The organism is Streptomyces sp. NPDC058637, assembly GCF_042717325.1.
Lineage (GTDB): Bacteria > Actinomycetota > Actinomycetes > Streptomycetales > Streptomycetaceae > Streptomyces.
In genome coordinates this window covers 112,976-225,702 of record NZ_JBHXRD010000010.1, presented here as the reverse complement: position 1 = coordinate 225,702, position 112,727 = coordinate 112,976, and the positions used below count along the sequence as shown (strand labels likewise).

Annotated in this window: 102 protein-coding genes, 4 tRNA genes, 1 pseudogene and 1 riboswitch (1 of these 108 cut by a window edge); of the genes and pseudogenes, 58 read left to right on the top strand and 49 right to left on the bottom strand. The window is 70.1% G+C overall.

Annotation, left to right across the window (positions count from 1 at the left end; translation table 11 throughout):
• The 3 genes from ACFWVP_RS13205 to ACFWVP_RS13195 form a co-directional block, all read right to left on the bottom strand.
• On the bottom strand, positions 1-1,066 hold the 5' portion of the coding sequence (locus ACFWVP_RS13205; RefSeq protein ID WP_384496172.1) for a winged helix DNA-binding domain-containing protein. 98 nt of this gene lie to the left of the window's left edge; the window shows 1,066 of its 1,164 coding nt (coding positions 1-1,066); it begins with the start codon at positions 1,064-1,066; its stop codon lies off the left edge, out of view.
• Positions 1,067-1,140: 74 nt separating this feature from the next.
• On the bottom strand, positions 1,141-1,593 hold the full coding sequence (locus tag ACFWVP_RS13200) for a GNAT family N-acetyltransferase (protein ID WP_384496170.1): 453 nt from the start codon (positions 1,591-1,593) through the stop codon (positions 1,141-1,143).
• 52 nt (positions 1,594-1,645) lie between these two features.
• Positions 1,646-2,104: a MarR family winged helix-turn-helix transcriptional regulator gene (locus ACFWVP_RS13195; RefSeq protein ID WP_384496168.1), complete on the bottom strand. Its 459-nt coding sequence runs from the start codon at positions 2,102-2,104 to the stop codon at positions 1,646-1,648.
• Between the two features lie 142 nt (positions 2,105-2,246).
• On the opposite strand from ACFWVP_RS13195, the gene ACFWVP_RS13190 reads away from it, so the two are divergent.
• Positions 2,247-3,458: an MFS transporter gene (locus ACFWVP_RS13190; protein WP_384496166.1), complete on the top strand. Its 1,212-nt coding sequence runs from the start codon at positions 2,247-2,249 to the stop codon at positions 3,456-3,458.
• 698 nt (positions 3,459-4,156) lie between these two features.
• Here the strand turns inward: ACFWVP_RS13190 and ACFWVP_RS13185 are convergent.
• From ACFWVP_RS13185 to ACFWVP_RS13170, 4 genes are all read right to left on the bottom strand, one after another.
• Positions 4,157-4,636: an NUDIX domain-containing protein gene (locus ACFWVP_RS13185; protein WP_384496165.1), complete on the bottom strand. Its 480-nt coding sequence runs from the start codon at positions 4,634-4,636 to the stop codon at positions 4,157-4,159.
• Positions 4,637-4,688: 52 nt separating this feature from the next.
• A complete protein-coding gene (locus ACFWVP_RS13180) occupies positions 4,689-5,585 on the bottom strand; it encodes a LysR family transcriptional regulator (protein WP_384496164.1) in 897 nt (298 codons plus the stop codon).
• A 252-nt stretch (positions 5,586-5,837) separates the two neighbouring features.
• Positions 5,838-6,962 (bottom strand): cystathionine gamma-lyase, encoded by a 1,125-nt coding sequence (locus ACFWVP_RS13175; RefSeq protein ID WP_384496162.1) that lies wholly within the window; start codon positions 6,960-6,962, stop codon positions 5,838-5,840.
• 68 nt (positions 6,963-7,030) lie between these two features.
• The gene (locus ACFWVP_RS13170; protein WP_384496160.1) at positions 7,031-7,408 is read right to left on the bottom strand and encodes a phage holin family protein; all 378 of its coding nucleotides are present in this window, start codon (positions 7,406-7,408) and stop codon (positions 7,031-7,033) included.
• A gap of 79 nt (positions 7,409-7,487) precedes the next feature.
• Here ACFWVP_RS13170 and ACFWVP_RS13165 point away from each other — a divergent pair, with 79 nt between their 5' ends.
• The 4 genes from ACFWVP_RS13165 to ACFWVP_RS13150 all read left to right on the top strand — a co-directional run bounded on the left by ACFWVP_RS13165 (position 7,488) and on the right by ACFWVP_RS13150 (position 9,739).
• Positions 7,488-7,805, top strand: a complete 318-nt coding sequence (locus ACFWVP_RS13165) for a cupin domain-containing protein (RefSeq protein WP_384496159.1) — start codon at positions 7,488-7,490, stop codon at positions 7,803-7,805.
• Positions 7,806-7,931: 126 nt separating this feature from the next.
• On the top strand, positions 7,932-8,141 hold the full coding sequence (locus ACFWVP_RS13160) for a DUF5326 family protein (protein ID WP_384496158.1): 210 nt from the start codon (positions 7,932-7,934) through the stop codon (positions 8,139-8,141).
• Between the two features lie 288 nt (positions 8,142-8,429).
• The gene (locus tag ACFWVP_RS13155; RefSeq protein ID WP_384496156.1) at positions 8,430-9,200 is read left to right on the top strand and encodes an IclR family transcriptional regulator; all 771 of its coding nucleotides are present in this window, start codon (positions 8,430-8,432) and stop codon (positions 9,198-9,200) included.
• A gap of 101 nt (positions 9,201-9,301) precedes the next feature.
• The gene (locus ACFWVP_RS13150) at positions 9,302-9,739 is read left to right on the top strand and encodes an SsgA family sporulation/cell division regulator (RefSeq protein ID WP_361897895.1); all 438 of its coding nucleotides are present in this window, start codon (positions 9,302-9,304) and stop codon (positions 9,737-9,739) included.
• A gap of 108 nt (positions 9,740-9,847) precedes the next feature.
• Here ACFWVP_RS13150 and ACFWVP_RS13145 read toward each other — a convergent pair whose 3' ends face one another.
• Positions 9,848-11,203, bottom strand: coding sequence for a YibE/F family protein (locus tag ACFWVP_RS13145; protein WP_384496155.1), 1,356 nt, complete (start codon positions 11,201-11,203; stop codon positions 9,848-9,850).
• A gap of 71 nt (positions 11,204-11,274) precedes the next feature.
• A riboswitch (TPP riboswitch) is annotated at positions 11,275-11,408 on the top strand.
• Here ACFWVP_RS13145 and thiC point away from each other — a divergent pair.
• Complete coding sequence (gene thiC, locus ACFWVP_RS13140; protein ID WP_384496153.1) at positions 11,401-13,203, top strand: phosphomethylpyrimidine synthase ThiC; 1,803 nt, start codon at positions 11,401-11,403, stop codon at positions 13,201-13,203. Its footprint overlaps the riboswitch before it by 8 nt.
• Before the next feature lie 351 nt (positions 13,204-13,554).
• Positions 13,555-13,911, top strand: a complete 357-nt coding sequence (locus ACFWVP_RS13135) for a DUF805 domain-containing protein (protein WP_384496151.1) — start codon at positions 13,555-13,557, stop codon at positions 13,909-13,911.
• Positions 13,912-14,161: 250 nt separating this feature from the next.
• Here the strand turns inward: ACFWVP_RS13135 and ACFWVP_RS13130 are convergent, their stop codons facing one another.
• From ACFWVP_RS13130 to ACFWVP_RS13120, 3 genes are all read right to left on the bottom strand, one after another.
• Positions 14,162-14,986 carry a hypothetical protein gene (locus ACFWVP_RS13130; protein ID WP_384496150.1) on the bottom strand — a complete coding sequence of 275 codons (825 nt, stop codon included), beginning with the start codon at positions 14,984-14,986 and terminating at the stop codon, positions 14,162-14,164.
• A gap of 182 nt (positions 14,987-15,168) precedes the next feature.
• A complete protein-coding gene (locus ACFWVP_RS13125) occupies positions 15,169-16,224 on the bottom strand; it encodes a metallophosphoesterase (RefSeq protein ID WP_384496148.1) in 1,056 nt (351 codons plus the stop codon).
• 174 nt (positions 16,225-16,398) lie between these two features.
• Entirely contained in the window at positions 16,399-17,511 is a 1,113-nt protein-coding gene (locus ACFWVP_RS13120; protein ID WP_037758261.1) for a LacI family DNA-binding transcriptional regulator, read from the bottom strand.
• Positions 17,512-17,913: 402 nt separating this feature from the next.
• Between ACFWVP_RS13120 and hisC the strand changes: the two genes are divergently transcribed.
• From hisC to ACFWVP_RS13095, 5 genes are all read left to right on the top strand, one after another.
• Positions 17,914-18,993, top strand: a complete 1,080-nt coding sequence (gene hisC, locus ACFWVP_RS13115; RefSeq protein WP_384496147.1) for a histidinol-phosphate transaminase — start codon at positions 17,914-17,916, stop codon at positions 18,991-18,993.
• 296 nt (positions 18,994-19,289) lie between these two features.
• A complete protein-coding gene (locus tag ACFWVP_RS13110; protein ID WP_384496145.1) occupies positions 19,290-20,801 on the top strand; it encodes a cytochrome ubiquinol oxidase subunit I in 1,512 nt (503 codons plus the stop codon).
• Between the two features lie 18 nt (positions 20,802-20,819).
• Entirely contained in the window at positions 20,820-21,821 is a 1,002-nt protein-coding gene (gene cydB / locus ACFWVP_RS13105; RefSeq protein WP_384496143.1) for a cytochrome d ubiquinol oxidase subunit II, read from the top strand.
• 215 nt (positions 21,822-22,036) lie between these two features.
• Positions 22,037-25,591, top strand: coding sequence for a thiol reductant ABC exporter subunit CydD (gene cydD / locus ACFWVP_RS13100; protein ID WP_384496141.1), 3,555 nt, complete (start codon positions 22,037-22,039; stop codon positions 25,589-25,591).
• A gap of 122 nt (positions 25,592-25,713) precedes the next feature.
• The gene (locus ACFWVP_RS13095; protein WP_384496139.1) at positions 25,714-27,414 is read left to right on the top strand and encodes a GAF domain-containing protein; all 1,701 of its coding nucleotides are present in this window, start codon (positions 25,714-25,716) and stop codon (positions 27,412-27,414) included.
• Between the two features lie 197 nt (positions 27,415-27,611).
• Here the strand turns inward: ACFWVP_RS13095 and ACFWVP_RS13090 are convergent, their stop codons facing one another.
• Both ACFWVP_RS13090 and ACFWVP_RS13085 read right to left on the bottom strand, forming a co-directional pair.
• Entirely contained in the window at positions 27,612-28,457 is an 846-nt protein-coding gene (locus ACFWVP_RS13090; protein ID WP_384496137.1) for a Cof-type HAD-IIB family hydrolase, read from the bottom strand.
• A 187-nt stretch (positions 28,458-28,644) separates the two neighbouring features.
• Positions 28,645-29,556, bottom strand: a complete 912-nt coding sequence (locus ACFWVP_RS13085) for an LLM class flavin-dependent oxidoreductase (protein ID WP_384496136.1) — start codon at positions 29,554-29,556, stop codon at positions 28,645-28,647.
• A 188-nt stretch (positions 29,557-29,744) separates the two neighbouring features.
• Between ACFWVP_RS13085 and ACFWVP_RS13080 the strand changes: the two genes are divergently transcribed.
• Positions 29,745-30,035 carry a hypothetical protein gene (locus ACFWVP_RS13080; RefSeq protein WP_384496135.1) on the top strand — a complete coding sequence of 97 codons (291 nt, stop codon included), beginning with the start codon at positions 29,745-29,747 and terminating at the stop codon, positions 30,033-30,035.
• Positions 30,036-30,048: 13 nt separating this feature from the next.
• Here the strand turns inward: ACFWVP_RS13080 and ACFWVP_RS13075 are convergent, their stop codons facing one another.
• Complete coding sequence (locus ACFWVP_RS13075; protein WP_384496133.1) at positions 30,049-30,591, bottom strand: RNA 2'-phosphotransferase; 543 nt, start codon at positions 30,589-30,591, stop codon at positions 30,049-30,051.
• A gap of 413 nt (positions 30,592-31,004) precedes the next feature.
• Complete coding sequence (locus ACFWVP_RS13070; protein ID WP_384496132.1) at positions 31,005-32,780, bottom strand: SDR family oxidoreductase; 1,776 nt, start codon at positions 32,778-32,780, stop codon at positions 31,005-31,007.
• 384 nt (positions 32,781-33,164) lie between these two features.
• On the opposite strand from ACFWVP_RS13070, the gene ACFWVP_RS13065 reads away from it, so the two are divergent.
• The 6 genes and pseudogenes from ACFWVP_RS13065 to ACFWVP_RS13040 all read left to right on the top strand — a co-directional run bounded on the left by ACFWVP_RS13065 (position 33,165) and on the right by ACFWVP_RS13040 (position 38,044).
• Positions 33,165-34,139 carry an ABC transporter ATP-binding protein gene (locus ACFWVP_RS13065; RefSeq protein WP_384496218.1) on the top strand — a complete coding sequence of 325 codons (975 nt, stop codon included), beginning with the start codon at positions 33,165-33,167 and terminating at the stop codon, positions 34,137-34,139.
• Positions 34,129-35,037: an ABC transporter permease gene (locus tag ACFWVP_RS13060; RefSeq protein ID WP_384496130.1), complete on the top strand. Its 909-nt coding sequence runs from the start codon at positions 34,129-34,131 to the stop codon at positions 35,035-35,037. Before ACFWVP_RS13065 ends, ACFWVP_RS13060 begins: the two co-directional genes overlap by 11 nt.
• Positions 35,034-35,945: an ABC transporter ATP-binding protein gene (locus ACFWVP_RS13055; RefSeq protein ID WP_384496129.1), complete on the top strand. Its 912-nt coding sequence runs from the start codon at positions 35,034-35,036 to the stop codon at positions 35,943-35,945. Before ACFWVP_RS13060 ends, ACFWVP_RS13055 begins: the two co-directional genes overlap by 4 nt.
• Positions 35,946-35,975: 30 nt before the next feature.
• A complete protein-coding gene (locus ACFWVP_RS13050) occupies positions 35,976-36,695 on the top strand; it encodes an ABC transporter permease subunit (protein WP_384496127.1) in 720 nt (239 codons plus the stop codon).
• Between the two features lie 299 nt (positions 36,696-36,994).
• Positions 36,995-37,686 (top strand): annotated as a pseudogene (locus ACFWVP_RS13045) (hypothetical protein).
• 271 nt (positions 37,687-37,957) lie between these two features.
• A tRNA-Ser gene (locus tag ACFWVP_RS13040) sits at positions 37,958-38,044 on the top strand.
• A 64-nt stretch (positions 38,045-38,108) separates the two neighbouring features.
• Here ACFWVP_RS13040 and ACFWVP_RS13035 read toward each other — a convergent pair.
• The 9 genes from ACFWVP_RS13035 to ACFWVP_RS12995 all read right to left on the bottom strand — a co-directional run bounded on the left by ACFWVP_RS13035 (position 38,109) and on the right by ACFWVP_RS12995 (position 48,017).
• Positions 38,109-38,933 carry an HAD family hydrolase gene (locus ACFWVP_RS13035; protein WP_384496125.1) on the bottom strand — a complete coding sequence of 275 codons (825 nt, stop codon included), beginning with the start codon at positions 38,931-38,933 and terminating at the stop codon, positions 38,109-38,111.
• Complete coding sequence (gene serS, locus ACFWVP_RS13030; protein WP_384496124.1) at positions 38,930-40,207, bottom strand: serine--tRNA ligase; 1,278 nt, start codon at positions 40,205-40,207, stop codon at positions 38,930-38,932. Before serS ends, ACFWVP_RS13035 begins: the two co-directional genes overlap by 4 nt.
• Positions 40,208-40,887: 680 nt before the next feature.
• Entirely contained in the window at positions 40,888-41,823 is a 936-nt protein-coding gene (gene pheA, locus ACFWVP_RS13025) for a prephenate dehydratase (RefSeq protein WP_384496123.1), read from the bottom strand.
• Between the two features lie 40 nt (positions 41,824-41,863).
• Positions 41,864-43,060, bottom strand: coding sequence for an iron uptake transporter deferrochelatase/peroxidase subunit (gene efeB, locus ACFWVP_RS13020; RefSeq protein WP_384496217.1), 1,197 nt, complete (start codon positions 43,058-43,060; stop codon positions 41,864-41,866).
• 170 nt (positions 43,061-43,230) lie between these two features.
• Positions 43,231-45,198 (bottom strand): copper resistance CopC/CopD family protein, encoded by a 1,968-nt coding sequence (locus ACFWVP_RS13015; protein WP_384496121.1) that lies wholly within the window; start codon positions 45,196-45,198, stop codon positions 43,231-43,233.
• Between the two features lie 14 nt (positions 45,199-45,212).
• Positions 45,213-45,656: a copper chaperone PCu(A)C gene (locus ACFWVP_RS13010; protein WP_384496119.1), complete on the bottom strand. Its 444-nt coding sequence runs from the start codon at positions 45,654-45,656 to the stop codon at positions 45,213-45,215.
• Positions 45,653-46,306: an SCO family protein gene (locus ACFWVP_RS13005; RefSeq protein ID WP_384496117.1), complete on the bottom strand. Its 654-nt coding sequence runs from the start codon at positions 46,304-46,306 to the stop codon at positions 45,653-45,655. Before ACFWVP_RS13005 ends, ACFWVP_RS13010 begins: the two co-directional genes overlap by 4 nt.
• Positions 46,307-46,352: 46 nt before the next feature.
• Entirely contained in the window at positions 46,353-47,087 is a 735-nt protein-coding gene (locus tag ACFWVP_RS13000; protein ID WP_384496115.1) for a YcnI family protein, read from the bottom strand.
• A gap of 105 nt (positions 47,088-47,192) precedes the next feature.
• Positions 47,193-48,017 (bottom strand): hypothetical protein, encoded by an 825-nt coding sequence (locus ACFWVP_RS12995; protein ID WP_384496113.1) that lies wholly within the window; start codon positions 48,015-48,017, stop codon positions 47,193-47,195.
• Between the two features lie 258 nt (positions 48,018-48,275).
• Here ACFWVP_RS12995 and ACFWVP_RS12990 point away from each other — a divergent pair, with 258 nt between their 5' ends.
• A complete protein-coding gene (locus ACFWVP_RS12990; protein ID WP_384496111.1) occupies positions 48,276-48,875 on the top strand; it encodes an ATP-binding protein in 600 nt (199 codons plus the stop codon).
• A gap of 57 nt (positions 48,876-48,932) precedes the next feature.
• Here the strand turns inward: ACFWVP_RS12990 and ACFWVP_RS12985 are convergent, their stop codons facing one another.
• Together ACFWVP_RS12985 and ACFWVP_RS12980 are read right to left on the bottom strand one after the other, a co-directional pair.
• Positions 48,933-50,408 (bottom strand): aminopeptidase P family protein, encoded by a 1,476-nt coding sequence (locus ACFWVP_RS12985; RefSeq protein WP_384496109.1) that lies wholly within the window; start codon positions 50,406-50,408, stop codon positions 48,933-48,935.
• 99 nt (positions 50,409-50,507) lie between these two features.
• A complete protein-coding gene (locus ACFWVP_RS12980) occupies positions 50,508-51,833 on the bottom strand; it encodes a PP2C family protein-serine/threonine phosphatase (protein WP_384496108.1) in 1,326 nt (441 codons plus the stop codon).
• Between the two features lie 695 nt (positions 51,834-52,528).
• Between ACFWVP_RS12980 and ACFWVP_RS12975 the strand changes: the two genes are divergently transcribed.
• Positions 52,529-53,206: a bifunctional DNA primase/polymerase gene (locus tag ACFWVP_RS12975; protein WP_384496106.1), complete on the top strand. Its 678-nt coding sequence runs from the start codon at positions 52,529-52,531 to the stop codon at positions 53,204-53,206.
• 635 nt (positions 53,207-53,841) lie between these two features.
• Here ACFWVP_RS12975 and ACFWVP_RS12970 read toward each other — a convergent pair.
• The 3 genes from ACFWVP_RS12970 to ACFWVP_RS12960 all read right to left on the bottom strand — a co-directional run bounded on the left by ACFWVP_RS12970 (position 53,842) and on the right by ACFWVP_RS12960 (position 56,499).
• The gene (locus ACFWVP_RS12970; protein WP_384496105.1) at positions 53,842-54,807 is read right to left on the bottom strand and encodes a DUF5926 family protein; all 966 of its coding nucleotides are present in this window, start codon (positions 54,805-54,807) and stop codon (positions 53,842-53,844) included.
• Between the two features lie 130 nt (positions 54,808-54,937).
• Complete coding sequence (locus ACFWVP_RS12965; protein WP_384496104.1) at positions 54,938-55,618, bottom strand: ATP-binding protein; 681 nt, start codon at positions 55,616-55,618, stop codon at positions 54,938-54,940.
• A 53-nt stretch (positions 55,619-55,671) separates the two neighbouring features.
• The gene (locus tag ACFWVP_RS12960; protein ID WP_384496102.1) at positions 55,672-56,499 is read right to left on the bottom strand and encodes a glycerophosphodiester phosphodiesterase; all 828 of its coding nucleotides are present in this window, start codon (positions 56,497-56,499) and stop codon (positions 55,672-55,674) included.
• Between the two features lie 197 nt (positions 56,500-56,696).
• Between ACFWVP_RS12960 and ACFWVP_RS12955 the strand changes: the two genes are divergently transcribed.
• Positions 56,697-58,190, top strand: a complete 1,494-nt coding sequence (locus ACFWVP_RS12955) for a S1C family serine protease (protein WP_384496100.1) — start codon at positions 56,697-56,699, stop codon at positions 58,188-58,190.
• 60 nt (positions 58,191-58,250) lie between these two features.
• Positions 58,251-58,337: transfer RNA gene (locus ACFWVP_RS12950), tRNA-Ser, on the top strand.
• A 162-nt stretch (positions 58,338-58,499) separates the two neighbouring features.
• Here the strand turns inward: ACFWVP_RS12950 and ACFWVP_RS12945 are convergent.
• A complete protein-coding gene (locus ACFWVP_RS12945) occupies positions 58,500-59,255 on the bottom strand; it encodes a GntR family transcriptional regulator (protein ID WP_384496099.1) in 756 nt (251 codons plus the stop codon).
• 78 nt (positions 59,256-59,333) lie between these two features.
• Here ACFWVP_RS12945 and ACFWVP_RS12940 point away from each other — a divergent pair, with 78 nt between their 5' ends.
• From ACFWVP_RS12940 to ACFWVP_RS12925, 4 genes are all read left to right on the top strand, one after another.
• Positions 59,334-59,612, top strand: a complete 279-nt coding sequence (locus ACFWVP_RS12940) for a hypothetical protein (protein ID WP_384496215.1) — start codon at positions 59,334-59,336, stop codon at positions 59,610-59,612.
• A gap of 526 nt (positions 59,613-60,138) precedes the next feature.
• Positions 60,139-60,363, top strand: coding sequence for a hypothetical protein (locus ACFWVP_RS12935; RefSeq protein ID WP_382067127.1), 225 nt, complete (start codon positions 60,139-60,141; stop codon positions 60,361-60,363).
• The gene (locus ACFWVP_RS12930; RefSeq protein WP_384496097.1) at positions 60,360-61,103 is read left to right on the top strand and encodes a GntR family transcriptional regulator; all 744 of its coding nucleotides are present in this window, start codon (positions 60,360-60,362) and stop codon (positions 61,101-61,103) included. Before ACFWVP_RS12935 ends, ACFWVP_RS12930 begins: the two co-directional genes overlap by 4 nt.
• Entirely contained in the window at positions 61,100-61,408 is a 309-nt protein-coding gene (locus tag ACFWVP_RS12925) for a hypothetical protein (RefSeq protein WP_384496095.1), read from the top strand. The genes ACFWVP_RS12930 and ACFWVP_RS12925 overlap by 4 nt, the downstream gene beginning before the upstream one ends.
• Before the next feature lie 539 nt (positions 61,409-61,947).
• Here ACFWVP_RS12925 and ACFWVP_RS12920 read toward each other — a convergent pair.
• Together ACFWVP_RS12920 and ACFWVP_RS12915 are read right to left on the bottom strand one after the other, a co-directional pair.
• Positions 61,948-62,190: a hypothetical protein gene (locus tag ACFWVP_RS12920; protein WP_128862541.1), complete on the bottom strand. Its 243-nt coding sequence runs from the start codon at positions 62,188-62,190 to the stop codon at positions 61,948-61,950.
• A 440-nt stretch (positions 62,191-62,630) separates the two neighbouring features.
• Positions 62,631-63,056, bottom strand: coding sequence for a hypothetical protein (locus ACFWVP_RS12915; RefSeq protein ID WP_384496094.1), 426 nt, complete (start codon positions 63,054-63,056; stop codon positions 62,631-62,633).
• 330 nt (positions 63,057-63,386) lie between these two features.
• On the opposite strand from ACFWVP_RS12915, the gene ACFWVP_RS12910 reads away from it, so the two are divergent.
• Positions 63,387-66,701 carry a type ISP restriction/modification enzyme gene (locus ACFWVP_RS12910; protein WP_384496092.1) on the top strand — a complete coding sequence of 1,105 codons (3,315 nt, stop codon included), beginning with the start codon at positions 63,387-63,389 and terminating at the stop codon, positions 66,699-66,701.
• Between the two features lie 514 nt (positions 66,702-67,215).
• Here ACFWVP_RS12910 and ACFWVP_RS12905 read toward each other — a convergent pair.
• Both ACFWVP_RS12905 and ACFWVP_RS12900 read right to left on the bottom strand, forming a co-directional pair.
• Positions 67,216-67,467, bottom strand: a complete 252-nt coding sequence (locus ACFWVP_RS12905; protein ID WP_384496091.1) for a hypothetical protein — start codon at positions 67,465-67,467, stop codon at positions 67,216-67,218.
• Between the two features lie 172 nt (positions 67,468-67,639).
• Positions 67,640-68,104, bottom strand: coding sequence for an NUDIX hydrolase (locus tag ACFWVP_RS12900; protein WP_384496089.1), 465 nt, complete (start codon positions 68,102-68,104; stop codon positions 67,640-67,642).
• Positions 68,105-68,122: 18 nt separating this feature from the next.
• Between ACFWVP_RS12900 and ACFWVP_RS12895 the strand changes: the two genes are divergently transcribed.
• The 12 genes from ACFWVP_RS12895 (at position 68,123) to ACFWVP_RS12840 (ending at position 75,507) form a co-directional block, all read left to right on the top strand.
• Positions 68,123-68,902, top strand: a complete 780-nt coding sequence (locus tag ACFWVP_RS12895) for a GntR family transcriptional regulator (RefSeq protein ID WP_384496088.1) — start codon at positions 68,123-68,125, stop codon at positions 68,900-68,902.
• A gap of 139 nt (positions 68,903-69,041) precedes the next feature.
• A complete protein-coding gene (locus ACFWVP_RS12890) occupies positions 69,042-69,401 on the top strand; it encodes a hypothetical protein (protein WP_032781844.1) in 360 nt (119 codons plus the stop codon).
• Between the two features lie 2 nt (positions 69,402-69,403).
• Positions 69,404-70,756, top strand: coding sequence for an FtsK/SpoIIIE domain-containing protein (locus tag ACFWVP_RS12885; RefSeq protein ID WP_384496085.1), 1,353 nt, complete (start codon positions 69,404-69,406; stop codon positions 70,754-70,756).
• Between the two features lie 80 nt (positions 70,757-70,836).
• Positions 70,837-71,022 carry a hypothetical protein gene (locus ACFWVP_RS12880; protein ID WP_384496083.1) on the top strand — a complete coding sequence of 62 codons (186 nt, stop codon included), beginning with the start codon at positions 70,837-70,839 and terminating at the stop codon, positions 71,020-71,022.
• Positions 71,022-71,687 carry a DUF2637 domain-containing protein gene (locus ACFWVP_RS12875; protein WP_384496081.1) on the top strand — a complete coding sequence of 222 codons (666 nt, stop codon included), beginning with the start codon at positions 71,022-71,024 and terminating at the stop codon, positions 71,685-71,687. Before ACFWVP_RS12880 ends, ACFWVP_RS12875 begins: the two co-directional genes overlap by 1 nt.
• A gap of 18 nt (positions 71,688-71,705) precedes the next feature.
• Positions 71,706-71,891 (top strand): hypothetical protein, encoded by a 186-nt coding sequence (locus ACFWVP_RS12870; RefSeq protein WP_126931169.1) that lies wholly within the window; start codon positions 71,706-71,708, stop codon positions 71,889-71,891.
• 5 nt (positions 71,892-71,896) lie between these two features.
• Entirely contained in the window at positions 71,897-72,088 is a 192-nt protein-coding gene (locus tag ACFWVP_RS12865) for a mobile element transfer protein (RefSeq protein ID WP_003967784.1), read from the top strand.
• A gap of 12 nt (positions 72,089-72,100) precedes the next feature.
• Positions 72,101-72,256 (top strand): hypothetical protein, encoded by a 156-nt coding sequence (locus tag ACFWVP_RS12860; protein WP_010060553.1) that lies wholly within the window; start codon positions 72,101-72,103, stop codon positions 72,254-72,256.
• A gap of 27 nt (positions 72,257-72,283) precedes the next feature.
• Positions 72,284-72,598, top strand: a complete 315-nt coding sequence (locus ACFWVP_RS12855) for a SpdD-like protein (RefSeq protein WP_384496080.1) — start codon at positions 72,284-72,286, stop codon at positions 72,596-72,598.
• Positions 72,599-72,689: 91 nt separating this feature from the next.
• Positions 72,690-74,105 carry a replication initiator protein RepSA gene (gene repSA / locus ACFWVP_RS12850; RefSeq protein WP_384496079.1) on the top strand — a complete coding sequence of 472 codons (1,416 nt, stop codon included), beginning with the start codon at positions 72,690-72,692 and terminating at the stop codon, positions 74,103-74,105.
• Positions 74,106-74,107: 2 nt separating this feature from the next.
• Complete coding sequence (locus ACFWVP_RS12845; RefSeq protein WP_030123122.1) at positions 74,108-74,329, top strand: helix-turn-helix domain-containing protein; 222 nt, start codon at positions 74,108-74,110, stop codon at positions 74,327-74,329.
• Complete coding sequence (locus ACFWVP_RS12840; protein WP_384496077.1) at positions 74,329-75,507, top strand: tyrosine-type recombinase/integrase; 1,179 nt, start codon at positions 74,329-74,331, stop codon at positions 75,505-75,507. Before ACFWVP_RS12845 ends, ACFWVP_RS12840 begins: the two co-directional genes overlap by 1 nt.
• Before the next feature lie 195 nt (positions 75,508-75,702).
• Here ACFWVP_RS12840 and ACFWVP_RS12835 read toward each other — a convergent pair whose 3' ends face one another.
• Both ACFWVP_RS12835 and ACFWVP_RS12830 read right to left on the bottom strand, forming a co-directional pair.
• Positions 75,703-76,077, bottom strand: a complete 375-nt coding sequence (locus tag ACFWVP_RS12835) for a hypothetical protein (RefSeq protein ID WP_384496075.1) — start codon at positions 76,075-76,077, stop codon at positions 75,703-75,705.
• A gap of 674 nt (positions 76,078-76,751) precedes the next feature.
• Complete coding sequence (locus ACFWVP_RS12830) at positions 76,752-77,492, bottom strand: hypothetical protein (protein ID WP_384496074.1); 741 nt, start codon at positions 77,490-77,492, stop codon at positions 76,752-76,754.
• 128 nt (positions 77,493-77,620) lie between these two features.
• On the opposite strand from ACFWVP_RS12830, the gene ACFWVP_RS12825 reads away from it, so the two are divergent.
• Complete coding sequence (locus ACFWVP_RS12825) at positions 77,621-77,911, top strand: hypothetical protein (protein ID WP_384496072.1); 291 nt, start codon at positions 77,621-77,623, stop codon at positions 77,909-77,911.
• 41 nt (positions 77,912-77,952) lie between these two features.
• Here ACFWVP_RS12825 and ACFWVP_RS12820 read toward each other — a convergent pair whose 3' ends face one another.
• Positions 77,953-78,828 (bottom strand): bifunctional DNA primase/polymerase, encoded by an 876-nt coding sequence (locus ACFWVP_RS12820; RefSeq protein WP_384496070.1) that lies wholly within the window; start codon positions 78,826-78,828, stop codon positions 77,953-77,955.
• Between the two features lie 281 nt (positions 78,829-79,109).
• Between ACFWVP_RS12820 and ACFWVP_RS12815 the strand changes: the two genes are divergently transcribed.
• The 3 genes from ACFWVP_RS12815 (at position 79,110) to ACFWVP_RS12805 (ending at position 82,001) form a co-directional block, all read left to right on the top strand.
• Entirely contained in the window at positions 79,110-79,421 is a 312-nt protein-coding gene (locus ACFWVP_RS12815; protein ID WP_384496069.1) for a hypothetical protein, read from the top strand.
• A 241-nt stretch (positions 79,422-79,662) separates the two neighbouring features.
• Positions 79,663-80,217 (top strand): SigE family RNA polymerase sigma factor, encoded by a 555-nt coding sequence (locus ACFWVP_RS12810; RefSeq protein ID WP_384496068.1) that lies wholly within the window; start codon positions 79,663-79,665, stop codon positions 80,215-80,217.
• A gap of 137 nt (positions 80,218-80,354) precedes the next feature.
• Complete coding sequence (locus tag ACFWVP_RS12805) at positions 80,355-82,001, top strand: long-chain fatty acid--CoA ligase (protein WP_384496066.1); 1,647 nt, start codon at positions 80,355-80,357, stop codon at positions 81,999-82,001.
• Positions 82,002-82,124: 123 nt separating this feature from the next.
• Here the strand turns inward: ACFWVP_RS12805 and ACFWVP_RS12800 are convergent, their stop codons facing one another.
• On the bottom strand, positions 82,125-86,372 hold the full coding sequence (locus tag ACFWVP_RS12800) for a PAS domain-containing protein (protein ID WP_384496064.1): 4,248 nt from the start codon (positions 86,370-86,372) through the stop codon (positions 82,125-82,127).
• 334 nt (positions 86,373-86,706) lie between these two features.
• Positions 86,707-87,177, bottom strand: a complete 471-nt coding sequence (locus ACFWVP_RS12795; protein WP_384496063.1) for an SSI family serine proteinase inhibitor — start codon at positions 87,175-87,177, stop codon at positions 86,707-86,709.
• Positions 87,178-87,481: 304 nt separating this feature from the next.
• Here ACFWVP_RS12795 and ACFWVP_RS12790 point away from each other — a divergent pair.
• The 3 genes from ACFWVP_RS12790 to ACFWVP_RS12780 all read left to right on the top strand — a co-directional run bounded on the left by ACFWVP_RS12790 (position 87,482) and on the right by ACFWVP_RS12780 (position 88,586).
• Positions 87,482-87,572, top strand: a tRNA-Ser gene (locus ACFWVP_RS12790).
• 228 nt (positions 87,573-87,800) lie between these two features.
• Positions 87,801-87,873 (top strand) — tRNA-Arg (locus ACFWVP_RS12785).
• Between the two features lie 146 nt (positions 87,874-88,019).
• Positions 88,020-88,586, top strand: a complete 567-nt coding sequence (locus ACFWVP_RS12780; protein WP_384496062.1) for a hypothetical protein — start codon at positions 88,020-88,022, stop codon at positions 88,584-88,586.
• Between the two features lie 214 nt (positions 88,587-88,800).
• On the opposite strand, the gene ACFWVP_RS12775 is transcribed toward ACFWVP_RS12780, so the two are convergent.
• Entirely contained in the window at positions 88,801-90,000 is a 1,200-nt protein-coding gene (locus tag ACFWVP_RS12775) for an NAD(P)/FAD-dependent oxidoreductase (protein WP_384496060.1), read from the bottom strand.
• A 104-nt stretch (positions 90,001-90,104) separates the two neighbouring features.
• Positions 90,105-91,049 (bottom strand): RNA polymerase sigma factor SigJ, encoded by a 945-nt coding sequence (gene sigJ / locus ACFWVP_RS12770; protein ID WP_384496059.1) that lies wholly within the window; start codon positions 91,047-91,049, stop codon positions 90,105-90,107.
• 274 nt (positions 91,050-91,323) lie between these two features.
• Here sigJ and ACFWVP_RS12765 point away from each other — a divergent pair, with 274 nt between their 5' ends.
• Positions 91,324-91,671 carry a hypothetical protein gene (locus ACFWVP_RS12765; RefSeq protein ID WP_384496057.1) on the top strand — a complete coding sequence of 116 codons (348 nt, stop codon included), beginning with the start codon at positions 91,324-91,326 and terminating at the stop codon, positions 91,669-91,671.
• Between the two features lie 25 nt (positions 91,672-91,696).
• Here ACFWVP_RS12765 and ACFWVP_RS12760 read toward each other — a convergent pair whose 3' ends face one another.
• Entirely contained in the window at positions 91,697-92,794 is a 1,098-nt protein-coding gene (locus tag ACFWVP_RS12760) for a winged helix DNA-binding domain-containing protein (protein WP_384496055.1), read from the bottom strand.
• Positions 92,795-92,975: 181 nt separating this feature from the next.
• Positions 92,976-93,590: a DinB family protein gene (locus ACFWVP_RS12755; RefSeq protein WP_384496213.1), complete on the bottom strand. Its 615-nt coding sequence runs from the start codon at positions 93,588-93,590 to the stop codon at positions 92,976-92,978.
• 100 nt (positions 93,591-93,690) lie between these two features.
• Here ACFWVP_RS12755 and ACFWVP_RS12750 point away from each other — a divergent pair, with 100 nt between their 5' ends.
• From ACFWVP_RS12750 to ACFWVP_RS12720, 7 genes are all read left to right on the top strand, one after another.
• Entirely contained in the window at positions 93,691-94,713 is a 1,023-nt protein-coding gene (locus ACFWVP_RS12750) for a helix-turn-helix transcriptional regulator (RefSeq protein ID WP_384496054.1), read from the top strand.
• A gap of 67 nt (positions 94,714-94,780) precedes the next feature.
• Entirely contained in the window at positions 94,781-95,710 is a 930-nt protein-coding gene (locus ACFWVP_RS12745; protein ID WP_384496052.1) for a DUF2797 domain-containing protein, read from the top strand.
• 97 nt (positions 95,711-95,807) lie between these two features.
• Positions 95,808-96,689, top strand: a complete 882-nt coding sequence (locus tag ACFWVP_RS12740) for an amidohydrolase family protein (RefSeq protein WP_384496051.1) — start codon at positions 95,808-95,810, stop codon at positions 96,687-96,689.
• Between the two features lie 121 nt (positions 96,690-96,810).
• The gene (locus ACFWVP_RS12735; protein ID WP_384496049.1) at positions 96,811-97,548 is read left to right on the top strand and encodes a response regulator transcription factor; all 738 of its coding nucleotides are present in this window, start codon (positions 96,811-96,813) and stop codon (positions 97,546-97,548) included.
• Positions 97,549-97,575: 27 nt separating this feature from the next.
• Positions 97,576-99,333: an ATP-binding protein gene (locus tag ACFWVP_RS12730; RefSeq protein WP_384496048.1), complete on the top strand. Its 1,758-nt coding sequence runs from the start codon at positions 97,576-97,578 to the stop codon at positions 99,331-99,333.
• Between the two features lie 26 nt (positions 99,334-99,359).
• On the top strand, positions 99,360-100,664 hold the full coding sequence (locus tag ACFWVP_RS12725; RefSeq protein ID WP_384496047.1) for a glycosyltransferase: 1,305 nt from the start codon (positions 99,360-99,362) through the stop codon (positions 100,662-100,664).
• Entirely contained in the window at positions 100,661-102,871 is a 2,211-nt protein-coding gene (locus tag ACFWVP_RS12720; protein WP_384496045.1) for an ArnT family glycosyltransferase, read from the top strand. Before ACFWVP_RS12725 ends, ACFWVP_RS12720 begins: the two co-directional genes overlap by 4 nt.
• Here the strand turns inward: ACFWVP_RS12720 and ACFWVP_RS12715 are convergent.
• A complete protein-coding gene (locus ACFWVP_RS12715) occupies positions 102,850-103,716 on the bottom strand; it encodes an endonuclease/exonuclease/phosphatase family protein (protein ID WP_384496043.1) in 867 nt (288 codons plus the stop codon). The two genes, ACFWVP_RS12720 and ACFWVP_RS12715, sit on opposite strands and share 22 nt — an antisense overlap.
• Before the next feature lie 253 nt (positions 103,717-103,969).
• Here ACFWVP_RS12715 and ACFWVP_RS12710 point away from each other — a divergent pair, with 253 nt between their 5' ends.
• Positions 103,970-105,517: an MFS transporter gene (locus ACFWVP_RS12710; RefSeq protein ID WP_384496042.1), complete on the top strand. Its 1,548-nt coding sequence runs from the start codon at positions 103,970-103,972 to the stop codon at positions 105,515-105,517.
• A 107-nt stretch (positions 105,518-105,624) separates the two neighbouring features.
• Entirely contained in the window at positions 105,625-106,395 is a 771-nt protein-coding gene (locus ACFWVP_RS12705) for a TetR/AcrR family transcriptional regulator (RefSeq protein WP_384496040.1), read from the top strand.
• A gap of 18 nt (positions 106,396-106,413) precedes the next feature.
• Here ACFWVP_RS12705 and ACFWVP_RS12700 read toward each other — a convergent pair whose 3' ends face one another.
• The 5 genes from ACFWVP_RS12700 to ACFWVP_RS12680 all read right to left on the bottom strand — a co-directional run bounded on the left by ACFWVP_RS12700 (position 106,414) and on the right by ACFWVP_RS12680 (position 111,913).
• Entirely contained in the window at positions 106,414-107,355 is a 942-nt protein-coding gene (locus ACFWVP_RS12700) for an NAD(P)-dependent oxidoreductase (protein ID WP_384496038.1), read from the bottom strand.
• An 8-nt stretch (positions 107,356-107,363) separates the two neighbouring features.
• Positions 107,364-107,831 (bottom strand): PPOX class F420-dependent oxidoreductase, encoded by a 468-nt coding sequence (locus ACFWVP_RS12695; RefSeq protein ID WP_384496036.1) that lies wholly within the window; start codon positions 107,829-107,831, stop codon positions 107,364-107,366.
• 43 nt (positions 107,832-107,874) lie between these two features.
• A complete protein-coding gene (locus ACFWVP_RS12690) occupies positions 107,875-108,690 on the bottom strand; it encodes a YceI family protein (protein WP_384496034.1) in 816 nt (271 codons plus the stop codon).
• A gap of 182 nt (positions 108,691-108,872) precedes the next feature.
• A complete protein-coding gene (locus ACFWVP_RS12685) occupies positions 108,873-111,377 on the bottom strand; it encodes an MFS transporter (RefSeq protein ID WP_384496032.1) in 2,505 nt (834 codons plus the stop codon).
• Between the two features lie 23 nt (positions 111,378-111,400).
• Positions 111,401-111,913 carry a MarR family winged helix-turn-helix transcriptional regulator gene (locus ACFWVP_RS12680; protein WP_384496031.1) on the bottom strand — a complete coding sequence of 171 codons (513 nt, stop codon included), beginning with the start codon at positions 111,911-111,913 and terminating at the stop codon, positions 111,401-111,403.
• A gap of 361 nt (positions 111,914-112,274) precedes the next feature.
• On the opposite strand from ACFWVP_RS12680, the gene ACFWVP_RS12675 reads away from it, so the two are divergent.
• Entirely contained in the window at positions 112,275-112,490 is a 216-nt protein-coding gene (locus ACFWVP_RS12675; RefSeq protein WP_384496029.1) for a hypothetical protein, read from the top strand.
• The last annotated feature ends 237 nt before the right edge of the window (positions 112,491-112,727 follow it).

Here is a 112,727-nt window from a genome sequence, read left to right as displayed (position 1 = left end):
GGCGGGTGGCGTCCCGGCCCACGTCGGACAGCAGCCGCCACACCAGCTCGCCATCCGCTCGTTGTGCCCAGCCGCCCACGACCGCACCGTTCCACCACACGGTCGGACCGATGTTGCCGGCGCGGTCGAAGAGCGCCGCACGATGACCGACCGGCAGGTGGAAGCCGCGGTCCGTCCATCCCATCGCGCTCGGGTCGAGACCGGGCAGCAGCGCCGCCCAGGGCTCCAGGGGAGGTTCGGGAGCCAGATCCCCCGGGGCGACCCAGCCGGTGGCGCCGCTGTCGAGCAGTACCTCCTCGGCACCGGCGGCGGTCAGCGCCTGACGTGTCTCCCGGACGCCCCAGCCCGTCCACCACTTGAGGTCGGCCTCGGTCGCCGGACCGTACGACCGGAGCCAGCGCAGGGCCATCTCCGTCCGTGCGCCGGCCGGCTCGGTCACGGGCCACGGGGTGGCGGCCGTCCACCGGAACTGGCTGGAGATCCAGGAACCGCGCGGCCTGTCCCGCCGGATGCGCCCGTCGGCGGCCAGCAGCCGGATGACCCGGGATGCGACGCCCTGGACCGTCTCCTGCTTCGTACCCGGGAAGACGGTGATCTTCGTACGCAGGGCAGGAACGGCAGCGGAGAGCTCGCCCCCCGTGGCGCGGCCCCGTTCGGCGAGGGCGGAGAGTGTCGCGCGCTCGGTCTCGGTGAGCCAGGGTTCGTCCAGCACGTTGCCGTCCTCCCTCAGGTGTTTGAGGAAGGTGCGGCGCTCCCTGGCCGCCACGGCCCGGGCGTTCGAGGCGTCCACGAAGGGGGCGACTTCCGTGGACACGGTGAACAGGGTGTTCCGCATGGAGAGCAGACGCACCAGTGAGACGTCCTCGTAGAGGGAACGATCCACCGTCGCGACACCCGGCTCGGACAGCCGGGCGCATACGGAGAGGTAGAGCGTGGCCGCGTCGGTGGCGTGCAGGGCGACCACCGCGTCGGCCACCGTCACGACGGAGGCGGCCCGCTCGGACGGGGCAAGAAGGTGTCGTCTGCCGAGCCTTGTCCGGCGCTGCTCGTCGTCGATGCGGTGCATGGGTTCCTCTCCTCGCTGTCGAGTGCCCCGGAGCACCCCAGGGCTGCATGGAGGGCCTGGGGGCCTTCCAGGTCTCAGAGCGTGAGCTTGAATCCCACATGGCTCGGGGTGAAGCCGAGCCGCTCGTAGAAGCGGTGGGCGTCCGTACGGGTGGCATCGGACGTCAACTGCACCAACTGGCAGTCCTGGCGGCGGGATTCGTCGACGGCCCACTGGATCAGCTGGGTGCCGAGACCGCCGCCGCGCTCATCGGCGTGGACGCGGACAGCTTCGATGATCGAGCGTGTCGCACCGCGCCGGGACAGCCCGGGAACGACCGTGAGCTGCAGGGTTCCCACGACGCGCTCCTCGCGCACGGCGACGACGAGGTGCTGGTTCCGGTCGTCGGCCAGGCGCCGGAACGCGGCCTCGTACGGGGAGAGATCCTCCGGTGACTCGCGCCGGGAGCCGAGCGGGTCATCGGCGAGCATGGCCACGACGGCCGGAATGTCGTTGAGGGCGGCGGGGCGTATCTCGAGATCGCTCATGATCGGCAGACTACGCAATCGGCCGGCCCCCGCGGGTACCCCGAGCGCTTCCTCAGGCGGGGACGTTGAGCGCTTCGACCGTGCGGACGAGCGGGGCCAGTTCCGGGTTCTTGGCCGCTTCGTCGAGGGCGGCGCGCAGGGCCGTGTCGTTGGTGGGCCTGGCCTCGTCCAGCAGCGCGAGACCGGCTTCCGTGACATCGGTGTAGATGCCCCGCCTGTCCGTGTCGCACAGGTACCGGGTGAGCAGTCCGCGGTCCTCGAGCCGGGTCACCAGGCGGGTGGTGGCGCTCTGGCTGAGGACCACGGCGTCCGCCACCTGCTTCATCTGGAGGTGGCCGCCCGTACCGCTGTGCTGGCGGCTCAGGACGTCGAGCAGCGAGTACTCACGCACGCTGAGGCCGTGGCGGGACTGCAGGGCCCGCTCGATGTCGGCCTCGATCTTCCCGTGGAGCAGGGAGAGGGCGCACCAGCTCTGGGAGAGGGCGGTCAGTGCGGGATCTGTGGCTGTCATCTGTCTTCTCTCCTCCGTACGGGAGCTGCTTGCGTCCAGGATAGGGCACATGCGCAATAGCCCGCGCTTGCATTTAGTCGGCGTCCGCAATTATTGTGGACGCTCGTAAGGCGCAGACGCAATCTTCTGGAAGGTGACACCCATGCCGCTCGCGCTCCTCGCCCTCGCCATCGGGGCATTCGGTATCGGAACGACCGAGTTCGTGATCATGGGGCTGCTCCCCGATGTCGCGTCGGACTTCCAGGTCTCGATCCCGACCGCAGGCTTTCTGGTCACCGGTTACGCCCTCGGGGTGGTCCTCGGCGCTCCGCTGATGACCGTGCTGGGCACGCGCGTCACCCGCAAGCACATGCTGATGCTCCTGATGGGGCTGTTCGTCGTGGGGAACGTGATCTCCGCGGTCGCCCCGGTCTTCGAAGTAATGCTCCTCGGACGCGTCGTCGCCTCGCTCGCGCACGGAGCCTTCTTCGGCATCGGATCGGTGGTCGCCGCCGATCTGGTCGCTCCGGAGAAGAAGGCGGGTGCCATCGCCATGATGTTCACCGGTCTCACCGTCGCCAACGTCGTCGGGGTCCCGCTCGGGACCTTCATCGGTCAGAGCGTCGGCTGGCGGGTCACGTTCTTCATCGTCGCCGGTCTCGGCGTCCTCGGCCTTCTCGGTGTGGCGAAGCTCGTCCCCGAGCAGCCCAGGGCGGAAGGGGTGCGGATCCGGCACGAGCTGGCCGCGTTCCGCAACGTGCAGGTGCTGCTCGCCATGGCGATGACCGTTCTGGGCTTCGGCGGTGTCTTCGCGGCGATCACCTACATCACTCCGATGATGACGGACACCGCCGGCTACGCGGCGTCCTCCGTCACCTGGCTGCTGGTCCTCTTCGGCCTCGGCATGGTCGGCGGCAACCTGCTCGGCGGAAAGTTCGCCGACCGCCATCTGATGCCGATGCTGTACGTGTCCCTCGGCGCTCTCGCCGTCGTCCTGGCCCTGTTCACCCTGACGGCGCACGACAAGATCGCCGCCGCCGTCACCATCGTCCTCATCGGAGGCCTGGGCTTCGCGACCGTACCGCCGCTCCAGAAGCGCGTCCTCGACCAGGCGGCGGGCGCGCCCACGCTGGCCTCGGCCGTCAACATCGGAGCCTTCAACCTCGGGAACGCGCTGGCGGCCTGGCTCGGCGGCATGGTCATCGCAGCGGGCTTCGGCTACACGGCGCCCAACTGGGTCGGTGCCGTGCTCGCGGCATCGGCACTGCTCCTCGCCCTGCTCTCCGGTGCGCTGGAGCGCCGGACGGTCAGCCGCGACCGGCTGACCGCCGAGCCGGTCGCCGAACCTGCGGCCGCCGCCGTCGGCCGCCTCTGACCCTGGTACCCCCGTCCCACATCGCACGGCCGGCCGTGCGATGTGGGACGTACCCCGTCGCGAGCCAGCACACCGTGTTCTACCTCGTCGTATGAAGGCGTCGTGCCGCGCCACATGTCGTACCGCGCCCCATCAGGCCGTCGTACGCGACGACCTCCCGCCCACAGCGCGGGCCGGCCCACCCGTGCCGACCGGGACCCGCGGGGTGTCTGCCCCTGCGGGGCGGCCCCAGGGCGTCAGCACCGAGATCGCGGTGACGAAGAGATAGGTGGTGTTGGCCACCGAGGGGCGGTCGCCGGATCGATGTCCGCGGCGCCCCGTGCCGCTGCGTCATCGATGCCTGGCAGGCCCCCAGGGCGTGCCGGGTGCCGGCATCAAGAGAGCGGGGCCACCGGCACCACGAGCCAGTCGCCGATGACCTTCATGGCACGGGTGGCGGCCTGAGCCGGAGCGGGGTCGCCGGTGGGTAACGCCTGAGCCCGAAAGCCAGGAGCCCACAGAGAGGCCCAGCCGGCTGACCGACACGGCGACACGGGCGACGAGGATGCTGCGGCGCACGGAGCCCTCCAGTGGTTTCACGTGAAACACGGCGCCAAGCGCGGGACGGGCGGTCATCCGGCGGCTGGAGTGCCCGTGTGTACCGGCCTGGGCGGAGCAGGCACACGGAGCGGCGGTGCCCGGCTGTGCGGGATGGCCTCTCAGCCCAGGTCAGGCGCGTGCATCGCCCGTACTCCCTCGATGTTGCCGTCCAGATAGTGCCGCAAGGACAGCGGCACCAGGTGCACGGCCGCGATGCCGATCCGGCTGAACGGCACGCGCACGATCTCGTACTCCCCGCAGGGTTCGTCGATCTCCGGGCCGTGCCGCCGTGACGGGTCCATCGATTCGAGCCGGCAGACGAAGAAGTGCTGCACCTTCACGCCCTTCACCCCGCCGCCCGCGATGTGTTCCACGGTGTCGACGAAACAGGGCACGACATCGATGATCTTGGCGCCGAGCTCCTCGTCGACCTCACGGTGCAGGGCGTCGACGACGGTGGCGTCCTCCGGCTCCACCCCGCCGCCCGGTGTGATCCAGTACGGATCGACCCCGGGTTTGGTGCGCTTGATCAGGATGAGGTCATCGCCGTCGAGCAGGACGGCGCGTGCGGTGCGCTTGACCACAGGACGTTCGGTCATGGCAAGAGAGTGGCCCGGGAAAGCCGGTCCGAAACTCCTACAGGCCGACCGGTCACCAGTCGACGGCAGCACGCACCAGCCATTCGTGCGCCCGCGCAATGTGCGGGAGGGCCATGGTGCCGGTCCTCACGACCAGGAAATACGTCCGCAGCGGTGGTACCGGAGGATCGAGCAGTGCCACGACTTCGCCCCGTTCCAGTGCGTGCTCGCAGAGATAGCGCGGCAGCACGGCGAGACCCGCTCCTGCCGCCGCGCACTCCAGGACCGCACGGAGATCGGGTGCGATCACGGTGGCGGACGCGGCGGGACTGCTGTCGAACACGGCGGTCCAATAGCGGGAGACCAGGGGGAGGCTTTCGTGCACCTCGACGACGGGCAGTTGCTCCAGCACCACCGAGCCCTTGTGGCGCAGCGTTCCTGGGCTCAGGCGTCCGGCCCAGCGGGGCGCGGCGACCAGCACGTGTTCCTCGTCGCAGAGGGGGGTCGATGTGAGCAGTCCGCCCCGTGGACGTGCCGTGGTGATGGCCAGATCGTGGTGCCCGGCGGCCAGCCCTTCCAGCGCGTCCTCCGCATTCGCGAGGAACACGCTGCGCAGTGCCAGCCCCTGGGCGATCAGCGGGGTGAGCGCGGGCAGCGCGCGTACGGCGGTGAACTCCGGGGGACCGGCCAGATGCAGGGTCCGGACGCCCGAGTCCTCGCCGAGCCCGACCTCGGCGATCTCGACCAGAGCGTCCAGGTGGGGCGCGGCCCGGTGCGCGAGCTCGTCGCCCACCATGGTCGGGGTCACGCCCCGGGCCCTGCGCAGGAAGAGCGGTCGGCCCAGCTGTCGTTCCAGCGTGCGTATCTGCGAGGTGACGGCGGGCTGGGACAGCCCGAGGAGAGCGGCGGCCCGGGTGAATGATCCGGCCCGGTGCACCGTGACGAAGGTGCGTAACAGCGCCAGGTCCATGGTTCGCCCCTCCCGTTCGCGCGACGCTTCGGAACCGCACAACTATAAATATGTCGATAGGTGGCTGTCGCTACTGTGATTGGACACTGACGCTGAGTCAACTAGCCTTGTCCAAGCGGTTCTCCCCGCAAGGAACCGGGGTGGGCCGAGTCATGAGGGGGGAGACTCGGACCACCCGTCCCGAGCAGGACCGGCCCGGTCGACGGGGACGCCCGTCCCGGACCGGTCCTGCCGGACCGCGGGGCGCCCGCCTCAGCGGACGGCCGCGTCCAGGGCGCGTTCCACGTCCGCCAGCAGGTCGGCCGGGTCCTCGGCGCCGACCGAGAAGCGGATGAAGCCCTCCGGCACGGCGTCCCCGCCCCAGCGGGCGCGGCGCTCGGCGGTGGACCGTACGCCGCCGAAGCTCGTCGCGTCGTCGACCAGCCGTAGTCCGGCCAGGAAGCGCTCGGCGGTCGCCTTGTCCGCCAGCACGAAGGAGACCACGGCGCCGAAGCGCCGCATCTGCCGCACCGCGGTCGGGTACGAGGCGTCGCCGGGCAGCCCCGGGTACCGCAGCCCCGCCACCTCCGTGCGCTTGGACAGGGCCTCGGCGAGCACCAGCGCGGTCGAGCACTGCCGGTCGACGCGCAGTTGCAGGGTGGACAGCGAACGGTGTGCGAGCCACGCCTCCATGGGCCCGGGAATCGCGCCGACGACCTTCCGCCAGCGCCGTACACCGGCGGTCAGTCGCGGATCCCGGCAGGTCACGTGGCCGAGCAGGATGTCTCCGTGGCCGGTCATGCCCTTGGTGTCACTGGCCACCGAGAAGTCCGCGCCCAGCTCCAGCGGACGCTGACCGAGAGGTGTGGCCAGCGTGTTGTCGACGGCGACCAGGGCGCCCGCCGCGTGCGCCGCCTCCACGAGCCGGCGCACGTCACAGACGTCGAGCCCCGGGTTGGATGGCGTTTCGATCCACAGGAGCTTCGCTCCGTCGAGTGCCTCCAGCTGGGCGTCGCCCCCGGTGGGGGCGGTCCGCACCTCGACGCCGTACGCCTCCAGCTGTTCCCGCACCAGGGGGAGTGCCTGGTAACCGTCGTCGGGCAGCACCACGATGTCGCCGGTGCGGGCCACGGACAACAGCACCGCGGAGACGGCAGCCATCCCGGAGGCGAAGACCGTGGTCTCGACCTCCTCCCCCGGGGCCTCCAGTTCGCCGATGGCCCGTTCCAGGTGGGTCCACGTCGGGTTCGTCTCCCGGCCGTAGGTGTAGGGGCCGACGGGCTCGCCGGACAGGTGGAAGTGCGCGGCGAAGACGGGGCCCGGCAGGGTGGGTCCGTACTGCTCCGGTTCGGGCAGTCCCGCGCGTACCGCCCGTGTTCCGTCGCCCATGGTGCTCATGCCGTGTCCTCGCTTCTTTCTCTCCGGCTCTCACCGGTCCGGATCGCACTGTGTCAGTAAGGGGTGGGTCAGTCCTCGTCGGGGAGCACGACGTTCAGCGCCCAGGAGACGACGGAGATGATCAGGCCGCCGAGGACCGCGGTCCAGAAGCCTTCGACGTGGAAGCTCAGGTCGAAGAGGCCGGCCAGCCATGAGGTCAGCATCAGCATCAGGGCGTTGACCACCAAGGTGATCAGGCCGAGCGTCAGGATGAAAAGGGGGAGCGTGAGGAGCTGGACCACGGGCTTGACGAGGAAATTCACCAGGCCGAACAGCAGCGCCACCACGAGCAGGGTGAGCACCTTGCGGCCCGTGTCGCCGCCGGACAGCGTGATGTCGGCGAGCAGCCAGATGGCCACGGCCAGCGCACCCGCGTTGGCGATCGTCTTGACTACGAAATTCTTCATGTGTCTGATCGTGGCAGACGTGATCGGTGGCGGACACCGGCAGCACACACGAGCAACAGGCACGAGGAGCGGACCGACGATGAAGGCATTCCGACTGGACGAGCTGGAGGCGGAACGCGCCGCCAACGACGGCGCCTATCTGCAGTTCGTGCGGGAACGCAACATGTCCGTCGGTTTGTACGCGCTGGACGCCGGTGAGCTCGACCCCCAGCAGCCGCACAACCAGGACGAGGTCTACTTCGTCGTCAGCGGCCGTGCCGCGATCACGGTCGGGTCGGAGACCACGCAGGTGGGCAGGGGGAGCGTCGTGTACGTACCCGCCGGTGCCGCCCACAAGTTCCACCACATCACCGAGGACCTCCGGGTGATGGTGGTCTTCTCCCCGCCGGAGGGCTGAGCCGCGGTGCCGGCGTTCCCTAGGGGATCGATCAGGGGACTTCAAGGGCTACCGGCCCTCCGCCGGCCCGCCCGACGCCTCTAGCATCGAGGCAGGAACTCACAGAGACGAGGTAAGGCGATGGCCGTGCGGGAGATTTTCGCGGGGATGCCCTGGTGGGTGAAGTGGGTCGCGGTGCCCCTCATCGTGATCGTCGTGTTCGGCGGTCTGATCGCCAGCGTGGTCGGGTTCGTCATCGGTCTGCTGTTCAAGCTGCTGGTCCTCGTCGTACTGGTCGGTGGTCTGGTCTTCCTCGTACGGAAGTTCATGGCGTCGTCCTCCCGCAGCGACTGGTAGCAACGGCGGGCGGACGCCGGATCGCGCTCGGTCCGACGGGAGGGTGGCTGGGCCGGCGATACGGCGATTAGCCCAGCTGAGCTAAGTCCAGGTCGAAACCCCCTTCGTGACGGAACGTGCCGATACAGTGGCGTACCGCTGCCGCCGGCTGGGAAGTGACCGTCCGTCACCATTCTGCTCAGTGGTTTGTGCGACCGTCCGGTCCTTGGACCTCAGGCTCGCGGCGGGCCCGCGGGGGCGGCCCCCGCGGGAGGGCTGAACGCCCGTCACCATGCCTGGGGGTGACCTGTGACCACGGCATCGAGTTCCGCTGCCCCGACCTTGATCGGTTCGGTTCAACGGGCGTTGAGGCTGCTGGAGGCTGTGGGTGCCCATCGGGACGGGGCGCCCGCGAAACAGCTCGCGCGGGAAGCCGGGCTCCCCCTTCCCACGGCCTACCACCTGCTGCGCACCCTGACCCATGAGGGCTATCTCCGCAGGGAGAACGGCGTCTTCCTGTTCGGCGCCGCAGCCGAACGACTGGCCGGCGGCAGGCCGCCGATCGCCCGCCCCGGTGTGATCGTCGACTCGCTCGCACACTGGGCGAAGGCCATCGGTACGCCTGTGTACTGCGCCCTCTTCAGGGAGGGGGAGATCGAGATCATCGCGGTGGCCGATACACCCGCCGCTCCCGCCGTGGACGAGTGGGCCTCCTTCAGCGAGACGGGTTATGCCCACGCCCTCGGGCAGTGCCTGTTGGCCCAGCTCGACGAGAAGGCGCGCGAGGACTATCTGGACCGGCACCCGGTCCAGCAGCTGACGCGTTACTCCGTACGGGACCGCGACATGTTCCTCGACCGGCTCCGATCGATGAAACGTACGGAACCTGTCATCGAGCGACAGGAATACGTGCTGGGAACGGTCTGCGCGGCCATTCCGATCACTGTGGGTCCCGCTGTGGCGGCGATGGCTGTTTCCCTACCCCTGGACCAAGAGGAACGGTTGCTCGCTGCAGTCGAACAACTACGCTGCGAAGTGACCACTCTCTTGCGCTCGTTCGTGTTCTCTATCAGTATCTGAAAAATCACTCCTTGTGATCTGCTATCGCGTGCACCACGATGGCGTCAATAGGGCCATGGGGGATCATTCCTGGCCAGATTCATCTACTGCGGGGTTGAACGATGCGCGAGTCGGTTCAAGCAGAGGTCATGATGAGCTTCCTCGTCTCCGAGGAGCTCTCGTTCCGTATTCCGGTGGAGCTCCGGTACGAGGTGAGCGATCCGTACGCGATCCGGATGACCTTCCACCTGCCGGGTGACGCCCCCGTCACCTGGGCATTCGGCCGTGAGCTGCTGCTCGACGGTCTCAACAGCCCGAGCGGTGACGGCGATGTGCACATCGGTCCGACCGAGCCCGAAGGGCTTTCGGACGTGCACATCCGCCTCCAGGTCGGCACGGACCGTGCGCTCTTCCGCGCAGGCACGGCCCCCCTTGTGGCATTTCTCGACCGGACGGACAAGCTGGTGCCATTGGGACAGGAGCACACGCTGGGTGACTTCGACGGCAACCTCGAAGAGGCCCTCGGCCGCATCCTCGCCAAGGAGCAGAACGCCGGCTGACGAATGGGGATCCATGGCCGAGGACATGGGATCCCCGGCCGGGCGAGCCCTTGATCCGGGCGGTGGACCACTGCGAACGGCGATCCGGGGCGTGTCCGGCGTCCGCTCTCATGCCTTACGGCGTCGGCCCCTCCCGGTCCGCACGGGTGCAGGAGCTTCGGCTTCCGCGCCGAGCCCCGTGCGGTCCGCGGAGACCACCAGGGCCGCGAGCGCCGTCGTCACCGGCACCGAGGCGACCAGCCCGATCGATCCGACCAGGGTCCGGACGATCTCCATCGCGACCAGCTCGCTGTTGGCCACTGCCCCGACACTGCTCTGGGCGATCGAGAAGAGCAGCAGCAGGGGCAGCGCCGCGCCCGCGTAGGCGAGGACGAGCGTGTTGACGACCGAGGCGATGTGGTCGCGGCCGATTCTGATGCCCGCCCGGTAGAGGCCGCGTACGCCCATCGCCGGGTCCGCCTGGTGCAGCTCCCAGACCGCCGACGTCTGGGTGACGGTCACGTCGTCGAGCACACCGAGTGAGCCGATGATGATGCCTGCCAGCAGCAGGCCGCTCATGTCGATCTCCGGATACAGGCCGTGGATCAGACCGGTGTTGTCGTCGGTGTTGCCGCTGAGGCTCGCCCAGCCGATGAAGAGTGAACCCAGCAACCCGATCAGCAGCAGGGAGATGAGCGTCCCGATGACGGCGACGGACGTCCGGGCCGTCAGCCCGTGGCAGGTGTAGAGCGCGATCAGCATGATGGCGCTGGCCCCGATCACCGCGACCACCAGCGGGTTCGAGCCCTGCAGGATCGCCGGCAGGATGAACAGGGTCAGCACGGCGAACGACACCGCCAGCGCGATCAGCGCCATCAGCCCGCGCATCCTGCCCACCGCGATCACCGCCAGGGCGAAGATGCCCGCCAGCAGGGCCATCGGGAACGAGCGGTCCACATCCGTCACCGAGTACTGCAGGTCGCGGGGCGCGTCAGGTGCGTACGCCACGACCACGCCCTGCCCCTCCCGCAGTTGCCTGGGGGCGTCGGGCTGGATGACCTCGACGAACGTACGGCCCTTCTCGTCACCGGTCGTCACCTCGACCGTGGCCTTCTTGCACTCCCCCGACTGCTCGTTGACGGCCTCACGCCCCGAGGGCGTCGAGGTGTCTCCGGTCGGTGGCACCTGCGCGGCGTTCACGGCCGCGCAGTCGACGTCGACGACCTTCACCACCTTGCCGTCCTGGGTCTGCCGGTCGAAGCCGACGCCGGTGCGCTCGTGGTCGGGGGCGCCGCCGGGCCAGAACGCCACGAGGCCGACGAGAACCGCGGTGGCGAACGGGATCAGCACGGCTGCGATGACCTTGCGAAGGTGCTTGGACACGGGTGCGGCAGGGCCGTGGCTGTGTGAGTGGCCGTGCGCATGACTCTCGGTGCTGCCGGATGCGGGGCCGTGGGGTTCGGGGGCGCTTCGGGGGGACGTCACCCGCCGATCATCCCAAGAACGGGGGAGGCCCTCTGGCCAGCACGCCAGAAGGGACGCTAGCGTGGGGGCACCTTTGCACACGCGGGAGCTCGGAGCACCGGGCTGAGAGGGCGCTGACCTCCGTACATCCGTACGGGACACGCTGCGCCGACCGACGAACCTGTTACCGGGTAATGCCGGCGTAGGGAGTAGGTCTCATGACCACAGCGGACGCACGCACGCCTGCCTCGCAGCAGAATGCGCAGAACGACCGGAATGCGGCGGACGGCGAGGCCGGGAAGTCCATCGGCTGGCACAAGGGATACGTCCAGGGCTCGCGCCCGGACCTCCGGGTGCCGGTCCGTCAGGTGCACCTCACCAACGGCGAGGACGTGACGCTGTACGACACGTCGGGGCCGTACACCGATCCCACCACCGAGACCGATGTCCGGCGCGGTCTCGCCCCACTCAGGGAGAACTGGATCATCGGGCGCGGGGACACCGAGGAGTACGCCGGCCGGCCCGCGCGCCCTGAGGACGACGGGCTCAAGCACACCTCGCCGCGAGGCGGCCTGCGCAACCTCGACGCGGTCTTCCCCGGCCGTCCCCGGCAGCCCCGCCGCAGCCGCGACGGGCAGCCGGTCACCCAGCTCGCGTACGCCCGTCGGGGTGAGATCACCCCGGAGATGGAGTACGTGGCGATCCGGGAGAACGTCGAACCGGAGGTCGTGCGTGAGGAGATCGCGGCGGGCAGGGCGGTCCTGCCGGCCAATGTGAACCACCCGGAGATCGAGCCGATGATCATCGGTAAGCGGTTCCTTGTGAAGGTCAACGCGAACATCGGCAACTCCGCGGTCACCTCCTCCATCGAGGAGGAGGTGGACAAGATGACGTGGGCCACCAAGTGGGGCGCCGACACGGTCATGGACCTGTCCACCGGCCGCAACATCCACACCACGCGTGAGTGGGTCCTGCGCAACTCCCCCGTGCCCATCGGCACCGTCCCCCTCTACCAGGCCCTCGAGAAGGTCGACGGCCGGGCGGAGGAGCTGACCTGGGAGATCTACAAGGACACCGTCATCGAGCAGGCCGAGCAGGGCGTCGACTACATGACGGTGCACGCCGGTGTCCGTCTCCCGTACGTCCCGCTGACCGCCCGTCGCAAGACCGGCATCGTCTCCCGCGGCGGCTCGATCATGGCGGCGTGGTGCCTCGCGCATCACAAGGAATCGTTCCTCTACGAGCACTTCGAGGAGCTGTGCGAGATTCTCGCGGCCTACGACGTGACGTACTCGCTCGGGGACGGGCTGCGCCCCGGTTCCATCGCCGACGCCAACGACGAGGCGCAGTTCGCCGAACTGCGGACGCTCGGCGAGCTCAACACCGTGGCCAAGCGGTTCGGTGTCCAGACGATGATCGAGGGCCCCGGGCACGTCCCGATGCACAAGATCAAGGAGAACATCGACCTCCAGCAGGAGATCTGCGAGGAGGCGCCGTTCTACACGCTCGGCCCGCTGACCACCGATGTCGCGCCCGCGTACGACCACATCACCTCGGGCATCGGGGCGGCCATGATCGCCTGGTGGGGCACGGCGATGCTCTGCTACGTCACGCCCAAGGAGCACCTGGGGCTGCCCAACCGGGACGACGTGAAGACGGGTGTCATCACCTACAAGATCGCCGCGCACGCGGCGGACCTGGCCAAGGGGCATCCCGGGGCGCAGGAGTGGGACGACGCCTTGTCGGACGCACGGTTCGAGTTCCGTTGGGAGGACCAGTTCAACCTGGCGCTCGACCCGGACACGGCACGGGAGTTCCATGACGAGACGCTGCCGGCCGAGCCGGCGAAGACCGCGCACTTCTGCTCGATGTGCGGCCCCAAGTTCTGCTCGATGAAGATCTCCCACGACATCCGGCGGGAGCACGGGGGCGAACAGGCCGACATCGAGGCCGGGATGGCGGAGAAGTCCAAGGAGTTCGCGGCGGCCGGAAACAGGGTCTACCTGCCGATCGCGGACTGAGTCCGGCGCGCTTGCCGGGCGTCCGGCGGGCGGGGTGCGCGCGGGTGTGTTCGACGGCGCTGTCCTGGGCAACATGCCCCCGGGGGCAGCGCCGTTGGGCTGTTCATCAGGTTGTACGCATACATCCTGGATCGCATGAACAATGGCCTATTTAAGGCGTTAAGACCTCTCCTGCCTTGGTTTCAGGCGGTGTTCGGAGACGGTAAGGACACGGAAGCGTGGCAGGTAGATGTACGTTTCGCCGGGTGTCTTCCTGCGCTTGACCGGTTCCTTATCTGTGCCTTACCTTCCGCTGTGCTTGGCCGAAAGAATGTGCGTCCCGAACACGGGGCGCCAGGGGAGGGAATCACAGTGAACTGGTACCTGGGCGTACTCAAGAACTACGCGGGCTTCAGCGGGCGTGCGCGCCGCAAGGAGTACTGGATGTTCGTGCTCTTCAACGCGATCGTGGCCGTGGTCCTGGCCGGGCTCGGCGTCGCCATCGAGAGCCAGATCCCGTACGGCATCTACATCCTCGCCACCCTGGTCCCCTCGCTCGCCGTCATCGTGCGCCGCCTGCACGACACGGGCCGCTCCGGCTGGTGGTTCCTGATCGCCTTCGTGCCGCTCGTCGGCGGCATCGTCCTTCTCGTCTTCACGTGCATCGAGGGTGCGCGTGAGGCGAACGAGTACGGCGCCAACCCCAAGCTGGCTCCGCAGGGAGTCTGACGGGACGCTCCGACGGGGTCGGAGCACAGCACGCCGACGGCAGAGGCCGGGCGCAGCCGCGAGCTGCCCCGGCCTCTGCCGTTCGCGGTGGTACGGGCCGCAGGCCCGGCGCACGGTACCGGAAGGCGGACAGGCCGGCCGTGACTGTTCCGGACCCGGCTCCGGATCGGGCATCGGCTCCGCATCGGGCATCGGCCCCAGATCGGGCATCGGACCCGGCTCGGGCACCGGCTCGACCCGACCGGCCGGATCACTCCGGCTGGTGCTCGGGGCCCCCGAAGTCCGGACCGGTGAAGTCGGGGCTGGTGAAGGTGGGACGCGTGCCCGCCGAGGGGCCGTCCCGCGGCCCGGAGAAGTCCGGGCTGCTGTAGCCGATCTTCGGGATGCGGTTCGGTGAACGGTGCGGGGTCCGTGCGGCGGGCCCCGCGGTCGGGTCGGCCAGGGCGTCCCGGAGGAAGGGCAGGATGCCGCGCTCCAGCAGGGCGTGGCGCCAGGCCTCCCTGGCCCGTGCCACGTCCTCGGGCAGTCCGTCCTCCTCGTCCGGTGCCGGCAGGGCCGTGGCACCGTTGCGCAGCGCGGTGACGAGGAGTCCTGTCGCGGCGACCAGAGTGGCCGCCGCGGCGGCGGCCGCGAAGAACCAACCGGCGGCGATCATGGTGCCGGCGAAGGCCAGGGAAGGGCTGAAGGCCTTCAGGAGGTAGCCGATCAGCAGGAATATCAGGGCCGCGGTCCCCGCGAGGACGGGAGCCAGCGCGGTGATCACCGCGAGGGTGCCCGCGCCCGTCCGGTCGTTCTCGTCCGTGCCGGGCCGGAGGACGGACTCCGGGTCCGTCGGGTCGGACGGTCTGCGCAGTTCGCCGCGGACCTTCACGTAGTACGTGTACTCGGTGGCGGCGGCCGAGGTGATCAGGGCCGTGGCGTTCAGTGCCATGGTCCGCAGCTGTTCCGTGTTGAGCTGGTCCCCGACTCCGTCGAGATCCGGGCGCTCGTGGGCGTGACGCAGCGCGTCGGCGAGGATCCGCTCGTATTCGGGGCGGTCCTCGGCCAGCAGGTGCGGAGCGCTTTTCATCTGCATCCCCCGATGCTCCGTAGGGCCTGATCGACCGCGTGGGCCGGGCGATCGGGCGGAAACGGAGGAGAGCCTGCTTACTGATACGCCGATGGTAGAGCGCCTACCGCACGGGGTGACAGGGGGTTGCCGGAAATAGGCCCAGCAGACGGCGTTGTCAGGTCGCCATGCCTCTTCCCCGGCGTTCGTCAGTCACGCAGGGGGAGTTCGACGACCAACAGCTTTCCGGCCATGGTCACTCCGCCGTCCATCGCGATGGCCAGCCCGTCCGCGTACACGTGCGGACCGTCCACGGCGGGGCGTGCGCTGTCCTCGCCCTCCTCCGATCCGACCTCGCCGAGAAGATACGGAATGGGGCTGTGACCATGGACGACGCGTCGGCCACCGTACGTCGACATGAGTTCGCGCACGGCCTCGGCACCGCCCTCGTCACGGAAGGCGAACCGCTTGGTGAGCTTGCGGAAGAGGTCCCAGCACTCGTCGGCGTCGTTCCGCGTGAGAATGGCGTGCACCGTGTCGTTGACGTCCTCGATGGTGGACCCGTAGTCGAGGTACGCCGTGGTGTCGGAGTGCATCAGCAGATGCCCGTCCTCCTCCACGACCGCGTCCAGCCGGGCCATCCACTGGAGGTGGACGTCCTGGAGCCGCTCCATGTCGGCTTTCTGGCCGCCGTTGAGCAGCCAGGCGGCCTGGAAGGTGGCGGTTCCCGCGCCGGAGTTCACCGGGGTGTCGCCGAACCTCTTCGCGCCGATGAGCAGCAGCTCGTGGTTGCCCATCAGGGCCTTGCAGTACCCGCCGGCCGCGGCCGCCTCCGCGGAGAGCCGCATGACGAGGTCGATGACACCGATGCCGTCCGGACCGCGGTCGGTGAAGTCGCCGAGGAACCACAGCCTGGTGTTGCCGGCGGCCCAGCGGCCCTCGGCGTCCACGAGACCCTGCTCACCGAGCGCCGCAAGGAGCTCGTCCAGATAGCCGTGCACGTCTCCGACGACGTACAGCGGCCCGCGCTCCCCGCCGGCGACCGGTCGCGTCTCCGGCACGGTCCGCACCTGGACGGTGTCCCCGCGACTGATCACCGGAAGATCGCGCTCGGTCGGCGTGTACCCCTCCGGGGGCTCGTCGCCCACGATGGCGTTGCCGGGATGCGGCAGGGGCGACAACGGCGCCTGCGCATACGGCGGTACGCGGAAGTCGCGCAACGTCGCTGTCCGCACTACGGGTCCCTGACCGGCCCCCTGAGTCATCGACCCCTCCACCACCGTCGCGCAGCCGTACACCTGACGGGCCGTGCCTGGTAGAGGTGGTCCGCGGTGTCGTGCGCCCATCATAGGAATGCGGATCGTGCTGTGTGACGCACCAGGGGTGGTGAATCCGGGCGCACACATGGTTCACCGACCGTTTGATCCGGATTAATCCGATCAGTCCCCCGCGGGTGAGCGCGGCGCGCTGACCGTGGTGCGGGGCGGACGCCGTTGCGAGGAGGTCCGGACGATGAGTTCCGTCGGTATCACCTGCTCCACCGGACCGTCGTGCTCGACCCCTTCGATGGCGTCGATGAGGAGCTGGACGACCGCCGTGCCGATCCTGCGCGGTTTGAGCGAGAGCGTCGTGATGGGCGGCTCGGTCGACGCGTACACGGTGGACTCGCTGCAGCAGACCAGCAGCAGGTCCTCGGGGACCCGCAGGCCGTAGCGGCGGGCCGCTGCCAGGAGATCGGTGCCGTTGGGGTCGAAGAGCCCGTAGACGGCGTCGGGGCGGTCCGGGCGGGCGAGGAGGCGGTCGGCTGCGACCGCGCCCGCGCAGGGGTCGTGGGCCGGGTAGGACTCGTAGACCGGATCCTGGCCGACCCGCTCGCACCAGTGGAGGTAGGCGGTGGTGGAGAGGCGGGTGTAGGTGTCGGTGGTGGTGCCGGTCAGCAGCCCGATACGGCGGGCTCCCGCGGCGGCGAGGTGGTCGAGGAGGTCGAGCACGGCAGCCCGGTGGTCGTTGTCGACCCAGGCGGTGACGGGCAGGGTCCCGGCCGGGCGGCCGTCGGACACCACCGGCAGGCCCTGCCGGACGAGTTCGGTGACCACGGGGTCCTGGTCGGAGGGGTCGATGACGACCGTGCCGTCGAGGGCGACGTTCGACCAGACGTCGTGGCGTGAGGTGGCGGGCAGGATGACGAGGGCGTAGCCGCGGGCGAGCGCCGCCGAGGTGGCGGCTCTCGCCATTTCCGCGAAGTACGCGAATTCGGTGAAGGTGAAAGGTTCATCCCCGTACGTGGTCACGGTCAGGCCGATGAGCCCCGACTTGCCGGTACGGAGGGTTCGGGCCGCGGCGGACGGGCGATAGCCCAGCCGCTCGGCGACCTCGCGGACGTGGCGGCGGGTGGCATCCGGGAGCCTGCCCTTGCCGTTGAGCGCGTCGGAGACGGTCGTGATGGAGACTCCGGCCGCTGCGGCAACATCCCGGATGCCCGCCCGTCCCGGCCGGCCGCTGCGCCGGGGTGTCTCTGTCCGGCTCACCTGGTGCTTCCCTGCTGCTGTCATGGCGAGCCGATAGTAGGGCTCCGGTGGGGGGTGGGGACGGGCGCATACGCACCCGTTGACAGGCACGTTTCTGCATGATCATTAAAGGTTAAATGCCTTGCAAATCAAGGGCGTTGATAGCTCGGACGTCGATGTGTCATGCGTCGGCGTGCGTGGACCTGCTAAATGGTTCATGTCTCGAAGAGGTCTCAACTCACCTCTTCGGGGGATGCGCGCCACGGAGTGAGCCACCGGCGCGCGCCAGGACGGGCAGCGCTCCCCCTCCGGAGGCCGGGCCGGGTCCCCCGCATCACCGGCGCTTCGCCGCAGGAAGGGCGTTTTCCGCACCGGGCCATTCGCAAGGGCGCCCAATCCTCATAAGGTGAGCAGTATTGATGTGCGGATGGTCGAGGAGGACCTGCGGTGAGCGAGACGAGCCCCAAACTGCGCGCCGAGCTGGACGGCGTCCCTGCCTATGTGCCGGGGAAGCCGGCGTCGGCCGAAGGGCCGGTCGCCTTCAAGCTGTCCTCCAACGAGAACCCGTACCCCCCGCTGCCGGGGGTGATGGAGTCGGCACTCGCCGCGGCCGCCCACTTCAACCGGTACCCGGACATGGCGTGCACCGGCCTGATGAACGAGCTGGCAGACCGGTTCGGGGTGCCCCTCGCGCACCTCGCCACCGGCACCGGCTCGGTCGGCGTCGCGCAACAACTGCTGCAGGCCACCTCGGGCCCGGGCGACGAGGTCATCTACGCCTGGCGCTCCTTCGAGGCGTACCCGATCATCACCCAGGTCAGCGGAGCCACGTCGGTCAAGGTGCCGCTGACCGACGGTGATGTGCACGACCTCGACGCGATGGCCGACGCGATCACCGACCGCACACGCCTGATCTTCGTCTGCAACCCGAACAACCCGACGGGCACCGCGGTGCGCCGGGCGGAGCTGGAGCGCTTCCTGGACCGGGTGCCCGAGGACGTGCTGGTGGTGCTCGACGAGGCGTACAGGGAGTTCGTCCGGGACGCGGACGTGCCGGACGGCATCGAGATCTACCGGGACCGGCCCAATGTGGCGGTGCTCCGGACCTTCTCCAAGGCGTACGGCCTGGCGGGCCTCCGGGTCGGCTTCGCGGTGGCGCACGAGCCGGTGGCCGCGGCACTGCGCAAGACTGCCGTCCCCTTCGGAGTCAGCCAGGTCGCGCAGGACGCGGCGGTCGCCTCGCTGCGGGCCGAGGACGAACTGCTAGGGCGGGTCGGCGCGCTGGTGTGCGAGCGCACCCGGGTGTACGAGGGGCTGGTGCGGCAGGGGTGGACCGTCCCGGAGTCCCAGGCCAACTTCGTCTGGCTGCGGCTCGGCGACCGCACGCTCGATTTCGCCGGGGAGTGCGAGCGGGCGGGCGTGGTGGTCCGGCCGTTCGCGGGCGAGGGTGTGCGGGTCACGGTCGGGGAGACCGAGGCCAACGACCTGTTCCTGAAGGTGGCGGGGGCGTACCGCGAGGAGTTGTAGGACGCGTGCGAGCGGCCTCCGGCCGCCCGTGCCACGACGGCCCCGGACCTCGGACGGCGAGGTGTGGGGCCGTCGTGCTGCCCGCTTCCGCTCCCGCGCGGTGACGTCCGATTTCGGGTGGCTCGGTCGGGCGTGGCCGGAAACCACCCCCCGCTCGAACACCTCGAATCCGTGTGCGCCATAATTGCTTGTGAATGTGAACGCGTTCACAAGCGTGCCCCGTTTTCTCCCGTGATCAACAGGAATGGATGGGGCGAGCTGCGGCTGTGATCACGGCGACGCAAGGAGAAATGGGCGTGAATCTAGCGCTGGCACCAGAGACTCTGGCTCGATGGCAGTTCGGCATCACCACCGTCTACCACTTCCTGTTCGTCCCATTGACGATCTCTCTCGCCGCGCTCACAGCCGGCCTGCAGACCGCCTGGGTGCGCACGGACAACGAGAAGTACCTCAGGGCCACGAAGTTCTGGGGCAAGCTCTTCCTGATCAACATCGCCATGGGCGTGGTCACCGGCATCGTCCAGGAGTTCCAGTTCGGCATGAACTGGTCCGACTACTCGCGGTTCGTCGGTGACGTCTTCGGAGCCCCGCTCGCCTTCGAGGCGCTGATCGCGTTCTTCTTCGAGTCCACGTTCATCGGGCTGTGGATCTTCGGCTGGGACAAGCTGCCGAAGAAGATCCATCTCGCCTGTATCTGGATGGTCTCCATCGGAACCATCCTCTCCGCCTTCTTCATCCTGGCCGCCAACTCCTGGATGCAGCACCCGGTCGGCTACCGCATCAACGAGGAGCGCGGCCGTGCCGAGCTCACGGACTTCTGGCAGGTGCTCACCCAGAACACCGCGCTCGCCCAGTTCTTCCACACCATCACGGCGGCGTTCCTGGTCGGCGGCGCCTTCATGGTCGGCATATCCGCCTTTCACCTGGCCCGCAAGAAGCACATCCGGGTGATGCGGACCTCGTTGCGGCTGGGACTGGTCACGGTGGTGGCCGCGGGCGCGCTCACGGCCGTCAGCGGCGACACCCTCGGCAAGGTGATGTTCGAGCAGCAGCCGATGAAGATGGCCGCTGCCGAGGCGCTGTGGGAGGGCGAGGAAGGCGCGCCCTTCTCGCTCTTCGCGGTGGGCGACGTGGCCGAGGGCCACAACACCGTCGAGGTCTCCGTCCCCGGAATACTGTCCTTCCTCTCGGACTACAGCTTCGACTCGTACGTCCCGGGCATCAACGACATCAACGAACAACTGGTGGAGACGTACGGCCCGGGTGACTACCGGCCCAACATCCCGGTCGCCTTCTGGAGCTTCCGCTGGATGATCGGCTTCGGCATGGCGTCCTTCGGGCTCGGGATGCTGGGGTTGTGGCTGACCCGGCGGAGGTTCCTGCTACCACCGGCACTGCGCACCGGTGAGGACGAGGTGCCGTATCTGGTGCTCTTCAGGAACAAGGCGCTGAGTCCGAAGCTGACCAGGCTCTACTGGCTCACCGCCCTGTGGACGATGCTCTTCCCGCTGATCGCCAACTCCTGGGGATGGATCTTCACGGAGATGGGACGCCAGCCCTGGGTCGTCTACGGCGTGTTCCAGACCCGTGACGCGGTCTCCCCCGGTGTCTCGCAGGGCGAGGTCCTCACTTCGATGATCATCTTCACCGCGCTGTACGCGGTGCTCGCGGTGGTCGAGGTCAAGCTGCTCCTGAAGTACGTCAAGGCAGGGCCACCCGAACTCACGGAGGCCGACCTCAATCCGCCCACCAGGATCGGCGGCCATGACGAGGACGACGCCGACCGGCCCATGGCCTTCTCCTACTGAGAACAGCGGAGCTGAGAGATGGAACTCCACGACGTCTGGTTCGTGCTCATCGCCGTCCTCTGGACCGGCTACTTCTTCCTGGAGGGATTCGACTTCGGTATCGGGGTCCTGACCAAGCTGCTCGCCCGCGACCGCAAGGAACGGCGCGTCCTGATCAATACGATCGGGCCCGTCTGGGACGGGAACGAGGTGTGGCTGCTCAGTGCCGGCGGCGCGACCTTCGCCGCGTTCCCCGAGTGGTACGCGACGCTGTTCTCCGGGTTCTACCTCCCGCTGCTGGTCATCCTGCTCTGCCTGATCGTGCGCGGGGTGGCCTTCGAATACCGGGCCAAGCGGCCTGAGGAGCGCTGGCAGACCAACTGGGAGCACGCGATCTTCTGGACCTCGCTGATCCCGGCCCTGCTCTGGGGCGTGGCCTTCGGGAACATCGTCCGAGGCGTGAAGATCGACGCCGACATGGAGTACGTCGGCAATCTCTGGGACCTGCTCAACCCGTACGCCCTCCTGGGCGGGCTGGTCACGCTGTCCCTCTTCACCTTCCACGGCGCGGTGTTCGCCGGGCTCAAGACCGTCGGCGACATCCGGGGGCGGGCGCGCAAGCTGGCGCTCGAGCTCGGTCCGGTCACCGCCGTGCTCGCGCTGGGCTTCCTGATCTGGACCCAGGCGGAGAACGGTGACAGCTGGAGCCTGCTGGCGATGGTCATCGCCGTGGTGTCGCTGGTGGGGGCGATCGGAGCCATCGCGGCGGGACGCGAGGGCTGGTCCTTCGCGCTCTCGGGCCTGACCATCGCGGCGGCCGTGGCGATGCTCTTCCTGACGCTCTTCCCGAACGTCATGCCGTCCTCGCTGAACGACGCCTGGAACCTCACGGTCACCAACGCCTCGTCCACCCCCTACACCCTCAAGATCATGACTTGGTGCGCCGGCATCGCCACTCCGGTGGTGCTGCTGTACCAGGGCTGGACGTACTGGGTGTTCCGCAAGCGCATCGGCACCCAGCACATCGCCGACGCGCACTGAGACGCGAACCGGGTGCGCGCGCCGAACCGCGCGTGCACCCGACTCGCACGGTTGCTCGACCCGCGCGACTGCCGCAGCCGCGCGACTGCCGCAGCCGCGCGACTGTCGTCGCCGCGCTTGTTTCAGCAGGACCGAACCGCACCGAACTCGCACGAGCGCGTCCAGGCGCTCACCGAGCATCCGAACGACACGAGCTCACCGGGGAGCTGTTTCACGTGAAACCGATCGACCCGCGCCTTCTCCGCTACGCCCGCGCCACCCGCTTCTTCCTCGCGGCCGTGGTGGGACTCGGGCTGGTCGGAGCGGCCCTGGTCATCGCTCAGGCCATGCTCATCGCCGAGGTGGTGGTGGGCGGATTCGAGGACGGCCTGACCGTCGACGGGCTCCGCACCCCTCTGCTCCTGCTCGTTGCCGTCGCGCTGGGCCGGGCCCTCGTGGCCTGGCTCACCGAACTGGCCGCCTACCGGGCGAGCGCCGCGGTCAAGTCCGAGCTGCGCGGCCGGCTGATGGAGCGGGCCACGGAGCTCGGCCCGGAATGGCTGAGCGGCCGGCGTACCGGTTCGCTGGTCGCTCTGGCCACCCGGGGCGTCGACGCGCTCGACGACTACTTCTCGCGCTACCTCCCGCAGCTCGGGCTCGCGATCGTGGTGCCGGTGGCGGTCCTGGCCAGGATCGTCACCGAGGACTGGGTCTCGGCCGCGATCATCGTGGTGACCCTGCCACTCATCCCGCTCTTCATGATCCTGATCGGCTGGGCCACCCAGTCCCGGATGGACCGTCAGTGGCAGCTGCTCTCGCGGCTTTCCGGCCACTTCCTCGACGTGGTCGCCGGGCTGCCGACCCTCAAGGTCTTCGGGCGGGCCAAGGCGCAGGCCGAGTCGATCCGCACCATCACGTCGCAGTACCGCCAGGCCACCCTGAAGACGCTCCGGATCGCGTTCCTGTCCTCCTTCGCCCTGGAGCTGCTGGCGACCCTGTCCGTGGCGCTGGTCGCCGTGACGATCGGTATGCGGCTGGTCCACGGTGAACTCGACCTCTACACCGGACTGGTCATCCTCATCCTGGCGCCCGAGGCGTATCTGCCGATCCGCCAGGTCGGGGCCCAGTACCACGCGGCGGCGGAGGGGCTCGCGGCGGCGGAGGAGATCTTCGCGGTGCTGGAGACCGAGCCTCCGGCCGGTGGCACCCAGGATGTACCGCAGTCGCCGCGGCTGGAGCTGGAGGGCGTAACGGTCCGGCACGACGGCCGTACCGAACCCTCCCTGGATTCGGTGTCGCTGTTGGTGGAACCCGGGGAGACCGTCGCACTGGTCGGCCCCAGCGGGGTCGGCAAGTCCACGCTGTTGAACGTGCTGCTCGGATTCACGGTGCCCGACGAGGGCCGGGTGCGGGTCGGCGGGACCGACCTGGCCGACCTCTCCGCCGAACGCTGGCGCGAGCAGATCGCGTGGGTCCCCCAGCGTCCGCACCTGTTCGCCGGAACGATCGCGGAGAACGTACGCCTGGCGCGCCCGGACGCGGACGACGACGCGGTCACGACGGCGCTGACGGAGGCGGGGGCGTACGAGTTCGTGGCGGGGCTGCCGGACGGGCTGCGGACCCCGCTGGGCGAGGACGGAGCCGGACTGTCCGCGGGACAGCGGCAACGGATCGCGTTGGCCAGGGCATTCCTCGCCGACCGGCCCCTGCTGCTGCTCGACGAGCCGACGGCGAGCCTGGACGGGGAGACGGAAGCGGGCATCGTCGACGCCGTACGGAGGCTGGCGGCGGGACGCACGGTGCTGCTGGTCGTGCACCGTCCGGCACTGCTCCCGGTCGCGGACCGGGTGGTGACGCTGGAGCCCCGGGCGGCCGGGCCGTCCGTCGCCGGTGCGGTGACGGCGCGGGGACCGGCCGGCCGTGCCGGATCGCTGGCGCGGGCCGCAGACGAGCCGGTCGGGCCCGAGGTACTGAAGGACACCGCTCCCCGGACCGGCGGCCGGGTGCTCGCCCGCGTCCGGGAGGCCGCGGGTGCCCAGCACGGCAAGCTGGGTCTGGCCCTGCTGCTGGGCAGCCTCGCCGTGGGTTCGTCCGTCGGCCTCATGGCCGTCTCCGGATGGCTGATCTCCCGCGCGTCCGAACAGCCCCCGGTGCTCTATCTGATGGTCGCCGTCACCGCGACCCGCGCCTTCGGAATCGGGCGGGCGGTATTCCGCTACGCCGAGCGTCTGGTGTCCCACGACGCGGTGCTCAGGATGCTCGCGGAGCTAAGGGTCGCTGTGTACCGAGGGCTCGAACGCATCGCGCCCGCCGGTCTGCGGAGGACACGGCGCGGTGACCTGCTGTCCCGGCTCGTCTCCGATGTGGACGCGCTGCAGGACTACTGGCTGCGCTGGCTGCTGCCCGCGGGAACAGCGGTCGCGGTCGGGACGGCGGCCGTCGGATTCACCGGCTGGGTGCTCCCGGAGGCGGGCGCCGTGCTGGCCGTCGGCCTGCTCCTCGCCGGCGTGGGCGTGCCGCTGGTGAGCGGCGCGTGCGCCCGGCATGCCGAGCGCCGGCTGTCGCCCGCACGGTCCGCGCTGGCCGTCCGGATCACCGATCTGCTCGCGGGGACGGCCGAACTGACCGTCGCGGGGGCGCTGCCCGAGCGCAAGGAGCTCGTGCGCGGGGCCGACACCGCACTCACCCGGATCGTCTCCCGCGGGGCGACCGCGACCGCACTCGGCGGGGGTCTCACCGCCCTGATCTGCGGACTCACCGTGGTGGGCGCGGCGGCCGTCGCGCTTCCGGCGGTGTACGACGGCCGGCTGGCGGGCCTGGAGCTCGCCGTCGTCGTCCTCACTCCGCTCGCGGCCTTCGAGGCCGTGACGGGCCTGCCGCTCGCCGTGCAGTACCGCCAGCGGATCAAGCGCAGCGCGGAGCGGGTCCACGAGGTCCTGGACGCGCCGGTGCCGGTCGAGGAACCCGCCGTACCGGCCAAGGCCCCCGTCTCGCCCTTCCCGCTCGCCGTACGGGGGCTGTCGGCCCGGTACGAGGGGGCGGAGCGTGACGCCCTGCACTTTGTCGACCTGACGTTGACCACCGGGAAGCGGGTGGCCGTCGTGGGTCCGTCCGGCTCGGGGAAGACGACGCTCGCGCAGGTCCTGCTCCGCTTCCTGGACGCCAGGGAGGGGACGTACCGTCTCGGCGGGGTCGAGGCGTCCGCCCTGGACGGGGACACGGTCCGTACGTTCGTCGGACTGTGCGCCCAGGACGCGCACGTCTTCGACAGTTCCATCCGGGAGAATCTGCGGCTCGCCCGCACCGGTGCGACCGACGACGAGTTGAGGGACGCACTTGCCGGGGCCCGGCTGCTCAGCTGGGCGCAGTCGCTGCCGGACGGCCTGGACACCCTGGTGGGCGAACACGGTGCCCGGCTCTCCGGCGGACAGCGGCAGCGGCTCGCGCTGGCCAGGGCGCTCCTCGCCGACTTCCCCGTCCTCGTCCTGGACGAGCCGGCGGAGCACCTCGACCTGGCGACGGCGGACGCTCTCACCGCGGACCTGCTGGCCGCAACGCGGGGCCGGACGACCGTGCTGATCACGCACCGGCTGGCCGGACTCGACGCCGTGGACGAAATCCTGGTGCTGGACGGCGGCAGAGTGGTGCAGCAGGGGCCGTACGCAGCTCTGGCCACGCAGGACGGGCCGCTGCGACGGATGCTCGAACGCGAGCGGGAACCGGTGCTGATGAAGGCGGGGACGGCACGAACGGTCGGGGCGGACCGGTTGGCGGTGCCGACGCGGCCCTGAACCGGTGGTGCAGGGTGGTGGCATCGGTTCAGCGCCCCGTCGGCACCCGGCGCGGCTCTGACGAGATGGGCCGGCTGAACGCCCGACTTTCCGGACCGGTATGCCCTCATTAGGCTCGGTTCATGCCCGAGCAGGCTCCGAAGGACTCGCCCGAAGCGGCGACGCAGGAGAACGGAAGCCTTCAGGGGCTCGCCGCGGAACTGACCGCACGGGTCCCGCAGCTGCTGGAGGCCACGCGGTCCGTCGGCACGGGCCTGGAGCTCAGTTCCACCCTCGACCGCATCTGCGAGACCGCGGCCGAGCTGACCCACGCCCGCTACGCGGCCATCGGCGTGGTCGACGAACCGGGTGAAAGCCTCTCCGCCTTCGTCACCCACGGGGTTCCGGAAGAGGTCGCTCGTACCATCGGACGGCAGCCGGACGGCCGGACCGGCCTTCTGGGTGCGCTGATCCGGGATCCGGTCCCCATCAGGCTGGCCGACCTCTCGGCCGATCCGCGTTCCGCCGGACTTCCGCCCGGACACCCGTCGATGCGGGCGTTCCTCGGAGTTCCGATCCGCGTCCAGGGCGAGGTCTTCGGGAACCTGTATGTGGCGGAGAAGCGGGGCGGAGCACCGTTCGGCGAGGACGACCTGCACATGCTGAGCGTGCTCGCCACGGAGGCCGGGATCGCCATCGGCCACGCGCGGATGTACGAGGCCGCGCGGCAGCGCGAACGGTGGATCGACGGTTCGGTGGCGGTCACCACCGCCCTGCTGTCGGGTGGGGACGCCGATGACGCCCTGGCCGTCGTCGCCGAGCAGACCCGTCGGCTCGCCGAATCCGCCGCGGGGATCGTCATGCTGCCGGCCGCGGACGGAGGCCTGGAGATCGTTGCCGTCTCCGGTGACGAGCCGTCCGCTTCCCTCGGCGTGATCATCCCGCGCCACAGCCCCGTCGTCGCCGCTCTCCTCAGGGGTGAGGCGGTCTTCATGGACGACGCGGCCACCGACCCGCGCATGATCACCAGGCTGGCGGATCAGTTCGGACCCCACATGCTGTTGCCCCTGCGCAGCGGCGGACGGGTGCTGGGCGCGCTCGCCATCCCCCGGAGGCGGGGCGAGCGGCCGTTCACGGAGGGGGAGCGGACGCTGGCCACACAGTTCGCCGCGCAGGCCGCGCTGGCTCTCAAGATGGCCGAGGCCCAGCGTGACCGGGAACGGCTCGCCGTCTACGAGGACCGGGACCGGATCGCCCGGGACCTCCATGACCTGGTCATCCAGCGGCTGTTCGCCACGGGCATGATGCTGGAGCGTGCCCAGCGGCGCTCGCCGGTCCCCGGGGTGAGGGCCGGGGTCGGACGGGCCGTCGACGAGCTGGACGTGACCATCCAGGAGATTCGCACGGCCATCTTCGCGTTGCAGCAGGAGCCGGCCGAGGCCCCTTCCGGGCTGCGGGCCCGGGTGCTGCGGGAGATCAACATGGCGGCCGTGCCCCTGGGCTTCAAGCCGGCGCACCGCTTCCTGGGACCCGTCGACTCGCTCGTCGGGGAACTCGCCGGCAAGAACCTCATCGCCGCCCTGAGGGAGGCACTGTCCAACACCTTCCGGCATGCCCGCGCCTCACGCGTCGAGGTGAGCGTGGACGCGACCGCCGTCCTGCCGGACGGGAGGGACGCCGTGCGGCTGTCCGTCGTCGACGACGGCGTCGGCATCCCGGACAGCGGGAGGCGGAGCGGACTGCGCAATCTCGCCCGCCGTGCGGAATCGCTGGGTGGGGCGAGCTGGTTCGGGCCCGGGGCGGACGGTACCGGTACGACGGTCGTCTGGGAGGCCCCGCTCTGACGGCGAGGGCCGTCCGCCCGGGCTGTCGGGCGGGGCGGGCCGAGCGCCGCGCGGCCCGTTCCCGTCGCCTGGCCCGCTCGACCGGCCTGCCGCGCCGCCCGGGACGGCCGTCCGGGCACAACGTCCGGGCACACCGGCCTGCCGCGCCTGGCCTGCCGCGCCGTCCGGGGCACACCGCGCGGTCCGCCGGACCGGTCTCAGCGGGCGGCGAGGATCCGCTCGATGACGACCGCCACACCGTCCTCGTTGTTGGTGAGGGTCACACCGGACGCGGCAGCGCGCGCGGCCGGATGGGCGTTGCCCATCGCGAACGAGGCCCCGGCCCACTCCAGCATCTCCACATCGTTGGGCATGTCCCCGAAGGCGACCACCTCGGCCCGCGCGATGCCACGCTCCGCGCAGCAGGCGGCGAGCGTGCCCGCCTTGGAGACGCCCAGGCCGCTGATCTCCAGCAGGGCCGTGGGGCTGGAGCGGGTGAAGGAGGCCCTGCCCGCCGCCGCCTCGCGGGCCAGCGCGAGGAAGGCGTCCGGCGCCAGCTCGGGGTGGTGGGCGAGCACCTTCAGGACGGGGGCGCCGGCGCCGGGCGTCTCCTCCTGGAGGAGCTTCTCCGCGACGGCCACCGTGGCGCCAGGATCCATGTGGAACGGCGGGTAGGCAGGCTCGTAGTGGATGCCCGTGGTCAGTTCGACGGCGAACGACGAACCCGGGGCGACCTCGCGCAGGACACGCACGACGTCCAGGGCGGCGGCGCGTTCCAGCGGGTGGACCTCGATCAGCTGCCCGTCCGCCCGCAGATCGGCGACCGCGGCCCCGTTCGCACAGATCGCCATGCCATGGCCATGGACGTGGTCGCTGACGACGTCCATCCAGCGGGCGGGCCGACCGGTGACGAAGAAGACCTCGATCCCCGCCGCCTCGGCCGCCGCGAGGGCGGCGATCGTACGGTCCGACAAGGTCTTGTCGTCACGCAGCAGCGTGCCGTCCAGGTCGGTGGCGATCAGCCGGGTTACGGCAGGAAGAGGTGCGGCGGTAGCTGAGGTCACCCGGCCATTCTCCCGTACGGGGTTGCACGGCCGTGCGCAGGGGCGCACATCTGAGAGCACGAGCCCCTGAACTGCGGTACATGACTCCGGCATATGACAACCGACGGGAACATCGCCGATGGTGGGTCCGGCCCTGGGCGTCGCGGCGGCCGGTGGGCCACCGCGACGCGGCGCACGGCCCGACCGGTCAGGCGAGCTGCGCGAGGCCCTCGGTGGCGATCCGCTCGAAGACCTTGTCGTCCATGTCGAAGTCCGAGTCCGGCACCGGCCAGTGGACGACGAGTTCGGTGAATCCGAGCTCGAAGTGCGTCCCCGCGAAGTCCACGAACGCGTCGAAGGAGCGCAGCGGGCGGCCGGGGGTGAAGCCGGTGAGAAGGATCTTGTCGAGTTCCGAGACGTCCCTGCCGACCGCCTCACCGGCTGCGCCGAGCCGGGAGATCTGCCCGCGGACGGCTGCCACCGACTGTTCCGGCGTCCCGGTCCCGTACAGCTTCGGGTCGCCCGTGGTCACCCACGCCTGACCGTACCGAGCGGCGAGCGCCAGCCCGCGGGGACCGGTGGCGGCGATCGCGAACGGGAGCCGGGGGCGCTGCACGCAGCCGGGGATGTTCCGGGCCTCGTCGGCCGCGTAGAACCGTCCTTCGTACGTCACGGACGGTTCGCTGAGCAGCCGGTCGAGCAGCGGGACGAACTCGTCGAAGTGGTCGGCGCGCTCCCGGGGGGTCCACGGCTCCTCGCCGCTCCTGCGCAGCGTCGTGGCGTCGAAGCCGTTCCCTCCCGCGCCGATGCCGAGCGTGATCCGCCCGTCGGAGACGTCGTCGAGGGTGATGAGGTCCTTGGCGAGCGTCACGGGGTGCCTGAAGTTCGGCGAGGTGACGAGGGTGCCCAGGCGCAGCCGTTCGGTGGCGGCGGCGGCGGCCGTCAGTGTCGGGACCGCGCCGAACCAGGGCCCGTCACGGAAGGTCCGCCAGGCCAGGTGGTCGTAGGTGTACGCCGCGTGGAAACCCAGCTCCTCGGCGCGGACCCACAGGGCCCGGCCACCGTCGTGCCAGCGGCGGATGGGCAGGATCACGGTGCTCAGGCGGCGGGGGGACGTCATGACCAAGACTCTACGGCGACGGCTCCGCCACGCCGGCGAGGGTGGGCGCGTGGGGATACGGCCCTGCTGAGGGCCCGAGCGGTTGCCGGGGGGCGCGGCCGGGGCGACGCTGGTGAGGAACGCGGCCGGTTCGTCTGCCCGCGCGTGTGCACGGCGCCGGGCGCGGTTCGCCGGAAGGAATGGTCCCCATGAGGATGCTGCTGACCGCGCGGATGGACACCGAGGCCGCGAACCGGGCCGTGTCCGAAGGCACCATGGTGAAGCTCATCGAGGAGATCGTCGGGAGTCTGAGGCCTGAGGCGGCGTACTTCGGCCCCACGGAGGGCCGACGCACCTGCTTGATCGTCTTCGACATGCAGGAGTCCGCACAGATGCCGCCGCTGCTCGAACCCCTCTTCCAGGCCGGCTGCAAGGTAGCCCTGCAGCCCGTGATGAACCTGGAGGACCTGCGTACGGGCCTGGGCGGCACGGAACGCTGACCCGGGCAGGCGTCTAACCCGGCAGCCGGAGGAAGTCCGGCGGCACGGTATCGGTGAGCCACACGCCGTTGGCCGTGACATGGAAGAGGTGTCCCGCGCGATGCATGGCGCCCGCGTCGACCGACAGGACGACGGGGGCACCGCGGCGGGCGCCGACACGGGTCGCCGTCTCGCGATCGGGCGACAGGTGTACGTGGTGCCGGGCCATGGGCCGCAGCCCTTCGGTACGGATCGTGGCGAGGGCCCGGGCCACCGTCCCGTGGTAGAGGTACGCGGGCGGCTCGGACGGCGACAGGCCGAGGTCGACCGTGACGGAGTGGCCCTGGTTCGCACGGATGCGGTCGTCGGCCACGGCGAAGCGCTGCTTGTCGTTGGCTGCGACGACGTGGTCGAGTTCCGACCGGGAGACGGCGAAACCGTTCCGGGCGCAGGCCCGCAACAGTTCGTCGATGGGCACCCAGCCGTGGGCGTCGAGGCTGATTCCGATGCGGTCCGGCTGGTGCCGCAGGTGTCTCGAAAGGTACTTGGACACCTTCACGGTGCGCTGCGCGTCCATCACGTCAGAGTGCCCGCGGAGTGATTGGCGGCGCACCTGGTTTTTGTCAGAAGTTCTCCGTACTCATCACACCGCACAGGTTTGTTCCACAGCCAACTCGGGTTATCCACAAGCCATTTGGTGTTTCTGTGGACAAGTGCCAAATGAATGGCACCTTTTGGGTAACAAGTCATAGTTGAGGGTGATATGTGTGTTTGATTCGTAACGTCCGAGTTCTGTATGCATATTTGCTGACCAGCGCGTTCTGCCCGGAGCCACCCCGTGAACTCCTCGCGATGGAGCGTCAGGCGACACTCCGAGCGGTCAAATGGCCCGGGTTCGGCCGCCGGTGCGGGCAGCCGCTCCCGGGCACAGCGAAGCCGGCTGCCCGCAGCGAGCGTTGTGGACCCGGCGCGGCGAACTCCGGCGCCACGTCAGAGCGGTGGTTTCAGCCGGGCGATCCCACGCAGCACCCGCGGACTGATCCGTGACAGCAGCCGGGAGCCGCGGGCCTCCGCGTTCACGGGGACCACCGCGCGGTTGTGCACGACGGCACGCAGGATCGCGTCAGCCACCTTCTCCGGTGGGTAGTTACGGAGCGCGTACAGGCGGCCCGTGCGCTGCCGGAGGCGCGTCTGCTCCGCCTCGTCGGTCCCGGCGAAGCGTGCCGTCGATGTGATCCCGGTGGTGACGACGCCCGGGCATATCGCGGTGACACCGATCGACTTCTCGGCCAGCTCCGCCCGCAGACACTCGCTGAGCATCAGGACGGCTGCCTTCGACGTGCTGTACGCGGGCAGTGCGCGTGACGGCTGATAGGCGGCAGCCGAGGCGACGTTGACGATGTGGCCGCCCTGGTTCCGGTCGGCCATCTGTCTGCCGAAGACCCGGCAGCCGTGGATGACCCCCCAGAGGTTGACGTCGAGGACGTTCCGCCAGTCCTCGCTCGTCGTCTCCAGGAAGGAACCGGCCAGCCCGACACCGGCGTTGTTCACCAGTACGTCGACCACGCCGTACTCCGAGGCGACCCTGTCCGCGAGCTTCTCCATCGCCTGCTCGTCGCCGACATCGGCTGCCTCGCTCCATGCGGCGGCGGCACCGATCAGCCGTGCCGAGTCCGCGGTACGGGCCGCGCCCTCGGCGTCGAGGTCCACCGCCACGACCCGGGCGCCGGCACGGGCGAAGGCGAGCGTGGTGGCCCGGCCGATGCCGGAGGCGGCGCCCGTCACCAGCACCAGCCGGCCCCCGAAGCTGTCCGCGTGGTCACCCGTGGCAGCGGTGTCCTGCACGGGCGGGCCGCCCCGACCGGTCTCCTCCTCGCACGCGGAGACGAACTCACCGATCCAGGCGGACAACTGGTCCGGCCTGGTACGCGGCACCCAGTGCCTGGCCGGCAGGCTGCGTCGCACCAATCGCGGAACCCAGGTGTCCAGATCCTCGTAGAGCGTCTCCGAGAGGAAGACGTCGCCGGTCGGTGTGATGAGCTGGACCGGTACATGGGCGGACGCGTCGGCGCGCGGCCTGCGCAGGCGGGCCCGGACGTTGTCCCGGTAGAGCCAGGCCCCGTGGGCCGCGTCCCGCGGAAGTGAGGACGTCGGATACCCGTCCGAGGGCACCTTCTCCATCCGCTGGAGTATCCGGGGCCACTGTCTGCCGAGCGGTCCGCGCCAGGCCAGCTCGGGCAGCACCGGTGTGTGCAGGGCGTACACGTACCAGGACTTGGCGCCCTGGCCGAGCAGCTGACCCACCCGGCGCGGACTCGGGTGGGACATCCGCTGCTTGATCCAGTGACCGAAGTGGTCCAGCGACGGGCCGGACATCGAGGTGAACGAGGCGATCCGGCCCTTGGTCCGCTCGACCGTGGCGAACTCCCAGGACTGGACGGAACCCCAGTCGTGTCCCACCACATGGACCGGCCGGCCGGGGCTCACCGCGTCCGCGACGGCCAGGAAGTCATCGGTCAGCTTCTCCAGCGTGAAGCCGCCGCGCAGCGGCCTGGGGGCCGTCGACCGGCCGTGTCCCCGCACGTCGTACAGCACGACGTGCCACCGCTCCGCCAGCCGGTGGGCGACCTCCGACCAGACCTCCTTGCTGTCCGGATACCCGTGCACCAGCACGACCGTCGGCTGCGTACGGTCGCCCAACTCGGCGACGCACAGCTCGATCCCGCCCGTACGCACCCAGCGCTCACGCGCGCCTCGCAGACCCACGGTTCCCCCTCGTCCGGTGTCGGCATGGCGGTACGTGTCCGTCACGTGACACCGTCGAATGTGGCAACGCCCGGCGGCCGCGTCAAGGGATGCCCCGAACCTGTGGACAACGCCACGTGGGCACCGGCGCGAGTGCGGGTGGGGCACCGGCCCGGACACCCTGTCGACAGAGGCCGGGGGCACCTGGGAGCCTGTATGGGCAACGGCATGTGACCGGCTTCGCCGGTTTCGGATCATCCCCCGTGGGGTCCCCCTACGGGTCCGTACTCCTGGAGTCGGACGTGTATACAGCCGTCTGGTCTGACGACTCCCGTGGCGTGCGCCACTACCGTCTAGGACGTGACTGTGATCGCGACCGAAAGCCTGAGCAAGCGGTTCCCCCGGGTGACCGCGCTTGACCGGCTCTCCTTGGACATCGGACCGGGCGTAACCGGCCTGGTGGGTTCCAACGGGGCCGGCAAGTCCACATTGATCAAGATCCTGCTGGGTCTGTCCCCCGCCACCGAGGGCCGGGCCGCGGTGCTCGGACTGGACGTCGCCACCGAGGGCGCCGCGATCCGGGAGCGCGTCGGGTACATGCCCGAGCACGACTGCCTTCCGCCCGATGTCTCGGCGACCGAATTCGTCGTCCACATGGCGCGGATGTCCGGACTGCCGCCGACGGCCGCTCGTGAGCGCACCGCCGACACGCTGCGCCACGTCGGTCTGTACGAGGAGCGCTACCGCCCCATCGGGGGCTACTCGACCGGTATGAAACAACGGGTGAAGCTGGCCCAGGCACTCGTCCACGACCCGCAGCTGGTCCTCCTCGACGAGCCGACCAACGGCCTGGACCCGGTCGGCCGCGACGAGATGCTGGGCCTGATCCGCCGTGTCCACACCGACTTCGGCATCTCGGTGCTCGTCACCTCGCACCTCCTGGGCGAGCTGGAGCGCACCTGTGACCACGTCGTCGTCATCGACGGCGGCTCGCTGCTGCGGTCCAGCTCCACCAGCGACTTCACCCAGATCACCACGACCCTGGCGGTCGAGGTCACCGACAGCGACGAACACCCCGACGGCACGGACGCCCTGCGCAGGTCCCTCACCGGGGCCGGGGTCAAGCTCGTCGGACTCGACGGCCTGGACGCCGGGGGTCTGCCCGGCGCCGGCCACATCCTCCTGGTGGAGGCGACGGGCGAGGAAACGTACGACGTGGTCCGCGACAGTGTCGCCGGGCTCGGACTCGGTCTCATCCGGATGGAACAGCGACGCCACCACATCGCCGAGGTCTTCCGCACCGAAGAGGCACCACAGGCGGCGGTGGCCGCGGCCGTCGGCGCCGGAGAGCAGAAGGGGAGCGGTCGCGATGAGCACTGAGACCGGGACCGTCACCGGGAGCGACACCTCCCGGATCCACAACATCGGGTACCGCTCCTACGACGGTGCGCGTCTGGGCCGGGCCTACGCCCGGCGCTCGCTCTTCTCGCAGTCGCTGCGCGGCTCGTTCGGACTCGGCCGTTCCGCCAAGTCCAAGGTGCTGCCGATGCTGCTGTGCGGGGTGATGTGCATGGTTGCACTGATCCTCGTCGCGGTGGCCATGGCTACGCCGAACATGACGAAACTGCCCATCAAGTACACGGCGTTCGCGATCTACCTGCAGGCCGTGATCGGACTCTTCATCGCCTCCCAGGCACCGCAGTCCGTGTCCAGGGACCTGCGCTTCAAGAGCGTGCCGCTGTACTTCTCACGGCCGATCGAACGCCTCGACTACGTGGTCGCCAAGTTCGCGGCCATGGCATCGGCCCTGCTCATCCTCACCGGCCTGCCGCTCGTCATCCTCTACGTGGGCGCGCTGCTCGCGGAGTTCGACCTCGGCGACCAGACCAAGGGCTTCGCACAGGGGATGGTCTCGGTGGCGCTGCTGTCCGTGCTGTTCGCCGGCCTCGGCCTGGTGGTCGCCGCGCTGACCCCACGCCGCGGCTTCGGTGTCGCCGCGGTGATCGCCGTGCTGACCATCACCTACGGTGCGGTCTCCACGGTCCAGGCGATCGCCTGGGAGACGGGCTCCACCGGTGCCATCACCTGGCTGGGACTGTTCTCGCCCATCACCCTGATCGACGGGGTGCAGACGGCGTTCCTCGGCGCCTCCTCCGCCTTCCCCGGCGGTGAGGGCCCCGGAGCCGCCGCGGGCGTCGCCTATCTGATCGTTGTACTCGCGCTCGTCGCCGGCTCGTACGCCGTTCTGATGCGCCGCTACCGGAGGGTCGGGCTGTGACCACCATCGAGATCGACCACACCTCGCGCTGGTTCGGCAACGTGGTCGCCGTCAACGACGTGAGCATGACCGTGGGACCGGGTGTCACGGGGCTGCTGGGCCCCAACGGCGCCGGCAAGTCCACGCTGATCAACATGATGGCGGGCTTCCTCGCCCCCTCGACGGGCAAGGTCACCCTCGACGGGACGCAGATCTGGCGCAACGAGACGGTCTACAAGTCGATCGGGATCGTGCCGGAGAGGGAAGGGATGTACGACTTCCTGACCGGCCGGGAGTTCGTCGTCGCCAACGCGGAACTGCACGGACTGGGAGACGCCGCCGCTCACAAGGCGCTGGCCACGGTCGAGATGGAGTACGCGCAGGACCGCAAGATCTCCACGTACAGCAAGGGCATGCGCCAGCGCGTGAAGATGGCCTCCGCGCTGGTCCACGAACCCTCCGTGCTGCTCCTGGACGAGCCGTTCAACGGTATGGACCCCCGCCAGCGGATGCAGCTGATGGAGCTGCTTCGCCGGATGGGCGCGGAGGGCCGCACGGTCCTGTTCTCCTCCCACATCCTGGAGGAGGTCGAGCAGCTCGCCTCGCACATCGAGGTGATCGTGGCGGGACGGCATGCCGCTTCCGGCGACTTCCGGAAGATCCGCCGTCTCATGACGGACCGGCCGCACCGCTATCTCGTACGGTCCAGCGACGACCGGGCCCTCGCCGCCGCCCTCATCGCCGATCCGTCGACCGCGGGGATCGAGGTCGATCTGACCGAACGGGCCCTGCGCGTCCAGGCCGTCGACTTCGGGCGCTTCACCACGCTGCTGCCGAAGGTGGCACGCGAACACGGCATCCGGCTGCTGACCGTCTCGCCGTCCGACGAGTCCCTCGAATCGGTCTTTTCCTATCTCGTAGCGGCCTGAGTAGTGGCCTGAAAGGAGCTGTGAAGCGTCATGTACGACCCCACAGTCGCCCGGCTCACCTACCGGGCCCTGCTCGGCCGGCGCCGGGCCGCCATCCTGTTCGTCCTGCCTGTGCTGCTGGTGGTCATCGCCGTGGCGGTACGGGCGTTCGCCGGGGCCGACGACCAGGTCGCCTCCGGCGTGCTCGGCGGTTTCGCCATCGCCACGATGGTGCCGCTGATCGGCGTCATCGCGGGGACGGGTGCCATCGGTCCGGAGATCGACGACGGTTCGATCGTCTACCTGCTGGCAAAGCCGGTGAAGCGGCCGACGATCATCTTCACCAAGCTGATCGTCGCCATCGGCGTGACGATGCTCTTCTCCGCGCTGCCGACGTTCGTCGCCGGTCTGATCCTCAACGGCAACGGCGGGCAGATCGCCGTGGCCTACACGATCGCGGCGCTGGTCGCCTCGATCGCGTACAGCGCGCTGTTCCTGCTGCTCGGCACGGTCAGCCGGCACGCGGTGGTGTTCGGCCTCGTCTACGCCCTGGTGTGGGAGGCGCTCTTCGGCAGCCTGGTGCCGGGAGCCAGGACCCTCAGTGTGCAGCAGTGGTCCCTGTCGGTGGCGGAGAAGGTCGCCGGGGACGGCCTGGTCACCTCGGACGTCGGTCTGCCCCTCGCCACGATCCTGCTGGCCGGTGTCACGGTCGTCGCGACCTGGTACGCGGGTCAGAAGCTGCGGGCGCTGAAGCTCGCGGGCGAGGAGTGACACCCGCTCCGGTCTTCTGAGGGCCTCGGCTCCGTGCAACCCCCGTCCGGTGGACGGGGGTTGTTCTGTATGCGGACAGTGAAACGCGTACCTGTACGTTTATCGGCTCGTTGTCCGGGGAGCGTGGAGGCAACTGGAATCCGTGGCGTCGAGCTTCGTGAAATCGGGGATAGCCGGCACCGGTGAGGCAGCGCCCGCCGTGTCGGTCGTAGAGCAAGTGGCAACCGTGAGCGTCCTCCACCCTCGTTGCCCGGGGGAAGGGCCGTCCATCGCCGTATCCACGTGTGAAAGGCATGCCCATGCCCACGGACGTCGCCCTGCTCGAATCGCATGCCCTACGGGCGGAGCGGATGGGGCGCGTCGACGTCCTCGGCAAGGTCAAGAGCCTTGTCATGCTCCCTGACGGAGTTACCGTTCGCACAGAGGACGTGGCGCGCTACCTCGAAGTATCCACAGAGGTCGTCAAGAAGGTCGCACAGCACCATCGACTCGAGGTGGAGGAGAACGGCCCGAGGCTGCTCCGAGGCTCTGAACTGCGCATCTTCCGTAGGGACATCCTGTCCCTACGGAGCGCCGGTGAGGGGGAGGTTATCCACAGGCGGCCACGCGGCTCACCCTCCACACCCGCAGGACCGTGCTCAACATCGCCATGCTTCTTCGCGACAGCGACATCGCCCGCTGTGTCCGGAGCTATGTGCTGGACGCCGGGGAGGACCTCCGGGAGTCCGTCGCCTCGCTCGACCGGAGGGTCACCCGTGTCGAGGGCTGCCTCGTCGGTGTCGGCAACGCGCTCCAGGAGCTCGGTCCCGTGCTGAGCAGGATGTCGCACCGGCTCGACGTCCTCGACCGGAAGCTGGACGTCACTCATCAGGTCGTCGGGGCCATCAGCCTCCGGCTCACCGATGTCTCGCAGGACATAGTCCGGCTCGACGCGCGCACGGACGACGGCGCCAGGCAGCTCAAGGACCTGAGCCGCCGCAAGCCCGGCTGACATCAGCACCGGAGGGACGACCGTCAGGGGTGCCGTGGAAAAGGAGTGGCCCCCTGACGGAGCCCTCGGGCACAGTGAGGGAAGAAGGCGCACATGACCACGGCGCCCACGGAACCTGGGAGGGGAGCGCGGCGATGACCGGGAGTACGAGTCCGTCGAGTTCCCGTCAGGGGAGTCCGCAGCCGGTACCGCAGTAGCCTCATCAGCCACCGCGGGCCGTGAGCGGCAGGGACCCCCGGGTGGCCCGTGCGCATCGCGCGGGCCGCCTCTCGGAGGATTGGCCGAGTGGTAAGGCAGCGGCTTGCTAAGCCGTCGTCGGGGCGTGAACCCCGCGCGCGTTCGATCCGCGCATCCTCCGCACCAGGTCCAGGGCACCAGTCAGGCACCAGGACCGGACACCAGCCCCGGGGCGGCCGGCCCTGCTAGCGGGTGGCCGTCCGGAGCAGCTCCTCCAGAACCACCGCGATGCCGTCGTGTTCGTTCGACGCGGTGATCTCGTGCGCCACGGCCTTCAGGTCGTCGTGCGCATTGGCCATGGCCACACCGTGCTGTGCCCAGCCGAACATCGGGATGTCGTTGGGCATGTCGCCGAAGGCCAGGGTGTCCGCTGCCTTCAGCCCCAATCGGCGGGCGGCCAGCGAGAGACCGGTTGCCTTGCTCAGTCCCAGGGGCAGGATCTCGACGACACCGGGGCCCGCCATGACGATGTCCACCAGGCTGCCGACCGCCTGTCGCGCGGTCTTCGCCAGGGCGTCGTCTCCGAGCTCCGGGTGCTGGATGTAGACCTTGTTCAGCGGAGCGGTCCACATCTCCGCGGGGTCGTCGACGAAGACGGCGGGCAGCGGCCCCTCCTGTACCCGGTAACCGGGTCCGACGAGCACCTCGCCCTCGAGGCCGTCACGGCTCGCGGCCAGCGCGAGCGGGCCGACCTCCGCCTCGATCTTGGACAGTGCCAGCCCCGCGAGTTGCCGGTCCAGGGTCAGCGAGGTCAGCAGTCTGTGCTCACCCGCGTGGTAGACCTGCGCCCCCTGCCCGCACACGGCGAGGCCGTCGTAGCCCAGGTCGTCCAGGATGTGCCGGGTCCAGGGAACCGCCCGCCCGGTGACGATGATGTGTGCCGCGCCGGCCGCGGTGACCGCGGCCAGCGCCTCACGCGTGCGCTCGGAGACCGTGTCGTCGCCACGCAGCAGCGTGCCGTCGAGGTCGGTCGCGACGAGCTTGTAGGGGAAGGCCCCGGAGAGACTCACTTGGAGACCGGCTCCAGGACCTCGCGCCCGCCCAGGTACGGACGGAGCACCTCGGGCACCCGCACGGAACCGTCGGCCAGCTGGTGGTTCTCCAGAATGGCCACGATCGTGCGCGGTACGGCGCAGAGCGTGCCGTTGAGCGTGGCGAGCGGCTGGACCTTCTTCCCGTCACGCATGCGCACGGAGAGCCGGCGTGCCTGGAAGCCGTCGCAGTTCGACGCGGACGTCAGCTCGCGGTACTTGCCCTGGGTCGGGATCCACGCCTCGCAGTCGAACTTCCGGGAGGCCGAGGCCCCCAGGTCGCCGGTCGCGACGTCGATCACCTGGAACGGCAGCTCAAGACCGGTGAGCCACTGCTTCTCCCAGTCCAGGAGCCTGCGGTGCTCGGCCTCGGCGTCGGCCGGGTCGACGTACGAGAACATCTCGACCTTGTCGAACTGGTGGACGCGGAAGATGCCCCGGGTGTCCTTGCCGTACGTACCGGCCTCGCGTCGGAAGCACGGCGAGAAGCCCGCGTACCGCAGCGGCAGCTTGTCGGCGTCGAGGATCTCGTCCATGTGGTAGGCGGCGAGCGGGACCTCGGAGGTGCCGACCAGGTAGTAGTCGTCCTTCTCCAGGTGGTACACGTTCTCCGCGGCCTGGCCGAGGAAGCCCGTTCCCTCCATGGCGCGCGGGCGGACCAGCGCCGGGGTCAGCATCGGGACGAAGCCGGCCTCGGTGGCCTGCGCGATCGCCGCGTTCACCAGGGCGAGCTCCAGGAGCGCGCCGACACCCGTCAGGTAGTAGAAGCGCGATCCGGAGACCTTCGCGCCGCGTTCCATGTCGATGGCGCCGAGCGCCTCGCCGAGCTCCAGGTGGTCCTTGGGCTCGAAGCCCTCCGCACCGAAGTCACGGATCGTGCCGTGCGTCTCGAGGACGACGAAGTCCTCCTCGCCGCCGACCGGCACGTCCTCGTGGACGATGTTGCCGAGCTGGAGCAGCAGCCGCTTGGCCTCGGCGTCGGCCTCGTCCTGTGCGGAGTCGGCCGCCTTGACCTCGGCCTTCAGTCGGTCGGCCTTCTTGAGGAGCTCGGCGCGCTCCTCGGGGGTGGCCTTGGGGATCAGCTTGCCGAGCGACTTCTGCTCGGAGCGGAGTTCGTCGAAGCGGACGCCGGACGACCTGCGCAGCTCGTCGGCGGAGAGCAGGGCGTCGACGAGCGCGACGTCCTCTCCACGGGCGCGCTGGGAGGCGCGAACACGGTCGGGGTCCTCACGGAGCAGGCGAAGGTCAATCACCCCTCAAGGCTACCGGTGCGGGGATCCACCACTCGAACCGATATCGACGAACCCGGCGCTTTGCCCGAATTGCCGGAATCCGTAATCGTGGCGGGGAATCACGTGCCGACGAGGGGTGGGGGTGCCGATAAAGAGGGGTCATTGCCCTGAAAAGGGGTGCAAGCGCCCCGGGCATGCTTGACGCATCGCCGGTGCCCCGGGCGGTAGTTGGGGTGTGGGCGGATGTCTTGTCCACAGGGATCGCGCGGCGATTTAGTTATCCACAGGCTGTGAAGAAGATCTGTGGATGCCGGAAGCGATCGTTCCGAAAGCCGCACGACGACTCGTGGATTCACCACTCAAACCCGATCCGTGCACTCATTCGAGTGGGTATTTCCCTCATTGGTGAGTGGATCAATGGAATTGATCTGACGTGGGCATGACGGGAGAACTTCGGTGGATCCGTGGGTGCGGGGGAGACTTGTCGACCATGTGCATTGCGGTGTCGACTTGTCCCCAGGTTGAAGCGTGGCCTGTGGATAACTCTGTGGGGTAAGAGATCTCAGCAGGCCTCAGCGGGCAGGACCGGCAGGAATAACGCCGACCGTGGCGCCACGGCGCCACGCCACGCGCGCCGCACCCTGGGCACTCGCCAGGCTTCTCCCCAGAAAGCCAGACCCAGGAGGCCAGACCCAGGAAGGTCAGACCCGGCCGTCCTGGCTTCGTGCCAGCCAGTCCGACGCTTCGGTGAAGTCCTTGTCCGACGTACCGGTACGCAGGGCGCGCACCTCTTCCGGAGTCACTCCCGCCCGCGGGTACGAACCCAGGAACCGCACCTTCGGGCAGATCCGCTTCAGCCCCATCAGCGCCTCCCCGACCCGGCGGTCCGCGATGTGGCCCTCCGCGTCCACGGAGAAGCAGTAGTTGCCGATGCCCTCCCCGGTGGGCCGCGACTGGATCAGCATCAGGTTCACCCCGCGCACGGCGAATTCCTGCAGCAGTTCGAGCAACGCGCCCGGGTGGTCCTCGCCGAGCCAGATGACGACGGACGTCTTGTCCGCACCCGTCGGTGCCGAGGGCCGGGCCGGGCGGCCCACCAGCACGAAGCGCGTCTGTGCGTTCTCCGCGTCGTGGATCTCCGTCACCAGGGGTTCCAGCCCGTAGGTCGCCGCGGCGAACTCACCGGCGAAGGCGGCGTCGTAGCGTCCCTCCTGGACCAGACGGGCCCCGTCCGCGTTCGACGCGGCGGACTCCCACACCGCGTTCGGCAGGTGGGCCGCCATCCAGTTGCGCACCTGCGGCTGGGCGGCCGGGTGCGCGGTGACGGTCTTGATGTCCGACAGCTTCGTCCCCGGGCGCACCAGCAGCGCGAAGGTGATGGAGAGCAGCACCTCGCGGTAGATCATCAGCGGTGCGCCGGAGGTCAGCTCGTCGAGCGTCGCGGTGATCCCGCCCTCGACGGAGTTCTCGATGGGGACGAGCGCCGCCGCCGCCTCCCCGTTGCGTACCGCGTCCAGAGCGGCCGGCACCGAGAGCATCGGCGCGAGCTCGCGGGTGGCGGCTTCCGGAAGAGTACGGAGGGCCACCTCGGTGAAGGTGCCTTCGGGGCCGAGATAGGCGTAGCGCGTGGCTGACATACGGTCACCCTAGTAGGCCGAAGGAGGGGACCGTGCGGACTCAGGCCTCCAGGAGCCGCTGTCCCACGTACTCCCCGGGTGCGGTACCTCCCGGAACGGCGAAAAGGCCGCTCGCCTCGTGCCGGATGAAGGGTGAGAGCGCGTCCCCCCGGTCCAGCTTGCGCTGAACCGGAACGAAGCCCTTGAACGGGTCGGCCTGCCAGCAGACGAAGAGCAGCCCCGCGTCCGGGGTGCCGTCGTCCGAGATGCCGTCGTGGTACGAGTACGGCCGTCGCAGCATCGCTGCGCCCCCGTTCTTCTCCGGGGAGGAGATCCGGGCGTGGGCGTTGTCGGGGATAAGCAGCTTGCCGTCCGTACCCGCCTTCTCCAGATCCATCTCGGTGGTCTCGGAGCCGCCGCTCAGCGGCGCCCCGTCCGCCTTGTGCCGCCCGATGACCCGCTCCTGCCGGTCCACCGGGAGCTTCTCCCAGTCGTCGAGGAGCATCCTGATCCGGCGTACGACGGCGTACGAGCCGCCGGCCAGCCACTCGTACGCCGATGATCCGCCCGCCGGGACGAAGATCCGCTCGTCGAAGTCGCTCTCGCCCGGCTTCGGGTTGCCGGTGCCGTCGATCTGGCCCATCAGATTGCGTGCCGTCATCGGCCGTGCCGTGGCGCCCGGGGTGCGGTTGAAGCCGTTCATCTGCCAGCGCACCCGTGCCGCGGCTCCGGCCTCCTTCTGGACGGCGCGCAGGGCATGGAAGGCGACGAGCGCGTCGTCGGCCCCGATCTGCACCCAGAGATCGCCGTCGGACCGCCGGGCGTCGAGGTGGTCGGAGGAGAACGCGGGCAGTGGGTCGAGCCCGGCGGGCCGATGGGCGGCCAGGCCGGTGCGCGCGAAGAAGGTACGCCCGAACCCGAAGGTGACGGTCAGGGAGGACGGCCCTGCGTCCAGCGCCACTCCGGTGTCGTCCCCGGCGGGCTCGCCGGCCATCAGCCGTTCCGCGACGGCCGACCAGCGGCGCATCAGGGCGGCGGCTTCCTTCCGCCCCGCGCCGGCTGTCAGGTCGAAGGCGACCAGGTGACCGCGGGCCTGAAGCGGAGTGGTGATCCCCGGTTGATGTTTCCCGTGAAACATCGCCTCGGTCGAGCCGATCGTGGTGAGCCCGGCCGGCTCGTCGCCACGGGTCGCGGCGTAACCGCCCGCGCCGCCTGCCGCGCCCAGCACCAGGCCGGCCGCTCCCACACCACCGATCAGCCGCCGCCGGGAGACGCCGGACTCACGGCTGCCACCGCGGCCGGCCTCGGCGACCCCGGCCCCGGCCTCGGCGACCCCGGCCCCGGTGGCCCCGACCTCGTCCTCGGCCGTCCCGGTCACTCTCCGGGCGTCCGCTGCCGTCGTCTTCCTGCTCAACCTGTTCAACCTGCTCAGCCGATCTTCACGTTCTTGTCGACGGTCGTCTGGTCGATGTCCGACGTACGCACGGTCACCTCGACCTTCCAGTCGCCCGCCATCGGGATCTGTACGCCACTCGCGGTCCAGTGCCCCGCCGTGAGGCGGTCGGGGACGACGGGCAGCGGGCCGATGTCCTTGGACTCCAGGGTGAAGGCGACCTTCACCTCGGGAACGTCCAGAGGGCCGGCCGGCCCGTCGATCCAGACATGCAGTTCGTTGGAGCCGGTGCCGCCGGGCGAGACGTCCAGCCGCACGGTCCCCTTGCCGTTCTGGCCGCCGGTGTCGAACGGAAGGCTCAGATTCACCGGCCCCGCGGTGTCCGGCACGGTCGCCGCGGTGGTGCTGCGGGCGGCCTCCTCCTCGGTACGGCCCGGCTCGGTGGACGTCAGGATCGTCGTCACCGCGAGCAGCACCACGGCGATGCCCGTCTCGACCAGCACGGAGCGTCGCAGTCCTGAACGGTCCGGATCGGCGTCGCGGGCGCGCTTCTCCTTCGTCGCCGTCAGGGCGGCGTTCTGCCGTGCGAGCTGGGCGGCCCGCTCAGGCGCCACGTCCCCGGCACCGCTGCCGGTCCCCTCCGCCGCCCCGTCGCCGTGCTCGCCATCGACAGCGGGCGTACCCCCGACCGCTTCCTCACCGGCTTCCCCGCCGGCCTCACCCCCGGCATTCCGTACCCCGTCGGCCAGCCGCCCCGTCCACCGCCGCGAGATCCACGCGACGCCGATCAGCACGGCGACCAGGGCAATCTTGATGAGGAGCAGCACCCCGTACCGCGTGCCGGTCAGCGCGGACCACGAGCCGACCTGGCGCCACGACTGGTAGAGCCCGGTCGCGGCGAGTACGAGCACGCTGCCGAACGCCAGGCGTGAGAACCGTCGTACCGCGCCGCTCGTGATGTCGGGCGTGCGGTACAGGGCGACCAGCAGCGCGGCGAGCCCCCCCAGCCAGGCGGCGACGGCGAGCAGGTGCAGGACGTCGACCGGCATGGCGATTCCCGGCTGGATGCCGGTCGAGGCGTGCTCGGCCAGGGCCCAGGTGCCGGCGATGCCCGCGGCGATGACCGCTCCACCGATGGCGAGGCCGAAGGTGAGGTCCTGCTTCTCCTTCTCGTCCTCCCGCTTGGCGTACGCCCCGAAGAGGACGGCGACGAAGAGGGCGGAGGCGCCGAGGAGGAGGAGCCGGGAGACGAGTGCCGCCCCCGGCTTGGTGTCGAGGACGGCCTGCAGGCCGCCGAGGTCGAAGGCGTCGGCGATCTTGCCGGAGCCGGTGTACGGGTTCCGCAGGAGCAGCATGGCCAGGGTCGCCACGGTGAGTGTGACCCAGCCGCGTACGACGAGTCGCTGCAGCGGCCGGGCACCCGCCCCGTCCCGCCAGCAGGCGAGCACGAAGGCCGACCCGCCCGCGAGCAGGATGAATCCGGCGTACGCGGCGTAGCGTGCGATGCCGTAGAGCGTTCCGACGAGCCCTCCGCCCACCTCGGTGGAGGGCAGCGTGACCGTGGTTTCCGAAGGGGCGCCGACGGAGAAGGTGAAGGCCCCGGCGACCGGGTGGCTGTCCACGGAGACGGCCTGCCAGGCGACGGTGTACGTGCCGTCGGGCAGGCCGCCGTGGAGCGTGATGCCGTACCGCACGGCGCCGCCGCTCGTCAGGTCACGGGGTGCTCCGGTGTCGGCCCGTTTCCCGCTCGGGTCGAGTACCCGGATCGAGCCTTCGCCCATGGCGATCTGCTCGGAGAATGTGAGGGTGACCTCCTTGGGTGCGGTGGCGACCACCGCCCCGTCCTGCGGGTCGCTCCCGGTGAGGGCGGCGTGCGCGGACGCGGGGCTCGCGCCGGCCAGCACCAGGCCGAACAGCAGGCTGATCAGCGTGGCGAGGAGCGCGACCGCGGCGAGCGGCCGACGTATGGGGGAGGGCCCGGAGTGCGGGACGGTGGCTGTCATGGGGCGTCAGTACCTCACTGCTTCTTCGGGTTGTAGGTGGTCTCCCTGACGGGCACGTCGACCGTGATGGGGTCCGCCTTCTCGAAGTGCAGTTCCACGGAGACCGTCTCCCCCTGCTTGGGCCGCTTCTTGAGGTCCATGAACATGATGTGGTTGCCCCCGCGTTCGAGGTCGAGCTCACCCCCGGCGGGCACCTCGAACGACGAGACCATCCGCATGGCCTGGTTCTTCGTCTCGTGGATGGTGACGTGGTCCGAGAGGGCGCTGCTCACCGAGGTGAGCCGGTCGGTGCCGCCGCTGTTCTTCACGACGAGGAAGCCGGCCGCCATGTCGCCCACGGGCTGCGGCATGAACGCGCCGGTCACCTCCAGCTCCGGCCGGCTGTCCGAGGAACACCCCGTCAGAGCCAGCCCGGTGGTGAGGGCCAGCGTGCCGACGAGGACCGTGCGGCGGTTCACGGGTTCTCCCCCTCGATGATCTTGGGGAGGTCCTTGGTGTAGTCCTCGGCCGTGGTGTCCTCGCTGTACAGCACGTATCCCTTGTCGGTCTTCGGGGAGAACGCGATGACCTGGGCGCCGTGCATCGAGACGACCGTGCCGTCCTTCTCCTTCTTCGGCGCGTCGATGCCGATGCCGATCTGCCGGGCACCCGCCTGGATGGCCGGGAAGTCGCCGGTGAGCCCGGTGAATTCCGGGTCCTGGGCCTTGAGCCAGCTGCCCAGGGACGCCGGGGTGTCCCGTTCGGGATCGGTCGTGACGAAGACGACCTGGAGCTTGTCCTGGTCGGCCTTCGGCAGGGCCCGCTTGGCGAGCGCGATGTTGCTCATGGTCAGCGGACACACGTCGGGGCAGTTGGTGTAGCCGAAGTAGATGAGTGTCGGCTTGCCCTTGGTCTTCTCACGGAGGTCGTACGTCTTGCCGTGCGTGTCGGTGAGCACGAGGTCGGGCTTGGTGAACGGCTGGTCGAGCACGGTCGCGGGCTTCGACCGGGGCTCCACGGACACGTCGGCGACCGACGTGTCCGTGGAGGTGTCGCTGCCGCAGGCCGACAGGGTCAGCGCGGCCACGGCGGCGAACGCCGCGGCCAGCACCGTCTTCTTGTTGCGCATGGAGAGCTGATTCCTGGTCTGTGGTGCGGGTGGTGGAGCCGTGGGGTCAGGCGTTGCGGCGACGGCCGGCGAGGACGCCGAAGGCGACGCCCGCGATGCCGACGACGATGCCGACGATGCCCAGGACACGGGCGGTGCTGTCACTGTTGCTCGACGAGGCCACGGTCTCCGAGGACGCCTCGGTGTCCTCGGCGTGGTCCGCCTCGCCGCTCTTGTCGTCCGCGGCCGCGCCGTGGGCGTCGGCCGTCGCCGCGGTCAGTTTGAGGACCGGAGCGGGGCTCTCGGGCTCTTCGCCGCCCTCGACGGGCTCCTCGATCCAGCGGACGACTTCCTTGTTGCTGTACGTCTGGAGGGCCTTGAAGACCAGCTGGTCGGCATCCTCGGGGAGCTGCCCGACCGAGAGCGGGAACTGCTGAAAGTAGCCGGGCTCGATACCGCTGCCCGCGGCGGTCCAGGTGACCTTGGAAACGGCCTCGTTGATCTTCTTTCCGTGTACGTCGAGCGGCTTGGCGAGCTTGCTCCGGGTGACCTCGATCTTCCAGCCGGGGACCGCCTGCGGGCTGACGGAGGCAAGCGGGTGGCCGGTCGGGAAGCTGACCTCGAGCTTGGTGGTCGAGGCGTCGTCGCGCTCGTTGGGAACCTTGAAGTTGATGGTGGCGTAGCCGCCCTTGGCGGCCTCGCCCTGCGGCTGCACGCTGACATGTGCGGCGGCGGGACCGGCGAGCAGCAGGACGGTGGACGCGGCGACGCCGCCCGCGAGGGCGATACGAGAAACGTTCATGGCAGGGGTCACTCCACAGGGAACGAGAAGGAAGGTGGTCCGGCGCACGGGTGCGCGACGGCATCGCGACCACCTCTCGTCACCGGATCCGGCGGAGGGGTCGCGTCAGGCTGCGCGTACGTACACGGGCGGCGGCCCGCGCCTGATCACCATGTGCTGCAGGGGATCCCCGCCGGTGGGCACCGGAGCGTCCACGGCGATACGGAGGGGCCGGGGCCCGGTCGTGGGCTGCCCGGGAAGGCCCGCGCGCAGTGCGCGTACGAGGGCCATGGAGGCCCGCAGCGCCCGCAGCCGCGCCACCGCCACCAGCCGGCGGCCGCCGTACGCCGACAGCCCGGCCAGCCGGAAGAGCGCGATCTCGCCGCGGCGCAGCAGCCAGCCGGTGGCGAGTGCGGCGAGGAGGTGCCCGAGGAACATGGGCAGGCTGGGCAGGAGGGCGGCCAGGGCGACGGGATCGACCGGGCCGGCGCCGTCCCGGGCGGCTGCCGCTCCGGACGCGGGATGGGTGTGCCCGCCTGCCACGGTCGCGGGGTCGATGCCCGCGGTGGTGACGATGCGGTGGGCCTCACCGGCGCTCAGCTGCGCCGGACCCGCGCCGCACACCAGTCCGGCGGCGAACCGGATCAGTGAGTCGTCCCCGGACGGGATCGCGGGCCCCGGTGTGTGACGCCCCAGCCCGAACAGGGCGTGCAGGACGATCTGTCCGGCTGCCAGGGCGGCGGTGATGGAGAGGAGGGTCCGTTCGCGCCCGGCGAGCACGACGGCCACGGCGAAGACTCCGAGGAAGCCGACGAGGACGGTCCATCCGGGCACGGCCGCACCCGCGGCGAACGCATGTCCTGCCGCGGCCAGCACGACGCAGACCGCGGTGAACACCGCGGTCCTCAGAAGCCGCAGACCGGCTCCGGCGCGTGCGACAGGCATAGACATGGCCGGGTCATCATCGCACTGTGCCCCCGGCCCCCGTACGGCAGGTCCGGAAGGTCGCAATCCGTCCCCATCGAAGGCGATCGGGGGGTGTTGCACCTGTTCAGGGCTGCTCCACACCCCTGTGTCGACCGGACATACACCGGTATACGGAACATTCGCATCCGCCGAATGAGCGCTCTCACAGCGAATTCGTGCTTACTAACCGCGTAGGGCGGCAATACGTAACCGTATGTCGAGCCGCAGCCAGGAGGCTGGAGCATGAGCATGTGGTGGTCACTCCATTTGCGGCGCGAAGCTGCGAGCGTTCCGCTCGCCCGTCGTTTTCTGCTCGGCACCATGGAGACCGCGGGAGTCGATCCCGACATCTCCTACGACCTCTCGGTCGCGCTCAGCGAAGCCTGTGCGAACGCCGTCGAACACGGCGGGGCCCCAGGGGACGCGGAGGCTGCCGGTGAGGTCACCGGCCCCGGTCGTGCCGAGTACCCGCAGTCCGCACGCGACTGCGGCCAGTACCGGGTCACCGCCTATCTGGACGGCGAGAAATGCCGCATCGAGGTCGCCGATTCGGGGCCCGGTTTCCCCACCCGGCGCACGCTTCGCACCGCCGCACACCCATCTGTCACATCCAAGCCGGAACCGCAGCAGTCCACCGGGCGTCACGCGGTTCGCCCGTCCACGCAGAGGGCGGGCGGCCCGTCGGGACATCCACCGGCGCTGGCGGAGAGCGGCCGGGGCCTCGGCCTGATCGAGGAACTCGCCGATCATGTGCACTTCGGCAACCGCCCGGGTCGCGGCGCGGTGGTCAGCTTCGACAAGGTCCTGAAATGGCGGGAGGGCGCGCTGCTCATGGTGTCCTGAGCAGCGCACCCTCCGGCGCACGGGGCGCGGCCGTTCACATCGGCCGCGTCGGCGTCCTCAGCCCTTGAGCCCGGCCATCCACGCCTCGACGTCGTCGGCCCGGCGCGGCAGCGTGTCGGAGAGGTTCCGGTTGCCGTCCTCGGTGACCAGGATGTCGTCCTCGATCCGCACGCCGATGCCCCGGTACTCCTCGGGCACGGTCAGGTCGTCGGCCTGGAAGTACAGTCCGGGCTCCACGGTGAGGCAGACCCCCGGCTCCAGGGTGCCGTTGACGTACGACTCGGTGCGGGCCGCGGCACAGTCGTGGACGTCCATGCCGAGCATGTGGCCGGTGCCGTGCAGGGTCCAGCGGCGCTGCAGTCCCAGCTCCAGGACCTTCTCCACGGACAGGTCGCCCAGCAGGCCCCACTCGACGAGCTTCTCGGCGAGGACGCGCTGCGCGGCGTCGTGGAAGTCGCGGAAGGCGGCGCCGGGCTTCACGGCGGCGATGCCCGCCTCCTGGGCCTCGTACACCGCGTCGTAGATCTTCCGCTGCAGCGGGGTGAACGATCCGTTGATCGGCAGTGTCCGGGTCACGTCGGCGGTGTAGAGCTCGTCGGTCTCGACACCGGCGTCCAGCAGCAGGAGCTCGCCGGCGCGGACCGCGCCGTCGTTGCGGACCCAGTGCAGCGTGGTGGCGTGCGCTCCGGCGGCGCAGATCGACCCGTAGCCGATGTCGTTGCCGTCGACCCGGGCGCGCAGGAAGAAGGTCCCCTCGATGTAGCGCTCGCTCGTGGCCTCGGCCTTGTCGAGGACCTTCACGACGTCCTCGAAGCCGCGGGCCGTGGCGTCGCAGGCCTTCTGCAGCTCGGCGACCTCGAAGGCGTCCTTGACCAGGCGGGCCTCGGAGAGGAAGACGCGAAGCTCCTCGTCGCGCTCCGCGGTGACCTTGTCGGCCAGGGCCGCCTCGATGCCCGCGTCGTGGCCCCGGACGTTGCGCACCGGACCGGTGGCTTCGGTGAGGGCGGCCGGGAGCTCACGGACGTCCTTCGCCGGGATGCCGAGCAGCTGCTCGGCCTCGGTGAGGGAGTTGCGGCGGCCGACCCAGAGCTCGCCCTGGCCGTCGAGCCAGAACTCGCCGTTCCCGCGGTCGGAGCGGGGCAGCAGGTAGACCGTCGCGTCGTGCCCGGCCTCGTCGCCGGAGCCGGTCGGTTCGAGGACCAGGACGCTGTCATGGGTGCGGTCGCCGGTGAGGTACGCGTACTCGGTGGAGGCGCGGAAGGCGTACTCGGTGTCGTTGGAACGGGTCTTCAGGTTGCCCGCCGGGACGACGAGCCGCTCACCGGGGAAGCGCGCGGAGAGCGCGGCACGGCGTGCGGCGGTGTATCCGGCCTGGGCGATCGGCTCCAGACCGCGCAGTTCGGTGTCGGCCCAGCCGGACTTCATGTTCTCGGCGAGCTCATCGGAAATGCCCGGGTACAGGCCGTTCTTCCGCTGCTTGATCGGCTCTGCTTCGGTGGCTTCCGGGGTCTCCGGGGTGAGCTCCTCAGACACGATTCGTCTCTCCTTATACGACACTGGACCCCATCCATCGTACGGGCGTACGGAAGGGGGCCCAGGGCCGGAAGACCTCTTACAGGTCCGGTGCGGCCGTCAGTCGAAACGCGCGGCCAGAACGACGACGTCCTCGGTGCTGTCGCTACCGGGCCCGTCGGGCAGGACCGTCCGCAGGACGTGGTCCGCCACGGCTCCGGGGTCGTCGCGCAGAGCCCTCGGCACACCGGCCGCCGCCGCGCGCAGCCGAGCGAACGCCCGGTCCGTGGAGTCGCCGGTGAGGCGCAGCAGCCCGTCCGTGTAGAGCAGCACGGTCTCGCCGGGATCAGGGGAGAACTCCACGCTCGGCGCCTCCCAGCAGGAGAGCATGCCCAGCGGGGCGGAGAGTGTCGTCTCCACGAACTCGGTGCGCCGGTCGCCGGTCACCAGCGGAGGGGTGTGTCCGGCCCCGGCGAGCAGGATCGTGCGGCGGTCGGGTTCGCAGTAGGCGTAGAGCGCGGTGGCCGCGCCGGCCGGTTCGGTCAGCCGCAGCAGTAGTTCGAGGTCGGAGAGTACGGCGACGGGGTCCTCGCCCTCCATCACCGCGTAGGCCCGCAGACCGGCGCGCAGCCGGCCCATGGCGGCGAGGGCGCGCGGGCCCGAACCGCCGACCGAGCCGACGGACAGGCCGAGGGCGTCGTCCGGGAGGGGCAGCGCGTCGTACCAGTCGCCGCCGCCCGCGGGCGTGGTCCGGTGGCGGACCGCCAGTCGCACTCCGGGGACCCGGGGCAGCCGGCTGGGGAGGAGTTCCTCGACGATGACGGCGGCGTCGGCCCTGGTGCGTTCCAGTTCCAGCAGCCGGGACAGGTGCTCGACGGCGTAGCGGGCGTACAGGCCGGCCAGATGGCACTGCCGTTCCAGTGGTGCGGCGGGCTCGTCGTAGAGCCAGACCGCCACGCCGAGCCGGCCGGCGGCCTCGGTGGCGAGGGGCAGTGCGTAACTGGCGGCGTATCCGAGGCCGGCGGCGACCTCGCGGCAGCGGGGGTCGAGCCCGGTGTCGCCGAGGATGTCGGGGCTGGCCAGCGGGCCGTCGGAATCCGGGAGGCCGTCGAGGAACCGGCCGTAGGAGGTGGCGCTGCGTGGCACGGTCTCGATGTGCCCGAGTTCCGCGTGGGCGAGCCCGAGGCCGATGGTCAGGGACGGGCCGCCGCCGTCGGCGGGTTCGAGTACGAGAAGTCCGCGGCGGGCACCGACCAGGGCGGCTCCGGCGCCCAGGAGCTCGTGCAGAGCGCTGTCCAGGGTGCTGGTTCCGGCCAGTCGCTCGGTGAGTTCGTGCAACGTGGTGAGGTCGGAGACCCAGCCCGCAAGCCGGTCCTGGAGGAACGCTCCCGGCGCCGGGGGCACGGCCTTCAGAGGTGAGGCAGTGTGCGTTGAAACGGGAACCATGGGATCGATTCCAGCCACTTTCGGCAGGTGTGGGGCGCTCACGGCTGCGGGCTTTCCAGCTGGTGCATCTCATTGAATAGCATCGCAAACCCCCATCTCGTTCTGCGCCGCTATCAGTGCATCCACGTGTACATGCACCCACATCTACACGCACAAGTAAGCTGATGTCCAGCATTGTCCTTACGGTATTTATGGTGTCCGCGAGTCTGTTGACTTGGCCAAAAAATGCACCCCCGTGCGGCTATTTGCGGTCGACTGGGCGTGCTCGACAGGGAGCGACCTCGGGGTGAAGTGCCGGAGGGAGCGTCATTCCGGGCATGCTGGGTACGTAATCGTGGATGGCCAGGGGCAGTTGCGATCGCCCCGGAACCCGACAGTGAGCCCGGGCGTCCTCACTCGTGACGGCCGCACCTCCACCCCGAGTGACGGGGTGTGCACCAGGGACGGCAAGCGCGTCGCGCATGCCGCCCGCGCGATGTTCTGACTGGACTCGGCTCAACTCGGTTCGGTTCGGCTCAACTCGGATCAGCTCCATCCTGTTCGATTCCATACTGCTCGGCTCACGCTCGGCACCGACTACTCGTCCGTACCGCAGACCCGATGAGCACGCACGCACAGCGAAGAGACACACACGTGGTGTGGCGAACACGTCCGTGATGTGGACCTCGGCGTTCAACGGAAAGGAACGAGCGCTCATGCGCGAGATCCTCGGAAGGCGACGCAGGCCCCGGCGCAAGGGGACTTCCGCCCAGCTCGACGCGGCCCTGGCCTGCGCCACCGCCTGGAAGTGGCCCGTACTCCCCGGAGTGGGACTTGCCACGGCAGGTGTGCGCGGCGAACGCGGCCGTGGCTGTGCCTGCCCCGATCCCGAGTGCGCCGTGCCCGGCGCACACCCCTTCGACCCCGGGCTCCTGGCGGCGACCACCGACGCGCGCATGGTGCGCTGGTGGTGGACCAACCGGCCGGCCGCCCCCGTGGTGCTGGCCACCGGCGACCAGGCACCCTGTGCGCTGAGCCTGCCGGCCGTGGCGGGCGCCCGGGCACTGACCGCGCTCGACGGCATGGGGCTGCGTCTCGGTCCCGTGGTGGCGACGCCGACCCGGTGGTCGCTGCTGGTCGCCCCGTACACCCTGGAGCGGCTCGGAGAGCTGCTGCACGCCAAGGACCGGGTGCCCAGCTCGCTGAGGTTCCACGGCGAGGGCGGCTATCTCATCCTGCCCCCGTCCGAGGTGGGCACCGGGCAGGTGCGCTGGGAACGGGCGCCCGCGGCGGGGTCTGTCGCGCCCTGGCTCCCGGATGTGGAATCGGTTCTCGACGCACTGGTCGAGGCGAGCAACAGCGCTCCGGACGGTGGGAGCCGGCTCTCGTACTGAACGAAGCGGCGGCGGACCGCCGTGACGGCGGGCACGGGAGTACCCGGCGTCCGGAACGGCAGGCGTGGGAACACAGCGGGCGGCTCACTCGTCAGGGTGCGGGGCCGCCCGCGTTCCGCTTTCCGTGCTCCGGTTCTCGCGTCAGGAACAAGGCCCGCGTGCGTGGATGCCGACATGCGGACAGCCCCGGTGAGTCGGCGCGGTGTTCCCCGGCCTCCGGCCAGGCACTCGCACTTCTGTCCGAAAGCGAACGGCCCGGATCGCGGTCCAGGGGGCGTACGGTCGCACGGCGGTCACCGCGGCAGGGACCACAGCTCGCCCTGTACGCCCTGTTGTCCGAGTCCCGGACCTGGGCGGAGCCTGTGGGCGGGCGCGAGGCGCCGATGTGGATTGGAGGGAAGCTCCGCAGGTGCGCCGATCCGTATGTGCTCCGGCGTGCGCCCCGGCTGTCCGTGCCCGGAAAAGCAGACGCCCGGTCGCTGGCGACGGGGGATGCACCAGCGACCGGGCTTCCAGAACGGTAACAAGAGATCTGCCGTTAGCAAATTCGATCTCGCCTATTCGGACAGCGATTTACCGGCCGGTACGGTGGCTGTGACGCGAGTCACCGAACCTGCCCCGCGCTCTCGTCACCGTCAGCTGAGCGTCACCTGACGGTTGGTGAGCCCGCCGCGCGCCCGACGCTCCTCGGCGGTGAGCGGGGCGTCCGAGGCGAGTGCCTCGGCGAGCCGCTCGGCGAACTGCGCCGCGGGCTTCTCGCACTCCTCCGCGCCCATCGTGCTCGGCAGGTCCCAGACGGGGACCATGAGCCCGTGTGCCCGGAACGAACCGACCAGACGGGTGTCCGCGCCGAGCGAGGAGACGCCCGCCGCGTGGAGTCGGGCGAGCGCGTCGAGGAGCTGCTCCTCGGGATGCGGCATGACCCATCGGAGGTGGTTCTTCTCCGGCGTCTCGCACCAGTACGCGGCGTCCACACCGGTGAGCAGTGTGGTCGGGATCGCCGCGGCGTTGGCGCGCTCCAGGGAGGCGGACACCTCGGCCGACGCGTTCTCCGCGTCCGGGACCCAGAATTCGAAACCGGGGTGCACGACCGGCTCGAACGAGGCGCCGGGGTCGAGGAGGTCCTGAAGGCGGGGGCCGTCGGCGGGCACTCGGCGGGCGGCGACCGGCGAACCGGGCTCCGCCTCGAGCGCGCGCACCAGGGTGTCCGCGAGGTCGCGGCTGAGGTCGCCCGAGGAGGTGTCGTTCTGCAGGGCGAGCAGGACGGAACCGTCGTCGCGGCGCAGTGCCGGCCAGGCCATCGGCAGTACGGTCGCGAGCTTCACCGAGGGCACGCCCTCGGGCAGCCCGCCCTTCAGGGTCAACTCGACCGTCGCGGCCGGGACCAGCTCGCGCAGGGCGATCCAGTCGCACTCGCCGGCCAGCCCTTCGAAGGGGCGCTGGACCAGCTCGGTCACGGCCTGGGCCGCGGCGCGTCCGTGACACGCCTTGTACCGGCGGCCCGAACCGCACGGACAGGGCTCGCGGGCCCCGACGACCGGGATCTCACCATCCTTGAGCTGCTGCTTCCCGGCCTTGGACTGAGGGCGCTTCTTGGCCATGGTGGGCGTTCTCCCGATTGCGACAGTGAGGTCTCGGCCGCGAGCCTAGCCGTCCCTGTCACCGCCGGGGCACACCTGCCGGTGCGCCCGCCCCGGCCCCGCTCCGCAGTACCGTTCCGCGCCCCGGCTCTCAGCCCACGTCGTCGAAGGCGTCGAGAACGTCGGCGAAGTCCAACTCCTCCAGCGGACCGGGCCCGTTCAGCCCGTGCGACCCTTCCCTGTCGCGACGGCCGGGCGCCGTGCGCCCCAGGGGCGTGGAGCATGCCGAAAACGCCGTGCGCCCGTGGTCGGAGGAGACCAGGGCCCAGACGGTCACCTCACCCGAGGTGTCGTCCCGTACCCCCCACTTCTCCGCGAGGGCGCTGATGATGTTGAGCCCGCGTCCGCCGCGCGCGGTCACCGACGGTGTGGCCGGAACCGGCCTGGTCGGGCCGCCGCCGTCCGTGACCTCGACCGTGAGGTCACCCGCTCTGTCGACGCGCCAGGCGGCGCGGATGGCGCCGTCACCGACCTCTGCGTGCTGTCCCAGCGGCCTGCCGTGCCGGCAGGCGTTGCTGAGAAGTTCGGAAAGGATCAATACAGCATCGTCGACGACCGTGTCCGACACCCCGTTGCCGCGCAGCTGCTCACGCATGCAATGCCGTGCCTGCCCTACGCCGGCAGGGCCATGGGGTACGGCCATGCTCGACGACGCGGGCACTTCCCGTGCCACCACAAACGCCACCCCCGAGACCTCCTTTGCCCCACGCCACGGATTGGATGCCCCCCGGGGCTTCACCGGAAACCGGCCAAAGCCTCGTCGGTGATGCACTCGCAACGATCGGATGCGGAGTGAATGCGCCGGTGCACCCCCTGTAACTGATGTTAAGAGCGGCCTAGTTGCGCCAGCACCTGTTTGGGGCGGTTTGTGATGATTGCTTCTACGCCGAGGCGCACACAGAGGTCGACGTCCTCCGGCTCGTTCACGGTCCAGACGTGCACGCGGTGGCCCGCGCGGTGCAGTCGCTCGATGTGCCCGGGGTGATTGCGTACGATCCGCATCCCCGGGCCGGCGATCCGGGCCCCGGCGGGGAGCCGTCCGTCGCGCAGGCGCGGGGAGACGAACTGCATGAGGAAGACCGTGGGCAGTGTGGGCGCGGCGGCCCTGACGCGGTACAGCGATCGTGCGGAGAAGCTCATGACGCGTACCGGGGAAGGTCCGTCGGCCGGCGGGCCGTCCAGCTCGAACCGCTTGAGCAGGTGGAGCAGCCGCTCCTCGACCTGGCCGGCCCAGCGCGTGGGGTGCTTGGTCTCGATGGCCAGCTGGAGCGGCCGCCCGGTCGCCCGTACCTCGGTGACCAGCTCGAGGAGTCGTTCCAGCGTGAGTACGGACGTGAGCTCGCCCGGGAGCGGGTCCCAGTCCGGGGACTCCTCGCGGTCCTTCCAGGACCCGAAGTCGAGCGCGGCGAGATCGGCCAGTTCCAGGGCGGAGACGGCGCCCCGGCCGTTGGACGTGCGGTTCACCCTGCGGTCGTGCACACAGACGAGCTGGCCGTCGGCGGTGAGGCGGACATCGCATTCCAGGGCGTCGGCGCCGTCCTCGATCGCCTTCCGGTATGCGGCCAGTGTGTGCTCGGGGGCGTCGTCCGAGGCCCCGCGATGGGCGATGACCTGGATGGGAGGGTGCGTGGAGGGTCGGCGTGCGTGGGTCACGGCGCCATGGTGTCACCGTGACGCGGCGGGTGCGGACCCCTTGTTGTGTAAGACCGTTTTGCCTGATGTAAAGATTGGTGTGCGGATGCACAGGTCCTGCTTACAGTGGCCTGACGTGCTGTGGGAAAAGCTGACCACAGACACGTGCACAGCGGATCTCTTGCCGAACGCCGAGTGGAACCGAGGAGTAAAGAGCTGTGAGCACCGAGAACGAGGGCAACGAGGACACCGCGGCTCCGTCCGTACCGTCTGTTCCGTCCGCACCTCCCGTGCCGGCTGCCGCTCCCGAGGGCACCCCGCAGGTAGGCCCGTCCATGCGTGAAGCCACCCCGCCCGGTCCCGTGGACGCGCCGACGGTCCAGGTCCCGGCCGCGCCGCACCAGGACGGCCCCGGGCCGTCCTACACCCAGTACGACCAGCAGGCCCACCAGCCCCCGTCGCCGCCGCAGCAGCCCCCCGCCGCCTCGGAGGCCTGGCCGCCGCCCCCGCCCGCCGTCCCGTCGTACGCGGACGGCGGCGGCACCGCGGTGTGGGGCGCCCCGGCACCGGCGGCGGCCGAGCCGGCGCGCAAGCCCCGTGCGGGCGGTCTGGTCGCCGCCGTCGTGGTGGCGGCCCTGGCCGCGGGCGGGGTCGGCGGCGCGCTCGGATTCTGGGCCGCCGACAGCAACGACGGCTCCTCCCCGGGTTCGACCACGGTCGCGGCCCCCAACAGCCCGAAGGACTTCAAGCGCGACGCGGGCACGGTCGCGGGCGTCGCGGCGAAGGCGCTGCCCAGCGTCGTCACCATCGACGCGCAGTCCGGCGACGGCGAGGGCGGTTCGGGCACCGGCTTCGTGTACGACCAGGAAGGCCACATCCTCACCAACAACCACGTGGTGGCCTCGGCGGCGGACAGCGGGCAGCTGACCGCGACGTTCTCCGACGGCAGGAAGTACGACGCCGAGGTGGTCGGCCGCGCGGAGGGCTACGACGTGGCCGTGCTGAAGCTCAAGAAGGCTCCGGACGGACTGACTCCGCTTCCCCTCGGCGATTCCGAGAAGGTCGCGGTGGGCGATTCCACCATCGCGATCGGTGCGCCTTTCGGTCTGTCCAACACGGTGACCACCGGCATCATCAGCGCCAAGAACCGCCCGGTCGCCTCCGGTGACGGGTCGAGCAACAGCAACTCGTACATGAGCGCCCTGCAGACCGATGCCTCGATCAACCCTGGCAACTCCGGCGGTCCGCTGCTGGACGCGGGCGGTGCGGTCATCGGCATCAACTCGGCGATCCAGTCCACCAGCGGAGGCGGTGCGGGCCAGTCCCAGGCGGGCTCCATCGGCCTCGGCTTCGCCATCCCCGTCAACCAGGCGAAGAACGTCGCCGAGCAGCTGATCAAGACCGGTGAGCCGGTCTACCCGGTGATCGGCGCGACGGTGACGATGGAGGAGAAGACCGGCGGCGCCGCGATCTCCGACCAGGGCGCGGCGGGCACTCCGGCCGTCACGCCGAACGGACCTGCGGACAAGGCGGGTTTGAAGGCCGGCGATGTGATCACCAAGTTCAACGACACCGTGGTCGAGAGCGGACCGACCCTCATCGGCGAGATCTGGACCCACAAGCCGGGCGACAAGGTCACGCTCACCTACGAGCGCGACGGCAGGACGGCCACGGCCGAGGTCGTCCTGGGCGAGCGCAAGGGCGACAGCTGACCGGCTAGGCTGTCCCTCGCGTCGAGGCGGACCCGGCTGCCGGGTCGGCCCACGGCGCGGGGTGGGTTGCCCGAGCGGCCTAAGGGAACGGTCTTGAAAACCGTCGTGGCAGCGATGTCACCGTGGGTTCAAATCCCACACCCACCGCAGGCGAGAGGCCCCCGACCAGTACGTATGGTCGGGGGCCTCTGCCGTGCCCGTTCCCTGCCGGGCACCGCTGTTCCCCCTGGTTTCCCGCTCTATCGGGCACGGATGGGGCACGCAGGGGGCACGGCTGGGCCACGCTTTTGAGCTGCTGGGGTCAGCTCGTCAGCGGTTGATGGGGATCTCGTAGACGATCTCGCAGTGCGCTGCGGGCACCACGATGTCCGCTGTCTCCACGGGAGGGCCCTGGTCGCTGTAGTACGTCCGCCGGATGTGCGTCACGAGTGCGGCTTTCTGGATGCCGAGTAGTGATGCTTCCTCGGTGGTCGCATGCCGGGGTTCGGGCTGCTCGACCGCGTGGCTGATGGTGACTCCGATCGCGGCCATGCGGTTCACGACCCCGGCTCCCGCGTGAGGCCCTCCCTCGGGGAGAACGACGAGGGTTCCGCCAGTGACGGCGTACGGCTCCCAACTCGTCGACAACTGGACCGGTTTCCCGTCCGCAAGGAACTCGTACGTCGTCCGCACGCACAGCTCGCCCTCGGCGATCCCGAGCCGCGACGCGATCTCCGCCGGGGCCGGCACCTTCGCGTCGGTCCGGCTCTCCCAGTCGCTCTGTCGGCGAAGGGCCTTCATGTCCTGGCGGAACGGGGATCCACTGGACTGCTCACGTGCCGACGACCGCACGACTCTCACGCGCTGCCGGGGCTCGGCCACGTAGGTGCCCGATCCGGCCCGGCCTTCCAGCACTCCTTGGGAGATCAGCAACTCCTGTGCCCTGCGCACCACGTTCTCGCCCACGCCGCACTCCTGGCCGATCTGGGCGCGGGATGGGAGGCGGTCACCCGGTTCCCAGACGTGCTCCGCGATGCGTTGCCGGAATTCGTCGGCGATGCGGAGGTACGGCGGTTGCTCAGGCATATGGAAAATCTAGTCCACTAGCTCTAATCTAGTTAACTAGCTTTACTGAAAGTGATCGACGGCAACGGAGGGTGTGCTGTGTCCGCTTCGGGAGTGTCCGCGGCGGCTCTCGCTGCCCGCTTGTCTGCCGCTGGCCTCCGCCCTCGCGTGGAGGAGCACACCCGGTTCACGACGGTCGAGGCAGAAGTACCGGACACGCTCTCCGCCGACTCATGGCGGGAGGTCCTGGACGCGGTGGCCGATGCCGATCGATTCGGGCTCGTGGCCACCAGCTTGAACGGCCGCACCCTATGGGCGGTCGTACGTAAAACGGTCCCCACGACAGGCGACGTCGGGGGACCGGGCTATCAGCGATAGGAGCTGAACAGCATGCTCAACCGTATCCGCCAAGCCATCTCGCGCACCAGAGCGCGGTGCTTCCCCAACGGTCGGCACCGCCGCCCCTTAACGCCCTCCCGGCCGCTGGACGCCCTCCCCTGTTCCGCGCCGGCTGACGCTTCGACCGTCGCCCTGGGGCGGGCTCCGGTCGGCACGGTCCACCGGTACCCGCTGAGGGGAGAGGACGTCGCGCTTGTCCGTCCGTACCTGCTGGCGTGGGAAGAGCAGCGTGCACGGACGCGCACAGTGCTCGTCGCCCCGCATCTGCCAACCGACGCATGGTCGGTTCTCGCGGGGGCCCACTGATGCCTCCTCGCCGACAACCACACCCAACGGGCACAGCTTCCGCCCCCTACCGCTCGATCGCCTGCCGGATTGGCACCCACCACTCCTGCACCGAGCCGTCCCCGCCTGCGGCGACGGACGACGTACCGGTGATCTACGAGGAGTGCATCTGCCCGTGCCACTCGGCCCCGGACCCGTCTGTGCCCGTGAAGGTGATGGCATGAGGGTCCCAGCCCCCGGCGGTGCACTGGTCTCTTCCGTCGAGGTCACTGCGGCCACCGTGCAGCGCGGCGACATCATCGAACTCGGCGGTCAGGCCTGCCGAGTGAGAGACCTCTTCCAGCTTCCCCAGGGGGCCAAGCAACTGGTCTTCGAGTCGGGCGAACTGCTGGCCATACACGCCCGTACCCGCCTCATCGCACTGCGACTGCTGAGAAGGCGGTGACCGGCTCCGTGCCCCGACGCCATCACGACATCGCCGACGACCTACGCCACCAGATCACGACGGGCAACATTAAGCCTGGCGAACGCCTCCCGTCCGAAGCCGGCCTGGCGGCCCGGTACAGGGTCAGCACGGTGACCCTCCGACGCGCTCTCGCCGTGCTCCAGGGCGAAGGACTCGTCGAGAAGATCCACGGCAAGGGCAACTACGTCCGTCACCCGCGCCGCAAGATCATGTACGTAGGCGGCTGGGGCACGCTGGACCCCTGGACCGCCGCTGAGCCAACGTTGCGCATCACGGTTCGCAGCACCACGGTTCCGGCCTCCGTGCAGCTGACGACGTTGCTGAAGGTGCCAACGGGCAGCCCTCTTGCGGAGTACACCTGCCTCAGCCTCGAACAGGGTTCGCCTCACGGCCTGGCCCGCATCTACATCCCGCGCGACCTGGCCCCGGCCGGAGTCCTCGACGACGACTCCGTGTGCCGGGAGGCAGCCACGCGATTCGCCGTCCTCGGCCCGTCGCCGGCCACCATCCGAGAGACGGTCTGCGCCCGAACTCCCACCCCAGACGAAGCGTCGGTCCTCCGGCTCGGGAACAACATGGCCGTTCTCGCGATCACGCGCATCGCTACCGACGCCACCGGTCGCGTCGTTGAAGCCGCACTCCTGGCCTTTCCGGGAGACCGAGTCGACGCCGTCTTCACCGCCCACCACGTGCTCAACGAGAGGCCGACCCAAGGATGACAACACCGAACGAGCTTAGGCTCCTCCCGTGGTCGGGCCCCGGGGACAAGCCCTGTTACTTGAGCACTGACGACCCGGACGGCTACATTTCCCGTCTCGCGGACGGCATCGAGGCGGTCCAACTCGGCACGGCAAACGAACTGTTGCAAGAGGCCGCAGAAGCTCTCGACAACCAAGACACGTCCCCCGACGAGATGCGGTGCCTGGTCACAGAGCTGACCGGGGCTCTGAGGGACGTCTACCGCGTCGCAATGAGCCGCGGTCGCCTCCGGGCAACGAGCTATCCGAGTGAGTCCGCCTACTGACCTACGGTCCCGCCGACCAACACAGCAAGAGAAGCCCATGGCTCTGACCAGATCAGATGCCATGGGCTTCTGGCTGTGCCAAGTGACTTCCTTTGAACTTGGACAACTTGAGGACTGCTTCGTCCCGAAGCAATTGGGACGGGGGAGCTGCCCCAGGTCGGCTTGGCTGTCACCTGCGCTGATGTTCCGTAGACGTCCGTGCTCGTCCGCCATCGTTCGTCGGTGTTGTCACACAGTTAGACACTCACCGGCCGGGACGCCTGATGCATCCTCATGCCTCGGGAGACGGTGACCTTGCTGTCGTAGGGGTCATCTAGGTTGCGGGGATGACTGCGATGGTCCGCTTGTGCTGGCTCTTTGGCGCCGGAACTGGTGGTGGAAGCTGTTGTTGACGTCGGCAGCGGCTGGTGGCGGCACGTCACGAGGTGGCACCGAGTGCGCCCCGACCTAGTCCCCGGGCGAGGTGCCGCGTTTCGATGAATGAAGAACTCCCGGCCGCCGGAAGAGCGCCGGGAGGTTCTTCTGTGCTAGGAGTCGCTTCATTCAGCATCCCGCGCTGTCGTCCGCAGTTCCTTCTTCGCCTCTTCGGCTCGCGCCTTACGAGAGCGGTAGGCCACGACGGCTGCAGCAACCCCGCTGACGGCTGCTCCGCCGACCACTACGCCCACGGCCGCGCCTTTCGTGTACGCAGCTTTCTCAATGACGCTGATCAGCTTGTCGACGCCCCCCGCCTCAGCCGCCTGCTTCGTAATCTCCCCGTACTTCCCAAGGTTTTCTAGCATGCCCACTACTCCCCCGGCTTCACGCGGAACGTCTCGCCGTTGGAGACGCCTTCGCGGGCCCTTCGTTTGCCCTGCATCTGGCACGGTTGTGGCACGGACCTTAGCCGACGACAGTCAGCCACGACGATGGGTATGCCAACGGGCCAGGCGCGTGTATGCCTCGTGCACCCCCAGCGGCCTCCACCACGCTGCCAGCGCTGTCGACCAGAGAGAGCTGCGACGGCCGGCACGTACTGACGGTGTTTGAGCCCTCATGTTGGGAAGGTGGAACGCTGCCTTGTAAGCCTGGCGCCGACAACCGGACGGCCTTAGCTGGTCAACGGCGGTACAGCAGCGCCAAGCCCATCAGGGCCTGCCCGCACCGCCTGACGCCCCAACTGACCGTGGGTGACCACTCAATCTGCCACGGATCTGGCACGCGTGGCTCGCGCTGCCCTATGTCACGCCGCGGCCGGGCTGGCCCCGTAGCGTTGGTAGAGACCCTTCATTTGCTGGATCCAGAAGCTGAACTTCTCGTCCTTCGATGCACTCACGGGCAGAAGTTGGAGCTCCTTAGCCAACTGATAGAAGCCCGGGCCGGCGTCGTTGGCATCCAAGTAGTTCACCAGCGCCGAGAGCATGAGAGGAGGATCGGAAGGGGCACTCTCTTGATCCCGCTCCACGATCAGCCCTAGCAGATGGCCCATGGCTGCTCGCTCGTCAGCACGCTCGAAGTCGAAGCTCCTGCAGCCGGTTCGCCTGGCCAGGGTGACGTTGAGCTCGGTGTACGAGGTGACCTTGCCAAGCTTCGCCCGCTCGACAAGGAAATCTCGCCCGGTGTCTACCAGCAACTCCCACTCACTGTCCGCGCGGCCGTATCCAGGCATCCCGCCCCCTCAGCAGAACCAATCAGTACGCGGGAACGTACAGTGCTGGACGAGGGACCACAATCGCCCGATTGGCGGGTACTGGGCGAGCGACTGACACAGGCACCTGGGCAAGTCGGTTGTGTGAGCTGTTCTCGGCTGACAACCCACAGTGACACCCAGTAGAGTCAGACACTCAAAAGGTGCCCCCCCCCACATCTGCTGTGACGTGAGTTCGGCTCTCACATCGCCGCAGGTCGGAAGGCACCTTTCGTTGTCTATCTGTCGGATCGCCTTACTCCGCTCAACCGCCCTGGGTGAGACTGAGCCGACGTTGAGGGGAAGTCACGGATGAACTTCGCAGAAGTGGTCGCTGCCTACGGCCAGGACGCCAAACAGCGGCTGTCTGGGCCTGGGCAGCGTGAGGCCCTTCTCATCACCCCGGTCTCTAATCTCGTCGAGCAGGCGGGAGCCTTGCTTGGGCTGTCTGTGGTGGCTCACAACGAGGTGGCTGAGCTGGACGGAAGCGTGAGACCAGATTTCGGAGTCAGGGTCAACGGGGTCATTACGGGCCACGTCGAGCTGAAGGCTCCTGGCGTCAGCCTTGACCCTTCGTCGTATGGCATCTCGACGCACAACTATAAGCAATGGCAACGACTTCGGGAACTGCCCAATCTTCTCCACACAAATGGAACTGAATTTCGTCTCTGGCGTTACGGCGAGCTTGTAGACACGCCTGTTCATATCCATCGAGTTGACCTGGTCAGCGAGAGTGGGCGTTTGACAGCGCCAGGCAGGCTCGAACTGGTCTTCAACTCCTTCTTGCAGTGGTCCCCCACACCCATCGTGTCAGTTCCAAAACTGGTCAGTGTTCTGGCACCACTGGCTCGCCTTCTCCGCGAAGAGGTGCACGAAGCTCTGCGAGCCGAACGCCGCGCCATCAGGGCAGGTGCCGATGCAACACGTATGCCATTTACGGGTATCTCGAAGGACTGGAGAAGACTGCTCTTCCCACAAGCCACGGATTCCGAGTTCTCAGACGGGTTCGCACAGACTGTTGTATTCGCTCTCCTCCTTGCACTCAGCGAAGGAATCGACCTTGACAACGAGCCGATCCGCGAGATTGCACATCAGCTCGAAGGTCATCACTCGCTCATGGGTAGGGCACTGAATCTACTTACGGAGCACGTCGAAAAAACTCCGACCTGGTCAGCCATAGAGATTATCCTTCACGTTCTTGCTGCCGCAGATTGGGGCCGCCTGGGCCGAAACGGCGACGAGCTGTACCTACACCTCTACGAGGACTTTCTAGCCTCATACGATCCGGAGAAGCGCCGCAGCTCCGGTTCGTACTACACACCGGTTCCCGTGGTCGACGCTATGGTGCGGCTCACTGATCTCGCACTCAAGCAATACATGGGGAAACCCGATGGATTTCGTAACCCACATGTCAACATCGTCGACCCCGCTATGGGTACGGGGACCTACCCCCTCTCGATTCTTCGGCACGTAGCAGGTGAAGCCGCGGCTCAATACGGGCCGGGAGCCGCGCCTGAAGCTGTGAGCAATGCTGTCTCTCGCACCTACGGAATTGAACTTCAGTCCGGTCCGTTCTCCGTTGCCGAACTTCGCATTAGTTCCACTATCAGCGATCTCGGAGCCGACCTCCCGAGCGATGGACTCAACCTGTTTGTTGCGGACACCCTCGAAGATCCCTACAGCGCGAGCGACAGCCAACTATCCTTCACAGCGCAACTGATTGCCCGGCAACGTCAACGCGCCAATCAAATGAAGCGGGAACGCAATGTCCAGGTCTGCATTGGCAACCCGCCCTATAAGGACCACGCTGGCGGCGTGGGAGGCTGGGTCGAAGACGGCGCCGACCCCGCTACGGGCAAACCGCCGCTTGAGGCGTTCAAGCTGCCCGGAAATGGCAAGCATGAACGTCATCTGAGTAACCTCTATGCCTACTTCTGGCGCTGGGCAACCTGGAAGGTTTTCGAGTCCACCAACCAACCAGATGAGCGTGACGGCGGTAACGGCGTCATTTGCTTCATCACCGCCACTGGCTACCTCGCAGGTCCTGGCTTCAAAGGAATGCGCGAGTATCTGCGCAGAATGTGTTCCCACGGGTGGATCATTAACGTCACACCCGAAGGGAAGCAGCCCCCGGCAGCCAACGCGGTCTTCAATATCGAGACACCAGTCGCTATTGCCCTGTTCCTGCGCAAGCAAGGAGTCGACGACACCAAGCCGGCCGAAATCAAGTACATCGACCTACACGGCACCAGGAAGCAGAAGTTCGAACAGCTTTCCGCTCTTACATTCGACCACCAGCACTGGCGCAGCGTGCGTCCCGAATGGACAGCTCCATTCACCCCCTCGGCTGCAACTGAATGGGATGACTACCCCGCAGTAGATGACCTTCTTCCTTGGCGAGCCAACGGCATCATGGCCGGACGCTCTTGGGTATACGCCCCCACTCCGGGCGTGCTTGATTTTCGCCTCCGCAGCGTAATCAACGAAGATGATCCGGCAGTGAAATCTCAGAAGTTCAAAGAAAAGCGTGACGCTTCTTTGGTTAAGACAAAGAAGCCCTTGCCAGGGGCGGATACGGAACAGGAAACCAATTTCCCGTTTGGTCGGATCGCGATGCTTACGGAGGCGCACGCAGTACGTTGCGGGTTCCGCATGCTCGACCGACAGTGGCTCATCGCTGATTCCAGGCTACTAAGCCAACCCTCACCCACCCTGTGGGAGGGACGCGTCGACGGCCAGGTATTCGCTATTGAACTGCACTCAGAGTATCCGAAGGCTGGGCCCGGAACCGTATACACCAACCTAATTCCGGACGTGCATCATTTTCGCGGCAGTGGCGGGGGACGCGCCCTACCTAAACTTCACCCTGACGGCACACCGAACGTCGCACCAGGTCTAGTTGACGCACTGTCGAGGTTCATGGGTGTACCCATTTCACACGGCGACATTTTCTCCTACATTGCGGGCATCACTGGGCACTCTGGCTTTGTCGCCCAATTCGATGACGAGCTCCGTACACCCGGAGTGAGAGTTCCCGTGACGAAGGATCCACATCTATGGGCGCGAGCCTGCCAGTTGGGAGCGCATGTCCAGTGGCTTCACACCTACGGCGAGGCTGGTAATCATCCGCAGGGTCTTACGGAAATTCGAGATCCAGCCATCTCAGTTGACCACCCTAGTTATGCCGTAGCGGTAGGCAGCAATATGCCTACTGATTGGCGATACGACGCCTCAAGTCGTTCACTGCACGTCGGAGCTGGAAGGTGGGACGGTCTCACTAAGCAGGCAGCTGAATACACCGTGGGCGGCAGAAAGGTGCTCGACTCCTGGCTGGATTACCGCATGGCGGAGCCAAAGGGGCGCATTACGTCGCCACTAGACGAGATGAATGCACCGCAGTGGGATTCTCAATGGTCTACCGAGCTGACCAACTTGCTCAGCATTCTCACGCAACTTGTGAATCTCGAAGATCAAATGAGTGACCTTCTCGCAGACGTTATCGCCAGCGAGATTTTCACCCGACAGGAACTAGCTGCGGCCGGCGCACAATGGCCCACCACCGACGCAGACAGGCGCCCTCGACTGACCGTTACTGGGGGGCTGTTCGGCGAGCTTCCCCCCGCCTAAGCGCGCGGCCTGGGCGAGTATGTCGCTCGCATAAAGACGGCCACCGCTGATCACAAGTGTCAAAACAAATGATCAACGGTGGCCGCAGGTCATAGTGTAGGACCTGCCGCCCATCGGGCATCATTTTCAAGTCGTTGATGAGCTGGCTCACCAGGTGCCCTCGCCTCACGAGGGGCCACCTTCCCCCCTTCCTTCTCGCGCTGCCGCTGATCGGCACCTCAACCCACTGCTCACCCCGGCTCCCATCCCGTCCGCCTTCGACCCACACACCGTGGAGCGGTCGTGGTTCAGGGCGTCAAGGTGGAGCGCGCCACTGTACGAACGACCTTGACGCTCTGGGCCGCGACTGCTCGGCTCTGCCTGGGTCGAAGGTGGTCGGGATGGGAGCCCCACGACGCTCACCACGCTCCGGCCGGCACTCGCGAACGACGCCCCGTCCATCCCGGAGTCTGAGCGCCCCCGCCGGAGGCAACCTCTTGAACCCGTAGCTGCTTCCGCGCTGTGCCTCCTCGGGTCAGCAGAGGCCTTCCAAGCCTAGTTTCGCCAGGCGTGACCTGATGGCGCTTGGCTTGCGGTCGAACTGTTTCCCAAGGGTTTCCAGGTCCCGCTCTCCTTGCTGGTAGAGGGCGAGGAGGTGCGTGTCGTCTTCCTGGGGCCAGGGTTGACCCATCCGGGGGTAGCGGGCCCGGACGTCGCTGTCGTTCGGATCCTGGCGGTAGTCGTTGAACGTGACGCGGAAGGCTGTGGGTACTGCCGGGGTCTCCATGGGACAAGCCTGCCCGCGCCCTCTGGTCGGGTGGGAGGTTGTTTCTCGCCTGCCCGCTGCACGTGGCGCGCCGCCGGGCGCGGCCAGCCGGGGCGGAGACAGGAGGCAGGCCGCGCCGCAGAGGCGGCGCGCGCCCGCGCCGTGCGCGGGCCTTGATGAAGTAGAGAAAGTCTTATCCCGCTGTGATGAGCTGCTTGCCGTCGTGGCTCCGTACGTGAGGGCCGTTGCCGTCCAGGGCGTCCAGGAGGCGGACCGCGTAGACCTCGGCCATGCGCTCGCTGACCTCGTCGGGTGTGAGCCAGGAGACGGCGGTCGACTCGCTTGATGTGCGCTCGGTCCCGCCGGAGGGCTTGCAGCGGAAGACCAGAGCCACGATGCCTCGGGTCGTGTTCTTGTATACGCCGGTGAGCTGGTCCACCGCGACGTGGATGCCTGTCTCTTCCCAGACCTCGCGGGCAACGCCAGCCTCGGGTGTCTCGTTGAGTTCGAGGATGCCGCCAGGGAGCTCCCAGGTGCCGTTGTCGGCTCGGCGGATCGCCAGGAGGCGGCCGTCCTCGCGCACCACTACTCCGGCGACGGACACGGAGTGCAGGGGAGTGGGTGCCGCTTCCTGTGATTGACTCATGTAGAGGAGCATAGGAGGCAGGGAAGGACTATGGGAACTGCGGCGGGAGGGGCCGGTTCCGGTCCTCGGTATGTGCAGATCGCTGATGACCTCGTGCAGCAGATCCGGGCGGGGGTTCTCAAGGCGGGCGACATGGTGCCGAGCGAATCCGAGCTGGTGGACCGCTACGGCGTCTCCGGTGGGACGATCCGTAAGGCCATGGTCGAGGTACGGGCGAGTGGGCTCGTCGAGACCAGGCATGGCAAGGGCTCCATTGTGAAGAACCGGCCCCCCGTACGGCATCGTTCCTCCGATCGGTTCCGGCGCTCGCTCCGGCAAGGTGGCCAGGCGGCTTACCTCGCGGAGTCCGCACAGTCCGGTGCCACCGCGAAAGTCAGCGTCCTCTACATCGGTCCCATGGACGCGCCCGAGGATGCCGCCGAGCGCCTGGGCGTGACCGCCGGTACGCAGGTGTTGGCCCGCCGGCGGCTCTACTTCCGTAACGGCACGCCGGTGGAAACCGCCTCGTCGTACCTCCCCTGGGACGTGGTGAAGGAGATCCCCGAGCTGTTCGCCGAGAACCCCGGGGGCGGTGGCATCTACGCCCGACTCGAAGACCACGGGCATGAGTTCGCGGAGTTCGTCGAGACGCTGCAAGCGCGCCCGGCCTCGAAGTCGGAGGCGTCGGAACTGGCGCTCAGCCCTGGCGCGCCCGTGGTTCACCTGATCCGGGAGGCCCGTACGACCGCGGGTCGGGTGGTCGAGGTGTGCGACACGCTCATGGCCGCTGACCAGTTCGTTTTCGAGTATCGGATCCCTGCCGGCGACTGACGTCCGCTCAACTTCCCTCAGCCCGTCGCGAGTTCTTCTTCGCGGCGGGTTGACTCATGTACAGGAGTCAGGCACTCTTCTTCATGGCACTCATATACATGAGTGGCAAAGTTCGACATCTATAGAGGAGTGGTCTGCTGTGCGTCAGATTCCCGTCGATACCTCCAGCGCTGTCGTGATGGTCGCCAAGACTCCGCAGGTCAAAGTCCGTGACCGCCGCACCGGTGAGATCGCCACCGACATGGAGACCGGTGCTCAGCTCATGACCGTGGACGTGATGTTCGCGGCGAACGAGGAGGTGGAGATCCTGTCCGTCACCGTTCCGGAGCCCGGGATCACCGGCGAGCTGTCCATGGGTACGCCGGTCGCGCTCACCGGCCTGGTCGCTCGTCCGTGGGAGAACGACTTCAACGGCCAGCGGCGGCACGGCATCGCGTTCCGAGCGGTCGCGGTCACCTCGCTCGCCGACGTCGCCGCCGCAGGGTCGAAGGCGGCCTGATCATGACCGCCTTCACGGTCGCTCTGGTGCTGGTCGTCGCCGCTGCGGGTCTCCTGCGGTGGCGGCGGCCCGCCTGGTACTGGCTGGCCTTCGGGGTCACTCTGGCCGCGCTGCGGGTCTTGGTCCGGTACCGCTCGGTCATGGACGCGTGCGGGTTGACCGTTCCGCCGGCGCGGTGGCGGTTATCTCTGGCTCGGGCCACCAACCGGCCGATACCTGAGCCACGCCCACCGCGTATCCGGCGACTGCGGCCGACTCGTACCGGCCTGGTCCTCCGGCTCAAGCTCCGTCCCGGGCAAGACGTTTTCGACATCGCCGCGGCTTCGGACCGGCTTCGGCACTCGTTCTCGATGTTCGGCGTGACCTCACGCGAGGTGCGGTCCGGTGTCGTCGAGGTGCGGATGACCGGATACGACGTGCTCAAGCGGGTGCAGATGCCTGCTGCGACGGAGACCTGGTCGATGCGGGTACCGGTCGCCCTTCGGGAGGACGGGTCGGTGCACTACCGCGACTACCGCGCGATACCTCACGCCCTCACCCTCGGCGCCACGGAGTCCGGCAAGTCGGTCTACCAACGCAACCTGGTCGCCGGCCTCGCTCCTCTGGACGTTGCCCTCGTCGGCATCGACTGCAAGCAGGGGGTCGAACTCTTCCCGCTGGCGCGCCGGTTCTCAGCGCTGGCCGACAACCCGGACACCGCTGCCGAACTCCTCGATGCACTCGTGGCGCGGATGGCGGACGTCTACCGCCTCATCCGTACCCAGCAGCGCATCACCGTCGATGTGCCGGACGCGGAGATCGCCGCCGACATCTGGGACCTGCCTGATGAGCTCCGCCCGACCCCGGTCGTCGTCCTGGTCGACGAGGTGGCCGAACTCGCCCTGTACGCAACGAAGGAGGAGGAGAGGCGGCGGGACCGCATCATCACCGCCCTGGTCCGTCTCGCGCAGCTCGGCCGCGCCGCCGGCATCTACCTCGAAATCTGCGGACAGCGCTTCGGCTCCGAACTCGGCAAGGGCATCACCATGCTCCGCGCCCAACTCACCGGTCGCACCGCCCACCGTCTCAACGACGAGACCTCCGCCAACATGGCCTTCGGCGACATCGCCCCGGACGCGGTCCTCGCCGCCATCCAGATTCCCGCCGAACTGCGAGGCCTCGCCATCGCGGGAGACGCGTCCGGCGGTTGGCACCGCATCCGCGCTCCGCACACCTCGCTCCGCCAGGCCGTGAACCTCTGCAACCGGTACGCCGACAGGACCCCGGGCCTGCCCGAGCTGGCCCCTTTCCGGCCCACCACCGGCACCGCCACCGAGCTTGTGCCATCGGCGAAGGCCTCTCCCGCCACCGCCTGATCTCTCCCCCCACCCGGTAGGCGTGACCGTCTTCGCGCCGAGTCCCTACCACTGCCATGCCCAGAGAAGGGAGAACCGCCATGTGCCCCGACTGCGAGGACTTCGCCCGGACCGTGCTTCTGCTCGGCCAACTCGCCCTGTACGCCGACATGGATGACGCCGACCTCGACTTCGTGGACGTCGTCAGCCCGTCCCTCGCCCTGTCGCTGCCGGAGCCGCCGCCGGGCACGTTCCCGGACGACTCCGACCCCGCTGAGGACTTCTGATGGGCGCCCGGCACGGTCTCCGGATCGACGCGGTGTTGATCCAGGCGGTTATCGCCGGAGCTCTGTCCTTCGCGCACCTGCACGACCTCGCCGCCGCGGCCGGACAGGACGGCTGGAAGGCATGGGCCTACCCGGTCAGCGTCGACCTGCTCCTTGTCGCCGCCTGGCGTCGGCTGCGCAGCGAGGGTCCGTCCCGGTTGGCCTGGTGCTGGTTCCTGATCGCCCTGTTCGCGTCGCTCGGCGCCAACGTCGCCACCGCCGGGTTCCTCGACCTGGCCGACCCGCCGGCCCCGCTCCGGCTCGGCATCGCCGGATGGCCCGCACTCGCCTTCCTTGGCGGCACTCTCCTCGCCCACTCGTCGGGGAAGCCGGAGCCAGCTCCGCCAGCCACCGTCACGGAGACGAAGGACATCGGGCCGACGCGTGTGCCTGACGCCGCCCCGATCCCATCCCAGGCCGATGAACTCCCTGCGACAACGGCCCTGTCCTCGCCCCCGGCCCCGTCCCCGGATCCGTCCGTTCCTGCCGTGCTGATCGACCACGCCCGCAAGGTCGCCGACGAGTACCGCACCCGCACCGGATCACCGATCGACACCGACACCCTCCGCTCCCGCCTCGGCGTTCCGCCCCACCTCGCCGACGCCATCGCCGCCCACCTCAGCTGACCGCAAAGGAGAACTGAGATGACCCACGATCCCGCCGACCTGACCGTGGCCGACTACCTCGACGGAGCGCGTGAGATGGCCGCAGCCGGACGCCCCTTCCTCGCCCACCTCCTTGCCGAGGAAGCCGCACGACGCGTCGACGACCCGGCCACCGCCCGCAGCATCCGCGCCCAGTACACCGACCCGACGACCGACAGGGGCTGACCGGCATGCCCGCCCGCGACAGCTTCCACTCCGTGATGCGTATCGGCCCCGTGCAGATCGGCACCCACCGCGACCGCACCGGCCGCACCGCCCACGCCGCCGTCTGCACTGCCGACCGCTGCGGCTGGTCCGCCGACTACTCCAGCCGGACCGCCGCCCAACTCGCCGCCCGTACCCACCGCTGCACCGTCCGTTAGGAGACAGCGTCCATGGACGTCCCCCTCTGGATCGCCCTGCTGGTCGTCGGCTACCTCGGCATCAAGCTCTTCCGCCCGCCGGTGTGGCTGATCTGCGTGCTCCTCCTCGGCGGCTACCTCCTCGCCGACAGCCTCTTCGCGTCCGTCATCGATACCGCCGTCAAGTAACCCGCGCCCGGGAGAGGAGAACCACTCATGTTCCAGCCCAAGATCCCGACCATGCCGCAGCCCTCGGCCCTGGTCACCCCGCCCGCCGTCGTCCAGCCGACCACCATCACGCCGGGCACGCCTGCCCCGGCACCCGCCGCCGCCCCTGCGCCGGCCCGTCGGGTCGTACAGCTCACCCCCGGCACTGCGGTCGCGCTCGTCGGTGCCGGTACTGCCGTCGTCCTGGTCGTCGGCACCGTCCTGGTCTCGCTGCTCCTGGCGGTGGCCGTCACCAGCGCATCGGTCGCCGTCTGCGCGGTCGTCCTGCGCTCCCTGATCGCGTCCGACGCCAAACGCCGCTGACCGGCCCCCGGGCGGCCTCGATACCGCCAAGCATCCGCCGCCCGGGAGCCGTGCCCACCGATCGATCTCGCAACCGGAAGGAACCCCCAGCATGGCCCACCGGCCCTCACCCTCGAAACAGAAGCGGTCCATGCCCGCCCCACAGCTCGACCCGACCATCCTCAGGGACGTCCTCCGGGTGGCCTCGGCCTCCGATTACACCCGCTGGGAGGACCAGATCCGCCGCACCGGCGGCTGTGCCGACCCCGTCCATCTGAGCGGCTGGGTAACCCACAAGGACAAGACCACCGGCGAGACCCTGCACCGCTACTCGACCGCGTACGAGCCGGGCGGACGCCTCCGCATTGCCTGCGGCAACCGCCGCGCCTCCCGCTGCCCCTCTTGCGCCTGGACCTACGCGGGCGACACCTACCACCTGATCCGCGCCGGCCTCGCCGGAGACGACCGCCGCGACATCACCGCCGCTGTCCGCGACCACCCGCGCGTCTTCGCCACCCTCACCGCACCCTCGTTCGGCCCCGTCCACAACCGCCCCGACCGGGGCACCTGCCGTTGCGGCACCGCGCATGCCTCGGACTCCGGGGATCTGGGCTCTGCCCTTGATCCGGAGACCTACGACTACGCGGGCGCCGTGCTGTTCAACAACCACGCCGGGGAGCTCTGGCAGCGTTTCACCACCAGACTCCGCCGCGAACTCGCCATCCACGCGGGCATCTCGCGCCGTGAGCTGGGTGACCATATCCGCGTCTCCTTCGGCAAGGTCGCCGAATTCCAGAAGCGCGGAGCCCTCCACTTCCACGCCGTCGTACGTCTCGACGGCCCCGAGGGACCTCGTACGCCGCCGCCCGCATGGGCCACGGTCGATCTCCTCACCGACGCGATACGAGCCGCAGCCGCGCACTCGTACACGTCGGTCTCCGTCCCGGCTGCCGGTGGACAGCCGTCCCGGACCTTTCGATGGGGCCGACAGCTCGACGTCCGCCCGGTCAAGGCCTTCGGCGACGGCTCGGATGTCACTGAACAGGCAGTCGCCTCATACGTGGCCAAGTACGCCACCAAAGCCGCCGAGAACACCGGCACCATGGACCGCCGCATCGGCGAACTCGCCGAACTTGACCGCCACCGCGTTCCCGATCACGCACGCCGGCTCATCACCGCATGCCGTGAGCTCGACAGGCTCTACCCGGACCGGCGCCTCTGGGCCTGGGCCCACATGCTCGGCTTTCGCGGCCACTTCTCGTCCAAGTCCCGCACCTACTCGACCACCCTCGGTGCCCTCCGCCAGGAACGCGCCGACTACCGCGCTACACAGGAAGCGACGGTCCTCGGCCTGGCCGACCGTGAACCGGACACCGTCCTCGTTCTGGCGGACTGGCAGTACGTCGGCCACGGGCACACCCCCGGCGAGGGAGCTCTCGCCGCCACCATCGCCCGTGACCTCCAGACCAACCGCGAGACCGCCCGCGACGCACTGAAGGAGCGCACTTCCGACGAGGGGGAGTGGTGACCGTGGCAGACCGACTGCTCACCGTGAATCAGGTCGCCGAACGCCTCGGCACCGGTCTCCGCTTCCCACGCCGGCTCATCGAGGAACGCCGTATCACGTTCGTCAAGGTCGGCCGACACGTCCGCATCCCCGAGAGCGCCGTGGAGGAGTACGTCAGTGCCCACACGGTGGCGCCGATCGTCCTGCGGCCCACCTCGGCGTACTCGTACCGGAGGGCTGCCTGATGGCCGCCAAGCGTAAGTCCCGACGCGCCTTCGGTCGGATCCGGAAGCTGCCGTCCGGCCGGTTCCAGGCTCGGTATCCGGGGCCTGACGGCGTGCTGCGTGCCGCTGATCAGACGTTCTCGACAACGACGGACGCCGATCGCTGGCTGGCACGGAAACGCATCGAGATGGAGGAGGGCCGCTGGCTCGACCCCGCCGAGGGACGGACCACCGTCCGCGATTGGTCGGCGCGATGGCTCACCGCGGTCTCTCCGCAGCTCAAGCACAAGACACAGGCGTCGTACCGATCCCTGATCAACTCGCTGATCGTTCCGGCGCTCGGTGATCGTGAGCTTTCCAGCCTCCGGCCGATCACCATCGTCGAATGGGTCGGTGCGATGAAGACGCGCGGTCTCAGCGCCTCGCGGATCAGACAGGCCTACCGCGTGCTCTCGCAGATCATGCGGGCGGCCGTCGACAACGAGATGATCGGGCAGACCCCGTGCAGGAGCGTGAAGCTGCCACGCATGCCGCAGACCGAGCCGCACATCCTCACCCCGCTGGAAGCCTCACGGATTGTGCGGAGCGCGACGAAACCGCATGACCTGCTGATCTCCTTGCTCGCCTACGCGGGCCTGCGGGTCGGGGAGGCGTTCGCCCTGCGGCGAGCAGACATCGATGTGTCGGGCGGCCTGGTCCTCGTCGATGAGAACCTGGCCGAAGCGAATGGCACCCTCGTCTTCGACACTCCCAAGTCCCATCAGAAACGGGTCCTGCGGATCGGGCCGTCACTGGCGGCGCGGATCGGCCGGCACCTGGAGACGCTGCCCGGCGGGGAGGACGCTCTCCTCTTCGTCACCCCTGGCGGCAAGCCGCTGCGCTACAACCAGTGGCGCAAGGCGTGCTTCGATCCCGCGGTGACGGCGGCCGGGCTCACCGACGTCACGCCGCACGATCTCCGAGCCTCGCATGGCACTTGGGTCGCCGACCGGTACGGCGTGATGACCGCCGCTCACCGCCTCGGGCACTCGAACGCGAGCGTAACCACTCGGCACTACGCCCGGCCGGTTGCTGGCCGCGACGATCAGGTGGCGGAAGCGTCGGACTTTTGGCTCAGTGGGCACGGTCCCGTAGCCGAAACGTCGAGCGGAGGCGACGATGATGACGACGGATTTGCTGGGTCGCCCACGTTGGTCTGACCGGCGGGGAGCGGTCACCGCAGTTGAGTTCGCCGTTGCGATGCTCGGCGCACTGAGACGCCCTGACCAGGTTTGAGGTCTTCGTGGTGGATTCCCCGTCCCGACTTTTTGAGACGGGGAAACCAACGTACCTACCACCGGTGAGCCCACGACCTCGTCAAGGTTGGTGCGGGCGCGCCTGGGGGGCGGGTGTGGCTACTTGTTGGCCATCATCCGGACGCCATGGACCTTGGCGGCCTCTTGCCACTTACATGCCGTACAGCGTTCAAGGTAGGCGTAGGGCGATGCGTCCATGGCATCCGCTTCCGCCATGACCGCGAAATTCTGGCGGCTATACACTCGACCGCATGGTGCGTCGTCAGAGTGATAAATAGTCAACTCAGGTCCTGGGGTGGTACGCACCAGACACGGAAGTTTGTCGCTCGCGTCGGCCACCTGAGTAAGCACTAGATCAATCATCTCCAGTTGGGTGTCGAGATCCCGTTCCAGCTTCTGGACCTTCTTGCGGTGATCGCTCAAAACTTTGAGCTTACGAAGCCGGAGTGCTTGCACCTGGTCGGCGAATGACATGCGTGTTCCTTAGGAAGTGCTAAAGGGCCTTAATTCTTTTTAGCGTGGGGATGCTGCAGGGGCCTCACGATCAATGCCCAGAGGGTGAACCTGGGGCGATCCTGGCCGTTGATCACGCGGGATGTGCTAGAAGGCCTGCTTCATCCACTTCGCGACTTGCGCAGGTGAGCGGGGGCGCTCGGGCCTGCGGGCTGACTGTCACTCACAGAATCGGCAACTCAATCGTCAGTGGCTAGACGGGACCCAATGTCTGCAACGTCAGCTGGTGCGATGCCCTCAGTGACCGGGCCGGACTCCTGAACTCAAGGACCCTGATCGGGCCCTTGGGGCACGGAAGGGGCACGAAGAGGACGACGGCGGCACGGCAGGTGTCCCTGTAGGCGTCTGACCTGCGCCGCAGTGAGCTTTGACCCTGATTGCCAAAAGGTCTTGAAAACCGTCGTCGCAGCGATGTGACCGTGGGTTCAAATCCCACACCCACCGCAGCAAGTCAGCGTAGACGCTGGTCAGAAGGGGTGTCTCTCACCGAGTGACACCCCTTCGGCGTTTCTGTCTCCTCGAATCCGCGGGCAGGACTCGGCGGAGCTGCCCGTTCCGGGGCCGCGTACCCGGACTCGCTGTCTCCCCGCTGATCGCACGGGCATGTCGTCAGCGTGGTGTGCGGGTGCCCTGCACTACCTGTCGGGATCGGCTGGGCCAGACTGCTTTCCGGACGCTTCCGAGACCCATGTTCGCCCACCTCGGCGTGTGTTGGGTGCCTCGGGGTGTTCGAGCAGCCCGGAAAACATAGCCGGCGTGAAGTCGTGCCCGTGGGTTGTCCGACGCGGCGGCCTCACCGAGTCCGTTGCGGAGATGCTCGCAGTCGACCGCCCGTGCGACGCGAACGTACTCACGTCCTTGCAGCGGTAGGCCCGCCGGACGACGATCTCGACGAGGTCGGCGAGCTTTTCCCTGGTCGGCTGATCGTGGTCGGCGACAGCCACGCTGCGGATGAGCCACTGTTCGGTGCCCCACGCCTTGGCGTGTTCGGTCCATTCACCGGGAAAGCGCGCTTCCCATTCCAGGAAGAGAAGCGCATAGGGCAGGCCCGGCCCGTCAGCTCCCTCCCACAGCCCGTCGGGAAGCGAACGGCTGCGGATGTCGATGTACACCTCGTGAGCCCGTCGGAAGGACGGCTCCTGGTACTGCTCCTCCGTCCCCAGCGGCCTCGTCAGCCGCCACAGCTCGTTGAACCGGTCCAGAGCCGCCCGCGTGTTCGCCTTGGCCCCGCGCAGATGTGCGAGCGCCGCCGCCCGTTCGGCGGGATCGTCGGCTATGGGGCCGAACGCCCGGCCCAGCCGTTCGCGCCAGGCATCGGCCTCGTCGCCGCCTGGTCCCGCACCCGCGATCGCTCCGCTCGTCACGCCGGAGATCATCTTCCGGGCTTCCGGTGAACTCGTCACGCACGCCTGTGACGTACGCGGTTCCCATGTCCGTCGCGCGCCGTACATCATGGGCCCCCGTCAGTTCAGGCGGCGCGATCGGCAGTGCGAGGGGGAGTGTCATGGATCTGACGGAGTCCCTCAAGGAGGCCGTGGTCGCTCTGAAGGTTCCTCTGGAGCCGGTCGATCGCGAGCAGGGCTGGACCGACGAGTTGCGGCGGGAGATCCAGGAGGAGATCTCGGTCCACCGCTCGATGCTGCGGCGGCACGGGATATGGAACGTCAGGTACGTGAGGCTGCGCCTCGACGCGTGGATGGACGCCGAGGGCGTGCAGCCGGGGCGTCTGCGCGATGTGGTGCTGGGTGTGCAGGCCCTGGTGGTCGAGGCGCGCGACGCCGCTCGCCTGCGATGAGAAGCCCTGAAATCAGCGGAACCCATGCCTGACCGGGGCCGTCAGGGGCGTTCCGAGGTCAGTCGGGCGGCTGAGGCTATGGCTGCGCGGGCTTCCTGTTCGGAGAGGCCCGTACGGACCGCCGCGTCGGTCAGGGCGTCCGCCAAGGCGTCGCCGAAGCCGTGTTCGTAGGCGCGGCAGGCCGCCCAGAAGAGGCGGGTGTTGCGCTGACCCTCGTGGGCCGCCAGGACGAACTGCACCAGGCCACGGCCCTGACCGGCCGGGGAGTGGCTGCCGGTGGGGTGGTGGGGGCGGGCGGGGGGTGTGAGCAGGCGCAGGAGGGCGCGGGGGCAGGGGGCGGGCGGCAGATGGGCTGTGCCGGGGGCGAGCCGGTAGCTGCCGTGGGTGGTGACGGATCCGGGGCCGACCAGGTAGCCGCCGGCACCGCGGACGTCGATGCCGGGGGCGAGCCGGCTCGCGGAGTTGGGCACGTGGACGCCGGACGGTCCTGTCAGCCAGAGGTGCCGGCCGCCGCTGGGCGTGATCACGGTGACTGTCGCGGGGATGGTGAAGAGGTGCTGCAGGGCGAGCTGTTGGAGCGCGGCCACGGAGTCGTTGCCGTGGGTGGAGTCGACGTCCAGGTCGATGCCGATGAGGCGGTGGGGCGGCCGTCCGCAGGCGATGCCGTACCCGGTGGCGCGGGGGGCGGCGGCGAAGAGGGCCCGGACGGCGGCGGGGTGGGTGGTGGCGTCGTGGACGCCGTGACCGGGCAGTCCGCAGGCGCCCCGGCAGTGGGTGGGGCGTACGTCGTCATGGTGCGGGGAGCGCAGCGCGGGGAGCTTGGTGGCGGACAGCGGGAAGACGGGGAGCCCGCGCTCGGCGGCGGAGAGCGCGTGGGCCAGGGCCAGGGTGGCGGTCTGCCGGTCGATGGTGGCCATGGATCTATTTTCGTACAGACGTTCGAAGAAGGGAAGAGGGTGTGAGGGTGGTGAAACGCTTCTCCCGGTGCGGCGTGGGGGGCGGCCGGCTGGGGGCGGTTGAGAGGTTTATCGGGTGTTCCTCATGCTTGCGGGGGAATCGGGGATCGTGGGCGGTTCACCAGGGATTCGGTGGGCAACTTTGGTCTCGCGACGTCGTGACCAGCGCCGGGGCAGTCGGCCGACTCGTTCCGGACCAGCCGTATATCAAGCCGTACTTCCGCTTCCTGGAGGAAATTGACATGGCAAGCACCCGTACTGCTCGTAGCCTCGCCGCCGTTGCCGCCCTGCCTCTCGCCGCAGCTCTGTTCGGTGGCGTAGCGGTGGCCGACAACGGCTCGTTCGCGAACGACGGGTCGAACGCGGCGGTGGCGACGATCGGGTCCGGTGGCGTCGGAGGCGACAACTTCGGCAATTCGTCCACGTCGCAGCAGCAGGCCGTCGGCGCCGGTGCGTCGAACCACAGCAACGCGGCCCAGGTGAGCGGGTCGGCCTTCACGCCGATCGACCAGTCCACGGACATCTTCGTGGTGAACTTCTCGCCGCTCTGGTGAGGTGCCGGGCCGGCCGGTCGGCCCGTATCGGCCCATGGGGAGGCATGTCCGGTGGCTGTGGCGGGGGCGGCTGTCCGTAGGCGGGGGGCGGGTCCGTCCTCGGGGTGAGGACCCTGAGGACGGACCGTGGCCCCTCCACCTTCAGGAGGTGGGGCAGGCCCTACCCCTACAACCTGAGGCGGACGAGGCTTCGGGACCTGGGGCCGATTCTCCGGGCGGCGCCCGCTCCTAGCGTGGAGTCATGACCACGCCAGTCTGCACCGGCGCCTCCAGGGCGGTCGCTGCCTCCGCCGGACACCGTCGCTACGCATCGTTCTCGTCGTACGTACGGGCACGGGGCCCCGTACTGCTGCGCACCGCACGCTCCCTCACCGCGAATCCGAGCGACGCGGAGGACCTGCTGCAGACCGCCCTCACCAAGACGTACGTCGCCTGGGAGCGGATCGAGGACCACCGCGCGCTCGACGGATACGTCCGCCGCGCCCTGGTGAACACGCGCACCTCGCAGTGGCGCAAGCGCAAGGTCGACGAGTTCGCCTGCGAGGAGCTGCCCGAGAAGGAGACCGCACCCGAGCCAGACCCCGCCGAGCAGCAGTCGTTGCACGACGCGATGTGGCGGGCCGTGCTGAAGCTGCCCGACCGGCAGCGGGCCATGGTCGTCCTGCGGTACTACGAGGATCTGAGCGAGGCCCAGACCGCCGAAGTCCTCGGAGTGTCCGTCGGTACGGTCAAGAGCGCGGTGTCGCGGGCGCTCGGAAAGCTCCGGGAGGACCCGGAGCTGCACCCGGTCCGCTGAGCCGCACGAGGGGGTGTCATAGCCCGAACCCGCCGACCGACACCGATTCGTACTCCCGGGAGTAGTGACATACCGCGTGGTATGTGCGCAGAATCAGCGGAACCTTACTGCCACGTAGCGCCCACCGGGAGGACGCCGTGCTGAGCACCATGCAGGACGTACCGCTGACTGTGACCCGCATCCTCACCCATGGGATGACCATCCACGGGAAGTCACAGGTGACGACCTGGACCGGCGAGCCCGAGCCGCACCGTCGCAGTTTCGCCGAGATCGGCAGGCGTGCCACGCAGCTGGCCAACGCCCTGCGCGACGAACTGGGCGTCGACGGCGACCAGCGGGTCGCGACTCTGATGTGGAACAACGCCGAGCACGTCGAGGCGTATCTGGCGATCCCCTCCATGGGAGCCGTGCTGCACACACTCAACCTCCGGCTGCCCGCCGAGCAGCTGGTCTGGATCGTCGGCCACGCCGACGACAAGGTCGTCCTCGTCAACGGCTCGCTGCTGCCGCTGCTCGTGCCGCTGCTCCCCCACCTGCCGTCCATCGAGCACGTGGTCGTCTCGGGTCCGGGTGACCGCTCCGCGCTCGCGGGCGTCACGCCGCGGGTGCACGAGTACGAGGAGCTCCTCGCCGGCCGTCCCACCACCTACGACTGGCCCGAGCTGGACGAGCGCCAGGCCGCCGCCATGTGCTACACCTCCGGCACCACCGGGGACCCCAAGGGTGTCGTCTACTCCCACCGCTCCATCTACCTGCACTCCATGCAGGTCAACATGTCCGAGTCGATGGGGCTGACGGACAAGGACACGACCCTCGTGGTCGTCCCGCAGTTCCATGTGAACGCCTGGGGCCTGCCGCACTCGACGTTCATGACCGGCGTCAACATGCTCATGCCCGACCGTTTCCTGCAGCCGGCCCCGCTCGCCGACATGATCGAGCGGGAGAAGCCGTCGCACGCCGCGGCCGTTCCCACGATCTGGCAGGGTCTGCTCGCCGAGATCATCGCGAAGCCGCGCGACCTGACGTCCATGGCCCGTGTCACCATCGGCGGCGCCGCCTGTCCGCCCTCCCTGATGGAGGCCTACGACAAGCTGGGCGTGCGCCTCTGCCACGCCTGGGGAATGACGGAGACGTCGCCGCTCGGCACCATGGCCAATCCGCCCGCCGGACTGACCGACGAGGAGGAGTGGCCCTACCGCATTACCCAGGGCCGGTTCCCGGCCGGTGTCGAGGCGCGGCTGGTCGGACCGGGCGGCGACCACCTGCCGTGGGACGGCGAGTCCGCGGGCGAGCTGGAGGTGCGCGGGCCCTGGATCGCCGGTGCGTACTACGGCGGTGCCGACGGCACGGACATGCGCCCGGAGGACAAGTTCAGCGAGGACGGCTGGCTCAAGACCGGTGACGTCGGAGTCATCAGCGACGACGGATTCCTCACGCTCACCGACCGGGCCAAGGACGTCATCAAGTCCGGCGGCGAGTGGATCTCCAGCGTCGAGCTGGAGAACGCCATCATGGCGCACCCGGATGTCGCGGAGGCCGCGGTCGTCGCCGTTCCCGACGAGAGGTGGGGGGAGCGTCCCCTCGCGACCGTCGTCCTCAAGGAGGGCGCCACGGCCGACCACGCGGCGCTCAAGACCTTCCTCGCCCTGTCCATCGCCAAATGGCAGCTGCCGGAGCGCTGGACGATCATCGCGGCGGTGCCGAAGACGAGCGTGGGCAAGTTCGACAAGAAGGTGATCCGCAAGCAGTACGCGGACGGTGAGCTCGACATCACGCGGCTCTGACACAACGGTCCGAACGACCCGTACGCCGAAGGACGTCGGCCGTTGCGGAACGGGGCGAGGGCGGTACGGGACTTCCCGTACCGCCCTCGCCCCGTGTGTGTCGTCCGGTGACTGCACCGACCGTCAGTTCGTCCCTATCTTCGCCAGCAGATCGACGATGCGGGACTGCACCTCGTCGCTCGTCGAGCGCTCGGCCAGGAAGAGCACGGTCTCGCCCGAGGCGAGCAGCGGAAGGTCCGCCTCGTCCATGCCGGCCGAGGTGTAGACGACGAGCGGCGTGCGGTTCAGGCGGCCGTTCGCGCGCAGCCAGTCGATGATTCCCGCGCGCCGGCGGCGTACCTGCATCAGGTCCATCACCACCAGGTTCGGCCGCATCCGGCCGGCGAGGTCGACCGCCTCGCTGTCGCCCGACGCCCGCGAGACCTGCATGCCGCGACGCTCCAGCGTCTCGGTCAGGGCCAGCGCGATCTCCTCGTGCTCCTCGATCACCAGCACCCGCGGCGGATGCTGGTCGCTGTCGCGCGGGGCGAGCGCCTTGAGGAGGACGGCCGGGTCCGCCCCGTACGCGGCCTCCCGGGTGGCCTGCCCCAGACCGGCCGTCACCAGCACCGGAACCTCCGCCGCCACAGCCGCCTGGCGCAGCGACTGCAATGCCGTACGCGTGATCGGCCCGGTCAGCGGGTCGACGAACAGGGCGGCGGGGAACGCCGCGATCTGGGCGTCGACCTCCTCGCGGGAGTGCACGATCACCGGGCGGTAGCCGCGGTCGCTGAGCGCCTGCTGGGTGGAGACGTCAGGCGCGGGCCAGACGAGCAGCCGCCGGGGGTTGTCCAGCGGCTCCGGGGGGAGTTCGTCGTCGACGGGCCGGGGCTGCGGACGGTTGGCCACCTCGACGGCCCCGCCCGGACCGTCCAGCGGCTCGGGCCCCTCGGCGCCCTCGTCGGGCGCCCCTATCGCGTAGGCGCGTCCCTCGGCCGCGGGGGCGGGCAGCAGCTGCCCCGTGCCGGAGCCCTGCGTGGTGCCGCCCTGAGCGCCCACGGCGCCCGGCTGCGGCGGTACGGGAGCCGGCGCGGCGGGCTGCGCCGGGGAGGGCGCGGCCGGGCGCTCCGCCTCGGGCGGGGCGGCGAGCTTGCGGCGGCGTCCGGCACCGCCGAGCGTCTGGTTCTGCTGATGCGCGAGGTGCTGCGCGAACGGCACGCCCTGACCCAGGGTCCGCACGCTGAAGGCGCGGCCCTGAGTCGAATCCGACGAGGCGGGCGCGGACATCGGCTCCTCGGCGGGCAGCGGCCGGCGCCGGGCGTCCGGTGCGGGGAGGGGGGCGTCGTCGGCCGGATGGAGGGCCGGGGACGGCCCGGCCGGGGCGGCGACGGTGCCGGTGGTGTGCGTGGTGCTGCCGGGGCCCACCCAGGACTCGTCGGCGGCCGAATCCGGTGCGTCGGTCTCGTCGGGCGCGTCGTCGTGCAGGGTGAGCGCGGCCAGGCCCTGCCCCGAGGTGCCGGTACGGGACCAGTCGGGCTGCGGAGGAACGACGGGCAGGGGCTGTCCAGGGGCGGGATGACCGGGAGCGGGATGGTCGTCGGGACGGACCTGCTGACCGGACTGCTCCGGCGTGTCCGCGGGGCGCGCCCTGCGACGGCCGGACGCCACGGGATGCGCCCGCGGCGGAGTGTGGTCCGCGTCCGGCGTCGTCCGTACGACGTCGTGGCGCTCCGGCGGCGAACCGTCCGTCGCACCGGGTGCGACGGGAACGGGCTGACCACCGGCGGCGGGAGCTTCCGGCGCGGCGGGTGCCGCTTGCGGCACGACGGGCGGAGCCGTAGCGACGGGCGGGGCGGGTGTGACGGGTGAGGCCTGCGATGCCACCGGTGCCTGCGATACGGCCGGTGCCTTCGACATGGCCGGGGCCTCCGGCGCGATCAATGCCTCCGGTGCGACCGCCGCGCCAGGCGGAACCATCGCACCGGGCACGCCAGGCCCTGCGGGTGTCACCGGCGGCGGAACCATGCCGCCTGGCGCGCCCGGCTGGACGCGGTCCGCGTCGGCGGGCGGCAGCGCGAACGCACTGCGCGGCGCCGCGGCCTCGGCCGGGGCGGAGTACTCCTGGGTGGCCGCGAGGGCCCGTCGGGCCCGCCGCCCCCCGGACTGCTGCGCCTGATTGCCCTGCTGCTGGTGTTGCTGCCGGGACGACGACTCCGCGGATGCGAGGGCGGGAAGCGCGGCCTGGTTCCCGCCGCCCGGACGCGTACGCATCCCCTGGGCGGCCTCTTGCGGCACCCCTTGGGGCGGCACGGTCTGTCCGCGCTGCGGCCGGCCACCACCGCCCTGCGCGCCCTCGGCCGCGGTCACCACGGATCCCTCGGACGGCACGGTGGACGCGGCGGCCGGGAGGGCCAGGGCCTGCCGGGGCTGTTCCGCCCGGGCCTCGGTACCCGTCTCCGCCGGACTGGGCCGGCCGCGCCTGCGCCCGGAGCCCTCACCCTGCTGGGGCGGGATCACGTCCTGCGCCTGCTGCTCCTGCGTGGGGTCGGCTTCACGTCGTGCCCTGCGGCGCCCGGTCGGTTCGGCCGCCGCCGTGTCGCCGGCCCCGTCCACGGCACTCTCCAGGAACGCGTTTGTCGACGCCCGACGTGCCCGCCGCCGACCGCCCTGTGTGGGCTGGGGAACCGTCTCCGGTACGGCGGTCCCCTCGGGCACCGGTACCGGAGCGGGCGCGATCGTCCCGGCACCCGCACCGATCGGCACCTCCAGGACGTACGCGCTGCCGCTCATCCCCGGCATCTCGTGCGTCTGCAGCACACCGCCGTGTGCCCGTACGATCCCGCGCACGATCGGCACGTGCACCGGGTCACCCCCGGCGAACGGCCCGCGCACCTCGATCCGTACGACGTCACCGCGCTGGGCCGCCGCCACGACGACCGTCGAGTCGACGTAACCGCCGCCCGGCAGGAGCCGCGCCTTGCCGGTCGAGTCGACACCGGCCACGTCCGCGACGAGATGCGCCAGCGCGGTGATCAGCCGGCCCGGGTCGACCTCGGCCTCGATCGGCGGCGCGTGCACCGCGAACTGTGCGCGGCCGGGCCCGATCAGCTCGACCGCGCCGTCGATGCCGGCGGTCACCACCGAGTCCAGCAGCACCGGCTGCTTGACGAGTTCCTCGGTGCCGCTGTCCAGGCGCTGGTAGCTCAGTACGTTGTCGACGAGCGTCGTCATCCGGGCGTAGCCCGCGGCGAGGTGGTGCAGGATCTGGTTGGCCTCGGGCCAGAGCTGGCCGGCCGGGTCGGCGGCGAGCGTCGACAGTTCACCGCGCAGCTCCTCCAGCGGACCACGCAGCGACTCGCCCAGGACCGCGGTCAGCTGGGTGTGCCGTGCGCCGAGACCGGTGAGGCGGTCGGCCTGCTCCTCCAGCTCGGAGGCGTACCGCTCCGTCCGGTCGGCCAGCTCGGCCGCGTGCTGTTCGGTCAGTGCGGCGACCTCGGCCCGGTGGCTGCCGGTGAGCTCGGCGATCTCGGCGGCGTGCCGTTCCGTCAGCCCGGTGACCTCGTCGGTGTGCTGGTGGGTCAGCTCCTCGTAGGGCCTGCGGTCGGTGAACGTCATCACGGCGCCGACCAGCTGGTCACCGTCGCGCACCGGCGCCGTGGTCAGGTCGACCGGAACCTGGTCGCCGCTCTTGGACCAGAGCACCTGGCCGCGCACCCGGTGCTTCCGGCCGGACTTGAGCGTGTCCGCGAGCGGGGACCCGTCGTACGGGAACGGCTCGCCGTCGGCCCGCGAGTGCAGGATCAGCGTGTGCAGTTCCTTGCCGCCGAGGTCGCTGGCGCGGAAGCCGAGGATCTGAGCGGCGGCGGGGTTGACCAGGACGACCCGGCCGTCCATGTCCGTGCCCACGACGCCCTCGGAGGCGGCCCGCAGGATCATCTCGGTCTGGCGCTGCGAACGGGCCAGCTCGGCCTCGGTGTCGACCGTGCCGGAGAGATCCCGTACGACGAGCATGAGCAGCTCGTCGCCGGTGAAGTTGGAGTTGATGTCGTTGTACCCGGCCTGGCCGCTGTCCAGACTGGCGCTGGTGACCTCGACGGGATACTCGGTGCCGTCGGTCCGGCGCGCGGTCATCCGCGTGGGCTTGGTCCTGCCCTGCTCGTCCGCAGCATCCGGCCTGCGCATCGACCCCGGGATCAGCCGGGAGTCGAACTCCGGAAGCAGATCCAGCAGTCCGCGGCCCACGAGCGCGGTGCCCGGGGTCTCGAACATCTCGAGGGCGATGGTGTTGGCGTTGACGACCGTGCCGTTGCAGTTGACGAGCAGGAGCCCGTCCGGTAGGGCGTCGAGTATGGCTGCGAGGCGAGCAGTGCCTCGGGATGGCCTGCTGCTCACGAGACGCTTCCTCCCTGAATACCGCACCTTGCCGACAGCGGGCCCCATCCTGCCCCTCGGGCCTCAGGCTGTCACGCGACGAGTCTAAAGGCAGGGACGGGCTGCGCGGCGGCGGATGAGGGGGAGCTCTCACCAAGGTTCTGTGCACACGGTGTACGCCGGTGGCCTATGTCGTGACCGCGAGCGCCCCCTATGACGTGCGCCGATGTGTGCCGGCCGCCAGCTCGAAAGCCTCGGCGCACGCCCTGCGGAAGCCTGCCTCAGGTGCCGCCGGTGAGTCGTCCGGAGAACGTTCAGGCGGGCCTCCCGGGCGGTTTCCGCGGTGGATCGGCGGCTACCTGGCGGACGGCAGTACCGGGACGAGGTTGTTCCAGCGCGAGATCTCGCAGCCGTTGGCACGGCTGAACCGGGCGTCGACGTCCTGCCCCTCCCAGGTCCCGCTGACCCGGGCGGCGGCCGGCCCGCCCATCTGCTGGGTGCACATGGCGTTCCGGTCCGTCGGTACGAAGGGGTTCCTGCCCGACTCGGCGGCCTCGTCCAGCAGATCGCAGGCCCGCTGGGCGACGGGGTGGCTGCCGCCCGCCGGATCGCACTCCAGCTCGAACGTTCCGTCGGCCTGCGGATTGCCGGACTCCGAGATCGTCACCGTGAGCCGGGTCTGCTCGTCCTGCCGGTCCAACCAGTCCCCCTGGAGCAGCGGGAGAGGAGGCAGCGGGAGAAGAGGGGTCGCGGCCGTGGCGGCGGGCGCGGCGGCGGACAGCGCGGCCAGGGAGGCGACGGCGGTGAGAGTGAGACGGCGCAGCATGCGGGCTCCTGTTGTTCTGGCGTGCGACGGGGCGCGCCGGACTGCTCCCGCGCGCACCGGTGGGTGCGTGCGCGCCGGGCAGGTGGTCGGTGGCGGACAGAGGGCGGAGCCCTCGCCTTCTCTAACGCTCCGCACGCCCGCACGTTGCGCAACTCGTGGGGGGCCGACCGGAACAGGCCACACGAGGCCGCAGGGCGCTTTGCCTAGCCGCCCACCTGCCTAGTACCGTGGGCGGCGATTGGTGACAGCGCGCTCGTCTGTGTCATCATCTGCACGCACCACTCGCGCTCGCGCGGGGTGTGCTGGAGGCGTCGCCTAGTCCGGTCTATGGCGCCGCACTGCTAATGCGGTTTGGGTCTTAAAGCCCATCGAGGGTTCAAATCCCTCCGCCTCCGCAAGATCCCGAAGCCCCGTGCCCTTGGCACGGGGCTTCGGTCGTGTTCCGGCCGGGGGCGCTTGCGCGCAGGACGCCCCGAGAAGGCCCAGGAATGGTTTTTCCGCAGGTCAGGGGCGGTATGGCTAATGGATTTCGCGTGACGGCGCAGGTCATGTAATGTTGTTCTCGCAACGCCGACCGGGCAGAAAAGTCCGGGAAGCGGGACCGAGGCTCAGGCCGAGGACACGCACTCGTAGCTTAACGGATAGAGCATCTGACTACGGATCAGAAGGTTGCAGGTTCGAATCCTGCCGAGTGCACAGCAGGCGAGAGGCCCTCAGGAGAAATCCTGGGGGCCTCTCGCGTTGCCCGTACAGCAGCGAAGTACAGCAACCCTGGCGGGGTACCGAGTGTTCCCCGACGGGATCCTCGAAGGCCTGTCGCACGGCCGTGCGAGGCTTCGTGCGTGAGTAACTCCGTAGCGGTAGCCGTTCTCGTCACAGCTGACCTGGGAAAGGCGATTCGTTCCGTGCGCGCCCTGCTGGCGGTCGCTGACGTCGCCGACGGCGAGGTGGACTTCGAGGCGACGATCCGCACGCCGGAGGTCCTGAGCCGGGTTCAGGAAGTGCTGCCCGGCCTGGAGTGGTGGGCTGTGGAGGGCAAGGAGCACGGTTGCTCGGAAGCGGGCGACGATCCGGCGGTGTGTCTTCCGGTCATGGTGTTCGACTGGGGTCGGCCGATGGACCGTGCCGAGCCGTTCATCGCTGCCGCGGCCGGCACCGCCGCGGCCGTCCGATGGGATCTGAACGCCTGGCCCGAGGTTCCGGAGGCGGACCTGGAGGCCGTCTCCCAGAAGTATGCCTACCTCACGCTCACTCTCAACTCCCGGGACCTGTATCAGCGTGAGCCCTCGCGGGACCACACGATCCACGTGCACACGGATGGCACCGACGGCAGTGCACGCCGCGTCGAGTGGCTCGCGGGACAGATCGGCGGCAGGCCCACCGGCCGGGTTGAACCGGCGCCCATCTGATGGTTTCGCCCCGACCGCCGGCCTCGGTGCGTCGTCGGAACAGACGTCCGTGAACGAATTCCGAGACCGCAGCAGCTGCTCGCGGGCCCGTGATGGCCGGAAGGGAGTCGCCGACCGAGCCGGTCGGGGCCATGGATCCTGCACGGTGCGCGGCAGGCCGGAGGCCTCCAGGAGAGCCTGAGGCCCCGGCCCGCAGGCCGCGTGTGGGTCGAGGTCAGGCCGCCGGTTCCTGGATCGCCGGGCTCGTCAGGGCCGGCTGCTGTGCGAGGCGGGCGCGGCGGGTCGGGAGGCCGAGGGTCGGGTTGGCGACGCCCCAGGCCGCGCCCTTGCAGACCAACTCCTTGTAGACGGCGGCGAGCCGGCCGGTCAGGGCTGTCGGGACGGCGCGGTCGTCGGCGGTGACGTACTGGATGAGGCCTTCCCTGCGGCCGAGCGAGATGCACTGGTTGAAGTAGCGGATCGATGCGCTCGGGACCTTCCCGCCGGTCAGGCGTGCCGCGATGGTGTCGGCGGCCTGCCACGCGGTGGGCACGCCCGAGGCGCACGACATCCGCAGCGGCTTGTCGCCCGGGCCCATCGCCAGGGCCGCGTCGCCGATGGCGTAGACGTCCGGGTGCGAGACCGAGCGCATGGTCCCGTCGACCACGATCCGGCCCGTGTCGGTGACTTCCAGGGTGGTGGCCTTCGCGATGGGGTGGACCGCGAAGCCCGTGGTCCAGACGGTGACCGAGGCCGGGGCGGACGTGCCGTCGGCGGTGGTGACGCGGTCGGCCTCCACCCCGGTGACGGAGGTGTGCTCGTGCACGGTGATGCCGAGCTTGGCGAATACCTTCCGCACGTGCCCGCGGCCCTTGGGCGAGAGCCAGCCGCCGAGCTCTCCGCGGGCGGCGAGGGCCACGTCGAGGTCCGGGCGGGCCTCGGCGATCTCGGTCGCGGCCTCCAGGCCGGTGAGGCCGCCGCCGACGACGTACACGGTCTCCCCGGCGGTCAGGCCTGCCAGGCGTTCCCGCAGCCGGAGCGCTCCGGGGCGGCTGCCGATCTCGTGGGCGTGCTCGGCGGTTCCGGGGACGCCCTGGGTGTCCCAGCCGCTGCCGAGGGCGTAGACGAGGCTGTCGTACTCCAGTTCCTCGGTACCGTTCGCGGCGGCGACGGTGACGGTTTCGCGGTCGACGTCGACGCCGGTGACCTTCGCGAGTTTCAGCTCGACGCCGGTGCCCGCGAACATCTCGCGGAAGGGCCGGGGCCTGAGGTCCTGGCCGGCCGCGAGCTGGTGCATCCGGACGCGCTCGACGAAGTCGGGCTCGGGGTTGACGAGGGTGATGGCGACGTCCTCGCGGCGCAGTCGCCTGGCGAGGCGGCCGGCGGCGATGGCTCCGGTGTATCCGGCTCCGAGAACGATGATGCGGTGCGGCATTTCCCTGCTCCTGTCTCGCGGTGGGCGCTGCACGGTTCGCCACTTGAACCGGACAGCCCGCCGTTTCCTGACAGGAGGGTGATGTGAAGCGGCTCACACCGTGCTCAGAAGGCGTGGAGCAGGGGCTCTCCGTGGTCGGTGGCGGCCCATTGCCGGGTCGCGCGTTGGAGCTTGTCGGGGTTGGCCTGGCTGCGGAGTGCGGCGATGCCGTCGACGGTGACCTCCAGGCACATGACGCCGATGACCCGGCCGTCGACGACCGCCACGGCGGCGGGGACGCCGTTGGCGGTGGTGGCGTACATCTCGACGGAGCCACCGACGATGGCGCGCTTGGCCTTGCCGGGTTTGAACAGTCCTCGCATGAACGTCGCGACCGCGACGGCCCCCTCGAACGCCTTGGTGCGGGCCGGGACCTTTCCGCCGCCGTCGCCGACCGCTCGGGCGTCGTCGGTGAGCAGCCGGACGAGCGGCTCGGTCCGGCCACTGGTGGCGGCCGTGAGGAACTCCTCGACGATCCGCCGGGCGGCGGCCTCGTCGATCTCGGTGCGGACCTTGCCGTCCGTGACGTGCTTCTTGGCGCGGTGGAAGAGCTGCTGGCTCGCGGTCTCGGTGATGTCGAGGATCTCGGCGATCCTCCGGTGCGGGTAGTCGAAGGCCTCCCGCAGCACGTACACCACCCGCTCGTTGGGAGAGAGGCGCTCCATGAGGGTGAGGACCGCGTACGACACGGATTCGCGCTGCTCGACGGTGTCGGCCGGGCCGAGCATCGGGTCCCCGGCGAGCAGCGGCTCCGGCAGCCACTGGCCCACGTAGGTCTCGCGCCGGGCGCGGGCCGAGGTGAGCTGGTTCAGGCACAGGTTGGTGAGTACCTTCGTCAACCAGGCCTCGGGGACCTCGATGCGGTCGACGTCGGCGGCCTGCCAGCGCAGGAACGTGTCCTGTACGGCGTCCTCGGCGTCGCTCGCGGAGCCGAGGAGGCGGTAGGCGATGGCCTCCAGCCGTGGCATGAAGGCCTGGAACCGGTCCATGTCGTTCATGGTCAGAGCCATGGCCCGGATCCTAGCCCGCGCGGCGGCCCTGGGGTGGTGGTCCCCGGGCCATGTGAGCGGTGCTGTCCGACGTCGTGGAACCGACCGGGGCGGACCGTGGTGGCCGGGCGGGCCGCCTCCTGCCATCGGCTGATGATGCCTCGAAGAGTTGATGTCGCGTAGGTCCCCGGCGTGGTCCGGGGCGGGCCGTGCCCTCGTCGAAGCCGTGGCCGGACAAGCACGTTGCTCATCGGCACGTGCCCCGGACCACCTGTGTGCACCGGCGTGCACCTGTGTGCACCGGCGTGCACACGACCTCTTCGACGACGGCCTCGACGTGATCGGGCGCACCGACAGCGGAGCCGTGGGGCCGCGTCCGGACGAGCCCCTCCGGCCCGGCGGACCGCTGTACCCCGGAGATGCCTCCCGCCGCGTGCTCGTGGCGTCGCGGGGGCGGCCCGATTCCGGTTCCGCGCAGGCCCACGTACGTGTGCGGCTGCGGGGCTCCACCGTCGTCCGGAGCGAGCCGGCCTACCCGGGCCTCGACCACGGGGTGGTCGAGGAGGTCCGCTTCGGCCTGGAGCCGTACGTGGGCGAGATCGAGCGGGCGTACGGCGTGGGTGGCCGGGCAGCGACGGCGTAGGGCCCAGGCGTGAAGCGTCGTCGCCTCAGAGGATCCGTACCCGGTGGCTCTCGTGGTCGGAGAGGAACGAGGCCACCGCCTTCCCCTCCTCGGCCACGGAGGCGTGGTCGGCCCGGGAGAGGCGGTCCAGGGGGGTGACGGTCACGGTGTCGTCCTCGACGGTCCAGGTCGCGGCGACACGGCCGTCGACCAGGACGAATCGAGCACCGGTGACGGACAGGCCGCGGTGTGCGTCGTCGATGACCCGGGTGCGGTCGTCGTAGCCGAGGATCACGTTGTCGAAAGCCGGAAGGAACCGTACCGGCGCGGGGGTGCCGGGGTCCGGGCGCGGTGCGTCGGGGAGGTCCAGCAGTTCCCGGCCGCGTTCGTCGCGGAAGGCGACCAGCTCTCCCCGTACCGCCTTCACCGCGGCCGGGAGTCCGGCGACCCCGCACCAGGCGCGCAGGTCGGCGGTGGCGGCGGGGCCGAACGCGGCCAGGTAACGCCGTACCAGCGCCTGGCCCACGGGATCGGAGCCGTCCGTGGACGGGGGGTCGATCTCACGTCCCAGCCAGGAGGCGAGCGTGACGTTGCGTACGCCCGCCTTCGTCCGCCAGAGCCCGCGCGGCGGCATCTGCACCATCGGGACGAGGGCGGCGACCAGCATCTCCCCGAGTGGCCGCGGCCCGGGATCCGGCCAGCGTTCCGCGACCGCCCTGGCGAGCTCGGACATGGTGCGTGGCTCGCCGTCGGCCATGACCGCCCGCCCCGCCGCGGCCAGTTCGGCGAGGTCCACCCCTTCGAGCTCGCGGCGGTAGGTCCCGGTCACCCGCTGGCGCAGCATGGTTTCGTGGCGGGCACGCCAGGCCAGTACGTCCTCCGCGGTGACCAGATGGACGGTGCGGCGCATGAGATGGGTCCGCACCACGCTCCGCCGGACCAGCAGGTCGGACAGGGCCGCCGGGTCGAACGCGCGCAGCCGCGACCAGAGTCCGAGATACGGTTCCTGCGGTTCCTGCGCCTGCAGACCGCCGAGGTGCGCGACGGCGTCGAGGACCGGTACGTCGGCCCGGTCGAGCAGCAACTGCCGGGCGAGCGTCGCCCGGTTGAGCGCCCGGGTGCCGAGAACGGTCGCCCGACTCATGCCGCGCCCCGCTCGTCTCGGCCGGTGCCGGTGCCGGGGCCGGGGCCGGGGCCGGGCCGAAGCCCGGTGGGCCTCGGCTCGTGCGTCGTCATGGTGACGTCGTTCCCTTCTGTTCCGTGGAGCGTTCCGCAGGTGCTGGGGGGCCCGCCGGCCGGCGAATCCGATGCGCGCGAGGGGCTGTTCAGCTCGACTTCCGGCCGTCGAGCGTCTCACGCAGGAGGTCCGCGTGCCCGGCGTGCTGGGCGGTCTCGGCGATGAGGTGCGTCAGCACCCGGCGTACGCTGCGCACCGCTCCCGGTTCGTTCCAGGGAGCCTCCGGCAGCCGGTGCGTCGCCGACAGGTCGGGCAGGGAGGCGATGATCTCCTCGCTCCGGGCGGCGACTTCCTCGTATCGCGCGATGACTCCGGCCAGCGTCTCACCGGGCAGCATCCGGAAGTCGTTCCCGTGGTCGATCGCCCACTGCGGGAACTCGCGGGCGGTGCCGGCCGCGAGGTCGTCCCAGGTGACACCCTCCGGCAGGTCGTAGCGCAAGGCCGACGGGCCCTCGGCCGCGAAACGCATCTGCTCCTCCTCCATGGACGCGACGTGCTTGATCAGCCCGCCCAGGCACAGCGCGCCGGCTGTCGGACGCGCACCGGCCTGCTCGTCGTCGAGCCCGGTCGTCGTGCCGGTCAGGGCGCGTCGTGCGGTCGCGAGGCTGTCGAGCAGGTCGGCGCGCTCGGCGTCGTGGGTCGAGGGGAGCGTGGGCGTGGGCGTGGGCGTGGGCGTGGGCGTGGGCGTGGGCGTGGCGGTCATGGTGATCGGGCTCTTCCGTTCGTTCCTGGTGTCTGGCACGCGTCAACAGTCCCAAGGGAAGCGGCCAGGTCGTGTCCGCTTCTCCCTGCATCATGGGGTCATGCTGAAGACCTCGGCGCGGCTGTTGTCCCTGCTCTCGTTGCTCCAGGCACGCCGGGACTGGCCCGGGGCGCTCCTGGCCGATCGGCTGGACGTCAGCCCCCGTACCGTGCGCCGTGATGTCGACCGGCTGCGCGAGCTGGGGTACCCCGTCGTGGCCGCGAAGGGCCCCGACGGCGGGTACCGGCTCGACGCCGGCGCGGAACTGCCCCCGCTGCTCTTCGACGACGAGCAGGCCGTCGCCCTCGCCGTCGCGCTGCAGATCGCCACCACCACCGGCGCCGGCATCGAGGAAGCCGCGGCGCGCGCCCTGCACACCGTCCGGCAGGTCATGCCCGCACGGCTGCGCCGCCGGATCGACACCCTGCGGGTCACCGCCGTCGAGCGGCCGGCGGTCCGGTCAAACCCCCAGGCCGACAGCGGCGTGCTCACGACGCTCAGCGCCGCCGTGCACGCGCGTGAGGTGCTGCGCTTCGACTACCCGGCCGTCTCCACGCCGGAATCGGCCGAGGCCACGGCGGTCCCGCCGCGCAGGGTCGAGCCCCATCACCTCGTCACCTGGGGCGGGCGCTGGTACCTCGTCTCCTGGGACCTGGACCGTGAGGACTGGCGCACCTTCCGCGTGGACCGGATCACGCCGCGCATCCCGACGGGGCCCCGCTTCACCCCGCGCGAGCTGCCCGGAGGCGATGTGGCCGCCTTCGTCGTCGGCAGGTTCAGGGGCTCCGACGGCTCGGGCGACTGGCCCTGCCGCGGCGAGGTGATCCTCGGCCTGCCCGCTGCCGAGGTGTCCCGCTACTCCGGCGAGGCGGTCGTCGAGGAGATCGGCCCGGACCGCTGCCGCCTCGTGCTGAGCTCGTGGTCCTGGCCCGGCCTGGCCGCCGCCATCGGCAGGTTCGACGCGGACATCGAGGTCGTCGGGCCGGCCGAGCTCAAGGACGCCTTCGCGCACCTGGCCCGCCGCTTCGCCGCCGCGGCCGACGCACCCGCGCCGCTCCCGCCCGCTGACCCGCCGGCCCGCTGACCCGCCACGCCCGCCCCGGCCGGTCGACGACAATGAAGCCGACGAAGAGCGGGAGTGGGGCGTAGGTATGGGCTGGCGGTGCACCGGGCTGAGCTGGCCCCATGACGGGCCCGTGCTGGGGTGGCGGCGGAGCGACGGGACCGGGCCGGGGCGGGTGAGTGCCCTGACGTACGGGCAGGAGCTCGGGTTCCGGGCGGTGGGCGAGCGGCACTGTACGGGGGCGCGGGGCAATCCGTGTCCCGTCGCGGCCGTGGTGCCGGTACGGAGCACGGGGGCGCGCTGCCCGGAGTGCGCGCGGCTGGACCGGGCCCACTCGGTGGCCGCCGACACGATCGCCGACGACCCCCGGCCGTACCGGGTGTATCTGGCCTGGTTCGGGCCGGGGACGGTCAAGGTCGGGATCACCCGGGAGTCCCGGGACGCGGCGCGGCTGCGGGAGCAGGGGGCCGTGGTGTTCACCTGGCTGGGGCGCGGTCCGCTGATGGCCGCCCGGCGTACGGAGGAGGTGCTGCGGTCGGCGCTCGGGGTGCCCGACCGGATCCCGTACGCACGCAAGCGCACCCTGCGGGGCGAGCTGCCGGGGGTTGCCGAACGGGCCGCGGAGGTCGAGGCGCTGTACCGGCGGGCCGTGGCGCTGGAGGGGGCCGGGTGGCCGGAGACGCTGGAGCGGCTGCCGTTCGAGGCCGTCGACCACGCGGGGACGTTCGGGCTCGACGGGCACGCGGGGACGTTCGGGCTCGACGGGCCGGGAGTGGCCCCGGGCGGGATCGCGGGGCGTGTGGTGACGGGACTGGCGGACGGCGGTGCGGTGGGCGGGCGGCTGGTGGCGGCGGCCGGGCCCGACCTGCACCTGGAGACCGCGGCGGACGGTGTGGTCGTGCTGGACACGCGGCTGATGACGGGCTGGGACCTGGTGGCCGCCGACGCGCGGGCCGCACCGAGCGTGCCGGTGGTCGCCGCCGCGGTGGTCGCCGGGGTACAGGACGGGCTCTTCTGAGATCGTCCTCGGGACCCCGGGGCAGCGGTGGCCCTGGGAATGTACGAGACGGGTGAGGCGGGTGAGGCGGGTGAGGCGGGTGGGGCGGGTGGGGCGTGTGAGTGACGGCGACGGTGACCGCGACGAGGTCGTGCGGTTCTGGCGGCGGCTCGGACTGCCCGGGATCATCGACGTCCATACGCACTTCATGCCGGAGCGGGTGCTCCGCAAGGTGTGGGCCTACTTCGACGCCGTCGGCCCGCTGACCGGCCTGGAGTGGCCGATCACCTACCGGCACGACGAGGACGAACGCCTCGCCCTGGTGCGCTCCTTCGGCGTGCTCCGGTTCACCTCGATGCTCTACCCGCACAAGGCCGGGATGGCGGCCTGGCTGAACGGCTGGGCGGCCGACTTCGCGTCCCGTGTCCCGGACTGCCTGCACACGGCGACCTTCTTCCCGGAGGAGGGCGTGGAGGACTATGTGCGCGAGGCGGTCGAATCGGGGGCCCGGGTCTTCAAGTCGCACCTCCAGGTCGGTGCCTACGATCCGAACGATCCCCTCCTGGAACCGGTCTGGGGGCTGCTGGCGGAGGCAGGCGTCCCGGTGGTGACGCACTGCGGGTCCGGGCCCGCACCGGGGGCGCACACCGGGCCGGAGCCGGTAGGCCGGCTGCTCACCCGCCATCCGCGGCTGCGGCTGGTGGTGGCACACATGGGAATGCCGGAGTACGCGGAGTTCCTGGCGCTGGCCGCGCGCTACCCCGAGGTGCGGCTCGACACGACGATGGCGTTCACGGACTTCACCGAGGACTTCTCGCCGTTCCCGGCGGCGGAGCGCGGCCGGCTCGCGGATCTGGGGGACCGGATACTGCTCGGCACGGACTTCCCGAACATCCCGTACCCGTACGCCCACCAGTTGCACGCGCTGGAGCGGCTGGGGCTGGGCGACGCCTGGCTGCGGGCCGTCTGCCACGACAACGCGAGCGCGCTGTTCCGGTGATCCCGCGGCATCCGGGCGGGCCGGTGCCGTTGCTGTCGATCGTGGCGCTCTCCCGTGTTTCTCAGGAAATTCACAGGTAGGGGAAAGGCCTCTCTCACGGCGGTCTCACAGGCTGGGTGCCATGACGACGACCTCGCCCCAGGGGCGTACCGAACTCCTCAGGCCGGACCGCAGCCCCGTCCGTGTGCTGGTGGTGGACGACGAGGCTCCGCTTGCCGAGCTGCTGTCCATGGCCCTGCGGTACGAGGGGTGGGACGTGCGCAGCGCGGGCGACGGTGCCGGCGCGGTCCGCACGGCCCGTGACTTCCGCCCCGACGCGGTGGTCCTCGACGTGATGCTGCCCGACACGGACGGGCTCGCCGTGCTCGGCCGGCTCCGGCGGGAACTCTCCGACGTACCGGTGCTGTTCCTGACGGCGCGGGACTCGGTGGAGGACCGGATCGCCGGGCTCACGGCGGGCGGCGACGACTACGTCACCAAGCCGTTCAGTCTGGAGGAGGTCGTGGCGCGGCTGCGCGGACTGATCCGCCGCTCGGGCACGGCCTCGGTGCGCAGCGAGTCGACGCTCGTCGTCGGTGACCTGGTGCTGGACGAGGACAGCCACGAGGTGAACCGGGGCGACGACTCGATCCACCTCACGGCGACGGAGTTCGAGCTGCTGCGCTTCCTGATGCGTAACCCGCGTCGGGTGCTCAGCAAGGCCCAGATCCTGGACCGGGTGTGGAACTACGACTTCGGCGGCCAGGCGAACGTCGTCGAGCTGTACATCTCCTACCTGCGCAAGAAGATCGACGCGGGGCGTACCCCGATGATCCACACCCGGCGCGGGGCGGGATACCTGATCAAGCCCGGTGAGTAGCCCGGCGACCGACCCGGGAGTACGTCTGTGAGCAGGAAGCGGAAGAGGACCCGGCGGCCGTGGACGCTGCGGACCCGGCTCGTCGTGCACGCGGTGACGCTGATCGCCGTCGTCGCCGCCGTGATCGGTTCGGTCACCGCCATCGCCTTCCAGAGCTACATGTACGGAAAGCTGGACGCCCAGCTGAACGAGATCGCGGTCCGGGCCGGCGACCGTCCGCCCACCGGCGGGGCGCCCGCCCCGGGCGGGCCGCAGAACAAGGATCCGCTCGACTTCGTCGGTATGGGCGGCCAGCCCCTCGAGACATTCGGCGCCGTCTCCGTGGACGGCTCCGTCACCGAGTCGCGGATCGCGGTGAGGGACAGCTCGCTCGACTCCCAGCAGAAGGTGGGACCGCTGACCGCCGCGCAGGGGAAGGCCCTTGAGGCGGCCGCCGTGCCCGCGGACGGCTCGGTGCACGACGTCGAGCTGCCCGGGCTCGGCGGCTACCACGTGAAGGCCGTTGCCAAGGAGGACGGTTCGACCGTCGTCGTCGGCATGCCCACCGGCGAGGTGAGTGGCGCCCTGACCGCCCTGATCCTCGTCGAGGTCTGTGTCACCGGGGCCGGTCTCATCGCCGCCGGGATCGCGGGCGCGACGATGGTCGGTGTCGCCCTGCGCCCCCTGCGCCGGGTTGCCGCCGCCGCGACCCGGGTCTCCGAACTCCCGCTGCACAGCGGTGAGGTCTCCCTGTTCGAACGGGTTCCGGACGCCGAGGCCGATCCGCGTACCGAGGTCGGCCAGGTCGGCGCCGCGCTCAACCGGATGCTTGGACACGTCGGTTCGGCCCTGGACGCGCGCCAGAAGAGCGAGATGCGCGTACGGCAGTTCGTCGCGGACGCGAGCCATGAGCTGCGCACCCCGCTCGCCTCGATCCGCGGGTACGCCGAACTGACCCGGCGCGGCCGGGAGGAAACCGGCCCCGACACCCGGCACGCCCTGGGGCGGATCGAGTCCGAGGCCGAGCGGATGACGGGCATGGTCGAGGACCTCCTGCTCCTGGCCCGGCTCGACGCCGGACGGCCGCTCTCTTACGAGAGCACCGATCTCTCACCCCTCGTCATCGACGCGGTGAGCGACGCACGGGTCGCGGGGAGTACGCCGTCCGCGGCGGCGACCGGGCCCGCCCACCACTGGCGGCTGGAGCTGCCCGAGGCGCCGGCGACCGTGCGGGCGGATCCGACGAGGATCCAGCAGGTGCTGGTCAACCTGCTGGCCAACGCACGTACGCACACCCCGCCCGGGACCACCGTCACGGTCCGGGTGCGGGAGGCGCGCCGGGACCTGCCCTGGGTGACCCTGGAGGTCCACGACAACGGGCCCGGGATCCCGGCCGAGCTGCTGCCGCACGTCTTCGAACGGTTCGCGCGCGGGGACGCCTCACGCTCCCGGCACGCCGGCTCGACGGGCCTGGGCCTCGCCATCGTGCAGGCCGTCGTCGCCGCGCACGGCGGGCTGGCGGAGGTGCGCTCGGTGCCGGGGAACACGGTGTTCGCGGTCCATCTCCCGGCGGACTCGGTGTACGAGGGCGGTCGGCCCGGCGCTACCACGGGCGCCCCCGCACACGGCCTGCCAGGCACCCCGCACGGCCCGAACGGCACCCCCGCGTACGGCCTCACCGGCCCTATAAGCACCTCTGACCCCATGGGTACTTCCGGCACCCCCACGGGCCACCCCGCCCGGACACCCGGGGCAGCCCTCCACGGGCACTCACAGTCGGACCACAGGCTCAGCACACGGGTGTGACAGCGCGGTTGGCGAGTGTCGTCGTCATGCGAACCGACACCCCTTGGAGCACCTTGCCGGCCCGGGAACACCTCCTGGCCGCAGCGGTCGACGCGGCCGGTGCTCCCGTACTCGACGTGGTGGTCCCCGTCTACAACGAGGAGAAGGACCTCGAAACCTGTGTGCTGCGCCTGCACGACCATCTGGCGCGCACCTTCCCGTACCGCTTCCGCATCACGGTCGCGGACAACGCGAGCACCGACCGCACACCCCGGGTGGCGGCGCGGCTCGCGGCCCTGATCCCGGAAGTGCGGTCGTACCGGCTGGAGGAGAAGGGCCGGGGGCGTGCGCTGCGCACCGTCTGGTCACACTCCGACTCCCCGGTCCTCGCCTACATGGACGTGGACCTGTCCACCGACCTCAACGCCCTCCTGCCGCTGGTCGCCCCGCTGATCTCCGGTCACTCCGACCTGGCCATCGGCTCGCGGCTCGCCCGCAGTTCGCGAGTGGTGCGCGGTTCGAAACGGGAGTTCATCTCGCGGGCCTACAACCTCATCCTGCGCTCCTCGCTGGCCGCCCGCTTCAGCGACGCCCAGTGCGGGTTCAAGGCGATACGGCGCGAGGTCGCGCAGCGGTTGCTGCCGATGGTCGAGGACACCGGCTGGTTCTTCGACACCGAGATGCTGGTGCTCGCCGAGCGGGCGGGGCTGCGCATCCACGAGGTGCCGGTCGACTGGGTCGACGACCCGGACTCCACCGTGCACATCGTGAAGACGGCGACCGAGGACCTGAAGGGCGTGTGGCGGGTGGGCAGGGCGCTGGCCACCGGGGCCCTGTCGTTGGACCGGCTGGCCCGGCCCTTCGGGGACGACCCCCGGGACCGTGCCGTGCCCGGGGTGCCGCGCGGACTCGCCCGGCAGCTCGTCGGCTTCTGCGTGGTGGGCGCGCTCTCCACACTCGTCTACCTCGCCCTCTACTCCCTCTTCCGGCTGGGTGCCGGACCGCAGATCGCCAACGGCGCCGCCCTCCTGGTGTCCGCCGTCGCCAACACGGCCGCGAACCGGAGGCTCACCTTCGGCGTACGCGGCAGGGGCGGCGCCGTTCGCCACCAGGCGCAGGGGCTCGTCGTGTTCGCCATCGGGCTGGCGCTCACCAGCGGCTCGCTCGCCGCGCTCGGCGCGGCCTCCGGGTCGCCCTCGCACGGCACGGAGCTCGCCGTGCTGGTCGCGGCCAACCTCGCGGCAACGGTGCTGCGGTTTCTGCTCTTCCGCGCCTGGGTCTTCCCGGACCGGCGCGCGGACCACCAGGACGCCCGCAAGGGTTCCGCACACGAACTGGGGAACGTCCGATGACCGCCACGCACCCCGACCACCTCCCGGCCCCGCCCGGCATCCCCGGCCCGCCGACGCGGTCGGCGCCCCCGGCAGGTGCCGCCGGGGATCCGGGCCCCGGAGGACAGGGCCCCGAAGGGCCGGGACACGGCCGCCCCCGGACGTCGCTCGCCCGCCGTATCCGGCAGGGCAGGCCCGAGGACCCGCGCTGGGCACGCCCCGCCTTCCTCGGCATGCTCCTGGTGATCGCGCTCGCGTACTTCTGGAACCTCAGCTCGTCCGGTTACGCCAACTCCTTCTACTCCGCGGCCGTGCAGGCCGGCAGCCAGAGCTGGAAGGCCTTCTTCTTCGGCTCGCTGGACTCCGCGAACGCCATCACCGTCGACAAGCCCCCCGCCACCCTCTGGCCGATGGCCCTGTCGGTCCGGATCCTCGGCCTGAACTCCTGGGCGATCCTCGCCCCGCAGGTGCTGATGGGTGTCGCCACGGCCGGGGTCCTGTACGCCGCCGTACGCCGGCGCTTCAGCGCCGCCGCGGGGCTGATCACCATGGCGGTGTTCGCGCTGACGCCCGTGGCCGCGCTGATGTTCCGGTTCAACAACCCGGACGCGCTGCTCGCCCTGCTGATGACCGTCACCGTCTGCTGCGTGCTGCGTGCCATGGAGGCCGGCCGGACGAAGTGGCTGGTGTGGGCGGGCGTCGCGGTGGGACTCGCGTTCCTGTCGAAGACCCTCCAGGCGTTCCTGATCCTGCCGCCGCTGGCCGTGCTGTACACGGTGTTCGCACCCGTGCCCGTACGCAAGCGGTTCGGCCAGCTCGGCCTGTCCGCCCTCGCGATGATCGCCGCCGGTGGCTGGTGGGTGGCGCTCGTCGAGCTGTGGCCCGCCTCCTCCCGCCCCTACATCGGCGGCTCGCAGAACAACTCCTTCCTTGAACTCACCTTCGGCTACAACGGACTCGGCCGGATCAACGGCGAGGAGACCGGCAGCGTCGGTGGCGGTGGCGGCCAGGGCGGCGGCTGGGGCGAGACCGGCATCGGCCGGATGTTCAACTCCGAGATCGGCGGCCAGATCTCCTGGCTGCTGCCCGCCGCACTGCTCCTGCTGGCCGCCGGCGTCTGGCTGACCCGGCGCGCGAAGCGGACCGACACGGCACGCGCGGCGTTCCTCGCCTGGGGCGGCTCGCTGCTGATGACGGCCTTCGTCTTCAGCTTCATGGCCGGGATCTTCCACCAGTACTACACCGTGGCCCTGGCGCCCTACATCGCGGCGCTGATCGGCATGGGGGCAACGTCCCTGTGGGAGGAGCGGTCCAAGTGGTGGGCGGGTGCCGCACTCGGCGTGACCGTCGCGGTGACGGCCGTCTGGGCGTACGTCCTGCTGGGGCGCACCCCGGACCACCTCCCGTGGCTGCGCTGGGCCGTCCTGATCGGCGGGCTCCTCGGCGCGGCGGGGCTGCTGCTCGCCACACGGCTGGGACGCCTGCTCGCCCTCGCCGCGGTGTCCGTGGGGCTCGCCGCGTCGCTGGCCGGGCCGACGGCGTACACGATCAGCACGCTGAACACCGGACACCAGGGATCGATCGTCACCGCCGGACCGTCCGGCGCGAGCATGGGCGGCGGCCCCGGTGGGGGCGGTGGCCCGGGCGGCGGTACCGGTGGCGGACCCGGCGGGGGCACACCTCCCGGTCAGGGCACGCAGCAGGGCGGCCAGGCCCCGGGCAACGCCCAGGGCGGTGGCCGGCCCGGTCAGGGCCAGGGCCAGGCGGGCCAGGCCCCCGGGGGACAGCAGGGCGGTATGCCCGGCGGCACCGCGGGCGAAGGCGGCATGGGCGGCGGGGGCGGCGGCATGGGCGGCCTGCTCAACGGCGCGACCGTCGACGCCGAGGCCGAGAAGCTCCTGGTCCAGGACGCCGACGACTACACCTGGACCGCGGCGGCCATCGGCGCGCAGAACGCCGCGAGCTACCAGCTCGCCACCGGTGACCCGGTGATGGCGATCGGCGGCTTCAACGGCAGCGATCCGTCCCCGACGCTCGCCCGGTTCAAGGAGTACGTGGAGGACGGGAAGATCCACTACTTCGTGTCGAACGGTTCGGGCGGCGGTGGCGGTACGGGCGGCGAGGGCACCTCGTCCCAGATCTCGACGTGGGTGGAGGAGAACTTCAAGGCGGTCACGGCGGGCAGCGCGACCTTCTACGACCTCACTCAGCCGACGAGCGGGAGCTGACGCCGTAGTTCGAGATCGGCGACAACAGGGCGGTGGTCCGAGGCGAGTGTCCCGGCCACCGCCACGTCGCGTACCCGCACGGCTCCCGCGCCGGCCTTCGACACCGCCACGAAGTCGATCCGTTTCACCGGATCCAGGGCGGGGAAGGTCGGCGCCCCCGGGTCGGCGTCCGTCAGTTCCTCCCACAGCGGGGCCAGCTCAGGAGCTCCCGGTTCCGCGTTGAGGTCGCCCAGCAGGATCTTCCGGCCCCGGTCCTCGCCCATGATCCGCAGGGTGTCGGCGACCTGGGCGACCCGCACGGCCGGATCCGGCCGGAAGTCCAGATGCGTCACGTACACGTGCACGGGCAGCCCCCGCACCCGCAGCACCACCTCGGCGAAGCCCGGCGCGGGCGCGGGCACCGGGTCGGGATCCTGGGTCGAGAGCCGGGTGATCTCGTGGTTCTCCGCGCTCACGACCGTGAACCGGGACAGGACCGCCACCCCGAACTCGCGCCGGGGCTCGCCCGCCACCACCGGGTCCAGGCTGTACACCGGCGCGAACGACACCCGCATCCCCAGCCGTTCGGCCAGCTCACCCGCGAGATCGCGCCACTCGCTGCGCGCACCCCAGTGGACGTCCACCTCCTGAAGGCCGATCACATCGGCGTCCAGCGCGCGCAGATCCGCCACCTGGCGGTCCAGGTCGAAGACCCCGTCGGCGCCCGTCCCGGCATGGATGTTGTACGTCACGACGCGGAGCGGCACCGGCCGCCCCCGGCCGTCAGCCGACGCGGGCGGCGCGAGGGCCGTCACCGCCAGACCCGCGGCGATCAGAACACCCACCGTACGACGACGCAGTGACATGCCACTCCACCCATCCGCTGCCCGGCGACCGCTGCGCGCCCGGCGGGCGGCGTCCACAGGGCTGCCCCACCGGCCCCCCGCGCAAACAAGTTGTACGGCGTACAAGAGTTGCCATACGGTGTACGACGAACCTCCCCGCCACGTGACCGCCCTTCCCGTCACGTGACCGCCCTCCTCGCCACATGACGCACGTCCTCCCCGCAACGTGACGAAGTCCCCGCCACCGTCGAGTGCACCGGATACAGGAGCCCACATGACGGCGACCGCCGCCGAGCAGAACGACCTCGCCCCCCGGGGCGCTCATCCGCAGCGCTGGCTGATCCTCGGTGTCATCTGCCTCGCCCAGCTCACCGTGCTGCTCGACAACACCGTCCTGAACGTCGCGATCCCCTCCCTCACCACCGAGCTGAACGCCTCCACCGCCGACGTGCAGTGGATGATCAACGCCTACTCGCTCGTGCAGTCCGGTCTGCTGCTCACCGCGGGCAGCGCCGCCGACCGCTACGGCCGCAAGAAGCTGCTGGTCGCCGGTCTCGTGCTGTTCGGGATCGGCTCGCTGATGGCGGGACTCGCCGAGTCCTCCGGGCAGTTGATCGCCGCCCGCGCGGGCATGGGGATCGGCGGCGCGCTGCTGATCACCACCACGCTCGCCGTCGTGGTGCAGATCTTCGACGAGACCGAGCGCGTCAAGGCGATCGGCATCTGGTCGACCGTCAACTCACTCGGCTTCGCCGTCGGTCCGCTCGTCGGGGGCGTCATGCTCGATCACTTCTGGTGGGGCGCGATCTTCCTGATCAACATCCCCGTGGCGGTCGTCGGTGTGATCGCAGTCGTCCGGCTCGTCCCCGAGTCCAGGAACCCCCGGGGCGACCGCCCCGACCTGCTCGGCGCGCTGCTCTCCACCATCGGTATGGCCGCCGTCGTGTTCGCGATCATCTCCGGCCCGGAGCACGGCTGGAGCTCCGGCCAGGTCCTGCTGACCGCCTTCACCGGGGTCGCCGTCCTCACCGGATTCGTCCTGTGGGAGCTCCACATCCCGTACCCGATGCTGGACATGCACTTCTTCCGGGACCAGAAGTTCGTCGGCGCGGTCGCGGGGGCGATCCTGGTCGCCTTCGGGATGAGCGGCTCGTTCTTCCTGCTCACCCAGCACCTGCAGTTCGTGCTCGGGTACGGGCCGCTGGAGGCCGGTCTGCGCACGGCCCCGCTCGCGCTCACCGTGGTCGCCCTCAACCTCACGGGCCTCGGCGCCCGTCTCGTCCCGAAGATGGGCACACCCGCCACCATCGCCACCGGGATGAGCCTGCTGGCCGCCGGGCTCGGGGCCATCGCGCTGCTCGGCCGCCAGGGATACGGCGGCATGCTGCTCGGCCTGGTCGTCATGGGTGCCGGTATCGCGCTCGCCATGCCCGCCATGGCCAACGCCATCATAAGCGCCATCCCGCCGGAGAAGGCGGGCGTCGGTGCCGGGGTCAACGGCACGCTCGCCGAATTCGGCAACGGGCTCGGGGTCGCCGTGCTGGGAGCCGTGCTCAACTCGCGGTTCGCCGCGCTCGTGCCGGCCGCCGTCGGGGCCGCCTCGCTGCCCGCCGCGCTCGCCGCGGCCGACGGCGCGGGGGAACGGCAGCGCGTCACGGACGCCTTCGCCTCCGGGCTGGAGGCCAGCCAACTGGTGGGTGCGGTGGCCGTCCTGGCGGGCGGTCTGCTCGCCGCCGCACTGCTGCGGAGGGCGGAGCGCGCCGACGCGGCCGGGGCCGCTCGGCAGGCCGTCGGGCAGACCCGGCCCGAGCGGCGGGCATAGCATCGGACGGGGTGCCGTACGCGGTGGTGTCATCCACTCCGTACGGCCCTCGTGGGAACGGGCCGCCGGACGCGTCCGTACCGTCGGCACGACGAGGAGAGTGCGCCATGGGGTCCGCGGCCGACCGTGTGAGGAACGATGCGCGGGTCAGCGTGTGGCTGGACCGGCGTACCCCCTCGCGTACCCGCAAGGCGGACCAGCCGGCGCTCGACCGGGACAGGATCACCGCGGCCACGGTACGGCTGCTGGACGCCGAGGGGCCCGCGAAGTTCTCCATGCGCCGGCTCGCGGCCGAGCTCGACGTCACGGCGATGTCCCTCTACTGGTACGTCGACACCAAGGACGACCTGCTGGAACTGGCCCTGGACACAGCTTTCGCGGAGATCCCGCCCTCGCGGGAGGACGCCGACTGGCGCGACCGCATCCGCGAACTGTCCACCAGCTACCGGCAGATGCTGGTCCGGCACCCCTGGGCCTCCGCCCTCGCCGGCCGCTTCCTGAACATCGGCCCGCACTCCATGCTGTTCTCGTACGCCGTCCAGGACGTCGTACGGGCCACCGGGCTGCCCCTGGAGCACCGGACGGGCGCGATCTCGGCCGTATTCCAGTTCGTCTACGGATTCGGCACCATCGAGGGGCACTTCGTTCAGCGCTCGGCGGAGGCAGGGCTGAGCCAGGACGCGTACTACCAGCAGGCGATGGGCGCGATCCGCTCCCATCCGGACCACCAGCAGATCGTGAGCACCTCCGACGCCCTCATGGAGGCGCGCGGCGGGGGGACCGTCGAGGAGATGCGCGAGCGGGACTTCACGTTCGCGCTGGACCTCCTGATCGCCGGAATCGAAGCGATGCGCGCACGGGTGGCCGACCGGCCGTAGTGCGAGTGCGCGGCCCCGTCAGTAGCCGCGCCCGGTGTCCACGGCCAGTGCGGGCACCCGCCCCTCGGCGACCGCGTGCCAGCAGGCCTCGAAGTCCGTCACGACGTCCTCGTCGGCGGTGATGCCCGCGGAGTGGGACGTGATCACCGTGTGCGGCAGCCGCCAGGCACGGTCGTCCGCCGCCGGGGGCTCCTGAGGCAGCACGTCGAGGACGGCCCGCCGTACGGTCCCGGAGCGCAGGGCCGCCTCCAGCGCCGCCATGTCCACGCAGGCGCCCCGGCCGACGTTGACGAAGGAGGCGCCCCGCATCGCGGTGAACCGGGCGTCGTCGAAGAACCCTGCCGTGGCGCCGGTCAGCGGAAGGGTCGACACCACCCACCGGGCGTCGGCCAGTGCGGCCCGCTCCTCGTCACCGCCGGCCGGGACCACCCGGTCGAAGCCCGGTGGCACGCCACGCGGGGTGCGGCAGACACCCACCGTGTGCAGGGAGCAGGCCCGCAGGAGGGCGGCGACGGCGGAGCCGACACGGCCGGTGCCGTGGACGACGACGGTCTGCCCCGCGGCGAGCGTGGACGGGACGCGGTGCCACCGCGCTCGGGCGTGCTGGGCGGTGTGCTCCGGGACGGACTGGCACTCGGCGAGGACCCAGGCCAGCACGTACTGGGCGATCCGCTCACCCATCCGGCCCACGGTCCGGGTCAGGAGAGCTCCCCGCGGCCACGGTCCGGCGGCGAGCAGTGCGTCCGTACCGGCGTTGACGCTGTGGAACCACAGCAGCCGGGGGCTCCGCAGCGCGCCGGGCAGCGTGTCCCCGACGTAGAGGAAGGGGCCGTCCGGCTCGCTGTCGTACGGGTGTTCCACCGGGCGTCCGGTGATCCGCTCCAGGGCGCGGGCCACGGGCCCGCCGACCCCGGGACCGGCCAGCAGCCGGGCGCGCGCGAGCTCCTCGTGGGGCACCATGGGGACGGTCAGCCGTCGGCGGCCGTGCGGGCGGGGAAGCCGCCGGTGGCGATCGGGCCCCAGCGCTCCGGGGTGATCCGGATGATGGACTTGCCCTGCTTGACCATCGCCTCCCGGTACTCGTCCCAGTCCGGGTGCTCGCCGGAGATGTTCCGGAAGTACTCGACGAGCGGCTCGACCGAGTCCGGCGCGTCGAGGACCTCGGCCGCACCGTCGATCTGGACCCACGGGCCGTTCCAGTCGTCCGACAGGACGATCACGCTCACCCGCTCGTCCCGCTTGGCGTTGCGGGTCTTGGCCCGTTCGGGGTAGGTCGAGACGACGATCCGTCCCGCGTCGTCGACGCCGCAGGTGAGCGGGGAACCCTGGGGGCGGCCGTCGGAACGGGTGGTCAGCAGGATCGCCCGGTGCCGGGGCCGCACGAAGTCCAGCAGCTCCCCGAGCTCCACCGTGGTGTTGGTCGCGATGTGTGCCATGCGGCCAACCCTAAGGCCGGCCGCCACCCGGGGGGTGGTCGAGCTACGCCCCGACGTGGTCCCCCTGCACGGCCTGGATGTCGAGCTCCACGCGCAGCGTCGTACCGATCGCCGCGATGCCCGCCTGCACCACCTGGTTGTAGTGCATGGCGAAGTCGTCGCGGTGCAGCTCCGTGGTGGCGTGGAAGGCGGCCCGCACCCCGCCCCACGGGTCGGGGCCGGTGCCCAGGTAGCTGAGGTCCAGTTCGACGTCGCGGGAGACGCCGTGCATCATCAGCACGCCGTGCACGGTCCAGCGGTCGGGCCCGGCGGGGGTCATCGCACGGGAGCGGTAGGTGATCTCCGGGAAGCGGTCGACGTCCAGGAAGTCGGCCGAGCGCAGGTGCTTGTCCCGCATGCCGTTGCCGGTGTCGATGCTGGCCGGGGTGATGAAGGCTTCCACCCGGGAGCGCTGGACGTCCTGCGCGATCTCGATCCGGCCGCCGAACTCGGTGAACCGGCCGTGCACGCTGGAGATCCCCAGGTGCTGCGCGACCGCGGCCACCGAGGAGTGCACCGGGTCCAGCGACCAGGTGCCCGGAGGCGGCAGTTCCACGCCGCCCTGCCGGGCCAGCACCACGGTGCCGGCCTCGACCCGGCCGCTCGCCGTGACGAGCGCGGTGGAGGCGGAGGGGGCGTACCCGACTGCGGTGACGATCACCGTGTAGGCGCCGGCCGGAAGCAGACCGTCGGTACGGACGGCCCCGCTCTCGTCGGCGGCGGCCCGGAGCACCTGGGTGCCCGTCATGTCGGTCACGGTCACGATCGCGTGCTGGACCGCCCAGCCGTCCCGCGTGCGTACGTGTGCGCGAAGTCCCATCCCGTGTTTCTCCTTGCTCCATCACTCAGTGGCGCAGTGACTCGATGAGTCGGGCCCCGGGCGGGAACGGCAGGCCGTCCCCTGCCTGCCGTTCCCGCCACGGGGCCCATTTCCGCCGGCGGGCACAGCCTCTCCGCTCGAAGCGCTGTTCCGCCAGGGGTCTTTGTGGATCTTCCGTGTGGCTATGCGCCCGGGTGGGCGAGCTCGATGTCGTGGCCGTCGATCCCGGCGCCCGTCACGGTCAGCGAACCGGCCACCGGCGGGTAGCCGGTCGCGACGACCGAGTACTCGCCGGCGTCCAGGTCGGCGAAGGCGTACACGCCGTCCTCCCCGGTCGTCGAGGTGGCGACCACGTTGCCGGCCGCGTCGATCAGCGTGACGCGGGCGTCGGACAGCGGGAGCCGGCCGGAGCCGGCCCGGACGACGCCCTTGACCAGCGCGCCGGACTCCAGCGCCGCGTCGACCCGGGTGACACCCTGGCCGCCGATCTCCACGGGCAGGGCCAGCGGACGGTAGCCGCCGGCCGTCACCGCGACGGTCACCGTGCCCGGGATGAGCTCACCGAAGGTGAAGTCGCCCGCGGCCCCGGTGGCGCCGGTGGCGAGCACGTCGCCGCGCACATCGGTCACCACGACCATCGCGCCCTCGACCGGGCCGCCCTCCCCGGCGGTCCGCACGGTCCCCGCGAGACCGCTCGTACCGGCGAGCAGGATGTCGTACGCCAGCGGCTCCTCGCCGACGACCACGGTGGACGCCTGCGGCTGGAAACCGTCCGCGGAGGCGATCAGGACGTACGAGCCGGAGCCCGGCGCGTCCAGGACGTAGCCGCCGTCGGCCCGGGCGACGGAGCGTCCGAGCTGCCGGCCGCCCAGCGAGATCAGTGTGACGGCGGCCCGGGCGACGGGTGCGCCCTCGGCTCCGCGCACCACACCGCGTACGGGTGTCCCCTGCACGGTCGCGACCGCGGTGCCGGGGGTGCCGGCCGGCTCCGGGGCGTCGACCGAGGTGACCCCGGCCGTTCCCTCGGCGACGGGCGCGGCGGGCGCGGCGGACGCGGCTGCCTCGGTGTTCTCCGTGGCGGGTGCCTCGGCGGTGACCTTGTCGTTGGCCGCGTTCGTCTTCAGGGCGACCTCCTTGATGAAGATCGTCACGATGAAGGCGAGGAGCGCGGCCGGTGCGGCGTAGAGAAAGACGTCCGCGACACCGTGGCCGTAGGCGACCTCCACGACCGTGCGGAACGGGGCGGGCAGCTCGTCCAGGTCGGGGATGCCTCCGCCGCCGGTACCGCCGTGGCCGAACGCGGCGCCCTCGGGGCCGAGGTCGGCGAGGCCGTCCTTGACGTAGTGCGTGACGCGGTTGGCCATGACGGCGCCCAGTGCCGAGACACCGATGGCGCCACCGAGCGAACGGAAGAACGTCACGACGGAGCTGGCCGCGCCGAGGTCGGCGGGAGCGACCTGGTTCTGCGTGGCGAGGACCAGGTTCTGCATCATCATGCCGATGCCGAGACCCATCACGAACATGAAGATCGCGATGTGCCAGTACTCGGTGTCGTACCGGATGGTGCCCAGCATCCCCAGACCCGCGGTGAGCAGGAAGCCACCGGCGACCAGCCAGGCCTTCCAGCGACCCGTCTTGGTGATGACCTGGCCCGACACGGTCGAGGACAGGAACAGCCCGACGATCATCGGGATCGTCATGACGCCCGACATCGTCGGCGACTTGTCCCGTGCCAGCTGGAAGTACTGGCTGAAGAAGACGGTGCCCGCGAACATTCCGATACCGACGAACAGCGAGGCCACCGACGCCAGCGTGATGGTGCGGTTGCGGAACAGGCGCAGCGGGATGATCGGCTCACTGGCCTTGGACTCGATGAACAGGAAGAGCGCGATGAGGGCGACGGTGCCGCCGAGCATCGTGTACGTCTGCCACGAGACCCAGTCGTACTTGTCACCCGCGAAGGTCACCCAGAGCAGCAGCAGCGAGACGGCGGCGCTGATGAAGAACGCGCCCGACCAGTCGACCTTGACCTGGCGCTTGACGACCGGGAGCTTCAGGGTCTTCTGGAGCACGACCAGGGCGATGACCGCGAACGGCACACCCACGTAGAAGCACCAGCGCCAGCCCATCCAGCTGGTGTCGGTGATGACACCGCCGAGGAGCGGGCCGCCCACGGTGGCGACGGCGAAGACCGCGCCGAGGTAGCCGCTGTAGCGCCCGCGCTCGCGCGGGGAGATCATCGCGGCCATCACGATCTGGGCGAGGGCGGAGAGACCGCCGACTCCGACGCCCTGCACGACACGGCAGACGATGAGCATGCCGCTGCTGGTCGACAGACCGGCCACGACCGAGCCGAGCACGTAGATGATCAGGGCTATCTGGACCAGCAGCTTCTTGCTGAACAGGTCCGAGAGCTTGCCCCACAGGGGCGTGGTGGCGGTCATGGCCAGCAGTGAGGCCGTGACGACCCAGGTGTAGGCGCTCTGCCCGCCGCCGAGGTCGGAAATGATCTCCGGCAGGGCGTTGGAGACGACCGTCGACGAGAGGATCGCGACGAACATGCCGAGCAGCAGCCCGGTCAGCGCTTCCATGATCTGCCGGTGTGTCATCGGCGTGCCGTCGGGGACGCCGGACGCCCCGTGCTTGGCGTGGCCGCCCCGCACACCGGTCGGTGTGGTCGTAGCCATGGAGTTCCTTGTCTTTGCTTCTGTTACTCGGGTGTACGGGTGTGCGAGTGATCGGACTGCCCGGTGCGGCAGTCGCCGCTGTGCTTCCCGGGGGCGCATCCACCGGGGCCGCGGCAGGAGAAGCTGTCGCGCAGCCGGGACAACAGCGTGTTGAGCTGTCCGACTTCTGCGTCGGACCAGTCGATGAGGTTGTGGGCGAACATCTCGGTGGTCCGCCGGGTCAGTTCGTCGAGCAGTTCCTCGCCCGCGGGGGTCAGCCGCAGGATGCGGGACCGCTTGTCCGCCGGGTCGGGGGACCGCTCTATCCAGCCGTTCTCCACCGCGTGTGCCACATGGCGGCTGGTCACCGACATGTCCACGGCCAAGAGCTCGGCGAGCCGGGTGATCCGCATCTCGCCGTACCTGGCGAGCAGCGTCAGCACCGTGGCCGAACCCCCGGGGCACGCGGCGGGCAGGAGGCGGGCGAGGCCCCTCTTGACGGCGCCGACGGCGCTGAGCTGCCGGGCCAGTTCCTCGTACTGGCTCCGTGCGGCCACCGGCCCTCCAGGATCGTTCTCCGGGTCATCTTGTTGCTTAGGGCAACGATAGAAGCCGTTGGTTGCTACAGGCAAACGAAACGGGGCTTGCAGAAGTAAAGGAAACCAAAAGCCTCCGTCGGCTTCCGGTCAAGCGCACAGCGCACAGGGGGTGACCCGCGCCGGATGTGTTCCCGGGCACAGGGCGGGGGCGCGCGGGCGCGGGTCCGCGAGGGGGACGACGGCGCGCGGGGCGTGCCCGTGGAGACGGCGCGGAGCGCTTCCGCCGGCGGGCGAGGAGTCCGTGGACGACTCGGCCGGGCATCGCCCGCCGTGGACCCGGGGGTTGGGCCGTTCCGCCGAGTTCGCTAGTGTCCGGGCCATGGCACACAACCCCCACGCCCCTCAGCCGGGCCCCGAGGGCACTCACGACCCGGCGGGCAGCACGCAGATGTTCCGCGCGTTCGTCGACGACGGCGAGCCGCAGCGCAGGCAGCAGTCGGCCGCGACCTCGTCCGGACCGAAGACCGGGGTGATCGTGGCCGTCGTCGCGGTCATCGTCGTCCTCGGCGCGGTCGCCTGGCTCGCGCTCGGCTGACCGAGCTCACGTCCCCGTCACGCCCACTCCTACGGCGGTGAAGCCCCGGGCCCGCACGTCGGCGGCCCCGGACCCGCCAGGTGTCCGCCCTCGCGGCGCACACCGTCCTCCGCAGCCGTTCCGCACCGGGTGCCCGGGGCGAACGGCGGCGTGGGGGCCAGGGGCGGTGCCAGCCACGAGGCGGCCGGGGGGGGGGTCTTGCGCTCCGTCCGCGCGGGGCACCGGCCGCCGTGGGGT

Bases quoted from the DNA above. Each gene is read 5' to 3' on its own strand.
- ACFWVP_RS13200 (WP_384496170.1), bottom strand. From the start codon at position 1,593: ATGAGCGATCTCGAGATACGCCCCGCCGCCCTCAACGACATTCCGGCC.
- ACFWVP_RS13195 (WP_384496168.1), bottom strand. From the start codon at position 2,104: ATGACAGCCACAGATCCCGCACTGACCGCCCTCTCCCAGAGCTGGTGC.
- ACFWVP_RS13190 (WP_384496166.1), top strand. From the start codon at position 2,247: ATGCCGCTCGCGCTCCTCGCCCTCGCCATCGGGGCATTCGGTATCGGA.
- ACFWVP_RS13185 (WP_384496165.1), bottom strand. From the start codon at position 4,636: ATGACCGAACGTCCTGTGGTCAAGCGCACCGCACGCGCCGTCCTGCTC.
- ACFWVP_RS13180 (WP_384496164.1), bottom strand. From the start codon at position 5,585: ATGGACCTGGCGCTGTTACGCACCTTCGTCACGGTGCACCGGGCCGGA.
- ACFWVP_RS13175 (WP_384496162.1), bottom strand. From the start codon at position 6,962: ATGAGCACCATGGGCGACGGAACACGGGCGGTACGCGCGGGACTGCCC.
- ACFWVP_RS13170 (WP_384496160.1), bottom strand. From the start codon at position 7,408: ATGAAGAATTTCGTAGTCAAGACGATCGCCAACGCGGGTGCGCTGGCC.
- ACFWVP_RS13165 (WP_384496159.1), top strand. From the start codon at position 7,488: ATGAAGGCATTCCGACTGGACGAGCTGGAGGCGGAACGCGCCGCCAAC.
- ACFWVP_RS13150 (WP_361897895.1), top strand. From the start codon at position 9,302: ATGCGCGAGTCGGTTCAAGCAGAGGTCATGATGAGCTTCCTCGTCTCC.
- thiC (WP_384496153.1), top strand. From the start codon at position 11,401: ATGACCACAGCGGACGCACGCACGCCTGCCTCGCAGCAGAATGCGCAG.
- ACFWVP_RS13130 (WP_384496150.1), bottom strand. From the start codon at position 14,986: ATGCAGATGAAAAGCGCTCCGCACCTGCTGGCCGAGGACCGCCCCGAA.
- ACFWVP_RS13125 (WP_384496148.1), bottom strand. From the start codon at position 16,224: ATGACTCAGGGGGCCGGTCAGGGACCCGTAGTGCGGACAGCGACGTTG.
- ACFWVP_RS13120 (WP_037758261.1), bottom strand. From the start codon at position 17,511: ATGACAGCAGCAGGGAAGCACCAGGTGAGCCGGACAGAGACACCCCGG.
- cydB (WP_384496143.1), top strand. From the start codon at position 20,820: ATGGAACTCCACGACGTCTGGTTCGTGCTCATCGCCGTCCTCTGGACC.
- ACFWVP_RS13095 (WP_384496139.1), top strand. From the start codon at position 25,714: ATGCCCGAGCAGGCTCCGAAGGACTCGCCCGAAGCGGCGACGCAGGAG.
- ACFWVP_RS13085 (WP_384496136.1), bottom strand. From the start codon at position 29,556: ATGACGTCCCCCCGCCGCCTGAGCACCGTGATCCTGCCCATCCGCCGC.
- ACFWVP_RS13080 (WP_384496135.1), top strand. From the start codon at position 29,745: ATGAGGATGCTGCTGACCGCGCGGATGGACACCGAGGCCGCGAACCGG.
- ACFWVP_RS13075 (WP_384496133.1), bottom strand. From the start codon at position 30,591: ATGGACGCGCAGCGCACCGTGAAGGTGTCCAAGTACCTTTCGAGACAC.
- ACFWVP_RS13060 (WP_384496130.1), top strand. From the start codon at position 34,129: ATGAGCACTGAGACCGGGACCGTCACCGGGAGCGACACCTCCCGGATC.
- ACFWVP_RS13050 (WP_384496127.1), top strand. From the start codon at position 35,976: ATGTACGACCCCACAGTCGCCCGGCTCACCTACCGGGCCCTGCTCGGC.
- pheA (WP_384496123.1), bottom strand. From the start codon at position 41,823: ATGTCAGCCACGCGCTACGCCTATCTCGGCCCCGAAGGCACCTTCACC.
- ACFWVP_RS13015 (WP_384496121.1), bottom strand. From the start codon at position 45,198: ATGACAGCCACCGTCCCGCACTCCGGGCCCTCCCCCATACGTCGGCCG.
- ACFWVP_RS13005 (WP_384496117.1), bottom strand. From the start codon at position 46,306: ATGCGCAACAAGAAGACGGTGCTGGCCGCGGCGTTCGCCGCCGTGGCC.
- ACFWVP_RS13000 (WP_384496115.1), bottom strand. From the start codon at position 47,087: ATGAACGTTTCTCGTATCGCCCTCGCGGGCGGCGTCGCCGCGTCCACC.
- ACFWVP_RS12995 (WP_384496113.1), bottom strand. From the start codon at position 48,017: ATGTCTATGCCTGTCGCACGCGCCGGAGCCGGTCTGCGGCTTCTGAGG.
- ACFWVP_RS12990 (WP_384496111.1), top strand. From the start codon at position 48,276: ATGAGCATGTGGTGGTCACTCCATTTGCGGCGCGAAGCTGCGAGCGTT.
- ACFWVP_RS12980 (WP_384496108.1), bottom strand. From the start codon at position 51,833: ATGGTTCCCGTTTCAACGCACACTGCCTCACCTCTGAAGGCCGTGCCC.
- ACFWVP_RS12975 (WP_384496106.1), top strand. From the start codon at position 52,529: ATGCGCGAGATCCTCGGAAGGCGACGCAGGCCCCGGCGCAAGGGGACT.
- ACFWVP_RS12970 (WP_384496105.1), bottom strand. From the start codon at position 54,807: ATGGCCAAGAAGCGCCCTCAGTCCAAGGCCGGGAAGCAGCAGCTCAAG.
- ACFWVP_RS12945 (WP_384496099.1), bottom strand. From the start codon at position 59,255: ATGCCTGAGCAACCGCCGTACCTCCGCATCGCCGACGAATTCCGGCAA.
- ACFWVP_RS12935 (WP_382067127.1), top strand. From the start codon at position 60,139: ATGAGGGTCCCAGCCCCCGGCGGTGCACTGGTCTCTTCCGTCGAGGTC.
- ACFWVP_RS12925 (WP_384496095.1), top strand. From the start codon at position 61,100: ATGACAACACCGAACGAGCTTAGGCTCCTCCCGTGGTCGGGCCCCGGG.
- ACFWVP_RS12920 (WP_128862541.1), bottom strand. From the start codon at position 62,190: ATGCTAGAAAACCTTGGGAAGTACGGGGAGATTACGAAGCAGGCGGCT.
- ACFWVP_RS12915 (WP_384496094.1), bottom strand. From the start codon at position 63,056: ATGCCTGGATACGGCCGCGCGGACAGTGAGTGGGAGTTGCTGGTAGAC.
- ACFWVP_RS12910 (WP_384496092.1), top strand. From the start codon at position 63,387: ATGAACTTCGCAGAAGTGGTCGCTGCCTACGGCCAGGACGCCAAACAG.
- ACFWVP_RS12905 (WP_384496091.1), bottom strand. From the start codon at position 67,467: ATGGAGACCCCGGCAGTACCCACAGCCTTCCGCGTCACGTTCAACGAC.
- ACFWVP_RS12900 (WP_384496089.1), bottom strand. From the start codon at position 68,104: ATGCTCCTCTACATGAGTCAATCACAGGAAGCGGCACCCACTCCCCTG.
- ACFWVP_RS12895 (WP_384496088.1), top strand. From the start codon at position 68,123: ATGGGAACTGCGGCGGGAGGGGCCGGTTCCGGTCCTCGGTATGTGCAG.
- ACFWVP_RS12885 (WP_384496085.1), top strand. From the start codon at position 69,404: ATGACCGCCTTCACGGTCGCTCTGGTGCTGGTCGTCGCCGCTGCGGGT.
- ACFWVP_RS12880 (WP_384496083.1), top strand. From the start codon at position 70,837: ATGTGCCCCGACTGCGAGGACTTCGCCCGGACCGTGCTTCTGCTCGGC.
- ACFWVP_RS12875 (WP_384496081.1), top strand. From the start codon at position 71,022: ATGGGCGCCCGGCACGGTCTCCGGATCGACGCGGTGTTGATCCAGGCG.
- ACFWVP_RS12870 (WP_126931169.1), top strand. From the start codon at position 71,706: ATGACCCACGATCCCGCCGACCTGACCGTGGCCGACTACCTCGACGGA.
- ACFWVP_RS12865 (WP_003967784.1), top strand. From the start codon at position 71,897: ATGCCCGCCCGCGACAGCTTCCACTCCGTGATGCGTATCGGCCCCGTG.
- ACFWVP_RS12860 (WP_010060553.1), top strand. From the start codon at position 72,101: ATGGACGTCCCCCTCTGGATCGCCCTGCTGGTCGTCGGCTACCTCGGC.
- ACFWVP_RS12855 (WP_384496080.1), top strand. From the start codon at position 72,284: ATGTTCCAGCCCAAGATCCCGACCATGCCGCAGCCCTCGGCCCTGGTC.
- repSA (WP_384496079.1), top strand. From the start codon at position 72,690: ATGGCCCACCGGCCCTCACCCTCGAAACAGAAGCGGTCCATGCCCGCC.
- ACFWVP_RS12840 (WP_384496077.1), top strand. From the start codon at position 74,329: ATGGCCGCCAAGCGTAAGTCCCGACGCGCCTTCGGTCGGATCCGGAAG.
- ACFWVP_RS12835 (WP_384496075.1), bottom strand. From the start codon at position 76,077: ATGTCATTCGCCGACCAGGTGCAAGCACTCCGGCTTCGTAAGCTCAAA.
- ACFWVP_RS12830 (WP_384496074.1), bottom strand. From the start codon at position 77,492: ATGATCTCCGGCGTGACGAGCGGAGCGATCGCGGGTGCGGGACCAGGC.
- ACFWVP_RS12825 (WP_384496072.1), top strand. From the start codon at position 77,621: ATGGATCTGACGGAGTCCCTCAAGGAGGCCGTGGTCGCTCTGAAGGTT.
- ACFWVP_RS12820 (WP_384496070.1), bottom strand. From the start codon at position 78,828: ATGGCCACCATCGACCGGCAGACCGCCACCCTGGCCCTGGCCCACGCG.
- ACFWVP_RS12815 (WP_384496069.1), top strand. From the start codon at position 79,110: ATGGCAAGCACCCGTACTGCTCGTAGCCTCGCCGCCGTTGCCGCCCTG.
- ACFWVP_RS12810 (WP_384496068.1), top strand. From the start codon at position 79,663: ATGACCACGCCAGTCTGCACCGGCGCCTCCAGGGCGGTCGCTGCCTCC.
- ACFWVP_RS12795 (WP_384496063.1), bottom strand. From the start codon at position 87,177: ATGCTGCGCCGTCTCACTCTCACCGCCGTCGCCTCCCTGGCCGCGCTG.
- ACFWVP_RS12775 (WP_384496060.1), bottom strand. From the start codon at position 90,000: ATGCCGCACCGCATCATCGTTCTCGGAGCCGGATACACCGGAGCCATC.
- sigJ (WP_384496059.1), bottom strand. From the start codon at position 91,049: ATGGCTCTGACCATGAACGACATGGACCGGTTCCAGGCCTTCATGCCA.
- ACFWVP_RS12760 (WP_384496055.1), bottom strand. From the start codon at position 92,794: ATGAGTCGGGCGACCGTTCTCGGCACCCGGGCGCTCAACCGGGCGACG.
- ACFWVP_RS12755 (WP_384496213.1), bottom strand. From the start codon at position 93,590: ATGACCGCCACGCCCACGCCCACGCCCACGCCCACGCCCACGCCCACG.
- ACFWVP_RS12750 (WP_384496054.1), top strand. From the start codon at position 93,691: ATGCTGAAGACCTCGGCGCGGCTGTTGTCCCTGCTCTCGTTGCTCCAG.
- ACFWVP_RS12745 (WP_384496052.1), top strand. From the start codon at position 94,781: ATGGGCTGGCGGTGCACCGGGCTGAGCTGGCCCCATGACGGGCCCGTG.
- ACFWVP_RS12735 (WP_384496049.1), top strand. From the start codon at position 96,811: ATGACGACGACCTCGCCCCAGGGGCGTACCGAACTCCTCAGGCCGGAC.
- ACFWVP_RS12725 (WP_384496047.1), top strand. From the start codon at position 99,360: ATGCGAACCGACACCCCTTGGAGCACCTTGCCGGCCCGGGAACACCTC.
- ACFWVP_RS12720 (WP_384496045.1), top strand. From the start codon at position 100,661: ATGACCGCCACGCACCCCGACCACCTCCCGGCCCCGCCCGGCATCCCC.
- ACFWVP_RS12715 (WP_384496043.1), bottom strand. From the start codon at position 103,716: ATGTCACTGCGTCGTCGTACGGTGGGTGTTCTGATCGCCGCGGGTCTG.
- ACFWVP_RS12710 (WP_384496042.1), top strand. From the start codon at position 103,970: ATGACGGCGACCGCCGCCGAGCAGAACGACCTCGCCCCCCGGGGCGCT.
- ACFWVP_RS12705 (WP_384496040.1), top strand. From the start codon at position 105,625: ATGGGGTCCGCGGCCGACCGTGTGAGGAACGATGCGCGGGTCAGCGTG.
- ACFWVP_RS12700 (WP_384496038.1), bottom strand. From the start codon at position 107,355: ATGGTGCCCCACGAGGAGCTCGCGCGCGCCCGGCTGCTGGCCGGTCCC.
- ACFWVP_RS12695 (WP_384496036.1), bottom strand. From the start codon at position 107,831: ATGGCACACATCGCGACCAACACCACGGTGGAGCTCGGGGAGCTGCTG.
- ACFWVP_RS12690 (WP_384496034.1), bottom strand. From the start codon at position 108,690: ATGGGACTTCGCGCACACGTACGCACGCGGGACGGCTGGGCGGTCCAG.
- ACFWVP_RS12685 (WP_384496032.1), bottom strand. From the start codon at position 111,377: ATGGCTACGACCACACCGACCGGTGTGCGGGGCGGCCACGCCAAGCAC.
- ACFWVP_RS12675 (WP_384496029.1), top strand. From the start codon at position 112,275: ATGGCACACAACCCCCACGCCCCTCAGCCGGGCCCCGAGGGCACTCAC.